General features: G+C 34.7%; 121 protein-coding genes, 4 pseudogenes, 1 riboswitch and 1 other annotated feature (1 of these 127 running past the window's edge). Of the genes and pseudogenes, 88 read left to right on the forward strand and 37 right to left on the reverse strand.

The features are described 5' to 3' along the window. The 7 genes from AC1DS7_RS11460 to AC1DS7_RS11490 all read left to right on the forward strand — a co-directional run. The coding region (locus AC1DS7_RS11460; RefSeq protein ID WP_476998979.1) for an RNA-guided endonuclease TnpB family protein at nucleotides 1-356 on the forward strand (356 nt) is incomplete at its 5' end. An 817-nt stretch (nucleotides 357-1,173) separates the two neighbouring features. Beyond that, a complete protein-coding gene (locus AC1DS7_RS11465) occupies nucleotides 1,174-1,518 on the forward strand; it encodes an ArsR/SmtB family transcription factor (protein WP_476998980.1) in 345 nt (114 codons plus the stop codon). A 29-nt stretch (nucleotides 1,519-1,547) separates the two neighbouring features. After that, nucleotides 1,548-2,063, forward strand: coding sequence for an SRPBCC domain-containing protein (locus AC1DS7_RS11470; protein WP_002013656.1), 516 nt, complete (start codon nucleotides 1,548-1,550; stop codon nucleotides 2,061-2,063). Nucleotides 2,064-2,153: 90 nt separating this feature from the next. After that, the gene (locus tag AC1DS7_RS11475) at nucleotides 2,154-2,534 is read left to right on the forward strand and encodes a VOC family protein (protein ID WP_002033018.1); all 381 of its coding nucleotides are present in this window, start codon (nucleotides 2,154-2,156) and stop codon (nucleotides 2,532-2,534) included. A 159-nt stretch (nucleotides 2,535-2,693) separates the two neighbouring features. Continuing rightward, on the forward strand, nucleotides 2,694-3,281 hold the full coding sequence (locus tag AC1DS7_RS11480; RefSeq protein ID WP_002128007.1) for a GNAT family N-acetyltransferase: 588 nt from the start codon (nucleotides 2,694-2,696) through the stop codon (nucleotides 3,279-3,281). 322 nt (nucleotides 3,282-3,603) lie between these two features. Beyond that, complete coding sequence (locus tag AC1DS7_RS11485; RefSeq protein ID WP_002128006.1) at nucleotides 3,604-4,236, forward strand: YdcF family protein; 633 nt, start codon at nucleotides 3,604-3,606, stop codon at nucleotides 4,234-4,236. Between the two features lie 154 nt (nucleotides 4,237-4,390). Continuing rightward, a complete protein-coding gene (locus AC1DS7_RS11490) occupies nucleotides 4,391-5,539 on the forward strand; it encodes an acyl-CoA dehydrogenase family protein (RefSeq protein ID WP_215586534.1) in 1,149 nt (382 codons plus the stop codon). A gap of 182 nt (nucleotides 5,540-5,721) precedes the next feature. On the opposite strand, the gene AC1DS7_RS11495 is transcribed toward AC1DS7_RS11490, so the two are convergent. Then, nucleotides 5,722-6,192 carry a hypothetical protein gene (locus AC1DS7_RS11495; protein WP_215588304.1) on the reverse strand — a complete coding sequence of 157 codons (471 nt, stop codon included), beginning with the start codon at nucleotides 6,190-6,192 and terminating at the stop codon, nucleotides 5,722-5,724. A 187-nt stretch (nucleotides 6,193-6,379) separates the two neighbouring features. Between AC1DS7_RS11495 and AC1DS7_RS11500 the strand changes: the two genes are divergently transcribed. From AC1DS7_RS11500 to AC1DS7_RS11510, 3 genes are all read left to right on the forward strand, one after another. Continuing rightward, nucleotides 6,380-7,057 carry a copper homeostasis protein CutC gene (locus AC1DS7_RS11500; protein WP_002142361.1) on the forward strand — a complete coding sequence of 226 codons (678 nt, stop codon included), beginning with the start codon at nucleotides 6,380-6,382 and terminating at the stop codon, nucleotides 7,055-7,057. A gap of 23 nt (nucleotides 7,058-7,080) precedes the next feature. Then, on the forward strand, nucleotides 7,081-7,632 hold the full coding sequence (gene lepB, locus AC1DS7_RS11505) for a signal peptidase I (protein WP_002084707.1): 552 nt from the start codon (nucleotides 7,081-7,083) through the stop codon (nucleotides 7,630-7,632). A gap of 227 nt (nucleotides 7,633-7,859) precedes the next feature. Continuing rightward, on the forward strand, nucleotides 7,860-8,699 hold the full coding sequence (locus tag AC1DS7_RS11510; protein WP_476998981.1) for a DNA alkylation repair protein: 840 nt from the start codon (nucleotides 7,860-7,862) through the stop codon (nucleotides 8,697-8,699). Nucleotides 8,700-8,912: 213 nt separating this feature from the next. On the opposite strand, the gene AC1DS7_RS11515 is transcribed toward AC1DS7_RS11510, so the two are convergent. Continuing rightward, on the reverse strand, nucleotides 8,913-9,323 hold the full coding sequence (locus AC1DS7_RS11515) for a hypothetical protein (RefSeq protein WP_061675625.1): 411 nt from the start codon (nucleotides 9,321-9,323) through the stop codon (nucleotides 8,913-8,915). Nucleotides 9,324-9,576: 253 nt separating this feature from the next. Between AC1DS7_RS11515 and AC1DS7_RS11520 the strand changes: the two genes are divergently transcribed. Genes AC1DS7_RS11520 through pcp form a run of 7 tightly spaced genes read left to right on the forward strand, consistent with a single transcriptional unit; the run spans nucleotide 9,577 to nucleotide 15,187 of the window. Further along, nucleotides 9,577-10,329: an IclR family transcriptional regulator gene (locus AC1DS7_RS11520; RefSeq protein WP_215588303.1), complete on the forward strand. Its 753-nt coding sequence runs from the start codon at nucleotides 9,577-9,579 to the stop codon at nucleotides 10,327-10,329. A gap of 14 nt (nucleotides 10,330-10,343) precedes the next feature. Further along, nucleotides 10,344-11,057: a 5-oxoprolinase subunit PxpB gene (pxpB, locus tag AC1DS7_RS11525; RefSeq protein ID WP_113709917.1), complete on the forward strand. Its 714-nt coding sequence runs from the start codon at nucleotides 10,344-10,346 to the stop codon at nucleotides 11,055-11,057. Next, entirely contained in the window at nucleotides 11,048-12,037 is a 990-nt protein-coding gene (locus AC1DS7_RS11530) for a 5-oxoprolinase subunit C family protein (RefSeq protein WP_201034010.1), read from the forward strand. Before pxpB ends, AC1DS7_RS11530 begins: the two co-directional genes overlap by 10 nt. Before the next feature lie 18 nt (nucleotides 12,038-12,055). Then, the gene (pxpA, locus tag AC1DS7_RS11535; protein ID WP_215588302.1) at nucleotides 12,056-12,829 is read left to right on the forward strand and encodes a 5-oxoprolinase subunit PxpA; all 774 of its coding nucleotides are present in this window, start codon (nucleotides 12,056-12,058) and stop codon (nucleotides 12,827-12,829) included. 34 nt (nucleotides 12,830-12,863) lie between these two features. Then, nucleotides 12,864-13,559, forward strand: coding sequence for a DUF969 domain-containing protein (locus AC1DS7_RS11540; RefSeq protein ID WP_002142352.1), 696 nt, complete (start codon nucleotides 12,864-12,866; stop codon nucleotides 13,557-13,559). 1 nt (nucleotide 13,560) lies between these two features. Then, a complete protein-coding gene (locus AC1DS7_RS11545) occupies nucleotides 13,561-14,523 on the forward strand; it encodes a DUF979 domain-containing protein (protein ID WP_215588300.1) in 963 nt (320 codons plus the stop codon). Nucleotides 14,524-14,539: 16 nt separating this feature from the next. Next, complete coding sequence (gene pcp, locus AC1DS7_RS11550; RefSeq protein ID WP_016101119.1) at nucleotides 14,540-15,187, forward strand: pyroglutamyl-peptidase I; 648 nt, start codon at nucleotides 14,540-14,542, stop codon at nucleotides 15,185-15,187. A 493-nt stretch (nucleotides 15,188-15,680) separates the two neighbouring features. Here pcp and AC1DS7_RS11555 read toward each other — a convergent pair whose 3' ends face one another. Continuing rightward, nucleotides 15,681-17,168: a peptide MFS transporter gene (locus AC1DS7_RS11555; protein ID WP_016101120.1), complete on the reverse strand. Its 1,488-nt coding sequence runs from the start codon at nucleotides 17,166-17,168 to the stop codon at nucleotides 15,681-15,683. 393 nt (nucleotides 17,169-17,561) lie between these two features. On the opposite strand from AC1DS7_RS11555, the gene AC1DS7_RS11560 reads away from it, so the two are divergent. The 3 genes from AC1DS7_RS11560 to lepB (AC1DS7_RS11570) all read left to right on the forward strand — a co-directional run bounded on the left by AC1DS7_RS11560 (nucleotide 17,562) and on the right by lepB (AC1DS7_RS11570) (nucleotide 21,301). Then, nucleotides 17,562-18,287 carry an NAD-dependent protein deacylase gene (locus AC1DS7_RS11560; protein WP_215552094.1) on the forward strand — a complete coding sequence of 242 codons (726 nt, stop codon included), beginning with the start codon at nucleotides 17,562-17,564 and terminating at the stop codon, nucleotides 18,285-18,287. A 225-nt stretch (nucleotides 18,288-18,512) separates the two neighbouring features. After that, nucleotides 18,513-20,669 (forward strand): peptidoglycan D,D-transpeptidase FtsI family protein, encoded by a 2,157-nt coding sequence (locus tag AC1DS7_RS11565; protein WP_476998982.1) that lies wholly within the window; start codon nucleotides 18,513-18,515, stop codon nucleotides 20,667-20,669. A 110-nt stretch (nucleotides 20,670-20,779) separates the two neighbouring features. Continuing rightward, entirely contained in the window at nucleotides 20,780-21,301 is a 522-nt protein-coding gene (lepB, locus tag AC1DS7_RS11570; RefSeq protein WP_002127988.1) for a signal peptidase I, read from the forward strand. Between the two features lie 33 nt (nucleotides 21,302-21,334). Here the strand turns inward: lepB (AC1DS7_RS11570) and AC1DS7_RS11575 are convergent, their stop codons facing one another. Then, nucleotides 21,335-21,958 carry a cephalosporin hydroxylase family protein gene (locus AC1DS7_RS11575; protein ID WP_078178857.1) on the reverse strand — a complete coding sequence of 208 codons (624 nt, stop codon included), beginning with the start codon at nucleotides 21,956-21,958 and terminating at the stop codon, nucleotides 21,335-21,337. Nucleotides 21,959-22,140: 182 nt separating this feature from the next. Between AC1DS7_RS11575 and AC1DS7_RS11580 the strand changes: the two genes are divergently transcribed. After that, on the forward strand, nucleotides 22,141-22,665 hold the full coding sequence (locus tag AC1DS7_RS11580) for an NUDIX hydrolase (protein WP_476999016.1): 525 nt from the start codon (nucleotides 22,141-22,143) through the stop codon (nucleotides 22,663-22,665). An 82-nt stretch (nucleotides 22,666-22,747) separates the two neighbouring features. On the opposite strand, the gene AC1DS7_RS11585 is transcribed toward AC1DS7_RS11580, so the two are convergent. Beyond that, nucleotides 22,748-23,512: a class I SAM-dependent methyltransferase gene (locus AC1DS7_RS11585; protein WP_002127984.1), complete on the reverse strand. Its 765-nt coding sequence runs from the start codon at nucleotides 23,510-23,512 to the stop codon at nucleotides 22,748-22,750. Between the two features lie 196 nt (nucleotides 23,513-23,708). On the opposite strand from AC1DS7_RS11585, the gene AC1DS7_RS11590 reads away from it, so the two are divergent. Continuing rightward, nucleotides 23,709-24,200 (forward strand): DUF2716 domain-containing protein, encoded by a 492-nt coding sequence (locus AC1DS7_RS11590; protein WP_050000599.1) that lies wholly within the window; start codon nucleotides 23,709-23,711, stop codon nucleotides 24,198-24,200. A gap of 97 nt (nucleotides 24,201-24,297) precedes the next feature. Here the strand turns inward: AC1DS7_RS11590 and AC1DS7_RS11595 are convergent, their stop codons facing one another. The 3 genes from AC1DS7_RS11595 to AC1DS7_RS11605 form a co-directional block, all read right to left on the reverse strand. After that, nucleotides 24,298-25,068 (reverse strand): DNA alkylation repair protein, encoded by a 771-nt coding sequence (locus AC1DS7_RS11595; protein WP_002127980.1) that lies wholly within the window; start codon nucleotides 25,066-25,068, stop codon nucleotides 24,298-24,300. 33 nt (nucleotides 25,069-25,101) lie between these two features. Beyond that, nucleotides 25,102-25,407, reverse strand: coding sequence for an iron-sulfur cluster biosynthesis family protein (locus AC1DS7_RS11600; protein ID WP_002127979.1), 306 nt, complete (start codon nucleotides 25,405-25,407; stop codon nucleotides 25,102-25,104). 114 nt (nucleotides 25,408-25,521) lie between these two features. Then, on the reverse strand, nucleotides 25,522-26,988 hold the full coding sequence (locus tag AC1DS7_RS11605; RefSeq protein ID WP_002013597.1) for an amino acid permease: 1,467 nt from the start codon (nucleotides 26,986-26,988) through the stop codon (nucleotides 25,522-25,524). 112 nt (nucleotides 26,989-27,100) lie between these two features. Beyond that, nucleotides 27,101-27,293: riboswitch (Lysine riboswitch) on the reverse strand. Between the two features lie 384 nt (nucleotides 27,294-27,677). Here AC1DS7_RS11605 and AC1DS7_RS11610 point away from each other — a divergent pair. Next, nucleotides 27,678-28,127 (forward strand): GNAT family N-acetyltransferase, encoded by a 450-nt coding sequence (locus tag AC1DS7_RS11610; RefSeq protein WP_088045031.1) that lies wholly within the window; start codon nucleotides 27,678-27,680, stop codon nucleotides 28,125-28,127. Between the two features lie 40 nt (nucleotides 28,128-28,167). Here the strand turns inward: AC1DS7_RS11610 and AC1DS7_RS11615 are convergent, their stop codons facing one another. Further along, nucleotides 28,168-29,070: a sulfite exporter TauE/SafE family protein gene (locus tag AC1DS7_RS11615; RefSeq protein ID WP_002127976.1), complete on the reverse strand. Its 903-nt coding sequence runs from the start codon at nucleotides 29,068-29,070 to the stop codon at nucleotides 28,168-28,170. Between the two features lie 207 nt (nucleotides 29,071-29,277). Between AC1DS7_RS11615 and AC1DS7_RS11620 the strand changes: the two genes are divergently transcribed. The 6 genes from AC1DS7_RS11620 to AC1DS7_RS11645 all read left to right on the forward strand — a co-directional run bounded on the left by AC1DS7_RS11620 (nucleotide 29,278) and on the right by AC1DS7_RS11645 (nucleotide 34,283). After that, entirely contained in the window at nucleotides 29,278-30,075 is a 798-nt protein-coding gene (locus AC1DS7_RS11620; protein ID WP_002032964.1) for a VOC family protein, read from the forward strand. 14 nt (nucleotides 30,076-30,089) lie between these two features. After that, nucleotides 30,090-31,028, forward strand: a complete 939-nt coding sequence (locus AC1DS7_RS11625) for an aminoglycoside phosphotransferase family protein (RefSeq protein WP_476998983.1) — start codon at nucleotides 30,090-30,092, stop codon at nucleotides 31,026-31,028. 13 nt (nucleotides 31,029-31,041) lie between these two features. After that, nucleotides 31,042-31,785, forward strand: a complete 744-nt coding sequence (locus AC1DS7_RS11630) for a metallophosphoesterase family protein (RefSeq protein ID WP_002013591.1) — start codon at nucleotides 31,042-31,044, stop codon at nucleotides 31,783-31,785. A 144-nt stretch (nucleotides 31,786-31,929) separates the two neighbouring features. Then, on the forward strand, nucleotides 31,930-32,598 hold the full coding sequence (locus AC1DS7_RS11635; protein WP_016127206.1) for an AAA family ATPase: 669 nt from the start codon (nucleotides 31,930-31,932) through the stop codon (nucleotides 32,596-32,598). Nucleotides 32,599-32,641: 43 nt separating this feature from the next. Then, nucleotides 32,642-33,184: a GrpB family protein gene (locus AC1DS7_RS11640; RefSeq protein WP_002168100.1), complete on the forward strand. Its 543-nt coding sequence runs from the start codon at nucleotides 32,642-32,644 to the stop codon at nucleotides 33,182-33,184. Between the two features lie 274 nt (nucleotides 33,185-33,458). Further along, on the forward strand, nucleotides 33,459-34,283 hold the full coding sequence (locus AC1DS7_RS11645) for a DUF2785 domain-containing protein (RefSeq protein WP_016127204.1): 825 nt from the start codon (nucleotides 33,459-33,461) through the stop codon (nucleotides 34,281-34,283). A 176-nt stretch (nucleotides 34,284-34,459) separates the two neighbouring features. Here the strand turns inward: AC1DS7_RS11645 and AC1DS7_RS11650 are convergent, their stop codons facing one another. After that, the gene (locus AC1DS7_RS11650) at nucleotides 34,460-35,335 is read right to left on the reverse strand and encodes a hypothetical protein (RefSeq protein WP_016101129.1); all 876 of its coding nucleotides are present in this window, start codon (nucleotides 35,333-35,335) and stop codon (nucleotides 34,460-34,462) included. Nucleotides 35,336-35,574: 239 nt separating this feature from the next. Here AC1DS7_RS11650 and AC1DS7_RS11655 point away from each other — a divergent pair, with 239 nt between their 5' ends. Beyond that, on the forward strand, nucleotides 35,575-35,889 hold the full coding sequence (locus AC1DS7_RS11655; RefSeq protein WP_033715815.1) for a DUF3892 domain-containing protein: 315 nt from the start codon (nucleotides 35,575-35,577) through the stop codon (nucleotides 35,887-35,889). Nucleotides 35,890-35,975: 86 nt separating this feature from the next. Here the strand turns inward: AC1DS7_RS11655 and AC1DS7_RS11660 are convergent, their stop codons facing one another. Then, on the reverse strand, nucleotides 35,976-36,416 hold the full coding sequence (locus tag AC1DS7_RS11660) for a YaiI/YqxD family protein (RefSeq protein ID WP_002032939.1): 441 nt from the start codon (nucleotides 36,414-36,416) through the stop codon (nucleotides 35,976-35,978). A gap of 80 nt (nucleotides 36,417-36,496) precedes the next feature. After that, complete coding sequence (pdxR, locus tag AC1DS7_RS11665; protein WP_476998984.1) at nucleotides 36,497-37,939, reverse strand: MocR-like pyridoxine biosynthesis transcription factor PdxR; 1,443 nt, start codon at nucleotides 37,937-37,939, stop codon at nucleotides 36,497-36,499. Nucleotides 37,940-38,063: 124 nt separating this feature from the next. Between pdxR and AC1DS7_RS11670 the strand changes: the two genes are divergently transcribed. Then, nucleotides 38,064-38,975, forward strand: a complete 912-nt coding sequence (locus AC1DS7_RS11670; protein WP_016101133.1) for a DMT family transporter — start codon at nucleotides 38,064-38,066, stop codon at nucleotides 38,973-38,975. Nucleotides 38,976-39,008: 33 nt separating this feature from the next. On the opposite strand, the gene AC1DS7_RS11675 is transcribed toward AC1DS7_RS11670, so the two are convergent. Continuing rightward, complete coding sequence (locus AC1DS7_RS11675; RefSeq protein ID WP_016101134.1) at nucleotides 39,009-39,458, reverse strand: NUDIX hydrolase; 450 nt, start codon at nucleotides 39,456-39,458, stop codon at nucleotides 39,009-39,011. Between the two features lie 96 nt (nucleotides 39,459-39,554). On the opposite strand from AC1DS7_RS11675, the gene AC1DS7_RS11680 reads away from it, so the two are divergent. Genes AC1DS7_RS11680 through AC1DS7_RS11695 form a run of 4 tightly spaced genes read left to right on the forward strand, consistent with a single transcriptional unit; the run spans nucleotide 39,555 to nucleotide 42,347 of the window. After that, nucleotides 39,555-39,956, forward strand: a complete 402-nt coding sequence (locus tag AC1DS7_RS11680; protein ID WP_016101135.1) for a DUF3980 domain-containing protein — start codon at nucleotides 39,555-39,557, stop codon at nucleotides 39,954-39,956. 17 nt (nucleotides 39,957-39,973) lie between these two features. After that, nucleotides 39,974-40,444 carry a GNAT family N-acetyltransferase gene (locus tag AC1DS7_RS11685; RefSeq protein ID WP_016101136.1) on the forward strand — a complete coding sequence of 157 codons (471 nt, stop codon included), beginning with the start codon at nucleotides 39,974-39,976 and terminating at the stop codon, nucleotides 40,442-40,444. Between the two features lie 47 nt (nucleotides 40,445-40,491). Beyond that, a complete protein-coding gene (locus AC1DS7_RS11690; protein WP_016101137.1) occupies nucleotides 40,492-41,382 on the forward strand; it encodes an AraC family transcriptional regulator in 891 nt (296 codons plus the stop codon). Between the two features lie 23 nt (nucleotides 41,383-41,405). Further along, nucleotides 41,406-42,347, forward strand: coding sequence for a serine hydrolase domain-containing protein (locus AC1DS7_RS11695; protein WP_016101138.1), 942 nt, complete (start codon nucleotides 41,406-41,408; stop codon nucleotides 42,345-42,347). A 162-nt stretch (nucleotides 42,348-42,509) separates the two neighbouring features. Here the strand turns inward: AC1DS7_RS11695 and AC1DS7_RS11700 are convergent, their stop codons facing one another. Further along, a complete protein-coding gene (locus AC1DS7_RS11700; protein ID WP_033715035.1) occupies nucleotides 42,510-43,268 on the reverse strand; it encodes a CPBP family intramembrane glutamic endopeptidase in 759 nt (252 codons plus the stop codon). 169 nt (nucleotides 43,269-43,437) lie between these two features. On the opposite strand from AC1DS7_RS11700, the gene AC1DS7_RS11705 reads away from it, so the two are divergent. After that, on the forward strand, nucleotides 43,438-44,475 hold the full coding sequence (locus AC1DS7_RS11705) for an SDR family oxidoreductase (protein WP_016101140.1): 1,038 nt from the start codon (nucleotides 43,438-43,440) through the stop codon (nucleotides 44,473-44,475). A gap of 59 nt (nucleotides 44,476-44,534) precedes the next feature. Here AC1DS7_RS11705 and AC1DS7_RS11710 read toward each other — a convergent pair whose 3' ends face one another. After that, entirely contained in the window at nucleotides 44,535-45,326 is a 792-nt protein-coding gene (locus tag AC1DS7_RS11710; RefSeq protein WP_016101141.1) for a DUF4240 domain-containing protein, read from the reverse strand. Nucleotides 45,327-45,532: 206 nt separating this feature from the next. Here AC1DS7_RS11710 and AC1DS7_RS11715 point away from each other — a divergent pair, with 206 nt between their 5' ends. Together AC1DS7_RS11715 and AC1DS7_RS11720 are read left to right on the forward strand one after the other, a co-directional pair. After that, the gene (locus tag AC1DS7_RS11715; RefSeq protein ID WP_002142309.1) at nucleotides 45,533-46,000 is read left to right on the forward strand and encodes an NUDIX hydrolase; all 468 of its coding nucleotides are present in this window, start codon (nucleotides 45,533-45,535) and stop codon (nucleotides 45,998-46,000) included. Nucleotides 46,001-46,021: 21 nt separating this feature from the next. Continuing rightward, a complete protein-coding gene (locus tag AC1DS7_RS11720) occupies nucleotides 46,022-46,666 on the forward strand; it encodes an alpha/beta hydrolase (protein WP_215588290.1) in 645 nt (214 codons plus the stop codon). Nucleotides 46,667-46,713: 47 nt separating this feature from the next. Here the strand turns inward: AC1DS7_RS11720 and AC1DS7_RS11725 are convergent, their stop codons facing one another. Beyond that, nucleotides 46,714-48,657 carry an elongation factor G gene (locus tag AC1DS7_RS11725; protein WP_215588289.1) on the reverse strand — a complete coding sequence of 648 codons (1,944 nt, stop codon included), beginning with the start codon at nucleotides 48,655-48,657 and terminating at the stop codon, nucleotides 46,714-46,716. 290 nt (nucleotides 48,658-48,947) lie between these two features. On the opposite strand from AC1DS7_RS11725, the gene AC1DS7_RS11730 reads away from it, so the two are divergent. From AC1DS7_RS11730 to colA, 8 genes are all read left to right on the forward strand, one after another. After that, nucleotides 48,948-49,376, forward strand: coding sequence for a MarR family winged helix-turn-helix transcriptional regulator (locus AC1DS7_RS11730; protein ID WP_000204168.1), 429 nt, complete (start codon nucleotides 48,948-48,950; stop codon nucleotides 49,374-49,376). A 17-nt stretch (nucleotides 49,377-49,393) separates the two neighbouring features. Next, nucleotides 49,394-50,032: a nitroreductase family protein gene (locus AC1DS7_RS11735; protein WP_000185377.1), complete on the forward strand. Its 639-nt coding sequence runs from the start codon at nucleotides 49,394-49,396 to the stop codon at nucleotides 50,030-50,032. Between the two features lie 46 nt (nucleotides 50,033-50,078). Next, the gene (locus AC1DS7_RS11740; RefSeq protein WP_000583822.1) at nucleotides 50,079-50,372 is read left to right on the forward strand and encodes a putative quinol monooxygenase; all 294 of its coding nucleotides are present in this window, start codon (nucleotides 50,079-50,081) and stop codon (nucleotides 50,370-50,372) included. A gap of 305 nt (nucleotides 50,373-50,677) precedes the next feature. Continuing rightward, on the forward strand, nucleotides 50,678-51,184 hold the full coding sequence (locus AC1DS7_RS11745; RefSeq protein ID WP_215588288.1) for a DUF3902 family protein: 507 nt from the start codon (nucleotides 50,678-50,680) through the stop codon (nucleotides 51,182-51,184). 451 nt (nucleotides 51,185-51,635) lie between these two features. Continuing rightward, nucleotides 51,636-52,802: a serine hydrolase domain-containing protein gene (locus AC1DS7_RS11750; RefSeq protein ID WP_002142304.1), complete on the forward strand. Its 1,167-nt coding sequence runs from the start codon at nucleotides 51,636-51,638 to the stop codon at nucleotides 52,800-52,802. 331 nt (nucleotides 52,803-53,133) lie between these two features. Next, complete coding sequence (locus AC1DS7_RS11755) at nucleotides 53,134-54,888, forward strand: adenine deaminase C-terminal domain-containing protein (protein ID WP_201065433.1); 1,755 nt, start codon at nucleotides 53,134-53,136, stop codon at nucleotides 54,886-54,888. A gap of 113 nt (nucleotides 54,889-55,001) precedes the next feature. After that, nucleotides 55,002-55,508 carry a hypothetical protein gene (locus AC1DS7_RS11760; protein WP_431180101.1) on the forward strand — a complete coding sequence of 169 codons (507 nt, stop codon included), beginning with the start codon at nucleotides 55,002-55,004 and terminating at the stop codon, nucleotides 55,506-55,508. Between the two features lie 500 nt (nucleotides 55,509-56,008). Next, complete coding sequence (gene colA / locus AC1DS7_RS11765; protein ID WP_012261185.1) at nucleotides 56,009-58,645, forward strand: collagenase ColA; 2,637 nt, start codon at nucleotides 56,009-56,011, stop codon at nucleotides 58,643-58,645. 218 nt (nucleotides 58,646-58,863) lie between these two features. On the opposite strand, the gene AC1DS7_RS11770 is transcribed toward colA, so the two are convergent. Beyond that, the gene (locus AC1DS7_RS11770) at nucleotides 58,864-60,243 is read right to left on the reverse strand and encodes a catalase (RefSeq protein ID WP_002032901.1); all 1,380 of its coding nucleotides are present in this window, start codon (nucleotides 60,241-60,243) and stop codon (nucleotides 58,864-58,866) included. Between the two features lie 270 nt (nucleotides 60,244-60,513). Between AC1DS7_RS11770 and AC1DS7_RS11775 the strand changes: the two genes are divergently transcribed. Then, entirely contained in the window at nucleotides 60,514-61,731 is a 1,218-nt protein-coding gene (locus AC1DS7_RS11775) for an aspartate aminotransferase family protein (protein WP_002032900.1), read from the forward strand. Between the two features lie 292 nt (nucleotides 61,732-62,023). Then, nucleotides 62,024-63,475, forward strand: a complete 1,452-nt coding sequence (locus AC1DS7_RS11780; protein ID WP_012261183.1) for an MFS transporter — start codon at nucleotides 62,024-62,026, stop codon at nucleotides 63,473-63,475. Nucleotides 63,476-63,543: 68 nt separating this feature from the next. Here AC1DS7_RS11780 and AC1DS7_RS11785 read toward each other — a convergent pair whose 3' ends face one another. The 3 genes from AC1DS7_RS11785 to AC1DS7_RS11795 are packed head-to-tail and all read right to left on the reverse strand — an operon-like array spanning nucleotide 63,544 to nucleotide 66,717. Then, complete coding sequence (locus tag AC1DS7_RS11785; protein ID WP_016101149.1) at nucleotides 63,544-64,653, reverse strand: DUF4018 domain-containing protein; 1,110 nt, start codon at nucleotides 64,651-64,653, stop codon at nucleotides 63,544-63,546. Continuing rightward, nucleotides 64,628-65,791: a DUF58 domain-containing protein gene (locus tag AC1DS7_RS11790; RefSeq protein ID WP_016101150.1), complete on the reverse strand. Its 1,164-nt coding sequence runs from the start codon at nucleotides 65,789-65,791 to the stop codon at nucleotides 64,628-64,630. The genes AC1DS7_RS11785 and AC1DS7_RS11790 overlap by 26 nt, the downstream gene beginning before the upstream one ends. Beyond that, nucleotides 65,788-66,717, reverse strand: a complete 930-nt coding sequence (locus AC1DS7_RS11795; RefSeq protein WP_002032896.1) for an AAA family ATPase — start codon at nucleotides 66,715-66,717, stop codon at nucleotides 65,788-65,790. The genes AC1DS7_RS11790 and AC1DS7_RS11795 overlap by 4 nt, the downstream gene beginning before the upstream one ends. 204 nt (nucleotides 66,718-66,921) lie before the next feature. On the opposite strand from AC1DS7_RS11795, the gene AC1DS7_RS11800 reads away from it, so the two are divergent. Together AC1DS7_RS11800 and AC1DS7_RS11805 are read left to right on the forward strand one after the other, a co-directional pair. Beyond that, a complete protein-coding gene (locus AC1DS7_RS11800) occupies nucleotides 66,922-67,239 on the forward strand; it encodes a PadR family transcriptional regulator (RefSeq protein ID WP_001013435.1) in 318 nt (105 codons plus the stop codon). A 7-nt stretch (nucleotides 67,240-67,246) separates the two neighbouring features. Then, nucleotides 67,247-67,774 carry a DUF2812 domain-containing protein gene (locus tag AC1DS7_RS11805; RefSeq protein ID WP_016101151.1) on the forward strand — a complete coding sequence of 176 codons (528 nt, stop codon included), beginning with the start codon at nucleotides 67,247-67,249 and terminating at the stop codon, nucleotides 67,772-67,774. Nucleotides 67,775-68,096: 322 nt separating this feature from the next. Here the strand turns inward: AC1DS7_RS11805 and AC1DS7_RS11810 are convergent, their stop codons facing one another. Continuing rightward, entirely contained in the window at nucleotides 68,097-68,345 is a 249-nt protein-coding gene (locus AC1DS7_RS11810) for a hypothetical protein (protein WP_000433610.1), read from the reverse strand. Nucleotides 68,346-68,627: 282 nt separating this feature from the next. Between AC1DS7_RS11810 and AC1DS7_RS11815 the strand changes: the two genes are divergently transcribed. From AC1DS7_RS11815 to AC1DS7_RS11870, 12 genes and pseudogenes are all read left to right on the forward strand, one after another. After that, complete coding sequence (locus tag AC1DS7_RS11815; RefSeq protein ID WP_002084828.1) at nucleotides 68,628-69,011, forward strand: VOC family protein; 384 nt, start codon at nucleotides 68,628-68,630, stop codon at nucleotides 69,009-69,011. Between the two features lie 15 nt (nucleotides 69,012-69,026). Beyond that, entirely contained in the window at nucleotides 69,027-69,569 is a 543-nt protein-coding gene (locus AC1DS7_RS11820; RefSeq protein WP_476998985.1) for a GNAT family N-acetyltransferase, read from the forward strand. Further along, on the forward strand, nucleotides 69,569-70,153 hold the full coding sequence (locus AC1DS7_RS11825) for a kinase (RefSeq protein WP_340775671.1): 585 nt from the start codon (nucleotides 69,569-69,571) through the stop codon (nucleotides 70,151-70,153). The genes AC1DS7_RS11820 and AC1DS7_RS11825 overlap by 1 nt, the downstream gene beginning before the upstream one ends. After that, nucleotides 70,143-70,244, forward strand: a pseudogene (locus tag AC1DS7_RS11830) (DUF3887 domain-containing protein); the annotation flags it as partial. The gene AC1DS7_RS11825 and the pseudogene AC1DS7_RS11830, both read left to right, overlap by 11 nt. A 175-nt stretch (nucleotides 70,245-70,419) precedes the next feature. Continuing rightward, on the forward strand, nucleotides 70,420-70,545 hold the full coding sequence (locus tag AC1DS7_RS11835; protein WP_321175480.1) for a hypothetical protein: 126 nt from the start codon (nucleotides 70,420-70,422) through the stop codon (nucleotides 70,543-70,545). Nucleotides 70,546-70,605: 60 nt separating this feature from the next. Then, complete coding sequence (locus tag AC1DS7_RS11840; protein WP_476998986.1) at nucleotides 70,606-70,875, forward strand: hypothetical protein; 270 nt, start codon at nucleotides 70,606-70,608, stop codon at nucleotides 70,873-70,875. A gap of 42 nt (nucleotides 70,876-70,917) precedes the next feature. Beyond that, nucleotides 70,918-71,280 carry a hypothetical protein gene (locus AC1DS7_RS11845; protein WP_476998987.1) on the forward strand — a complete coding sequence of 121 codons (363 nt, stop codon included), beginning with the start codon at nucleotides 70,918-70,920 and terminating at the stop codon, nucleotides 71,278-71,280. Between the two features lie 23 nt (nucleotides 71,281-71,303). Then, nucleotides 71,304-71,747: a hypothetical protein gene (locus AC1DS7_RS11850; RefSeq protein ID WP_002032882.1), complete on the forward strand. Its 444-nt coding sequence runs from the start codon at nucleotides 71,304-71,306 to the stop codon at nucleotides 71,745-71,747. 22 nt (nucleotides 71,748-71,769) lie between these two features. Further along, nucleotides 71,770-71,940: a hypothetical protein gene (locus AC1DS7_RS11855; protein WP_340775665.1), complete on the forward strand. Its 171-nt coding sequence runs from the start codon at nucleotides 71,770-71,772 to the stop codon at nucleotides 71,938-71,940. Nucleotides 71,941-72,150: 210 nt separating this feature from the next. Next, complete coding sequence (locus AC1DS7_RS11860) at nucleotides 72,151-72,735, forward strand: SMI1/KNR4 family protein (RefSeq protein ID WP_340775662.1); 585 nt, start codon at nucleotides 72,151-72,153, stop codon at nucleotides 72,733-72,735. A 198-nt stretch (nucleotides 72,736-72,933) separates the two neighbouring features. Further along, nucleotides 72,934-73,098 (forward strand): annotated as a pseudogene (locus AC1DS7_RS11865) (DUF3887 domain-containing protein); the annotation flags it as partial. Nucleotides 73,099-73,200: 102 nt separating this feature from the next. After that, nucleotides 73,201-73,512: a hypothetical protein gene (locus tag AC1DS7_RS11870; RefSeq protein WP_002136994.1), complete on the forward strand. Its 312-nt coding sequence runs from the start codon at nucleotides 73,201-73,203 to the stop codon at nucleotides 73,510-73,512. Nucleotides 73,513-73,554: 42 nt separating this feature from the next. Here AC1DS7_RS11870 and AC1DS7_RS11875 read toward each other — a convergent pair whose 3' ends face one another. Then, the gene (locus tag AC1DS7_RS11875) at nucleotides 73,555-73,770 is read right to left on the reverse strand and encodes a helix-turn-helix domain-containing protein (protein WP_002084833.1); all 216 of its coding nucleotides are present in this window, start codon (nucleotides 73,768-73,770) and stop codon (nucleotides 73,555-73,557) included. 10 nt (nucleotides 73,771-73,780) lie between these two features. Then, nucleotides 73,781-74,263 carry a DUF2975 domain-containing protein gene (locus AC1DS7_RS11880; RefSeq protein ID WP_002190008.1) on the reverse strand — a complete coding sequence of 161 codons (483 nt, stop codon included), beginning with the start codon at nucleotides 74,261-74,263 and terminating at the stop codon, nucleotides 73,781-73,783. A 353-nt stretch (nucleotides 74,264-74,616) separates the two neighbouring features. Here AC1DS7_RS11880 and AC1DS7_RS11885 point away from each other — a divergent pair, with 353 nt between their 5' ends. The 8 genes from AC1DS7_RS11885 (at nucleotide 74,617) to desA (ending at nucleotide 83,805) form a co-directional block, all read left to right on the forward strand. Next, the gene (locus AC1DS7_RS11885; protein WP_340775655.1) at nucleotides 74,617-75,405 is read left to right on the forward strand and encodes a DeoR/GlpR family DNA-binding transcription regulator; all 789 of its coding nucleotides are present in this window, start codon (nucleotides 74,617-74,619) and stop codon (nucleotides 75,403-75,405) included. A gap of 164 nt (nucleotides 75,406-75,569) precedes the next feature. Further along, nucleotides 75,570-76,436 (forward strand): carbohydrate ABC transporter permease, encoded by an 867-nt coding sequence (locus AC1DS7_RS11890; RefSeq protein ID WP_340775652.1) that lies wholly within the window; start codon nucleotides 75,570-75,572, stop codon nucleotides 76,434-76,436. 10 nt (nucleotides 76,437-76,446) lie between these two features. Beyond that, nucleotides 76,447-77,265 carry a carbohydrate ABC transporter permease gene (locus AC1DS7_RS11895; protein WP_476998988.1) on the forward strand — a complete coding sequence of 273 codons (819 nt, stop codon included), beginning with the start codon at nucleotides 76,447-76,449 and terminating at the stop codon, nucleotides 77,263-77,265. Nucleotides 77,266-77,290: 25 nt separating this feature from the next. Beyond that, the gene (locus tag AC1DS7_RS11900; RefSeq protein WP_340775645.1) at nucleotides 77,291-78,652 is read left to right on the forward strand and encodes an extracellular solute-binding protein; all 1,362 of its coding nucleotides are present in this window, start codon (nucleotides 77,291-77,293) and stop codon (nucleotides 78,650-78,652) included. A 78-nt stretch (nucleotides 78,653-78,730) separates the two neighbouring features. Next, nucleotides 78,731-80,158: a CehA/McbA family metallohydrolase gene (locus AC1DS7_RS11905; protein WP_476998989.1), complete on the forward strand. Its 1,428-nt coding sequence runs from the start codon at nucleotides 78,731-78,733 to the stop codon at nucleotides 80,156-80,158. Then, nucleotides 80,151-80,858, forward strand: coding sequence for an HAD family hydrolase (locus tag AC1DS7_RS11910; RefSeq protein WP_476998990.1), 708 nt, complete (start codon nucleotides 80,151-80,153; stop codon nucleotides 80,856-80,858). Before AC1DS7_RS11905 ends, AC1DS7_RS11910 begins: the two co-directional genes overlap by 8 nt. A 61-nt stretch (nucleotides 80,859-80,919) precedes the next feature. After that, a complete protein-coding gene (locus AC1DS7_RS11915; protein ID WP_476998991.1) occupies nucleotides 80,920-82,038 on the forward strand; it encodes an ABC transporter ATP-binding protein in 1,119 nt (372 codons plus the stop codon). A 735-nt stretch (nucleotides 82,039-82,773) separates the two neighbouring features. Next, on the forward strand, nucleotides 82,774-83,805 hold the full coding sequence (gene desA, locus AC1DS7_RS11920) for a Delta(5) desaturase DesA (protein WP_113769241.1): 1,032 nt from the start codon (nucleotides 82,774-82,776) through the stop codon (nucleotides 83,803-83,805). A 471-nt stretch (nucleotides 83,806-84,276) separates the two neighbouring features. Here the strand turns inward: desA and proC are convergent, their stop codons facing one another. Then, complete coding sequence (gene proC / locus AC1DS7_RS11925) at nucleotides 84,277-85,095, reverse strand: pyrroline-5-carboxylate reductase (protein ID WP_256485758.1); 819 nt, start codon at nucleotides 85,093-85,095, stop codon at nucleotides 84,277-84,279. 381 nt (nucleotides 85,096-85,476) lie between these two features. Further along, nucleotides 85,477-85,687 (forward strand) — a binding site (T-box leader). Between the two features lie 145 nt (nucleotides 85,688-85,832). On the opposite strand from proC, the gene proB reads away from it, so the two are divergent. Both proB and AC1DS7_RS11935 read left to right on the forward strand, forming a co-directional pair. Next, nucleotides 85,833-86,936: a glutamate 5-kinase gene (gene proB / locus AC1DS7_RS11930; protein WP_016101159.1), complete on the forward strand. Its 1,104-nt coding sequence runs from the start codon at nucleotides 85,833-85,835 to the stop codon at nucleotides 86,934-86,936. 123 nt (nucleotides 86,937-87,059) lie between these two features. Next, entirely contained in the window at nucleotides 87,060-88,307 is a 1,248-nt protein-coding gene (locus AC1DS7_RS11935) for a glutamate-5-semialdehyde dehydrogenase (protein WP_476998992.1), read from the forward strand. 77 nt (nucleotides 88,308-88,384) lie between these two features. Here the strand turns inward: AC1DS7_RS11935 and AC1DS7_RS11940 are convergent, their stop codons facing one another. Together AC1DS7_RS11940 and AC1DS7_RS11945 are read right to left on the reverse strand one after the other, a co-directional pair. Next, complete coding sequence (locus AC1DS7_RS11940; protein ID WP_002190002.1) at nucleotides 88,385-89,578, reverse strand: NupC/NupG family nucleoside CNT transporter; 1,194 nt, start codon at nucleotides 89,576-89,578, stop codon at nucleotides 88,385-88,387. Between the two features lie 246 nt (nucleotides 89,579-89,824). Further along, a complete protein-coding gene (locus AC1DS7_RS11945) occupies nucleotides 89,825-91,060 on the reverse strand; it encodes a helix-turn-helix domain-containing protein (protein ID WP_012261174.1) in 1,236 nt (411 codons plus the stop codon). A 226-nt stretch (nucleotides 91,061-91,286) separates the two neighbouring features. Between AC1DS7_RS11945 and AC1DS7_RS11950 the strand changes: the two genes are divergently transcribed. Continuing rightward, nucleotides 91,287-93,575, forward strand: coding sequence for a glycoside hydrolase family 3 C-terminal domain-containing protein (locus tag AC1DS7_RS11950; protein ID WP_476998993.1), 2,289 nt, complete (start codon nucleotides 91,287-91,289; stop codon nucleotides 93,573-93,575). A gap of 236 nt (nucleotides 93,576-93,811) precedes the next feature. Here AC1DS7_RS11950 and AC1DS7_RS11955 read toward each other — a convergent pair whose 3' ends face one another. Beyond that, nucleotides 93,812-94,303 (reverse strand): DinB family protein, encoded by a 492-nt coding sequence (locus AC1DS7_RS11955; protein WP_002032859.1) that lies wholly within the window; start codon nucleotides 94,301-94,303, stop codon nucleotides 93,812-93,814. 355 nt (nucleotides 94,304-94,658) lie between these two features. On the opposite strand from AC1DS7_RS11955, the gene AC1DS7_RS11960 reads away from it, so the two are divergent. From AC1DS7_RS11960 to AC1DS7_RS11980, 5 genes are all read left to right on the forward strand, one after another. Continuing rightward, nucleotides 94,659-95,702 carry an ArsR/SmtB family transcription factor gene (locus AC1DS7_RS11960; RefSeq protein ID WP_002032857.1) on the forward strand — a complete coding sequence of 348 codons (1,044 nt, stop codon included), beginning with the start codon at nucleotides 94,659-94,661 and terminating at the stop codon, nucleotides 95,700-95,702. A 57-nt stretch (nucleotides 95,703-95,759) separates the two neighbouring features. Then, complete coding sequence (locus AC1DS7_RS11965; protein WP_002032855.1) at nucleotides 95,760-96,974, forward strand: MFS transporter; 1,215 nt, start codon at nucleotides 95,760-95,762, stop codon at nucleotides 96,972-96,974. A 97-nt stretch (nucleotides 96,975-97,071) separates the two neighbouring features. Then, nucleotides 97,072-97,398, forward strand: a complete 327-nt coding sequence (gene hmoA / locus AC1DS7_RS11970) for a heme-degrading monooxygenase HmoA (protein WP_000469495.1) — start codon at nucleotides 97,072-97,074, stop codon at nucleotides 97,396-97,398. 184 nt (nucleotides 97,399-97,582) lie between these two features. Next, nucleotides 97,583-98,020: a VOC family protein gene (locus AC1DS7_RS11975; protein ID WP_002032851.1), complete on the forward strand. Its 438-nt coding sequence runs from the start codon at nucleotides 97,583-97,585 to the stop codon at nucleotides 98,018-98,020. Nucleotides 98,021-98,200: 180 nt separating this feature from the next. Next, the gene (locus tag AC1DS7_RS11980) at nucleotides 98,201-98,908 is read left to right on the forward strand and encodes a nucleotidyltransferase domain-containing protein (RefSeq protein ID WP_002032849.1); all 708 of its coding nucleotides are present in this window, start codon (nucleotides 98,201-98,203) and stop codon (nucleotides 98,906-98,908) included. A gap of 38 nt (nucleotides 98,909-98,946) precedes the next feature. Here the strand turns inward: AC1DS7_RS11980 and AC1DS7_RS11985 are convergent, their stop codons facing one another. Further along, nucleotides 98,947-99,549, reverse strand: coding sequence for a chorismate mutase (locus AC1DS7_RS11985; RefSeq protein WP_012261172.1), 603 nt, complete (start codon nucleotides 99,547-99,549; stop codon nucleotides 98,947-98,949). Between the two features lie 233 nt (nucleotides 99,550-99,782). Between AC1DS7_RS11985 and AC1DS7_RS11990 the strand changes: the two genes are divergently transcribed. After that, on the forward strand, nucleotides 99,783-100,565 hold the full coding sequence (locus tag AC1DS7_RS11990) for a class I SAM-dependent methyltransferase (protein WP_002032845.1): 783 nt from the start codon (nucleotides 99,783-99,785) through the stop codon (nucleotides 100,563-100,565). A gap of 166 nt (nucleotides 100,566-100,731) precedes the next feature. Here AC1DS7_RS11990 and lsrF read toward each other — a convergent pair whose 3' ends face one another. From lsrF to AC1DS7_RS12010, 4 genes are all read right to left on the reverse strand, one after another. Continuing rightward, a complete protein-coding gene (gene lsrF / locus AC1DS7_RS11995) occupies nucleotides 100,732-101,514 on the reverse strand; it encodes a 3-hydroxy-5-phosphonooxypentane-2,4-dione thiolase (protein ID WP_002032842.1) in 783 nt (260 codons plus the stop codon). A 6-nt stretch (nucleotides 101,515-101,520) separates the two neighbouring features. Further along, nucleotides 101,521-101,883 (reverse strand): cupin domain-containing protein, encoded by a 363-nt coding sequence (locus AC1DS7_RS12000; RefSeq protein ID WP_000909986.1) that lies wholly within the window; start codon nucleotides 101,881-101,883, stop codon nucleotides 101,521-101,523. Nucleotides 101,884-102,059: 176 nt separating this feature from the next. Then, nucleotides 102,060-103,622: an autoinducer-2 kinase gene (lsrK, locus tag AC1DS7_RS12005; RefSeq protein WP_431175796.1), complete on the reverse strand. Its 1,563-nt coding sequence runs from the start codon at nucleotides 103,620-103,622 to the stop codon at nucleotides 102,060-102,062. Continuing rightward, nucleotides 103,622-104,554: a sugar-binding transcriptional regulator gene (locus tag AC1DS7_RS12010; RefSeq protein ID WP_002165567.1), complete on the reverse strand. Its 933-nt coding sequence runs from the start codon at nucleotides 104,552-104,554 to the stop codon at nucleotides 103,622-103,624. Before AC1DS7_RS12010 ends, lsrK begins: the two co-directional genes overlap by 1 nt. Nucleotides 104,555-104,795: 241 nt before the next feature. Here AC1DS7_RS12010 and AC1DS7_RS12015 point away from each other — a divergent pair. Further along, nucleotides 104,796-105,248, forward strand: a pseudogene (locus AC1DS7_RS12015) (substrate-binding domain-containing protein); the annotation flags it as partial. A 63-nt stretch (nucleotides 105,249-105,311) separates the two neighbouring features. On the opposite strand, the gene AC1DS7_RS12020 reads toward AC1DS7_RS12015, so the two are convergent. Beyond that, nucleotides 105,312-106,814: a malate:quinone oxidoreductase gene (locus tag AC1DS7_RS12020; protein ID WP_002127892.1), complete on the reverse strand. Its 1,503-nt coding sequence runs from the start codon at nucleotides 106,812-106,814 to the stop codon at nucleotides 105,312-105,314. A gap of 421 nt (nucleotides 106,815-107,235) precedes the next feature. Here AC1DS7_RS12020 and AC1DS7_RS12025 point away from each other — a divergent pair, with 421 nt between their 5' ends. Next, a complete protein-coding gene (locus AC1DS7_RS12025; RefSeq protein ID WP_016101169.1) occupies nucleotides 107,236-108,282 on the forward strand; it encodes a DUF2332 domain-containing protein in 1,047 nt (348 codons plus the stop codon). A 111-nt stretch (nucleotides 108,283-108,393) separates the two neighbouring features. Further along, the gene (locus tag AC1DS7_RS12030; protein WP_016101170.1) at nucleotides 108,394-108,930 is read left to right on the forward strand and encodes a DinB family protein; all 537 of its coding nucleotides are present in this window, start codon (nucleotides 108,394-108,396) and stop codon (nucleotides 108,928-108,930) included. 263 nt (nucleotides 108,931-109,193) lie between these two features. Here the strand turns inward: AC1DS7_RS12030 and tnpB are convergent, their stop codons facing one another. Further along, a complete protein-coding gene (tnpB, locus tag AC1DS7_RS12035) occupies nucleotides 109,194-109,322 on the reverse strand; it encodes an IS66 family insertion sequence element accessory protein TnpB (protein ID WP_002127887.1) in 129 nt (42 codons plus the stop codon). Next, entirely contained in the window at nucleotides 109,303-109,785 is a 483-nt protein-coding gene (locus AC1DS7_RS12040) for a hypothetical protein (protein ID WP_016101171.1), read from the reverse strand. Before AC1DS7_RS12040 ends, tnpB begins: the two co-directional genes overlap by 20 nt. Before the next feature lie 130 nt (nucleotides 109,786-109,915). On the opposite strand from AC1DS7_RS12040, the pseudogene AC1DS7_RS12045 reads away from it, so the two are divergent. Next, nucleotides 109,916-110,055: pseudogene (locus AC1DS7_RS12045) on the forward strand (sigma-70 family RNA polymerase sigma factor); the annotation flags it as partial. Nucleotides 110,056-110,145: 90 nt separating this feature from the next. Beyond that, a complete protein-coding gene (locus tag AC1DS7_RS12050; protein ID WP_016101172.1) occupies nucleotides 110,146-110,691 on the forward strand; it encodes an NADPH-dependent FMN reductase in 546 nt (181 codons plus the stop codon). Nucleotides 110,692-110,791: 100 nt separating this feature from the next. Here the strand turns inward: AC1DS7_RS12050 and AC1DS7_RS12055 are convergent, their stop codons facing one another. Together AC1DS7_RS12055 and AC1DS7_RS12060 are read right to left on the reverse strand one after the other, a co-directional pair. Continuing rightward, nucleotides 110,792-111,277, reverse strand: a complete 486-nt coding sequence (locus AC1DS7_RS12055) for a GNAT family N-acetyltransferase (protein ID WP_016101173.1) — start codon at nucleotides 111,275-111,277, stop codon at nucleotides 110,792-110,794. Nucleotides 111,278-111,329: 52 nt separating this feature from the next. Then, nucleotides 111,330-111,710 carry a VOC family protein gene (locus AC1DS7_RS12060; protein WP_016101174.1) on the reverse strand — a complete coding sequence of 127 codons (381 nt, stop codon included), beginning with the start codon at nucleotides 111,708-111,710 and terminating at the stop codon, nucleotides 111,330-111,332. 261 nt (nucleotides 111,711-111,971) lie between these two features. Here AC1DS7_RS12060 and AC1DS7_RS12065 point away from each other — a divergent pair, with 261 nt between their 5' ends. The 4 genes from AC1DS7_RS12065 to AC1DS7_RS12080 all read left to right on the forward strand — a co-directional run. After that, nucleotides 111,972-112,463, forward strand: coding sequence for a hypothetical protein (locus tag AC1DS7_RS12065; RefSeq protein WP_016101175.1), 492 nt, complete (start codon nucleotides 111,972-111,974; stop codon nucleotides 112,461-112,463). A 216-nt stretch (nucleotides 112,464-112,679) separates the two neighbouring features. Further along, nucleotides 112,680-114,134: a cell wall-binding protein EntB gene (entB, locus tag AC1DS7_RS12070; RefSeq protein ID WP_476998994.1), complete on the forward strand. Its 1,455-nt coding sequence runs from the start codon at nucleotides 112,680-112,682 to the stop codon at nucleotides 114,132-114,134. A gap of 462 nt (nucleotides 114,135-114,596) precedes the next feature. Continuing rightward, entirely contained in the window at nucleotides 114,597-115,019 is a 423-nt protein-coding gene (locus tag AC1DS7_RS12075) for an SMI1/KNR4 family protein (RefSeq protein WP_098498497.1), read from the forward strand. A gap of 54 nt (nucleotides 115,020-115,073) precedes the next feature. Beyond that, nucleotides 115,074-115,343 carry the start of a hypothetical protein gene (locus AC1DS7_RS12080; RefSeq protein ID WP_476998995.1) on the forward strand. Its footprint extends 405 nt past the window's final position, so only the first 270 of its 675 coding nucleotides appear in the window; the start codon lies at nucleotides 115,074-115,076; the stop codon falls past the right edge of the window.

A 115,343-nucleotide genomic window follows, 5' to 3' on the forward strand; every position in this document is an offset into this window, starting at 1 on the left:
GTCGTGAAATCATTAATTTTGCGATTGCAAATCATATTTCTGTCATTCGATTAGAACAATTAACGAATATAAGACAGACGGCAAGAACAAGCCGTAAAAACGAAAAAAACCTACACACTTGGTCATTCTATCGTTTGTCAAAATTTATTGAATATAAAGCGATATTAGCTGATATTCAGGTTGAATATGTGAATCCAGCGTATACAAGTCAAAGTTGTCCGAAATGCGCTGAAAAGAACAGGGCAGAAGACAGAAAGTACAAGTGTCCATGTGGGTTTGAGACACACCGTGATATCGTTGGGGCGATGAATATTCGCTATGCAACTGTGATTGATGGTAACAGTCAATCAGCCTAAGCACCTATATGGTCTGGTTTAGGAGGGGCAATGAGATGCCCTCATCTTGAAGGCTGTTCAAAACAGAAATGGACTGCGAACGCTTAGTCATTCAAGAATCCCACCCGTAATTCCGTAAGGATTCGGGCTTGCGACTTTAGTCGTGGGAGTCTCAAGCCGATTGCTTATTTGTCGCTTTAAAAAGAAAAGGTATTAGCAAAAGGGGAAAGCTGGAAAAGTGTAAAAAAGTAGATTTGAAAACTAATATTTATAATAAAATATTATTAATATACATGTGGTATATAAATGCGGAAACAGTCATTTCGGAGTTTTAAAGAGATAAAGCTATAAAAAAGAACCCTTCCGTAAAGGTTGGGCTCTTTTGTTTGTTATTTTTTATTAAAAGCAGGGTGTTCCCAGTATTGGTTAGAAATTTTTGGTAGATTATCAGGAGGGGAATTATGGATAATTTATAGGGAGTAGAAAGAACCTACCAATAAAACGCCTAAACTATCAAATAAAAAGGTGAAAAAAAATACTGTAGCGTTAAATAGTATTAAAAGTGTTAAAGCTTTCTTGGACCAAATAAAAACAAAGCCTTCGCGAAAATCGTTCCAAAACCCACTGACTAAAGCATCACTTTATCGTAAAACATAGGTTTGTGAAATGTTTTTAATCCATTCTTATTATTAAGTAACGATGTGGTATTACTTTAGTTTTCGAATATTCCTTGACGAGAATATTCCTCTTTGGTTATAATCGATTCAACAGGAAAATAATATTAGTGATGATATTGATGTGTTATAACCGGAGACCATCACTTAACGAGGTGAGTGATATGTCGGGGAAAATTCCGGGCGTGAATATGACGACGTTGAGCGCTTTATCTGAACCGAATCGTATGAATATCGTTGAACTCTTGCGTGACGGTCCCTTAACCGTTGGGGAAATCGCCGAACATTTGGGATTAAGGCAACCACAAACTTCGAAACACCTAAAAGTGTTAAGCGATACAGGGATTGTGGAAGTGCAGGCTGAAGCTAATCGCCGGATTTACAAGCTCCGACCTGAGCCTTTCCAAGCACTTGATTGTTGGGTGCAGTCATTTAAGCGTGTGATGGAAGAGAGATTCAATAATTTAGATGAGTATTTGAAGGAATTGCAAAACAAGGAAAAGTCATAAAATCAGTTCATATTTAAGGAGGAATTAACATGTCAAACAATACAATGGTATCAAGAGTAGAGAACGATCGGGTATTAGTACTGGAGCGCGTTTTCGATGCGCCGCGTGATCTTGTATTCAGTATGTTTAAAGAACCAGAGCATTTGAAACATTGGTGGGGACCAAGAGGTTGGGAAATTCCAGCATGCACTGTCGACTTCCGTCCGGGAGGCGTTTGGCACTACTGTATGAAGTGTGTCAATCAGAACTTGGAGCAATTTTTTGGTATGGAATCATGGGGGAAAGCAGTCTATAAAGAGATTATTGAGCCAGAGAAAATCGTCTACACTGATTACTTTTCAGATGCTGAAGGCAATGTAAATGATTCTATGCCGTCAACCGAGATGACATTGGAATTCATCGATTTAGGTGGAAAGACAAAGCTAATAAACCGTGCTGAATATGTTTCCGAAGAAGCCCTTAAGACCGTTATGGACATGGGCATGCTACAAGGTATCACCGAAACTTGGGATCGTTTGAATGAGCGATTGGAGTCGCTGAAATAGATTTTTGCACCGCAACTTTATTTTCGGTGATAATTAGGTATAGGTGTATGGAGTTTAATAAAAATTGTTTATAAAGGAGCGTTAAAATAAATGATTAATAATGTTGGTCAAATCATGTTATATGTGAATAACCAAGATGAAGTGAAGGAATTCTGGACAGAAAAAGTAGGATTTATTGTCATTTCAGAGGAAGATAACGGTCAAGGAATGCGATGGATTGAAATTGCTCCAACTAAAGAAGCTGAAACAAGTATTATTCTCCATAATAAGGAGCTAATTGCTAAAATGCAGCCGGAGTTAAATCTTGGCACACCTTCTTTAATGTTCTTCTCAAAAGAATTCGATCGTTTATATAGCGATTTAGTAAACAAAAACGTTACAGTCGGAGAAATTGTAAATATGCCTTCAGGTAGAATATTTAATTTTGCAGATAGCGAAAATAATTATTTTGCAGTAATGGAAAAAAAGTAAATTTCAATTCAATTTATGAGTGCGATGCTTGAATAAAGGCATCGCATTTTTTATTTTAAAGATATATTTTATTCCTTAACATAAATATAATTATGTGTTCTTATATAACGATTTAACGGTAGTAGAGTATGATATAGTTACAACAAAGGGGGCTTAAAAATGGAAGTAATTCACGAAAGAGCAAAGTTACGGTTAATGGATAGCAATGATGTCGAAAAAATGTTTTCAATCGTGGAAGGAAATCGAGATATTTGGGCGTATTTAATCTCTAAAATGGATACTGTTCAAGATATGCAGCAATATGTTCAAAAGGCGATAAAAGCTTATGGGGCAGGGAAGGATTTGCCATTTGTTGTTGTTGATCAAAAGACAAATGAAGTAGTAGGAAGTACACGCTTATATAACATTTCAGTTGAAGATAAGACGGTGGAATTAGGGAAAACGTGGTATGACCCAAGTGTGCAACGTACGAGTATGAATACAGAATGTAAGTATATGTTATTACAATATGCTTTTGAAAAGTTGCATATGCGGAGGGTACAAATTAAGACGGATGCACGAAATGAAAAAGCACAAAGAGCAATTGAAAGACTCGGCGCAGTAAAAGAGGGTGTACTTAGAAACGAAAGAAAATTACCGAGTGGGCATGTTAGAGATGCAGTTGTATATAGTGTTATTGCAAATGAATGGCCAGCTGTAAAGGAAAGGTTATTAGAAAAATTAGAGTCATATAAAGAAAAACGATAATTCATATTATTAAAGGTGTATTGATCGTCAAGATGAAAAATATACCTTTTTTCTTACAAAACAGTTACTTCTTTTGTTTCATCATTCCATTATGATAAAAAATTCGTTACAATGTAGTTGTATGGTAATAAACTTATAAATTACACAAATGTAATGAAAACCGCAAACGAAAAATGAATTGATAATCCTCAATTTTAAATGAAAACCCTTTAATGCATATATATGATAAGAAAAATTCCTTCTTTTAAACAAATTCAAACAAAATGATTTGATATATACGTTTTTATATAGAAGTATGGATGATGTACGGAGGCAGTTATAAATGAAAGAAAATAAGAAAAGTAAGAAAAGAAAAATCTTGCAAGTATTCTTGCTTATGATTTGTTCTATTATTTTATATGTAAGTTATGCAGCTTACGATATTTGGAGTTATCGCTTTAAAACAGATGATGGTGTGAAGACAGATGCTGGTATCGTGCTGGGAGCAGCTTCATGGAACGGAAAACCATCTCCTGTATTTAAAGAAAGAATTAATCATGCAATTTCCTTATATAAGAACGGTAATATTAAAAAGATTATTTTCACAGGTGGTACAAAGTTTGAGGCAGAGCTTGAGGAAGCGCGTACTGCTAGAGTGTATGCACTGAAACATGGTGTGAAAGAAGAGGATATTCTAATTGAAACAAAATCCCTTTTCACAGAGGACAATTTAAAGAATGCAAAGCAAGTTGGAATAGAGAACGGAATACGCACATATACGATTGTGAGTGATCCACTTCATATGAAACGTGCAATGAAAATTGCAAAGCATATTAAAATTGAAGCGTATGCATCACCAACTCCAACGTCAGCGTATAAAACGTTAGATACAGAAATCCCTTTCTTTTTTAAAGAATTATGCTCGTATATTGGATATGTAACCTCTTTGCCATTAAAGGCATTGAAAGGGGATTAATATAAGAAAAGAACCTATCCTTTTTATAGGAACTTTTCTTATTGTTCAAAAGCATTGTATTTTTATCGGAATAGTGAAACAATAGAGAAGTAACTTCATATAATCATAATGACAAAATGAACGGTTTATGAATCGAACATAAAGGAGATTATGTATGGCACTCTCATTTGTTGAAACAGAAGAACAATCTTTAGTTATTGAGAAAATAAATAAATTGATTCCGAAGTTCATGGAAAGGGAGCATCAACTAAGTGAATTAGGATCATTTCCGTATGAAAATATTAATAATTTGAAAGATATCGGATATACGAAATTAACGTTGCCAAAAGAATTGGGAGGCAATGCGATTTCTTTATATGACTTCGTTTTATTTCAAGAGAAAATAGCAGAAGGCTGCGGTGCTACCGCATTATCGATTGGATGGCACCTTGGCATTGTAAAGGAATTAGCTGAAAATCGTTCTTGGAATGAGGAAATGTTCACTTGGTTTTGTGAAGAAGTACGTAATGGTGCGCTTTTTAATCGAGCAGCGACAGAGCCGAATACAGGTAGTCCTACGCGCGGCGGGAAACCAGAGACGTTAGCTGTCAAAAAAGGTGAGAAGTGGATTATAAATGGAAGAAAAACGTTTACGACAATGGCACCAGTACTTGATTATTTTATCATTTCAGCAAGTATTGAAGGCCAGGAAGATATCGGAGAGTTTGTCATTCCAAAGAATACGCAAGGCGTGACAATTGAAGAAACGTGGGATAGCATCGCAATGCGAGGAACTGCGAGCCATGATCTCGTTTTACAAAATGTAGAGATACCAGATCGCTTTTTCACTGATATAAAGGGTTCAAAAGTTAAAGCTAAGGGTATTGGCTGGTTGCTACATATACCAGCATGTTATTTAGGAATTGCACAATCAGCAAGAAATTATGCAGTTCAGTTTGCGGTATCATACAAGCCAAACAGTTTAAATCATTCTATAAGTTTATTACCGAATGTTAGAAGGTTAGTTGGAGAATTAGAACTTGAGCTTATGCAAGCTCGTGTCTTTTTATATCAAATTGCGAAAAAATACGATGAGGCAGAAGATAAATTATCATTGCAAGCCGAACTAGCAGCTGCAAAATATGTTGTAACGAACGCGGCAATATCTATTGTAGATAAAGCAATGCGTATTGTCGGGGCGAAAAGTTTATCAGAAAAAAATCCGCTTCATCGTTATTATTTAAACGTAAGAGCAGGACTACACAATCCGCCGATGGATGATGCAACACTGTCTATGCTGGCGGATGCGGCGTTTCGGTCGTAATGAAGAAATATAAAGTCTGTTCCGTTCAGGAACAGGCTTTTCGTTGTCGGTGAATCGGTATTCTATGTTGAATCGTTGATATAATTCCATGTATTATGTCATTGTTCAAAGAAGAGGGAATTCTCGTTTTACAAAATAAAAAGGCTATTCTTTTGATAAGAGGATAGCCTTTTTATTTTGTTCTATTGTGGCTGCACTTCAAGATTCATACTACTTTCAGAACCGTCTTGATTATGTGCAAATAATGAATACTCACCTGGTAAAGGATTGGCGATGAGTGAACATAAAGGAAAGGATTCACTTTCATTTGGCTGTAACGTGTGTTTGACTAAACGATCTTCTTTGAATTTAATTGAATAGGTAAAACTGTTTGTACTAGTATTTTTAATTGTAATATGTAAGTCACCTTGGCCACTAAAGTCAAAGCCTGTACCAGTATCGCCTCTGAATACAGTTGAGTTATTAAATGAAGATGAACGAAAGGTTTGAGTTTCTTCTTTATTGCTTGATGAAAGGGTAATCGTTTCTGTTTCTATACTTGAAGTTGAGGAATCTAGTTTTGTATTTTGTTTTGTTAATAAAGTAATCGCACAAAGTGATGCAATTACAATAAATGAACTAGAGATAACGAACCGTTTTTTTGTAAGAATCATATATTTCTTTCCTTTTATAAGGATATAAGAATTTATAATTTTAAGGGAAATATAACATATATGATATTTATTATCAATTCAATAAATCTTTCTTTTCATTCTTCTTTTTATAGTTTTATAGTGGAATGCTATGTTTCTTATTTCACCTACTGTATAATAAGAAAAAAGTACGAAAAGAGGTTATCTCATGCTAGAGGTTATTGCAACTTGTTTAGAAGATGTGAAGCGAATTGAAAAGGCTGGTGGAAATCGAATTGAACTCATTTCATCATATACAGAAGGTGGTTTAACACCGAGCTATGCTTTTATAAAAAAAGCAGTAGAAGCAGTGCAAATACCAGTTCATGTTATGATTCGTCCGCATGCGAAGTCTTTTACATATACGGAAGAAGAAATTGAAATGATGAAAGAAGATATTGTAGTTGCTCAAAATCTTGGAGCTGCTGGTGTTGTATTAGGTGTGTTAAATGAACAAAATGAAGTTGATGAAGAGAAATTAGTAGATTTATTATCTGTTGTAGATGGAATAAATGTAACGTATCACCGTGCGATAGATGATACAGAAAATCCAGTAGAAGCGATGAAAGTTTTGAAGAAATTCAATAAAGTTACTCACGTTTTAACTTCAGGCGGACAAGGAAATGTAGTAGATAATATTCCGGTTCTTGCAGCAATGCAAAAGGAAAGTGAAGGGAATATACAGCTTGTTGTCGGAAGCGGAGTAACGAAAAAGAATGTAAAACAATTGCTAGATGAAACTGGAATTACGCAGGCGCATGTAGGTACAGCGGTTAGAGAAGGTAAGTCATGTTTTTCTGAAATTGACCTAAATTTAGTACAAGAGTTAGTTGAAATAATAAAGTAAGTATGTAAGAAAGAGGAGAGACGATGAAGACAAATACGAAGAAAGAATTGATCTCATGGATTAAGACGATAGGTATTACACTTGCGATTGCCTTTATCGTTCGTGGGGTGCTATTTACGCCGTCATTAGTACAAGGTGAATCGATGATGCCAACTTTAGAAAATAATGAGCGAGTTCTCGTGAATAAGATTGGTTATAGTATAAGCGGGTTAGATCGTTTCGACGTTATCGTCTTCCACGGAAAAGAAGGGTACGATTTAGTAAAACGAGTAATTGGTTTACCAGGTGATACAGTTGAGTATAAAGATGATGTTTTATATGTAAACGGAAAAGCGATGGAAGAACCGTATTTAAAAGAATTTAAAGAAAAGGCGTCAGGTCGTGTATTAACTCCTGATTTTACGTTAGAACAAATCACAGGGAAAACGAAAGTGCCAGAGGGTCAAGTGTTTGTTTTAGGAGATAATCGTGAAGTATCTAAAGACGGTCGTATGTTTGGATTTATTTCAGAAGATGAAATTGTCGGAAAAGGACAAGCTGTTTTCTGGCCGTTGAAACAAGTGAGAGCGTTATAAAGCAAGTATGGGAGAAATATTCTTCCTGTCGATTTGAAATAAAGTCGTACTGTTTATAAAAAAGTTGCACCGTTTTATTCTTTTTGATTAAAGAAATCCAAGTGCGTTTGAATCAAATTTTTTTGTGAAACTGAATGTTCATTTAAGAAGGACAGAGGCCATTTTGATTATTATTTTTCAAAATGGCCTCTGTTTATTTGAAAATAGTATTGTGAGGAGGGAATTAAATGATAGTGAAAGAAGCAGAAGCAGAAGCTATCTTAAGCAGGAAAGGAGCCAAGAAAGTAAACGAAATTCCTAAAGAGGTCTTACAATTACTACAGCAAGGGAAATTAGAAAGTGTTAATCTAACAGAATGGCTAGCTATAAATCATATTGAACTACTTAAAAATGTCTTACCTTCAATAGGACTCAAGGATAGTTTGKAGTTTATAGTAGCTGAATTGGAAAAACAGAACGTTGAAACTGGAATGAAAGTCATTCGAATAATAGGAACTTTATTGGATAAAGTTATACGCGAAGAGAGTGAAAGGAAAAAGGAAGACTTACTGTTAAAATTATCTAATCATATTTCAGATAGTGTACGATGTTGGGCAGCGTTTATGAATAAAAAAACAAATAACACATTAAAAGATAAATTAACGTACATTCGACCTTTTGCAGCGGATCATCATTTTGGTGTTCGAGAAATTGCTTGGATGTCTATTAGAGAAGACCTTTCACAAAATATAGAAAAAAGTGTGGAGTTGTTAGTAGAATGGGCAAAAAGTGAAGATGAGAATATTCGCAGGTTCTCTGTAGAATCTATTCGTCCTCGGGGGGTATGGAGTAAACATATTGAAACATTAAAACAAGAACCTGATAAAGCACTTCCTATTCTTAATTTACTTAAATCAGATCCTTCAAAATACGTCCAAGATTCAGTTGGAAACTGGTTAAATGATGCAAGTAAAACCAAACCGGATTGGGTAATCAACCTGTGTGAAGAATGGGCAAAGGATACTGACATAAAATCAACTAGTAGAATTATTAAAAAAGCTAAAAGAACAATCTTGAAAAACAATTAACGTTCAATTAATAGACTTGTTAGTTGAACGAGGGAAACAAATAATCAATCATGTTTAAAAAAAGAATAATTTGAATAGCTATTAGAAGAGCATGTTTTGAACAAAGATTGTTCAAAACATGCTCTTTATATTTTTTTCTATATCAGTGTTATTAATGTAAATTGATAACACTTTATTTCAAATCTACACTTACATACTTTATTATTGAAATTTTCAATCTAACGGTTTTGTAGCAATGTGAACTTTGGAAAGTGAACCATCGTTATTTCTAAAAACAATTGCATATTCACCGTCAGGAAGCCAATCAGTCCAGTGAATATTGAATTCGCTTATCGCTTGTTCCCCAGGTTTTAAAGTTCCGTCAATCATCCAAGAATTTTTAGCGTTATATAGAGTGTAACGAAAAGGAGAATCACCTATATTTTGCACAAGAACGTTTAAGTTATCTCCTCCAAAATAATTGAAACTATAGGTGCTTGATCCAAAAAAGGCAACGTTGTTGTTAGTTATGAGACGTTGTTCAATTTGAGAGCTTAAATTAGTATCTTCATTTGTCGCAAATGTTACATTATCCCCTATACAAAAAGATAGCATAATTGCAGGAATTACTAGCAGTCTTTTCAAAAGAAACACTCCTCACATTTTGTTGTACATATACTATAATAAATAAAAATATTAAAAATGTAATAACTTAATGTGGAAATTTACAAATACATTTAATTATTTACGTTTTTTTAAATGACTGACAAAATTTATCGGAGGATATACACGAAAAATATATTGATAGAATTGAAAGAATATTTTATAATTTTAAATTATATGTTTGTTTCGAAAAACGGAATTGAAGTTCCGAAATTCGGAACGAAAAGGAGATAGGATGAGTATAAATAAAACGGCAGTTAAGACAATGGATATTTTAGAGTTGTTTTATGAGCATGAGGAGCTAAGTTTAACAGAGATGGTTCAGCTTACGAATATGCCGAAAACATCTGTTTATCGTTTAATTGGCTCGTTAGAAGAAATGGACTTTTTACAAAAAACAGAAAAGGGCAAGTATCGTCTCGGAGTCGTTTTTTTAMGATTTGGTCAACTTGTTTCACAAAGGTTATCCGTAAGAAATATTGCGATTCCTTATATGAAAGAGCTTAGGGATAGTTTAGGGCAGGCAGTAAATTTAATTATTCAAGATGGTAATGACGCAATTTATGTTGAGAAGATGGAGGGAGTTCAGCCAGTACGTGTTTATACGGCGGTTGGAAGAAGGGCACCACTGTATGCGGGTGCATGTCCGAGAATTTTACTATCGTATTTTTCTGAGGAAGAGAAAAGAAAGTACATAGAGGAAACGGATTTAAAGCAGTTTGCAGATGGAACGATCGTGAATAAGGAGCATTTACTAGAAGTGTTACATATGGCAAAACAAGCTGGATATACAATTAGTTATTCTGAATTAGAAAATCATACAGCGGCTATAGCAGCACCAATTTTTGCAAGTGATGGAACGGTTGTAGCCGGCATTAGTATTTCGGGATTAGCAATTGAGTATAGCGAAAGTAACATTTCATATTTTACTGCGAAAGTGAAAGAAACAGCATACCGCATTTCGAAAGAACTCGGCTTTTTGGCATAGAAAGAGGGAGTGGGATGAAATTTTCTGCGTTAGGGGATCAAGCAATTATTGTTACATTTGGTGAAGAAATTGGGATGGATATATATGAAAAAGTGCAACGGTTATTTCAAGCGCTAAGGCGGCATCCATTTGCAGGAATGGTTGAATGCGTTCCGTCGTTTACTTCATTAGCGGTGTACTACAATTTGTACGAAGTATGGATGAAAAATGATAGAAATATAAGACCATATGATTATGTTTGCCAGTATATACGGGAGCTGTGTGATTCATATAAAGAAGAAGTGAACCGAGATGTGAAACATATTTCTATACCAGTGTGTTACGGGGGAGAATATGGACCAGATTTAGAAGAGGTTGCGCATTATCAAGGATTACAAGTAGAGGATGTTATTCGAATACATAGTGAAACAACATATTTCGTGTATATGTTAGGCTTTACGCCTGGCTTCCCTTATTTAGGGGGATTATCAAAAGAACTAGAAACACCTAGAAAAGAAACACCACGGTTACAAATCGCTCCTGGTTCAGTAGGGATTGGCGGAAATCAAACGGGTATTTATCCGCTTGAAACACCAGGAGGCTGGAATATTATCGGCCGAACACCTATTTCTCTGTTTAATCCAAAAGAAGAAACACCAACATATATTCAAAGTGGTATGTATTTACGATTTATACCAATAACAAAGGAAGAGTACGTATCGCTTGAGGGGGCTAAAGAATGGATGTAGAGATTTTGCATGCAGGAATGTTTACAACAGTCCAAGATTTAGGGCGATTTCATTATCAACAATACGGTGTACCTGTTGGCGGTGCTATGGATAAAAGTGCGCTCAGGATGATTAATATGTTAGTAGGTAATGAGGAGAATGAGGCTGGACTCGAAATTACAATAATGGGACCTAAATTGTTAATAAAGAAAACGACTTTGCTTGCGATTGGCGGTGCGGATATGGAACCGTTATTAAATGGAGAACGCATTCCATTATGGCGCCCTATATTAGCTGAAGAAGGAAGCATGCTTTGCCTCGGAAAAGCGAAAAGCGGTTGCAGAGCATATGTGACTTTTGCGGGCGGTATAAATATTGATCATACGATGGGAAGTAAAAGTACTTACATACGTGCTGCTCTTGGCGGTATTGAAGGGAGAATGCTGAAAAAAGGAGATTATTTTCAAATTGGTACAGGGGCAGAAGTTGCAAGCCGTTTTATTCAAAATTTACAAGAAGAAAAGCGTATAAAAACGAAGTGGGCAATTTGTAACAATGCTTTACCAAAATATAAGAAGCATCCTATTCTTCGCGTCATAACAGACTTTGAATATGATCAATTTACAGAAGAAAGTATAAAGTCGTTTTTTTCGAAAGAGTATAAAGTGTCCAATTATGCTGATCGCATGGGATATAGGCTTGACGGAGATGTTTTAAATAGAGTTGAAGAGATAGAAATTTTATCGAGCCCAGTTACATTCGGAACAATTCAAGTACCGAATGGTGGACAGCCTATTATATTAATGGCGGATAGACAAACGACAGGTGGTTATCCGAGAATTGGAAATGTAATTTCAGTAGATTTACCTCTTCTAGCGCAGCTGAAACCAGGAGACTATGTAACTTTTGAAAAAATAACTATGGAAGAAGCTGCACAATTGTATATAGAACAGGAAACAAGTATGAGTCTATTAAAGAAATTCATCGCTTTACGAAGCTGAGATTAGGAGGAAAACATCGTGACTACGATCGATTTAAACTGTGATTTAGGAGAAAGTTTTGGAGCTTATAAAATGGGGAATGATGATGAAATTCTTCCGTTCGTTTCCTCTATAAACGTTGCTTGTGGTTTTCATGCTGGTGATCCGTCCGTTATGAGGCAAACGGTTGAAAAAGCCCTGCAGCAAAATGTAGCAATAGGGGCACACCCTGGATTTCCTGATTTAATTGGATTTGGAAGAAGGAACATGCATGTTTCAGCAAGTGAAGTATACGATTATGTTTTATATCAAATTGGCGCATTAGACGGATTTGTTAAAGCTGCCGGAGCGAAAATGCAGCATGTAAAACCGCACGGTGCCTTATATAATATGGCGGCAACTAATTCGGAAATTGCAGATGCAATCGCAAAGGCAATTTATCATATTAACCCTGGATTATTACTTTACGGATTAGCAAATAGTGAGGCATTTATAAGGGCAACAGAAAAATATAATATAACTCTCGTACAAGAAGCTTTTGCCGATCGTACGTATAAGCAGGATGGAACTTTAACGAGCCGTACAGAAGAAAATGCTCTTATAAAAAATGAAGATGAAGCAATAAAACAAGTACTTCAAATGGTGAAAGAAGGGTATGTAGAATCGGTTAATGGGGGGAAAGTAGCAGTTCAAGCGCAAACGATATGTTTACACGGGGACGGAGAGAAAGCAGTCCAATTTGCGGAAAAAATATACAGAACATTCGAACTTAATGGTATTTCTATATGCGCACCAAATAAAGTGAAACTTTAATTAGCGGGATTAAAAATGAGAGGAAGTGTTAAAATTGGTGAAATTAATTGGGATTTTACTTGTTGCGGTTGGGTTTTTATTTAGGCTAAATACACTGTTAGTAGTTATGGTTGCGGGTATTGTTACTGGTATGGTTTCAGGCTTAAGTTTTTATGATGTAATTAGCATGTTCGGTAAATTTTTCATAGAAAACAGATATATGTCTATGCCAATCATATTAACTTTACCGGTAATCGGAATTTTAGAGCGTTATGGTTTAAAAGAAAGAGCAGAAGCACTTATAACGAAATCAAAAGGAGCAACAACTGGAAGAGTATTAATGTCATATTTTACGATAAGAGAATCATCAGCAGCACTTGGACTAAATATTGGTGGTCATGCGCAAACGGTAAGACCGCTTGTTGCGCCGATGGCAGAAGGGGCTGCGCAAGGTAAATACGGTAAACTCCCTGAAAAATTGAGAGAAAAGATTAAAGCAAATGCAGCAGCTGCGGAAAATACAGCTTGGTTTTTCGGAGAAGATATTTTCATCGCAACTGGAGCCATTTTATTAATGAAAGGATTCTTCGATTCAGTAGGTATGCATGTCGGTGTATGGGATATGGCGCTTTGGGGAATTCCAACTGCGATATCTGCCCTTATTGTGAGCTGGATCAGGTTTAGAAGGTTTGATAAGTATATAGAGAAAACAATGAAAGCAGAAGAAAAACAAGAGAAGGAGGCTATATAAGATGAACATCATAACAATGGATACAATTTATTATGTATTAGGTATAATCGTTGCATTTATCGCTGTTCGTATTGCATTTGATCGTGAGCATCCAAACCGATTCGGTTCTAGTTTATTTTGGGCATTGTTTGCAGTTACATTTTTATTCGGAAATGTAATCCCTTCGTTTTATGTTGGCTGTATTGTGCTTGTTATGGTTGTTTTGGCTTCATTAAATAAAGTAACAAAATCCGAGGAGAAAGAAGTACCAGTACAAGAACGTGTGAAACATGCTGAGAAATTAAAAAATAAAATTTTTATGCCTGCAATATTAATACCTATTTTTACAATTATCGGAACGTTAACGTTAGGGAAAATCAAATGGGGAAATGTTGCACTTGTTGATCCTGATAAAGTAACATTAGTTGCATTAGCGTTAGGGGCATTACTTGCATTCATTGCGGCGATGCGTATTACAAAAGCGAAAATAACAACGCCTGTTCAAGAAGGAAGTAGGTTACTACAGGCTGTCGGTTGGGCAGTTATTTTACCACAAATGTTAGCAGCACTTGGCGGTATTTTTGCGAAGTCTGGCGTAGGACAAGTCGTTTCGGATCTAGTCGGACAAGTGTTACCGACAGATTATCCATTCGTTGCTGTTATGGCCTATTGTTTAGGAATGATGCTATTTACAGTCGTAATGGGGAATGCATTCGCAGCGTTTGCAGTAATCACTGGTGGAATCGGCTTACCTTTAATTGTGCAAATGCACGGAGGAAACCCAGCAATTATGGCAGCACTCGGTATGTTTGCTGGATATTGCGGAACGTTGCTTACTCCAATGGCAGCAAACTTTAATATCGTACCTGCGATGCTTTTAGAATTGAAAGATAAAAATGCAGTCATTAAAGCACAAGTACCAATTGCTCTTTCCATTTTTATTATAAATATGTTTATTATGTACGGCCTTGTATATCGTTTCTAATTAGGAGAGTGAAACTATGAAAACAGTATTAGTAACAGGATTTGATCCGTTCGGGGGAGAAAGTATCAACCCAGCTTGGGAAGTCGCAAAAAGTTTGCATGAAAAAACAATCGGAGAGTACAAGATTATTAGTAAACAAGTTCCAACCGTATTTCATAAATCAATAAGAGTATTAAAAGAGTATATAGAAGAGTTGTCGCCTGAAATGATTATATGTATTGGACAAGCTGGGGGCAGACCAGATATTACGATAGAGCGTGTAGCAATTAATATTGATGATGCAAGAATTGCTGATAATGAAGGGAATCAGCCGGTGGATATGCCGGTTGTAGAAGAAGGCCCTATTGCGTATTGGTCTACACTTCCGATGAAAGCAATCGTGAAAAAACTTCGCGAAGAAGGTATACCGTCATCTGTTTCACAAACTGCAGGTACATTCGTTTGTAATCATTTATTCTATGGACTCATGCACGAACTAGAGAAGAATGATAAGAAAATAAAAGGCGGATTTGTTCATATTCCGTTCTTACCAGAACAAGCGAGCAACTATCCAGGTCAACCGAGTATGTCACTTTCTACTATTAGTAAAGGTATAGAATTGGCAATTGAGGTAGCGATGGAAGTTGAGGTGGATATTGTGGAAATTGGGGGTACGACGCATTAAATAATAGTAGATTAAAGAGGGCTGATGCAGCCCTCTTTGTGTGTTTGTATTTTGTAATTGAAGATGCAGTATAGAATATAAAGGGAAAGGTTGCAATGGGAGTATTCTAACAAATATGGAATTGTTCCAAATAAAAGGGAACTTTTTAAATAGTTTCTTAATGATGTAGAATTTTCGTCTATATGAATGGATAAAAAGTTAAGTTCTGATAAACTCAAAGACATACAAAGTAATGATTTTAAAATGGTGTGATAAAAATATCACACCATTTTTATGTAAAACAAACAGAGTGAATTTTTTTCCATTAGTAAAGTATAACTGGGTAAGAGATAATCATCAGAATTGTTAATTGTACTATGATTTTTCAAAACTGATAAATTTAAATATAAGTACGGTAAGAATGCGATATTTATCTAACTTTTACAAAAAAGAGTAACCCATTTGGCTACTCTTCACATAGAAACTTGTATTTGTTCATTTCAATAAGAGACCGTTATTGAAGTCCCTTCATGAAATTTTGGATTTTTGATGATAATGTAAACAGCAGGATGCTAACTAAAATGGAGATAGCACCAATAATACCAAAGTAAATTGCTTCTGTTGCAGGATTATACAGTTTAACAACTTGGGCATTTATTGCTTGCGCAGACGCAGTTGATAAGAACCATAAGCTCATGGTTTGCGAAGAGAAAGCAGCTGGAGCCAGCTTCGTCGTTATTGATAACCCTGAAGGAGATAAACAAACTTCTCCAATTACAATTAAAAAGAAGCTAAGGACTAACCACATAGGATTCACTAAAGAGTGAGTACCGTTGATTAAAGCCGGAATAATCATAACTAAGAATGATAAACCTGCAAATAGCAATCCAATAGCGAATTTTTTTGCCGTTGAAGGCTGCTTCTTGCCTAACTTTATCCAAACCCATGCAAAAATCGGGGCAAGCGTTACGATAAAGATTGGACTTAATGATTGGAACCAAGCGGAATGCAATGTAATTCCATTGAACTGTAATTGAGTTCGTTGATCCGCGTATGTCGCTAAGATAATAGCACCTTGTTCTTGTATAGACCAAAATATTGTAGCTGCAATAAAGAGTGGTATATACGCAAGAAGACGAGATTGCTCTACTTTTGTTGTTTTAGGACTACGATACATATAAATGAAATAATAGGTTGGAATAACAATCCCTAAGATACTAATCAGGAATGTAAAACGATTTATAGTTAACAACCCAGTTGGAATTGTAACCACACCTAGCAATGTTAATACAACTAGACCAACACTGAAATACTTAATAGTCTTTTTTCTTTCCGAATCTGATAATGGATTAGGTACTTGCGTACCGACTAGACCAAGGTTTTTCTGTTTTGTTCCAACAAATACCCCTAACCCAATTGCCATACCAATTGCCGCAACTCCAAAACCAAGGTGGAAATTATATTGCTGACCTAATGTTCCGACAACTAAAGGTGCAAGTAAGGCACCTAAGTTAATACCCATGTAGAATATACTGAACCCTGAGTCACGACGCGCATCTGTTTCACTGTATAAACTTCCTACGATGTTCGATATGTTAGGCTTTAACAACCCTGTTCCTAGAACTAAGAAGACCATAGAGATAAATAACGCACTTTTACTACCCGGTAAAGCTAAAATAAGATGGCCAATCATAATTAAAACGCCACCAAAGAATACGGTTTTACTTGGACCAAATAAACGATCCGATATCCATCCACCGATAATACTAGACATGAACAGTAAGGAACCGTAAATTGCCATTATCGAGGTTGCGGTAGATTGTTCAATTCCTAATCCACCTTTTGCGACTGAATAGTACATATAATACAGTAAAATAGCTCTCATTCCGTAATGAGAAAACCTTTCCCAAAACTCAGTGAAGAATAAAGAGAATAATCCTTTTGGATGCCCAAAAAATCCTGTTTGAGGAATACTTTGAACAAGTTCGTTTTTTTCTTTCATAATGTTAATATTACCCCTTGTTAATTTTTTATATTATACAAGTATAACTTAAGAGGCTCCCAGTAGTCCATAACTATCTAAGCCCATCGATGAAGAAAAGCAGCCTTCTGGCTGCTTTCTAAATGAATTGAAAAATCGTCATTTGTTCATTAGACACACCTTTCACTGAATCTACCTCTAAACAATCCAGAATTGATTGTGAGAGTGCTTTAGCTACTAAGAATGCTACGTATATTGTTGACTTAATTGAACAGTAGTTATCTTTGAAACTTTAATTACACCCAAAAAAGTTGGGGGTTAATTCATGCAATGAAGTAAGTAAAATGAATTGTACAACACCTACTGTAAACAACTGGTATAATAAGTATAGGAATATACATAGAGGTGATTTTTGTGCAATATGAGGAAGTACGTTCGATATTAGAAAAAGCAAAGAAAATTACAGTGTTAACAGGTGCTGGTGCAAGCACAGAAAGTGGAATCCCTGATTTTCGTTCAGCAAATGGATTATATGCTGATGCGAATGTAGAGATGTATTTGTCGAGAGGCTATTACAATAGAAATCCGAAAGAGTTTTGGAAGCATTATAAAGAAATCTTTCAAATTAATACGTTTCATCAATATAAACCAAATCTTGGGCATCGCTTTTTAGCGGAGCTAGAAGAACAAGGGAAAGACATAACGATTTTAACGCAAAATATTGATGGTTTGCATCAAGTAGGTGGTAGTAAACATGTAATTGATTTACATGGAACACTTCAAACTGCGCATTGTCCGAAGTGTAAAACGGGATATGATTTACAATATATGATTGATCATGAAGTGCCGCGTTGTGAAAAATGTAATTTCATTCTAAATCCAGATGTTGTTTTATACGGAGATACACTGCCTCAATATCAAAATGCGATCAAACGTTTATATGAAACAGATGTACTTCTTGTAATGGGAACATCACTCAAAGTACAGCCTGTCGCTTCATTCCCAGAAATCGCAAAGAGAGAAATAGGCGCAACAACAATTTTAGTAAATGAAGAGTTAACAGGGCAAGAATACAATTTTGATTTTGTTTTTCAAAATAAGATTGGTGAATTTGCCAAAGGGTTATCTTCGATTAAATAAGTTTTTGTTTTCGTAAAGAAACTGAGGTGAATGATGTCCACCTCAGTTTTTTTGTATGAATTATATTCATGTTATTGCGTATAAGGGGAATGGTAATAAATAGGATGATAAAATCGAAAACTGAAAATTAAATCTTTTATTTCTTTTGTAATTAATATAAAATTCTATATATAGCATATAAATAAATTTAATACATAATGGTTCATGCGTAGAAATGTTAATAGAATGAAGCGAGGGAGCAAAATGAGACAGAAAAAGGAGAAACAGAAACAGTCGAAAAAGAAAAAGACTCATATTCCATTTCGGTTAAATGTACTATTTTTTATCGTTTTTCTTTTATTTTCAGCTATTATTATTCAATTAGGTAAAGTACAAATCATCGACGGAGAAACGTATCGAAATGAAGTGAATAAAAAGGAAGATATAACGGTGAGTACTCCAGTTCCGAGAGGGAAGATGTTTGACCGGGAAGGGAAAGTTATTGTAAATAATAAACCGTTACGAACTGTTACATATACGAAGATGAAAGGAGTGGACTCAAAAGAGGTTTTAATAGTGGCAAGAAATTTAGCAAAGCTAATTGAAATGCCGCAAGAAGATATGGACAAGTTAACAGAGACAGATAAAAAAGATTTTTGGATGCAGTTAAATGAAAAACGTGCAGCAACAAAAGTAACGAAAGAAGATGAGAGTAAATTTAGGAAACAGGAAATAGAAGGGAAAGACTTAGATAAGAAAGTAGAAGAGTTGAGACGAGAAAGAATTACACAAGAAGAATTAAATGAGCTTTCGAAAGAGGATATAGAAGTACTAGCAATTAAAAGCAAAATGAATGCGGGATATAAAATGACGCCACAAATCGTCAAAAAAGATGTAAGTCAAAATGAATATGCAGTAGTGAGTGAAGGATTATCGAGCTTGCCAGGCGTAGATACGACTGTGGATTGGGAGCGCGAATATCCAAATGACAAAATACTACGTTCTGTACTTGGTAGTGTTTCTACTGAGAATGAGGGATTACCAAGGGAGCAATTAGACTATTATTTAGTGCGAGATTATAACCGAAATGATCGTATTGGTAAGAGTTACATCGAAAAACAATACGAAGATGTGTTACATGGAACGAAAGAACAGTCTAAAAATATTACGGATAAAGCTGGAAATATTATTCGGACTGAAAAAGTGACAAAAGGAAAAAGTGGAAATAATTTAATGTTAACAGTTGATATGGATTTACAGAAAAAGGTGGAGGAAAGTCTTGAAAGGAATTTAAGGGCATTTCATTCTTCTGAACCGATGATGGATCGTGCATTCGTCGTTATGATGAATCCGAAAAATGGTCAAATTCTATCATTAGCAGGAAAGAAAATTGTAAATAAAGATGGCGGGATGCAAATAGAAGACTACGCTTTAGGAACGATGATAAGTTCTTACGAGTTAGGATCAACGGTGAAAGGAGCTACGGTATTAGCGGGATATCAAACAGAAGCTATTAAGCCATATACGCATTTCTTTGATGCACCAATGTACTTTAAAGGAAGTTCGAAGCCGAAGAAATCGTGGAAAGACTTTGGAGATATTGATGATTTAAGAGCATTGCAAGTTTCATCCAATGTCTACATGTTTAATACGGCGTTAAAGATTGCGGGGATTGATTATGTACCAAACAATCCGTTAGATATTAGGCAAGAAACATTCAATAAAATGCGCTATTACTTTAGACAATTTGGTTTAGGTGTACCAACCGGTATTGACCTTCCAAATGAATCGATTGGTCAAATGGGTAGAACAGATAATATACCTGGTTTTTTACTTGATTATGCGATTGGGCAATATGATACATATACGCCGCTTCAGCTTGCGCAATATATGTCAACGATTGCAAATGGTGGTTACCGAATGAAACCACAAATTGTACAAGAAATTAGAGAGCAACCGAATAGACCAGAGGAAGTCGGGAAAGTTATGCAATCGATGGAACCAGTCGTGTTAAATCGAGTGGATATGGATCTTTCATATATAAATCATGTGAAAGAAGGGTTTAGAAGAGTTTTCCAAGAGGTAGATGGGACCGGTGCTGGAACTTTTAAAGGATTACCTTATAAACCGGCTGGGAAAACAGGGACAGCAGAAACAGTGTACGGTGGAGAAAGTGATATTGGAAGAGATGAAAACAACTATCGAAAAAAATGTTATAATTTAACTCTCGCCGGGTATGCGCCATATGATGCTGATCCGGAAGTTGCTTTTTCTGTTGTTGTGCCATGGGTAAATAATGATAAATCAGGTATTAATTCTGCAATTGGTAAAGAGGTTTTGGATGCATATTTTGACTTAAAAACGCAGAGATCGGGTGCAAGTCCAGTCCCAGTAGCACAATAGCCGAGTAAGGCACAATAAAAACTTCAAATTGTAGCATATCACTGCGCAAATGAACAGGTGCAGTGATATATTTTTGAGTTGAAAAGTGTTTTGATAAGGTGGGAATGGATATGAAAGAGGAGATTAAGAGAGGTTGGGGAAAGTACATACTATTTATATTTGTCCTAGTAGGAGCGTACCAGTCTTTTACTTTATGTAAGGTGGAAGGAAAATCAATGCAGCCAACTTTACATGAAGAAGACTACGTATTTGTAAATAAAGCCGCTGTACACTTTTCTAGCTTACAGCATGGAGAAATCGTCATTATTAAGGAAGAGGATGAGTCGAAATATTATGTGAAACGTGTAATAGGGCTTCCTGGTGACATAATTAACATAACGAATGGAACTGTATACGTAAATGACAAAAAGCAAGATGAACCTTATATAAATAAAGATTTATATAACAATACACAAGTGTTTTATAATTTTCAAAAGACAAAGATTCCGCCAAATAAGTTATTTGTAATGGGAGACAATCGTGAACAAAGTAAGGATAGTCGAAATGGTTTAGGATATATTGAAGAAGATAATATAATAGGAAAAGTGGAATTTGTGTACTATCCTTTTTCGAAAATGAAAATCATAAAATAAGTGGGGATTCACAAAACCCCACTTATTAAAGTTTCACTTTATCTTCTTTAAAAAACCTTTTGGATTAAATGATATGAAAAACTTATGTTTAGATTCATCGATTATGAAATTGCTATTTTTAGTTAAAAACTCTTCCACAGCTTCCATTGGGCCAGGGCCCCAATCAGGAAGGAGAGGATTTCCGTTAATACTTGTATCTTCTACAATAATGTAACTGCCAGTGGTTACAATAGATTTATAAAGTAAGAGTTCTTTCGATACATGTTCTTTACTATGATCAGAATCTAAAATAACTAAAATCACATCATCAGGTTTGCGCATACTTAATATTGATTGGACGGCCTGTACAGAAACAGATGAAGCTGTTAAATACGTAATTCGATTATGGGATGGCCGATTTGGTTGCGGAGTTATATCGATAGTAAGTACGTGACCTTTTCCAATTAAATCTAACATAGAAGCTAAAAACAGTGCACTACCACCGTAAAAAGTTCCGCATTCAATAATTAAATCAGGCTTTAATTCGTATAATATTTCTTGATACAAAAAGAGATCAGAAGGAAGTTTGCAGATTGGAACCCCGAACCAGTGTGTACCATGTAACCAAACGTTGCTGTCGTAATATTGTTTTAGAAATTCGCTACTAATGTTATCGATTTTGAATTCTCCTTTCTAAAAAGGATTCTTTCATACGTAAAGGGTTTACGTATGAAAGTTGTACTATATATTATGTGGTAAGGGATTATAAGGCGAGTGTTTTCACGTGAAAATAAGCCAAATAACACATGTGGAAAATGAATTGCTTATAAAAGAAGATGTAAATGAAAGGAAATGATCGTATGTATAAGTACACAATTTGCTTCATTAGAAAAGGAGATAATATACTGCTATTAAATAGAAACAAAAAGCCGACAATGGGAATGTGGAATGGTGTCGGAGGGAAAATAGAAGAGTATGAAACGCCATACGAAGGAGTTATTAGAGAAACGTTTGAGGAAACGGGAATAGAGCTTCCAAGTGTAACGTATAAAGGGAATGTTATGTTTCAAGTTAAAGACGAACCTTTGGGTAGTGAGGGAATGTATGTATTCCTTACTRATTTACCAGATGGAGTACATATTGATACGCCAGTAAGCACAGATGAAGGTATATTAGAATGGAAGTCAATTGATTGGATATTAGATGGTGATAATAGAGGTGTAGTTAGCAATTTGCAAAGATATTTACCAAGAGTATTAAAAGAAGAAAACAATTTAGAGCATACATTCACATATGATAACCGGAATATTATTGATTACACAACTACACTTTTGACAGAAGATGATACGAAAAAACGATATGAAAAACATCTCATTTCTCAATAGGATAAGATGCGTTAAAATAATAAGAAAAAGCCAAGTCCTTTATTGGGACTTGGCTTTTTTGTAGGGAATGCTAATTCAAATTTTACTCTTCATAATTTGCTTTAATAATAAAGCGGTGTTGCTTCACATCGAAATATCCTTTTTGCAAGATGATTTCATGTATGCGATACAATTCCTCGGTATAGCTGTCTACTGTAAATTCAGGAATTTGCCACGGAATTGCTTGCAAGTAATAGACAACAGAACCGACATCATAAAAACGCTGAAGAGGGAACTCTTCCTTCGCTTCTAAAATTGTAAATCCGCTTTTTCTCAATTCACTACATGCCGTTTCGAGTGACCAACTTGAAAATTCGCTATTCAGCGGTGTGCCAAACTGCTCATTCAGTTCCGCACAATCAAGACCACCGACTTGTTGTGTAAGAAATGTTCCATTGGTGGAAAGACTTCTTTTCACTTCAGAAGCAGAATAGGATTCATGTTGATTCACAATTAAATCAAACTGACCATCTTGAAATGGTAAAGCAGTATCATCAGTCACTTCTACGACTATAACTCCTAAAGGTTCTAATTTCTTTCGTGCAATTGGGACATTCGGAGCATAGCCCTCAGTCGCATAAATAGTTGACGGGAACGGTTGTAACATAGATAAAAACTCTCCGCCACCAGTCCCCATATCTAGCATTGATTTTGCACGTTGCATAAGCTGGAAAGCAGTGCTACCGTATGACCATGATAGGGGCTCGCTATTCATACGGCCAGTTTCTGAAATGAAAGAAAAATCCCAGCCGCTAAAGTTAGTCTTTGCACTTTCTAATAGTGCTGAAAATAATGGATCACGTTTCATAATATGTCCTCCTATTTCGTTAATGAATGATATAGTAAGAACAGAGAAATGGAGGACCTCTTGTAAAGATGAAGAGGTTTTACGTTTCGTGTTCGAATAGATTCATACAAATTCGCTCCTTGCGAGAATAATTATTTATATATTCGGGATAATCGAGTGAAAATCCTTTGAACTATAAAGGGAAGGTAGATATTTAATGAAGAATTGGATTGAGTTTACAGACAAAGAGTACGACCGAATATGGGATAGGGTATATAGTGATTTTGAGTTTTCACCAAGTATGTCTATATTCCCATCATTTAAGGTGCCAAGTCCTTTTATAACATATGATATTTCTCATTACTTTGGAGAATCGGTAGATTTAAATGTATATGACGATCTGGAAGAAAAAGCATTACTAGTTTTTAAAGAGAATACAGTATCGAATGAATATATAATGGCACTTGATTGGCAACATGAATGTTACTGGGTAAATTCACATTTAAAGTTCGATAGAAATGAATTTGATGAGTGGACAATCCCGATTTTTCCAACTGGAGATTACTATTTCTTTATTCAGAAGGACTTTAAGTGGGGGTATTTAGGGCATCCGTGGGAGGAGAGTATAACGATATTTGGAAAAGAATTAATAGATGCTTTTGATCAACATAAACCGGAAATGTTTTATAAGATTTTAAGGCAGGGTTAATGTTTAAAAGAGAAAAAACGTTTATACTTCCAAATGAAGTATAAACGTTTTTATTATTAGCTGTTTTCATATAGATTGTTGCTTTCTTTACAAATACTTAAAAACAAAAATCTTTTGGTAAAGTGCCATTTTTTATCACCGTTCTTAATCCATGTTTCATAATCCAAGGATTAACAGGATGGTTTTTATCGAGTAATTCTCGCAACCATCGAAAAACGAGTTCTTTATCTTCTTTCGTAATATCATTAATGTGATTGGCTACAGATTTTTGAACATAATTAGAAGGGTCATTCATTAATGGCTCAAGAAGCTTTAAATTATTTCTGAAGTCACCTTTCAAAGCTCCTATTTTTTTTGCCCAAGGAAGTCTTGGCCTAGTACCTTCTGAAGCTAATCTTCTAATGTGGCTGTTTTCATCACGTAACCATTGCTGCAATATGTCCAAGGTTTCTTCATGGTATTTTTCAAGATAAGGACGAATGGCATATTCAGCAGTATTTCTTTTTGTTATTTCATACATTGCGTTGAATGAGGAGTCAAAATCGTTAAGCCCATATTTTTCAACGTATTTTGCGATAGGCATATACATATAACCCTTTGTAAATGTGCCGACTTCTGTTGTATTTTCTGGTCCTAATGTTTTCAGTAATATATGTATTGCTTCATTAAAATCTTTTTGTAATGCATTGTGTAATTCATCTGCTATTACTTCTATACGTTGCTTTAACTCTAAATTTTCAACTTTATATGTTACGGTAGATACAAAGTTTCTTTTAGAGAAATTAGGATCGTGTTTACAAATAGAATCAGCCATTTTTTCTGCTAATTCTTTGTTAAATAAAAATTTTAACGGAACATATTTGCCCATTTTTTCACCCCATTGGTCGGATAAAAACAATGTTTATTTTTTAATCGACAATCCATACACCAAAGTCTCACTAGGAGTCGTAATACTAAAACCTGTCGTCTTATAATCAAGTTTCACCGTATCACCAGTGTAATCTGTCGTGAATGAATCCATTTGTACGATAAGCTCCGCATCTTCATATACAACATCATCCGCATTATATGTATCCCAAATTAAATCGACATCAACGAAAATACTGCAAGAGTTTGTCATAGTTCCTCTAATGCGAATGATCTTTTTGTCTTCACGTACTAGTCTATGTATAGCTGCTTTTGCTTCATCAGTAATACGAATGTTCATGTAATCCCAACCTTTATTTATATTTCCTCTATTATTGCAAAAACAGGAGAAATAGGGAAGGGAGAAGCATTGCATTAAAAAAACGAGCAAACAATTTTGTTTGCTCGTTTTACTTTATTTCAGTTCACATTTATCAAGTGGAATGACTTTCGTTTTCTTAGTAAATTTATAACCTAACCATAGTACTAAGAAGAGTGGTAAACCGATGTAAGAAACGAGTACACCGTTCCAGTCGATAGATGCTCCTGTAAATGCTCCGTAGTTTTGACCTAAAATAACAATAACACAAAGTGTAAATGCAAAGATTGGACCGAACGGGAACCATTTCGCTTGATATGGTAAATCTTTCAAATCTTTCCCTTGTGCAATATAGGCTTTACGGAAACGGTAATGACTAATAGCAATCCCTACCCAAGCAATAAATCCTGACATCCCTGAAGCATTTAATAACCAAATGTATACAACACCGTCACCGAATAAAGAAGCGATGAAAGCGACGCTACCAACTACTGATGTTGCGATTAATGCGTTAACAGGTACACCGCGGCTATCTAATTTCCCTAAGAACTTTGGTGCTTTTCCTTGGCGAGCTAAATCCCAAAGCATACGAGTTGATGCATACATTCCAGAGTTACCAGCAGAAAGTACTGCAGTTAAAATAACAGCGTTCATAACAGAAGCAGCGAAGGCAACGCCCGCTTTTTCAAATACAAGTGTAAATGGACTTACTGTAACATCACTTGCTGCAAGGCTTTCAGTCGTATAAGGAATTAATAAACCGATAACGAGAATTGCTAAAATATAGAATAATAAAATGCGCCAAAAGATAGAACGAATTGCTTTCGGAATATTGCGTTCTGGATCAGCAGTTTCACCAGCAGCTACTCCTAATAATTCAGTTCCTTGGAATGAGAAACCAGCAGCCATAAATACACCGATAATTGCCATGATGCCGCCATTAAATGGTGCATCTGCAACAGTGAAGTTTTTAAAGCCAACAGATTCGCCGCCCATAATTCCAAAAATCATCATAAAACCGACAATTAAAAAGATAATAATAGTAACTACTTTAATAAGTGCGAACCAATATTCAGATTCACCAAAACCTTTAACAGATAAATAGTTTAAGAGAAAAATAATAGCTAAACAAAGTCCACTCCAAATAAGAGAAGGGGTATCTGGGAACCAAAATTTCATAATTAATGTTACGGCCGCTAGTTCAGCTGCAATCGTAATCGCCCAGTTATACCAATAGTTCCATCCAAGTGCAAAACCAAGTGATGGATCAACAAATTTTGTTGCATAAGTACTAAAAGATCCAGTAACAGGCATGTAAGCCGCGAGTTCTGCTAAGCTTGTCATTAAAAAATAAACCATAATTCCAATTGCGGCATATGCGACTAATGCACCGCCAGGACCAGCTGAATGGATAACACCACCACTGGCAAGAAATAATCCGGTACCGATTGTACCACCGAGAGAAATCATCGTAAGGTGACGAGATTTTAATCCGCGTTTTAATTCACCTTGTCCTTGTGTAGTTTGCGTTTTAGAGGTAGATTGATTTGTTGCGCTATTCATGTTCAACACTCCTTTTCTTGTAGGTTAGGAAGGAGCGGGGGAGAAAAATACAAAAAACCGCCAAAGGAATTAGGCGGAACGTTTCACAAATAACCACCCCATCATACCCTTCCGTTAAGATAGCACACCACGTTTACACGGTAATTTTGTAAACGTGACAGTTCTGTTCCTTTCGGAGACAGCCCCAGCTCATATTTCCAGAGAAGAAATATAAACTTCGGCAACTTTTCCTTTCAAACGGAGTCAGTGACATTCGCTGTGTCTCGTCCATTTTACTTTTAAAAGTCGCAACCTCTACCTCATCGGATTGATGAGGATTTATATATTGCTAAGATATTTAATATATGGCAATTGTAATGACTTTCTGAATATATTGCAAGGAATTTTGTTAGGAAAAGTCAAAAAATATCGGTTATTGTATAGGAAACGCTTGCAAAACTCCACCCGAACCTACTATTATGTAGCAATAAGCAAAGAAAAAATTGTTATACAAATGTTTCGCAAAAAATATTGAAAAACCCTTTAAAATTAAAAGAAAATTCAGAAAATATAATTCGACATAACTATTAGAAGGGGATTATTCCTTAAATTCGTTTCAAAGAATAAGTATAAATTCGATAAATAGAATGAATATTCTTTTTATTTCTGATAAAATTGAGGTATTGTTTAATTGAAAAGGGGATATCATTATGAAATTAGAAACGGAAAGATTATATATAGTACCGTGTACAGAAGAATGGATTCAAATTGCGGATAATCAAGGATACAATAGTGGTCCGCATATTGTAGGACATATAGAAAATATGAAACGAGATGCGGCTTCATTACCGTGGGGACCGTGGTATGTTATTCGGAAAGAGGATGATGTTGTTCTAGGTGATATAGGATTTAAAGGGAAACCGAATGAGCAACATACGGTAGAAATTGGTTACGGATTTATTGAGAAATATTGGAATAAAGGGTATGCAACAGAAGCAGTTAGTGAATTAATGAAATGGGCTTTTCAAACAGGGGAAGTGGAAACGATTATAGCGGAGACACTCCTTGATAATTATAGCTCTATTCGTGTCTTAGAGAAATTACATATGAAAAGAGTAAATAGTATTGAAACGATGGTCAATTGGAAAATAGAAAAATAAAAAATACCGCTCGAAGTAAATCGGGCGGTATTATTATTAATTATGGTAGCATTTGTTTTTGATCTTTCGGATAGCCGGCTGTCGATACGTTAGAACGATTGGAATGATTACGAACAGCAATAAAAATAGATATAATAACGACAAGACCAACTGCAACGTAAGAAAGTGAAATAATAGTTGGATCTACTTTAAATGTAGTAAGCAGTGTACGGATATTCGTAAAGATAATAAGTCCGCCAACGAGTACGCCAAGTAAATGAGAAGGAACGATGCGTACTAACCATGCGGCGATTGGTGCGGCAACAATACCACCAAGCATGAGGGCAAATACCCAAACCCAGCTTACTTGTTCCCAGCCAAGTGAAATGAAAAAGCCAATCGTTGCAGCGAGTGAAACAGGAAATTCACTCGTATCTACAGATCCAATAACTTTTCTAGCTTCATTTCCTCTTGCAAGAAGAACAGGTGTCGTAATCGGCCCCCAACCACCGCCGCCAGTTGAATCGACGAATCCAGCGAATAAGCCAAGTGGTACAAGTTGTTTAGCAGACATACGCTTATTTGAAGAAACAATTTGTTTTTGAATGATGAATCGTAATAAAATATAAACCCCTAAAGTAAATAAAAATATGGAAATGTACGGTTTAATTACATCACCAGGTAAATTGCTTAAAAAACATGCCCCAATAAATGCGCCAATTGCTCCTGGTAATGTAAGTCTGGAAACTGTATATTTATCAACGTTTCCAAATTTGATATGAGATGCACCAGAAGCGGCGGTTGTAACGACTTCAGCTAAATGAACTGATGCGGAAGCTACAGCTGGTGCGATACCAAACATTAATAATAGTGAGGTAGACGTTACCCCGTACGCCATACCAAGTGCGCCATCAATCAATTGAGCGAAAAATCCAATAATAGCAAAGACAATTAATTTCTGCATAAATAATCCCCCTGTAATAATAAATGAAAAAGACACTTTTCCCGTATGAGAAAAGTGCCTTTGGTTTTTCCAATCAGCAATAATTAAATTTGTTTTATTATAATACACATTAATCGTATAAATCAACTGGGTTTTAAAGTTTTTTGAATTGAACGAAAGAAAAATAAAATATACAATAAAAGGATGGAGAGAAAGGGGAGAAAGACTATGTTAGCATTTGATCATCTAGTTCACGCAGTGCATTGTACACCGGAGGAAGCGGCAAAACAAATGCAGGAGCATGGATTTCATACTGCATTAGGCGGTGAGCATACGACTTGGGGTACTTGGAATAGTTTATGTTATTTTGATTTATCATATATAGAATTTTTAGCAGTTCAGCATGAAGAAAAAGCGAAAGAAGCAGAAAATCCATTAGTACAAGAAACAGTGGTGAAATTAAAAAATGGAGAAGGGATGCTACAAATCGCAATTCGAACAGATGCAATTGAAGAACTAGCAGTTAAATTTAGTAAGCACGGCTTACATACGATAGGACCATTTGAAGGGAAACGGATGAGAAAAGATGGCCGGCTTTTAGAATGGAAAATGTTATTTGTAAAGCAAGAAGAGAATGGACCGAAATTACCATTCTTTATACAGTGGAATGAAACGGATGAAGAAAGAAGAAACGATTTACGTAAAATAGGGACGATCACTGAACATAAAAATAAAGTACAAGAAATTGAAACGATTCATTATACGGTGAAAAATGTTCGAGAAACAGTGCGGAAATGGAAAGAAGTAATGGAGCTAACTGCAAATTCAATCATACAAAATGAAGAATGGAATGCTGAGTGTCAAAGTGTATCGTTTGGTGATGTTCATGTGCAGTTTTGTGAACCAGTTGGAGAAGGGCTAGTACTAGAACGTTTGAAGCATCATGGCGAATATCCATTTGCAGTGGAGTTTAAAGGGGAAAATAAACGAGAGTATGAAGTGTTAGGTAGTTTGTTCGTATATTAATAGAGGTGAGTTTTGTGGAAGAAATGTTAAGAGAGATAGAAAGAAAACTAGAGTGGTCACGTATTGTAAAATGTACAGCTATTACAAAAGGTTTTTCACATGAAGAGAAGTATAAAATTGACCTAGAGAATCGAGAAACTTATTTTGTAAAAGTGTGTGATTCTTCTAATTATGAACGAAAACAAGAAGAATATATGTATATGAAACAATTGGAGTTATTACATATTCCAACGCCGAAGTTAATTCATTTCATAAAACTTGAGGGATTAAATAAATGTGTTCAAGTATTTGAATGGACCCAAGGTGTAAATGGTCAAGAGAGCTTAAGCAAGCTATCGGTGGAAGAACAGTATAATGCAGGAAGAAAAGCAGGGGAAATATTAAAGAGAATTCACTCGATAGAAAGAGAAAGTGCAAGTAATAAATGGGAAATATTTAGGTGGAATAAGTATGAAAGGTACATAGAGGCATTAGCAGATTATGAGGTGAATTTTCTGGATTTGAAGCCAGTATTAACCTTTGTAGAAAATCATAAAGACTTATTGAAAAATCGGCCTATCACATTTTTACACGATGATTACCACCCAGCAAATAGTATGATTCATAATAATGAATTTATCGTTATCGATTTTAGTGGATATGATTTTGGCGATCCAATACACGATTTTTATAACGTAGCGATTTTTACTACAAGAATAAGCAAACCATTTGCGGTTGGACAAGTTCACGGTTATTGCGGAGGCGATCCGTCAATCCACTTTTGGAAACTGAATTCATTATATGCAGCGATGACATTCCCAGCGGATATCGTATGGACAAACCGAACTACACCACATTTAGTAGAGGATATGAAAGAAAGATTGAACCGAATTATAGAAGATCATAATCATTTTTCATCTTATATTCCAAAATGGTATCAATCACAACATGAGGATATAATAAACAATAAATAACGGAGGGATTCATTTGGATAAAATTGCGGTAATTTCAGATATACATGGTAATATTCCGGCATTAGAATCAGTACTGAAAGATATTAAATTAAGAGGAATCGAACGTATTATTTGTCTTGGAGATTTAGTAGGAAAAGGTCCGCATTCTAGCGAAGTAATTGAAATCGTTCGTAAAGAATGTGAAGGAACCGTAATGGGAAACTGGGATGATTTCATTACAAAACCGACTGAATTTGAAGCGTTAAAATGGCATCAAAAACAATTGTCAGAAGAACAAAATGAGTATTTAAGAAGCTTACCATTTTCAATCGAGTTTTATATGAGTGGGAAACTGATTCGTATGTTCCACGCTTCACCGAGAAGTTTGTATGAAAGAATTCAACCACATGCAACAAGAGAAGAGCGTATTAGTATGTTCGAAAATAGTGAGCTCACAGAGAATATAGAAGGGGAAAGAAAACCAGATGTCGTTTGTTACGGTGACGTTCATCAGGCGTATGTGCAAAATTTTAGAGGGAAAACGTTATGTAATGCTGGTAGTGTAGGTAATCCACTTGAAATTACACAAGCTTCCTATTTAATTTTTGAAGGAACATACAATGAAAAAGAAGCAGCAAGCTTTTCAATTCAACTCGTACGTGTACCATATGATATTGAACTAGCCATCAGACTAGCAGAAGAACTCGATATGCCAGAAATTGAAGAATACAAACAAGAGTTACGGACGGCTTTATATCGAGGGTTTAAGGGGAAATAAGGAAAATATAAATCAATAAAAATATATCTATCATAACTTAAAATATATCAACGATTTTTTAAAATATATCGATTTACCAACAAATAGCGATGAATTTAATTTACTGCAACTATATTATGTAAACAATATACAGGAGGGAATGTCATGCTCCGAAAACAATACATGAAAGAAATTGCTGATCATATTTTAAATTTAAATTTAACTCATCCAACAAGAGTTGGAGTGAGTGGTATTACAGCTTCAGGAAAGACAACATTTGCAAACGAACTGGCAGAGGAAATGAAAAATCGGGGAGTACAAGTAATACGCGCCAGCATTGACGATTTTCATAACCCTAGAGTGATTCGCTATACACAAGGCAAAGAATCAGCAAGAGGGTATTATGAAGATGCACACGATTATACAGCTTTCAAAGAAAGGCTATTAAAACCTTTAGGACCTAACGGGAATTTACAGTATGAAACGATTTCTCATAACTTAATAACGGACATCCCTGTACATAATACGCCGCTAGTGGCCTCGCCAAATATGGTGCTAATAGTAGATGGAACATTTTTATTGAAAAAAGAAATTGAGTATCTATTTGACTATAAAATTTTCATAGATACAGATTTTGAGATTGCGAGAAAACGTGGTGCAGAGCGCGAGACTGAGGCTTTTGGAAGTTATGAAGAAGCAGAGAAAATGTTTATAAACAGATATCATGCGGCTTGTAAGATGTATATAGATGAGCATAATGCGAAAGAATGTGCAAATGTTATATTTCAGAATAGTAATTTTGATGATCCGGTAGTTGTATTTAAAGGAATTTAAAATCTTTTATATAACAAAAAGTTCGTGAAAGGGGATGCGTCGGGTGGATAAAAAAGATAATCCGAACGATTGGCCTGTATGGGCGAATGAGTCAGTAGAGATAGTTAATGCAAATCCTGATTGGCAAGATAAAGGCCGATATGAAGAACGGCAACTTTATGAACTGCTTACTCCTCTCGGTATTAGCAAAGTAATACATATAGGAAGTACATCCATACCTGGTTTACCTGCAAAACCTATCATTGATCTAATGGCTGAAACAGACTCATTTGATAGAGTGCTCGATATTTCAGCAAAATTGGCTATATATGATTGGCATTATGTAGGCCCGGAATTAGATGAAAGACCTTGGAGAAGGTTCTTTGTGAAAGTGAAGAATAATAGGCGTGTAGCTCATCTGCATTTGATGGTTAAAGGAACTGAACGATGGGAGCAACAACTTTTATTTCGTAACCGCTTACGAGAAAATCCACAATTAGTTTATGATTATTCAAATCTAAAGCAAGAGTTAGCAAAAAAGTTTAACCAAGATAGAGAAGCATACACAAAAGCTAAAACAGAATTTATTAAACAAGTTCTAAAATGATTTAATTTTTGATTGTAACTACGTTTGAATATAAATGAAAAAAATACTTTATTTTATAGCCTAAACTTACATGAAATGCATGTAAACAAAGTGAGAAGCTTTGGTGTTCCAATGTATTTCCTTTTATTTCTCGGGAGAAATTTATATAATTGAATCAAGTTCATAGAAAGATAGGGACTAAAACTATATTAAAAGTCGACTTAATTTATGAGGGGAATTACAGGGGATAAGGCGAAAATAAGTTGAAAAACGTAAAAAGGGGACAGGGAATATAATGACAGAAGTGCTAGAACTAAAAGAAGAATTACAACAAATTCAAAATAATAATTATGCTGTGCCAGAAGACGTAGACGCATATCCATATGCACAGTGGATGTTAGATTATATCGGATCACCTGATGCTGAATTACGTGATGATTTGATTTATAGTACGCTTCACAAATGGATTACAAATGATGTATTTAGACAAAAAGAATTACGAGGATTAATGTTACAAGCAATTAGTCCTGATTATTTATTTTATAAAATTGGTGAAAAGGGCACAGATTCTGTTTTTAAACGTGCGTTCTCTGTTTTAATTCCACCACTTATTTTATCTGTTCATGAAAGAGAACCATTGTTATCTGAAGAACAACTGTACAGTGTAGCAGAACAAGTTCTGGAATATGTCTATTTAGAAGAAGATGTAAGGGGTTACGTAGAAGGAAAAGGCTGGGCGCATTCTACTGCACATGCGGCAGATGCACTAGATGCTTTAGCACGTACAATACAAAATCGTGAGTTTTCATATGCAATACTAGCTGCTGTTCGTCAGAAGATTCGATTGAATGACTACGTATACATACACTTTGAGGATGAGAGATTAGTAACGCCAATTATGTCGTTGCGTAACCAAAATATTTTAACTGAAGAAGAGTGGAGCAATTGGCTACATAGTATAGCAATTGTTGAAGATATCCCACATCCTCAACATGATATTTTAGTACAAAATATTAGAGCTTTCTTAAGAAGTTTATATTTCAGAGCTTTAGAGAAAGAGGGCGCTACTGCCTTTATAGATGATATATTGGAGACTTTGGAGAAATTGCGTAGGTATTAAAAAAGCAGAATATCTAGTCTATCACTAGATTCCATTATAAATGAGCATGTAAGCAAAGAATAAGATTAAAAAACCGATTATACCTGTAGGTTCCCTACAAAAATAATCGGTTTTTTTTAGTTGAATTGAAATTTTAGACTTAAATATACACGAGCTTATATGTAATAACGAATGTATTAAATATGTAGTTGTGGATTTTCCTCATATAAACTATTAACATACTGTTTTAAATTCTTGATGAATAATAGAATCTCTTGACTAGGCATTCTAGCATGTTGAAGATGAAATATGTTTCCTTTTCCGATTTCTAATTCATTTGAAGTCAAAGTAATAGGGATATTCCTAAAGACATGCCATGGAAAATACAAGTGTACAAAAGTTTCTCTAAAATATATACCTGATTGACAAATTAATACTCCATCGGATCCTTTACTCAAATTACCAAGGACAGATGTATCTAAAAAAGCAATGATTTCTTCTTCTTTTGAAACAATGTATCGTGCCCCAATTTCTTTTAATTTTTTGTGTGAAATATGAGTGTCTACAAATAACCCATTATCAGGTTCTAATAATTCATTGTACGTCTCAAACAAAGAACAGGTTGATTTTATCTCATCAACTTTTATAACTGGATGTATATCATTTTGCTTTGAATTTTGGAATGAATTTGTAAGAGTTATAAGTAATTCTTTAAATAACAGTGGAGGATAATCACTTCCGTTAATATTAAAGCTTTTTTGTGCATCAAAAGATAAAAAGCTATCTTTATCAATTTCAATTTTTTGCACTTTATTTAATTGATCCCATTTTATATTTCCTTTACCTAACAGCCAATTTTTCCAGTATAAACCTGAATTTGTAAAGTAAACACCATATTTTCCTGATCCAAACAAGTTACAACTTAAAAAAGCGATAATTTGGTCATCTGTTGGTATAGAAAAACGTTTTTTGGCAATTGATAAGAAATCTTTAGGGATTTTAGTAACATAAAATCTAGACTGCTGATACTCTAAACAAATATCAGTTAAACGATTAATATCTATATTCAACATAATCATTCTCCATTTCATATTTCTTTTCGATATAAATAAATTATAATATTATCAGGAAAATATTAACACTTAAATTAAGAGATACTCTATAGGATTCTAAAATGAATTTGTATTAGATTGAAAAAATTATGATTCGGGTTATCTTTTTGAGGGAGTGTATTTTTGTGAACTTGATGGAAGAAGTACATAAAACTAATACCTTCCAAACATACTAATAAAATGTGTTGGAGGTGAAATTTATGGACAAAAAAGACTTTGAAAAAGTTTATAATGATTACTTACATCAAGGAGAAGAGCAAGCTCAATTTGAAGTAGACAATGAAGTCAATTCAGGAGCAGAACAAATTGTTGCCGTTCGTAAAAATGATGATGGGGATTTAATTGCTTTTAAGACAAGTAGCGGGAGAGAGTTAGATTATATTACTGCTCTTAGTGAAGCGAAATCAGGGAAGTTAGCTCATGTGGATGTATTTCATAAGTATGGTAGAGATATTATACGTAGTGAACCTGATGGAATAAAGGAAAATAACTTAGATAATTTACCTTCATTTTAAACAGGTAAACCTCAAGAAGAGAATGTTCATTTGGATATTCTCTTCTTTGTTTTGCGAAGTTTTCCTTGCAAATAGACGGTTCATTTTTAAAGTGCAATTATACTTTTAAAGAGCGCTCTAAATTTCTCTTTATCTTCTGCTGTAAATGGTTTCGGTCCCTTTGTACGCTTACCGCTTTTTCGAACCATTGCACTTAAATACCGTGTTTGTAACAATTGTTCAATGTTTTCATTCGTATACTTATAGCCTTTATGGTGTAGAACGATACAGCCTTTTGCTAAAGCTAGCGAAGCAAGACCATAATCTTGCGTTACGATTAAATCTTCTTTTTTTGCTAACTGCATAATCCGGTAATCCGCAGCATCTGCTCCGGAATCAACATAAATTGTTTCTACACCTTTTGGTTGTTCCGCATTAGAATAATGAGAAAAGCTAGTAACGAGGGTAACGGGAATTTCTGCATTCGTAGCCTCATAAATAATCACATCTTTTACAGGGCAAGCATCTGCATCAACGTAAATCTTCATTTTATCACTCCTATGAATAGGTTCGTGTTGATAATAATGGTAGATTTTGCTTTTGTCAAACGAGACTTCTTTACATAATGTTATTTCCCACAAACTAAAATAGCCTCACGCAAACGAGAAATACCTTCCTCAATTTGATTAATATTCACTTTCCCATAAGATAAACGAATATAACCATCTTTCGCGCCGAAAATACTGCCCGGCATAAAGGCGATTTCTTGTTTTAAGCTTTGCATAATGAGTTGTTTTTCGTTTATCGGTTCGTTTAATTTTCCCCATATGTATATACCACCGGTTGGGCTTGAGAAAGAGATTTTATCGTGAAGTTGCTCGTTTAGGGAACGAACGATAATGTCTCTTTTTTCTGCAAGTTGTTTTCGTAACGGAATGATATGCGACTGAAATGGAACTGTTTCGAAAAATTGTTGTATAAGCCACTGCGGGAATATACTCATTCCTAATTCCATTTGGTGCCTTGCGTCTGATAACCTCTCTACTACAGACTGAGGGGCGACAAGCCAGCCAACTCGTAAACCTGGTGCAATCATTTTAGATAAGGAATGTACATAAATGACAGTTCCATTTTCATCAATAGATTTCAAAGTAGGGCAAGGTTGTTTATTTTCTAACGTAAGTAAACTGGACGGATCATCTTCCACAATCGCAATTCGTAAGTCTGCGCAAAGTGATAACAGTTTTTTTCTACGGTTTGGATGCAGCATTGTTCCCGTAGGATTTTGGAAATTTGGATTTAAAAAGATCATTTTAATACGGTGTTTTCTATATAACTCTTGCACATCATCTGGATTAATACCGTGTTCATCGACAGGTAACGGGAAAATACGAATACCTGCTGATTGGAATAGCGGTAATGAATAACAGTGTGATGGACTTTCGAAAGCGACTGCATCACCTGGATTTAATAAACATTGTACGATAAGGTGAAGTGCTTGTTGGGCGCCGGATGTAATCATAATCGATTGTTCGGTCGCTTCAACTTTTAAATATTCCTTCATATATTTTACTACCGCTTGTCTTAGCGGGAGATACCCCTGGGGATGATCGTAACTTAATGACTGCGTTAACGGTTGTTCTCGTAAAATCGTTTGTAGTTGATCGTGAGGATAGAGATTACAACCGAGCTCTCCGTTTGCGAAATCTATAATGTTCTCATTTTGTTGTACTTCTGCCCGAATATGGCGAAGTAACGGTAAGTTTGGTAAAAAAGTACCACCTTCTATGAAACCTCTCCAGTTCGGCGTTAATGTTGGAGAAACGCCCCACATATGTGTACTCACACGTGTACCTTTACCAGTCGTACTTTCTACAATTCCCATAGCACGTAGTTCATTATAAGCAGTTGTTACCGTACTTCGGTTTACATTTAACTGCGTAGCTAATTTCCGTTCTGAAGGGAGGAAGCTACCTGGGGGAAGTTCTCCGTATGTAATACGTTTTTCAATAAAGTCAACAACTTGCTGATAAATTGGGATTTTACTGTCGTTATCTAGCTTCCATTCCATACAAACGCCTCCGCAAATCTTATATACATTAAGTATAACAAATTGGCTGGGTAAAAAAACAGCCAATTGGACGGTGTTATATCCAGCCAATTTTACTATGCTAAATAGGGAAGGGGAGATTCGGATGAAAAGATGGCAAATGGAATGGCTCCTAGTATCAGTAGCATTAGTATGGGGAGCAAATTATACAATTGGAAAGTATGGCGTGGCATATATGTCATCCATTCAATTTAATAGTTTACGATTTTTAGTAGCATCACCGGTATTATTACTTATTACATTTTTAATGGAACGCTCACTTCGCATTGAAAGAAAAGATTGGTTACGATTACTAGCAGTCGGTATCGTTGGAACGACAATGTATCAAACGATGTTTATGCTATCTGTGAAATATACTTCAGCAACGAACGCCTCATTATTAATTGCGATGTCACCTATATTTACAGGGATATTAGCAGTATTGCACAAACAAGAACGTTTTTCGATGAAAGTACAAATTGGTTCAATAGTAGCGTTTATTGGTGCAGCATTCGTTTTATTAACAGGGCATACGGGAGGAGCTACATACGAGTATGCGTGGCTCGGAAATGTAATTGGATTAGTCGCAGCAATTGCGTGGGGATGGTATCCCATTTTAGCGCAACCACTTATCACAAAATACTCCGCAATGAGAGTCACATCATGGTCTACTTTAATTGGAATTGTACCTCTCGTTATATACTGTTTATTCAACGTAAATACATTAACGTGGCCAGTAGATATGCCAAGCTGGGGATCACTAGCATATTCAATCATCTTTGCGACCATCTTCGGACTAGCAATGTGGTATGTCGGTATTAGTCAAATAGGCTCAACGAAAGTAATGGTTTATATGTATCTCGTACCATTGTTCGCAGTTATCTTTGCGGCTGTAACTATTGGAGAGCAAATAAACATGATGCAACTAGTTGGCGGTCTTATTATCTTTATCGGTTTATATGTTGTAAAAAAAGGCGGAATCAAAAAGCCAGCTCTCAATTTGAAAAAAGTAAGTTAGTAGTAAAAATGATCTCTTTCATATAGAAGGAGATCATTTTTTATTTCGTAATAAAAGTGCTTGTTCAACAGCCAATTTTTGATGATCATGAAGTAAATGTTCTATAGCAAGCGATGGAGGCATCCATTGTAAAATATGGTCTTCTTCATGAACTTCAACTTCATGTATCTTTTGTACAATGTAAAAGAACCCATCATTTAAATAATATGTATCTTCTTTTTCGGCATAAAAATATCGTGCTGCATTACCGATATAACGATCAATTTCAATCGCCCAACCTAATTCCTCTAGTAATTCACGATGCAAACATGCTTCTTTCGTTTCCGTACCTTCCATACCGCCACCGGGTAAAAAATAACGTTCTCCATTTTGAATGATAGCTATGTTTGAAGTAGTTGGATCAAAAATAACCGCATAACAGCTTGGCCGTAATACATACTGAACAGTAGGTTTTTTATAACCAAATGTGAGTTTCGAAATCATAAAACACGACCTTTCTCTATAAAATACATAAAAGGAATATTAAGACAAATATGGAATTATATAAGTATAATCTTATAGGAGTGGAGTGATAACAACATGATAAATCGAAAATGTTCAAGGTGTAAAGAAATAACGGGTACAATACATGGGGGTAAAAAAATAAAGGAAGAATTTTTGTGTGAAGATTGTCTACAAAAAGGAATTGCGAGCGGGGAAATCGAATTATCACAAGTGGAAGAAGAACAAACTTCGTATCTTTCTATAAAAATATTAAAAATAATGAGTGTTATTTATTTAATGGTATCTATTATAACTGCTTTTTCTGCTGGAGCACTTATACAGGATCCAGTGCTTGGTGGAATATCATTTTCAATAACAGGTGCAGTTGGTGTTATGATAATTGGATCGATATTCCAGTCTGTTCTTGTATTTTCAGGTATTTGGGTATTCATTCTGTTAGTCGAAACGGTTATTAAAATATATGAAAAAATGAAGTGAGTGAGAGGGAGAAATACATGCGAGTAAGAAACATTCAAGGGGAAGATTATGTAAAGATTCATTCTGTATTAAATGATTGGTGGGGCGGAAGAGATATGGCTAGTATGTTGCCGAAGTTGTTTTTCGTCCATTTTCAAGAAACGAGTTTTATCATTGAAGAAGATGGAAAAACGTTAGGTTTCTTATTTGGATTTTTTTCGCAAACGCATAAAGATGAAGCGTACGTTCATTTTATCGGTGTAAATCCGAAGTTTAGACGAAAAGGAATCGCATCGACGTTATATTCTTATTTCTTCGATGTCGCTCGTGCAAATAACCGTAAAGTTGTAAAAGCGATAACGTCACCAGTTAATAAAAAGTCGATTGAATTTCATCAAGAAATCGGATTTCAAATTGAAGATGGGGATGATGAAATAGAAGGTGTATCCGTACATACAAATTATGATGGGAACGGCGGGAGTAGAGTTTTATTTTTAAAAAATGTGTAAAGTAGGCTGACGTAAAGTTAGCCTTTTTGTTGTGAGGAGGGATAAATATGGAGAGTTCTCAAAGTAGAAACGAGTATTTACGACGTGTTTATAAAGTGCAAGACTATATAGAATCACATATAAATGATTCACTTTCAATTGAAGATTTAGCTAATGTGGCAGGCTTCTCAAAATTTCATTTTCATAGAATTTTTAAAGGGATGATGGATGAGCCGTTATCTCGGTATGTGAATCGTTTGAAGTTAGAGAGGGCAACACACCTTCTTACTTATCGTACAGATATGACGATTACAGACATTGCGTATTACTTCGGGTTCACAGATTCAGCAGTTTTCTCCCGTACATTTAAAAGTTATTACGGAGTAAGTCCGTCTCACTATAGAAATCACAATAGCAAGAATTGCAAAGACGTTAGCGAAGATTCTCAATACAATGAGTGTAAGAAGGTTCGAGGAGAGGTCGAAATTGTAGCAGCGGACAAAGTAAACGTCGCATACATAAGACATGTAGGTACATATAAAGATTTAGCTATAGACTTTCCGAAAATGATAGAAAAACTATTTCATTACGCAGCGGAGCAAAACTATCATGTATTTGAGGGTACGAAAGTATTAACCATTTACCACGATCATCATGAATTTACTGAGGACTATCATTTAAGAACAAGTCTATGTATAACGATTCCAGATGAGTCCGCAGTAGAAACGAGCGACATTGGAATAATGGTAATACCTTCTGGAAAGTATGCGGTAGGTCATTTTGAAATATTCCGAGATGAATATAAAGGAGCATGGAATTTCTTGTACGGTGAATGGTTGCCAAATAGCGGATATAAACCGAAAGATTCGTATCCTTTCGAAGTATATAGAAATGATCCAAGGCAGCATCCCGAACATAAACATATAGTTGATATATATGTACCTATCGAACCTTTTTAATCATAGATTAAGGGGGAAGAACGATGAAAACTGCTGAAGAGTTAGATTGCATTATAAAAGAAGAATACAAAAATATTAATGGTATGTTAGTAGTGCAGAGAGGTAATGTTGTTTTTGAAAATTATTATAATGGTTACGGTCCAGATGATGCATGTCATGTAGCATCGGTCACAAAAACGATAATCTCTGCGTTAATTGGGATATGTATAGATAAAGGATATATCAAAAGTGTTAATCAAAAAGTAATAGAGTTTTTTCCTGAATATAATCTTAAGGCATCTGAAGTAACAGTTCGGCATCTACTTACAATGACAGCTCCATATCCTTATGTAGACTGGCAGGAACCGTTAGAAGAACTATGTACACAAATGGACTGGGTGAAGTATACGTTAAATAGGGCAGGAAAAGGTGGAGAAATTGGACCTTTTAAATATTCATCGGCAGGCGCACATGTACTATCAGCAATTATTACGAGTGTAACAGGGAAAAGTGCTCGTGAGTTTGCGAACGAATATCTATTCCAGCCTATCGGCATAAGAGAAATTCCAAACTACAATATGAAAGCATTTGGATTTGATGACTTATTCGGAAAAGATGTAAAGGGATGGGTTCACGATCCAAATGGTATTTCAACTGGCGGATGGGGACTTACGTTAGCAGCTAGAGATATGGCTAAGTTTGGACAGCTGTATTTGAATGAAGGTATTCATAATGGAAAACAAATACTATCAAAATCATGGATAAGAGAATCGACAACAATGAATCAAAATCAATATGGTTACCTATGGTGGTTACGAGAAGAGGATGGAATCTTTTCATACTGTGCAATGGGCGATGGTGGGAATGTGATTTGCTGCGTACCAGAGAAGGAACTGGTGGTGGCGATTGCTTCTGAAGTCATACCGCATGCAGAGGATAGATGGAAGTTAATTAAAGAGTGCATATTTCCTTATTTCAAAGATTAATATGGTTATTTTTATAAAAATAAGAATGAAAGGTTTAGTTAAACTTGTCTTGTTCTTCATGATAGAAAAAAGTGTTGTATTAACTAAGTTGAGCAACTAAGATTAGAAAACTTCAACACCTATACGATTATTGAATAGGTGTTGAAGTACTTTATAATTTGTTTAGGTACTTTTAACTTTTCGATGTATTAGATACATCATGCCAAACACAATTACCAGCAAGATAAATTTAATTAATTCCATTAGGCTAATATCCCATTTTGTTTCTACTCCATCTGTTAAATAAAATACATTAAACATGCCATGTAAAATTGCAGGTGTTATCACAGAATGGCTATACTCTCTCGTATACGTCAAAATTATAGATAATATAAATAATAACGAGAGATAGCTTAATATTCCTACAAACCATAATTCATAGTTTTTATAAAAGATTGATACTGGTAAATGCCATAAAGACCAAAGCGATGCAGTAATGATTGCTGTTTGTTTTAATGAATATTTTTTTCGTAAATGGTAATGAAAATTTCCGCGCCATATGATTTCTTCTAAAAATGCAGACAAGGCAGCAATTGTAAGACCAATGAGTAGGAGAAATCCTAATTCATTACAATGATTAAATAAGAATTTTATATTATAAATATAAAAATAGAAATGCAGACATAGACCTAGAAGTATTGGGAATAAAATGGAGAAAATTAATGTTCTTATTTTTGGACGTGAAATTCCAAATGTATGAACTATTTTTTGTTTCTTATATAATTTCTGATATAAAATAGCAGCTAAAAGCGGAATAACCATCGTAAACCCTAAATAATTACGACCATTTTCTATGTTCAGTAAGATAATATATACAAGAGATGTGAGGCAATACATACATAATGTTGAATGATAAACTATGCTTTTATTAATATTGTTCACCTACTTACATGTATAAGTGATTAATCAAATATCCGATATTTTAATTATATATGAAATGGAAATTACATATGTTGAACTTGTAGAAAAAGTTAGACTAACCCCGTAACTTTCCACAGCAAAAAATCGTTTAACAAAAGAAAGGATTTTCAATCACGAATGGGGGAGAACAATGAAGATTTTAATTCTAGGTGGTACACGATTTTTAGGAAGAGCTTTTGTAGAAGAGGCATTAAAAAGAGGGCATGAAGTTACATTATTTAATCGTGGAACGAATAAAGAAGTTTTTCCAGAAGTAGAGCAGTTAATCGGTGACAGAAATAATGATGTTTCAAGTTTAGAAAATCGAAAATGGGACGTTGTCGTAGATACGTGTGGATTTTCTCCGCATCACATTAGAAATGTCGGAGAAGTGTTACGGGATAATATAAAGCATTATATATTCATTTCAAGTCTTTCCGTTTATAAAGATTGGATTCCGCATCATATAAAAGAAGATTATATATTACAACCCGAACCAACGGGCGATCAAATAAAGGCTGTGGAGAATGGTGAAGTTTCTCCTTATGAGTATTACGGTGCGCTGAAAGTATTGTGTGAAAAAGAAGCAGAGAAGTATTGGCCGGGGCGTGTTTTACATGTAAGAGCAGGACTTCTTTCAGGGATGTTTGATTATACAGATCGGCTTCCATACTGGATTGGGCGTGTAGAAAAGGGAGGAAAAGTGTTAGTTCCAGGAAGGAAAGACCGTCCAGTGCAGTTCGTTGATATAAATGACGTCGCAAGCTTTGGACTAAACATGGCAGAAAACAATAAAGTAGGTACATTCAATGTTACAGGTCCGAACTATGAATTGACGATGGAAGAGCTATTAAATACGTGTAAAAAGGTTACGAATAGTGATGCTGCATTCGTTTGGGTAGATGAATCGTTTATGAATGAACATAAAGTACAGCCTTGGACAGAGATGCCACTATGGCTTCCTGAAACTTTTTCATTAGAAGGTGAGACAAAGCCGTGGAAAGGTGGTTTTTCTATTAGTATTGAAAGAGCTATTAAAGAAGGACTTACTTTTAGAAGTTTAGAACATACAGTTACAGATGTGTATGAGTGGATGAAGAGTGTGGACGAATGGGAATTAAAAGCAGGTATTTCAATTGAAAGAGAAAAGGAGCTGTTAGATAAGTGGAATGAAACAAAGAGAGTGTAAATAAGGATTCTATGAAAACAGGACTCTGTCTATTGGTTAAACAGAGTCCTAATATTTATCTACCATTCAATCGGTTCTTCCCCATACATTTCCCATAACCTAGGAAACATCTTTTTCAAACCTTCTTCGTCATCTTCATTCCAGTCAAATTCAATATCTATATCGTCGAATTTTTCATTGGATAAGACATGATATAGCGTAAAGTATGTATCATCTTCGTCCCCAGTCTTCTCCACATATACTTCTTGTCCGAAATATAGCGAAAGTTCTTCGATTTCAGGAACATCATATTCACTCAAGTTGTCTAATACAGAAATTAACCTTTCTGGATCTTCGATACACGCTTCGTATGTTTCTTTTCCTTGATATAGTAACCATCCGCGGAAGTAATCAAAACAATCATCCGAACAGCCACCCATAATAATATAAGCTGCTGCCCATAAACGAGACGTATACGAGTCTTTTAATATGTGATGCATATGCGTATCAAAAGCGACAATTTCGTGTACTGTACGTTTAGCGAGATGAGAAGTAAGCCATTCTATTTGTTCTTCTTGATCTTCACCTTTTGTTTTTGCGCGATTAAGAAGTTCCCAGAATTCTTCTTCTGTTATCGTTTTTTCTTTTATGTAATCTTCCCCAAGACACGGGTCTGTATATCCTTTTTTTCGTTTAGAAGTGATTAGTTTATTAGCTTCTTTTATACACTCTTCTTCTGTTTCAAACTCTTTCGCTTTTACACTACCAGCTGTGCCAATTTTTCCGTAAAACACAACGTAGTCTTTTTCTTTCACAACGATTTTCCAAAACTTATTTGATTTCTCAGTTTGCTGGATTAATAACGTTTCCATTCGTACCCCCATATTGCTTTTCTAGTGTGCATTGTGATTGTAACATATGTATAAATACCTGTAATGACGAAAAGGTAAGTGTAGTTTTCGGAAAGTTCGAAAATCATTGAATACAATAGAAAAATTTAGTAATCTTATTTGTACAGCACATACATAATAGTTTTGTAATGATTTGATATTTAAATAATATATAGGGGGCATTCAGGATGGATCTTACGTTTAAAGTAGAAGAAACATGTTTTAATTACCGAGTCGGAGCAATTTGTAAATATGATAATAAAATACTTATCCTTCAAGATGAAGGTGAAGAGTATTGGTACGTACCAGGCGGAAGAGTGAAAATGCTAGAAAATAGTGAAGATGCGTTAAAACGAGAGCTTGCAGAAGAACTAGGCGTACCTATTGAAGTGAAGAGATTAATATGGTCAGTAGAAAACTTCTTTACACTTTCTGAGCGAAAGTTTCATGAGATTAGTTTTTATTATGAAGTAGAATTGCATGAATTACCTGCAAATGGGGCGGATCAATATATTCTTGAAGAAGAAGGTAGAAAATATTTATTTAAGTGGGTGCCGGTAGAAGAGTTACATGCATATAACTTACAGCCAGCGTTTATAAAAGATAAAGTAAAGGATGTATCAGTTCATACAGAACATATCGTGTTACAAAAGTAAGCGTGCTTGGAGGGGAAAACGGTGAAGGGGACTAAAAAAGAGATACATATAGATGATAAAGTCATTCGTTACACACATATCGAAAAAGGTTCTAATACAATTTGTTTTATGTTCTCAGGTTCAGGCTACAATTATGACAAGCCGTTATTTTATTATGCAACGATGCTTATGCTTGAAAATAAAATAGATGTAGTACATATTCATTATTCCTACGATGGACAATTAATGGAAAAACCAATGGAAGAAGTAACGAAAGTAATGGTGGATGATATTAATCCTATCATTAATGAAGTGCTAAGAAATGGACAATACAACGATTCGATGTTTTTAGGGAAATCACTCGGAACAATCCCGATTGCGAATGATTTATTGAAGAGAGAAGAATTTGCACATTCAAAAATGATATTGCTTACACCATTACTAACTGTTGATTCGATTTTTGATTCTATCTTACATAGTCATCACGACGGGCTTTTAGTAATCGGAGACAAAGATCATCAATATAATGCAAATCAAATAAATCAGTTACATAAAACGAATTTACAGATTGAAGTTGTCAAAAACGCTAACCATTCTGTAAATGTTGGAGAATTTGAAACCGAGAATTCGATCGAAGCGATAGCAAAAATAATAGAAAAACTTAAAGAAGTTGTTAGGAAAAACTAACCTATCAATACATGCAAAAAGAGGTGCGAATGGCACCTCTTTTTTATTTAATAAGCCTTCAACACATGAAGTAAATAATCTTTCCGATTTAGCGGATTAAAGTCAACACGTTTTCGAGTAGGGAAGGGAGCCGTCAGCTTTGTGAAACCAGTTGGCTTTGTTATAAAGATACCTTCTCCTTCAGTAAATGAATGGAGCATTCGTTTAAAATCCTCTATTTTTGCAACAGGTAATGATCCTGTTAAATGGTAAGAATCATTATGCAACGTAGGCTCTGCAAAAGTTGCTGGAATAGCAGCAAGCTTATACATTGCGGTACTAATTGCGTGCTCCGGTACAGTTAATTCGAACTCGTTTACTGGTTCAAATGCACATGTTTCAGCGTGCTTTAAAGCATCCATTAAAACGAGTGGTGTTAAATTTCTAAAGTCACTTGCTGTTGTAACAGGGCTTGCATAACCAGTATGTGTTAACGTGACGATAATGTCCGTAACTTCCCATCCGTACAAACCTTGTTTTAACGTTTGAAATACTGTATCTTCAATCGCTTTATGAAATGCTAAAGGCAATGATCCAAGCTCAACACCTAACTTATATGTTATGCCAGAATTCAGTTCACCACGTTCAACTTTGAAGCCGATTGTCGCGTAAAATGGATTCGTTTTTTCTCCCATTAATTCAGCAGAATTCCCAATGCCAATGGGTTTCTCAATACATACAACCCGCGTATTTGAGAAAGTAACCTGCAAATTATATTTCTCAAAAAGTGTTGTTTCAATTACTTCTTTTTGTACTTCCCCGAAAAGGCGAATATATAGTTCATTATGAATATCATCTTTCCACACTTTAATGAGCGGATCTTCTTCGCATAGCTCCATAAGTGCAGCGTATAGATCATGAATTCGCTCTTTAGGTACTGCTTCAATAGCAGCTTCCATTTGCGGTTCGGCAAAGTGAATATCTTTTATATAATCCGTCCACTCACCGATAATATCACCAATTTTAATATTCGTAAGTCCCCATACTTTGCAAAACTCTCCACTATGAACAGTAGAGGCTTGAACTGCATTTCCATTATGAAATATGCACATTTTTTTAATCTTTTCCTTATGTGGTAGAGACTCACTACGCTGAATATCAACATATTTTCTAACGTGTAAACGACCAGAAAAAACTCTTACATATGCGATCTTTTCCCCAGAAGATTCCCGTTCAATTTTAAACACAACACCGGATAATATTTCATTTTCTGCAAACTTATTAGCTGGAAATAAGTCTGAAATATTTTCGAGCAGTTCAGTTACTCCCATACCTGTCATCGCTGAACCGAAAAAGATAGGGAACACATTTGCTTGCGCTATTTGTTTATTGAGTTCTTCTTTTAATAGTGTGTCCGGTACGATTTCGTCATTTATATATGACGCAAGTAACGATTCATTATATGGTGCTAACAGTTCTATACAGTCGTCATATGATTTGTATGCAATGATACGGGCTTCTTTCGTTCCTTCGTTTAGGACAGAGTAGAAGGGTAATGCTTCATTTGAAAGAACATCTTTTATTTGCTTCATAACTTTTTCGGTATTTGCACCGCTACGATCAATTTTATTTACGAATAATATAGTAGGTATGTTTAATTTCTGTAATGTCCGCATTAAAATCTTTGTTTGTGCTTGCACACCTTCAACGGCAGATATAACTAAAATGGCACCGTCTAAAACACGGAATGATCGCTCCACTTCAGCGATAAAATCAGCGTGTCCAGGTGTATCAATAACATTTACTTTTAAACTGTCAATAAAGAAAGAAACGACAGATGCTTTAATTGTAATTCCGCGTTGTCTTTCTAATTCCATTGAGTCAGTTTGCGTATTGCCACTATCTACTCGGCCAATTTCTTTAATCACATTCGTCTCATAAAGAATTCGCTCAGTCAAACTCGTCTTGCCAGCGTCTACGTGCGCGACAATCCCTATATTTATTGTTGTCATATATAAATATCCTCATTTCATTTTCCATTTTCATTTCCTCATTTCTATTTGTGTATTGCCGCATTACAATCACTCTCCAGTCATTTAAATTATTACTATTATAATGTAATTTACATTTTTTGTAACGTCATAAAACGCCTTATTTTGGAAAAATATTAATAGACGAATTTCAAAAAAATAAATAGTGAAAACAAAATGCTTGCATTATAAATCGATATAGATTATATTAATTGACATATCAACTATTGATGCATCAAATGTTTTTGTTTTGCATGTGAAGGAGGGGTAATTTGACAAGTTCATGCTCAAAAGAAGCAATAATTTTATATAAATTACACTTTCTAAATAAAGAAGTAAGTTCGAAGTTTGAAGGGTGTACAGGTATGAGTCAATCTAGACTAGAGCTTATACTTCAGTTATATGAAGTAGATGAAATTAGTCAAAAAGCACTTCAGCAAGAAGTGAATATTGATAATGCCGCGATTACGAGGCATTTAAAACAGCTGGAAGCAAACGGAATGATTACAAGACGTAAAAATCCAGATGATAACAGAATTACGTTAGTTTCTCTTACAGAAGAGGGGCGAAATAAAATTCAAGTGTATCAAGAGGAAAAAGAGCGTTTCGCTACTTCAGCATTTAAAGGATTAAGTGAAGAAGAACGCGACAATCTTTTAACGATGTTAGACCGCATTCAAGAAAATATAAAAGAACTTTAAAAAGGGAGAATACAACTATGACTAACTCAGTAAAAACAAATGATTTTAACGAAATTTTAACAGGACGCCGTTCAATCCGTAAGTACGATCCTTCAGTGAAAATTAGCAAAGAAGAAATGACTGAAATTCTTACAGAAGCAACACTTGCACCATCTTCAGTAAACATGCAACCATGGAGATTCCTTGTTATTGAAAGTGACGAAGCAAAAGCAACACTGGCTCCACTTGCAAAATTCAATCAATCTCAAGTAGAAACATCTTCAGCGATGATTGCTGTATTTGGTGACTTAAACAACTTTGATAACGCAGAAGAAATTTACGGTACAGCAGTAGAGCGCGGACTTATGCCAGCTGAAGTAAAAGAAGATCAAATGAAAAAACTTTCAGGTTACTTCTCAATGGTTACACCAGAAGTAATGAAAGATACTGTACTAATTGACGGTGGTCTTGTAGCGATGCAATTTATGTTAGCAGCACGTGCTCACGGCTATGATACTTGCCCAATTGGTGGATTTGAAAAAGACCAAATCGCAGAAGCTTTCGGATTAGACAAAGAGCGTCACGTACCAGTTATGTTAATTTCAATCGGAAAAGCTGCTGACAGTGGTTATCCATCAGTACGTCTTCCAATTGAAAAAGTTGCTGAGTGGAAGTAATTTTATAACAAAACAGAAATAAGTGAGATATGAGAGGGGAAACACCATGATTATTATTCACGCAATATTTCAAGTAGATCCAGCAAAACAACAATCATTTTTAGAAGAAATTCAGCCACTACTTCATGGTTCAAGAGAAGAAAGTGGAAATGTATCTTACGATTTATATAAAGATACTGAAAAAGAAAGTGTTTATACGATGGTAGAAGTATGGAAAGATGAAGCAGCAGTTGCGAGTCATAATACGAGTGAACACTTCACATCTTTCGTTAGTAAAGCATCACAGTTTTTAACTGCTCCGCTTGATATAAAGGTTTATAGCGGTGAACTAGTAAAATAATATGGTTATAGAAGATGACTTTGGCGTATGCTGAGGTCATCTTTTTTATTTACTTATATTTAATTGCATGTTAATGTATACTTAATTTTTTAATATCTCTACCAATGGAAAAAGAATATACAAGCTATATGGAACTCTTTGTAGAGTATTGCTTCTTTAATTGTTCATGAGTGTATCTTTGTTTTATTAATATAGAATGAAAAAAGGATACGTTAGAGCTAAACGATTAATGGGTAGCATGTTAATAAAAAATTACATGAGTTTAGTAAAAACTTATAATTTATTTTTAAGGGTGTGAAAATATAATGAAACCGGTATTGAAAAGCATACTTATTTCCTTTACTTTTTCTGCAGTAGGGATGTGTTGGTTGCTGTTCATGTTATTTAGAGGAGGCGGAGACTGGTTATTGTCTTGGATAGGTGTATTAATGGCATATTTATCTTTATACACTTTAATAGATTTATATTGTAAAAATACATACGAAAAAACATTAAATATAGTGCTTATAAAATCAACAGTTACTACCTTTAGTTTTGGAGTATTAGGAATCATATTTGGTATAATACACGAGCTATTAACACCATGGAGTCTCAGTTTAATGGTTTGGTATTGGTTGCTAACTCTACTTTTATTTTTAACGACCATAATATTATTAGTTATTTTAGTATTTGTAAATCGTAAAGATCAAAATTTTCCCGGGGTATATAGATTACTTATACTTCTAAATTTACTTCTTACGTTAGGACCAGTATTGTGGCCACTATTTCTTACTATTATTGGAAATGGCATGAACGCTAGTGCAGGATGGTAAAACTGAATAAAGATTAGTAGTTTAAAGAAGTGAATGAAATGAAAAGTTGATATAGGGTTTTAAGTATGTAAGAGAACGTGTTTTGATAAATTGAAAACACGTTCTTTTTTATTGTTAATCTTAATATGAACTCCTTAAATTTATAAGATAATTCGATTGGGAAAAAGATATGTTACTGGAACAAACATATATGTACCTTTGAAACGAACATAATTAATGAATCATCTTAAAAATAATAAAGACGAGGTGAAATGAAAATAAGGGCAGTTAAGTGGCTGTCCTTATTTTATATGCCCTTTTTATTTTCATGCATAGCTCTTTCTCAGTTTATCGTATCAAAATTTGAACGTAAGTATTTCGTAAGGAATGGATAAGAAAAAAGAGAGTTTTATCATATAGGATTAAAGTATAACTTGAATTAATCCTATATTAATAGAGGAGAGGGAGCCTTATGAAAAAATGTAATTCAATTAAGTTAGCAAGTTTGGCAGTTTTATTAGCGGGTACTACTCTAATCACACCAGGTTTTACTGTGAAAGCAGAGTCTGTTCAAAATTTATCTAGTCCGTCACAATCACATGATCAAAAGAATCGGAATGGTTGGAAACAAGTAATGCAGGAAACAGTACAGCTTGGAACCCCAGGAATATTAGCGAAGACGTCTAACAATGGAAAGATTAGTAGTTATACTGCTGGCGTCGCGGATTTAAATACAAAGAAAACAATGAAATCGGATTATCGTTTTCGGATTGGGAGTGTGACGAAGACTTTTACCGCTACGACTGTTCTTCAATTAGTAGGAGAAAATCGCGTGCAACTTGACGATCCAATTGAAAAGTGGCTACCGGGTCTCATTCAAGGTAATGGGTATGATGGCAATCAAATTACGATACGTCAACTTTTGAATCATACGAGTGGTATAGCTGAATACTTAAAGTCAAAAGATGCTGACATAATGAATTCGAGAAAAACGTATACAGCAGAAGAAATAGTGAAAATAGGACTTTCTCTACCTCCAGATTTTTCACCAGGTAAGGGATGGCTGTATTCAAACACAGGATACGTAATATTGGGAATGCTTATTGAAAAAATAACTGGAAATAGTTATGCGGAAGAAATTGAAAAGCGAATTATTGAACCTTTGGATCTGTCAAATACGTTTTTACCAGGGAATTCACCCGTTATTCCAGGAAAGGATCATGCTCGTGGTTATATGAAAATAGAAGAAACAAGTGAATTGAAAGACATGACGTATTATAATCCAAGTATAGCTAATTCAGCTGGAGATATGATTTCTAATGCGGACGATTTAAACAAATTCTTTTCATCTTTACTTGGAGGTAAGTTACTGAAGGAAAAGCAGCTAAAAGAAATGCTTACTACAGTTCCTACAGGGATTAAAGAACTTGGCCATGGATATGGTCTTGGAATCTATGAGACTAAGCTTCCAAACGGTGTTTCAGTTTGGGGGCATACAGGAGGGATTCCTGGATTTACCACTTTTGCTGGGGGAGCAATTGGAGGCAAACATACATTGGCTATTAGTATTAACTCTTTAGGTGCGATTGATATTAATACGCAGTTTAATAAAATGATGCAAATTGAATTTAAGAAATAGATGAAAAGAAAGCGAATGAGATACTGCTTTAAAGGACAGTATTAGCATTCATGGTATGGCAGCAATCAAGTATATGTAGAACATAAATACGGATACAAGTGTAATTCAATCTTATAGTTTAGTATAAAAAAGGATGTCGGTTACAAGACATCCTTTTTATTGAGGATCAAAGAGGTATGTTTGTAAATTTTGAAAATTGTCATTTTTGTAATCATTCCATATAATAAAGGGTATAGGGGATATACAGGGGAGTTATGAATGGAGAATACTTTAGTTAGTTAATTATTTTTGTTTTAATAAATAAAAGGAAATTGATGTGGAGTGAAATACATTGGGACAAAATCAGTTTAGATGGAGTAACACACAATTACGAGAACATGTTGAAGTAATAGATGGCACAAGAAGCCCGCACATTTTATTCAAGAATGCAACATATTTAAATTCCTATATGCGCGAGTGGGTGCAAGCAAATATTTGGATCTATGATGACCGAATTATATATGTAGGAGAAAAATTACCAGAGCAAATACATGAATGTGAAGTCGTTGATTGTAATGGAAAGTATGTAGTTCCTAGTTACATAGAACCGCATGCACATCCATATCAATTATATAATCCAGAGACTTTAGCAAATTATGCGATGCAATTTGGGACAACGACTTTCATTAATGATAATTTAACTTTATTTTTCACGTTACAACGTGAAGTAGCATTTCGTTTATTAGATGAATTTGAAAAGATTCCAGCAAGTATGTATTGGTGGTGTCGTTTTGATGGACAAACTGAGCTGCAAAATGGTGAATCTTTATTTAATAGTGAAGAAATAATAGAGTGGCTAAAGCATGAAGCGGTTCTTCAAGGCGGCGAGTTAACAGCATGGCCAAAACTATTAAATGGCGATGATGAGATGTTAAATTGGGTACAGGAAACAAAGCGCTTACAGAAAAAAGTAGAAGGTCATTTTCCCGGTGCGTCTGAATCAACGTTAGCGAAGTTAAAGTTACTAGGTACTGATTGCGATCATGAAGCGATGACAGGACAGGAAGCATTAACACGCCTTATGCAAGGTTACACCGTTACTCTTAGAAACTCTTCTATCCGTCCAGATTTAGAAGTTTTACTGAAAGAATTGCTGGAATTAGGTGTCAAGCAATTTGATAGATTCATGTTCACAACAGATGGTTCACATCCGTCATTTTATGAAAACGGAATGACGAATAGGATGATAGAAATCGCGATAAAGCAAGGAATGCCAGTAATTGATGCCTATAATATGGCAAGCTATAACATTGCTCGTTATTATAATATGGAGCATTTACACGGCGCGATCGCGACAGGAAGAATTGCAAATATTAATATTTTGGAAAGTAAAGAAAATCCGATTCCAATAAGTGTAATTGCAAAGGGGAAATGGATGAAGCGTGACGGAATAAACAAAAATGCATCATTACATATAGACTGGAGTAAATTCAAAGTAACTCCATTATCATTAGACTGGTCTTTAAAGAAAGAAGATATGATTTTTTCTGAAACAACAGGTATAAAATTATTAAATGATGTTATTTCAAAACCATATGTAACTGAAATCGACTTAAACGGTGAAGAACTTTCTATTGAGCATGATGAATGTTTCCTTATGATGATTGCTCGTGATGGCACTTGGCGAGTGAATACAGTTGTGAAAGGTTTTGCGAATGGATTAGGAGGTCTTGCTAGCTCTTATTCCGGTACAGGTGACATCATTCTTATTGGAAAAAGGAAAGAAGATATGCTTACAGCTTTTCATAGAGTAAAAGAGCTAGGTGGCGGTATAGTAATAGCGGAAAGAAATGAAGTGTTACACGAAATTGCATTACCATTGCTCGGGATTATGTCTAATTTGAAAATGAGTGAATTAATACAGAAAGAGAAAAAAATGGTGGAATTACTACAAGAGCGAGGATACACCTATAATGATCCAGCATTTACGATTTTATTCTTTTCTGCGACGCACTTGCCTTTTATACGGGTAACACCTATAGGATTATATGATGTGAAAAGTAGTAAGGTACTTGCTTCGCCGATGAAACTGATAAATCAATATTAAAAGGAAAGGTCCTATAAAAAATCTATTTTATAGGACCTTACTCATTCTTAGCATAAGAATATCCTAAACCTCAAATAATATAGTATCTAAATCATTTGAGGTGATACTTAAATATGAAAAAACTATTGTATGTTTTAAGTGTATTTATTTTGTGCGTATCTATACAGCATGTGGTACATTCTCAGTCAAATGCACCAAGGTTATCTTCAGATTGTCTGGAAGAAAGTAAAATTCGTGATGAAAAGTATGTGAAAAACATTATGAATGACATTATATCTACATTTGATTTAAAGATTGATGAAAATAGTTTTTGGGAAATTAGTAAAAGAGACCTAGAGGCTGCGCATTTGATGTATGGCGGAAGGGAAAATGATACTTATTATAATTCGTTAACTAAAGCTTTTGAAAGTGGTGGATATAGAGGAGAGCCTAGGTTGTTTGTAAAGCCGCTTGAAGCATTTTTACTTTATAAAGAAATAGACGATACAAATGTTATGAAACATCTTAAACTTGAAAAAGGGGAGTGGATCGTTACCGAAACGAAAAAGAAGCCAGGAAAAATAGTGGAATACAAAACGTTACAATGTGAAAAAGATTATCTGAAAAAGAGAAATGAATAACAAAATACTTATTAATGCTGTTTTTATCAAACGATATTTTCTGTTGATTTGAAATAGGAAAAGGTAAACAAATATATTAGCTTTATGTAATATGTTTGTTTACCTTTTTTTGAGAGATTTAAAAATTTGGGATGTTGTTAGTTGAAAATTATTTACTGGCTAATGAACATAACATTCAATGAATTTATTCTTCATAAAAATTAGATTTTGTGTCAAAAGATTTATACAGTGCTGAACCATCTATGTATATTTTATTCTACAGTATTAATAAAAGAATGTTGGCTATTCATAAGAAATAGCATTGGCACAGTTTTTGCTTGTATTAAATGTAAGGAAGGGGAATTGTATGTAAGGAATCTGTATTCGTAATAGTATAAAACAAGCTACTATTGCATCATTGATCATACTTGTATTTATAGCGGAACTGTAAATACATACAAATAAGTATGTTCTGGTTTTAATATTCTGAATTTTCTTTAAAATTATTAGGGGGCAATGGTATGGTTAAATATTCGAAAATTTCTAAGCTGATTCTTGGTGTGGGACTAGTGACAATATCATGTAATGGTTTGCAAATTCAAGCAGAGACAAAAGAGAAAAATGTGAAGAGCGTATTACAAATGGAGCCGGTAGGAATACAGAAATCTGTTGATGAGTTGGCGCACTCTTCAACAGTACAAGAAAATGCATCTTTTACAAAACGGTTAAAGTTATCGGATTTATCGCAGCGTCCGCTAGCACCAAACGAGGATGTTAAACCGTTAGCTGAAGAAAAAAAGTATTCGATGGCTGAGTTAAATCAATTAAGTAACAAACAATTAACTGATCTTCTTGTGACGATTAAATGGTATCAAATCCCGGAGTTATTTCAGTTTAATAGTGATAGTCTCAAGTTCTATCAAGATGATAGCCGAATGCAAGCAATCATTAATAAACTAGCAGAACAAGGTCAAACTTATACGAAAGATGATTCAAAAGGGATTGAAACGTTAGTAGAAGCTCTACGTGCAGCATTTTATTTAGGTTTTTACCATGATGAATTAAGCAAACTAAATGAGCGTAGCTACCATGATAAATGTTTACCGGCTTTAAAAACAATTGCAAAAAATCCGAATTTCAAACTTGGTACATCAGAACAAAATAAAGTTATTTCATCATATGGGAAATTAATTGGAAATGCATCGGCTGATGTTGAAACGGTTTTATATGCAGGTGAAATTTTTAAACAATATAACGATAATCTTGCAACTTTCATTGAAGACCGAACGAAAGGAGACGCTATTTATGAGTTGATGAAGGGAATTGACTTTGATATTCAGACGGATATGTACACGACTGGAAAAGAGCCAAAAGATACGATGTGGTATCGCAATATTGATAACTTTATTAATGAAGTAAATCGTTTTGCACTAATTGGTACTGTAACAAATAAAAACGGATGGTTAATTAATAATGGAATTTACTATGCTGGTCGATTAGGCAAGCTTTATAGTACACCAACAAAAGGCCAGCAAGTTGTTACAGAAGCGATGCGGATTTATCCACATTTAGGGGAGCAATATTTTGTTGCAGCAGAACAAATTACTACAAATTACGGAGGAGTAGATGCGAACGGAAAAACAATAAGTTTAGATCAAATTCGAGAAGAGGGTAAAAAGAAATATTTACCGAAAACGTATACGTTTGATGATGGAGCTATTGTCTTTAAAACAGGGGATAAAGTTAGCGAAGAGAAAATTAAACGTCTATACTGGGCGGCAAAAGAAGTACGCTCTCAATTTTATCGTACAGTTGGTAGTGATAAACCACTTGAAAGTGGACATGTTGATGATGTGTTAACGATGGTTATTTATAATAGTCCAGATGAATATCAATTTAACCGTCAATTGTATGGATATGAAACGAATAATGGTGGAATGTACATTGAAGGAACGGGAACTTTCTTTACATATGAACGTACACCAGAGCAAAGTATTTATAGTTTGGAAGAATTGTTCCGCCATGAATTTACACACTACTTACAGGGAAGATACGAGGTTCAGGGATTATGGGGCCAAGGGGAAATGTATCAAAATGAACGTTTAACATGGTTTGAAGAAGGGAATGCAGAGTTTTTTGCAGGTTCAACGCGATTAGATAGTGTAGTACCACGAAAAAGTATAATTGGTGGATTATCTTATGATCCTGCAAAACGTTATACAGCAGCACAAACATTAAATGCGAAATATGGAACGTGGGATTTTTATAACTATTCGTTTGCATTGCAATCATATATGTATAATAACCGTCCTGAAATGTTCGATAAAGTGCATGATTTAATTCGTGCAAATGATGTTTCAAGTTACGACGCATATCGTTCTACATTAAGCAAAGATAATAAATTAAATGAAGACTATCAATCTTATATGCAAATGCTTATTGATAATCGCGATAAGTATACAATTCCACAAGTATCAGATGAGTACTTAGCGCAGCATGATCCAAAATCGATTTCGGATGTTACATCAGATATCACAAATGAAGCAAAGTTAAAAGATGTGAAGGTAACAAAAAATAAATCACAATTCTTTAATACATTTACACTACAGGGGACATATACAGGAAGTGCGGCAAAAGGAGAAATTGAGGACTGGAAAGTGATGAATCAAGCAACAAATGATATGTTGAAACGTCTTTCAGGAAAAGAGTGGACTGGATATAAAACATTGACTGCTTATTTTGTAAATTACCGTGTTAATAATGCTGGACAATTTGAATATGATATTGTATTTAGCGGAGTGAATACGGAAGAAGGTACGGCTGTAGAAAAAGAACCGAATAATTCATTTGATACAGCGAATCCACTATCTTTGAACACTTTATTAAGAGGAAACTTAAGCGATCAAGATCAGGGGGATAAATTTGTTATCGATGTAAAGGATCAAAAAGATTTACAGATTTCTGTTACGAACGAACAAAACCTTGGAATGAACTGGGTATTATATTCTGAATCAGATCTAAATAATTATGTAGCTTATGCAACTAAACGTGATGGAAACAAATTGCTTGGAAATTATAATGCGAAGCCAGGGAAATATTACTTAAGTGTATATAAGTATGGCGGTGGAACAGGGAATTATACAGTGCAAGTAAAATAATTTACTATAGTTTGTTTTGAAAGGCTACTTATCGCATTTTTTAGTTAAATAAAGTATTTAATGTTAAACATTAAACTACTTCAATATACCCCTGTTCTATAATTAGAACAGGGGTATATTGGTTTTATATTTTTAAATTATATAACCTCATTGGATTTTGACAAGAAAATAATTAATATAGATTTGAATTCTCATTCGTAAAGCATGTTTTAATCTTCTTAATGCTCTTTCATTTTTGTCCCAATGCTTGTTTTCAAATCAGTTGATACTTGATCGAAATACCCCAAAACTATCTTCCTAATATCATCGGATATAACGTTCAAATCACTAGCTAAATTTTCAGCAAGGTGTTCTTTCTCTATTTGTGTTAACTTTTCATAAAATTCACCAGGCTGCCCAAAGTCGTCTTTCTTAGTTATAGAAGCTCTTTCAAGTTTTCCTTCAACGTATCTTCCGTCACCGCTAGTTGCTTGATTAGCAGGTGTCCAATCTTGCTGTTGGTTGATCGCTATTTTACGAAATTCAGGTCCAATTCTTCTTCTTTGAGAATCACTATAAATGTTAGCACGACCTTGCAGCATTTTATCATCTGATAGTTCTGCACCGTCTAGTAAATTAGAAGGGGAGAAAGCGACTTTTTCTACTTGTTCTTTATAGTTTTCAGGATTTTTATTTAATACCATTTTGCCTACTGGTATAAGAGGATACTCCTTTTCATCCCATACTTTTGTATCATCTAAAGGGTCATAAGAAAGGTGTGTTTCATCTTTAGGATCCATGAGCTGGACATATAAACCATATTCCACTGCTTTACCAGCCTCAATTGTATCGTATAAATCTTTCCCGCTATAATCAGGATTTTCGGCGGCCAGTTTATTTGCTTCCTCACTAGTAATGAATTGTACACCTTCAAATGGATACCAATGATACTTTACATACTTTCGATAACCTTGAGCATTTCTCCAAACATATGTATTTACACTATGTCCTGGGATGTGGCGAAGACTTTTTGCCGTACCAGCATCAGAGTATAAACGGACAACAAAGTGAATGGATTCGGGTGCTCTAGCAACAAAATCCCAAAATCTATCAGGGTCTATTAAGTTATTTTTAGGTGAAGGCAATAACGCATTAATAGTTTCAGGGAAACGCATCGGATCACGAACAGAAAAGACAGGAAGGTGATTACATAAAAGATCAAATACGCCTTCTTTTGTATAAAATTTTGTAGCAAAACCCCGTACATTTCTAGAAGTATCAGGTGTTCCTTTAGTACTAACAGCTAATGAAAATCGAACCATAACAGGAACTTTCTCATTTGAATTTTGTAAAAAGCTTAGTTTTGTATGTTCAGACATCGGATATATCGTTTGAAAATAACCGAATGCACCAAATCCTTTTGCATGAACAGGTCTTTCTAAAATTTTTTCGTGAATAAATTCTTGTAACGCCTCGTGCAGTACATTATCTTGTTTTAAAATAGGTCCACGTGAACCAACTGTTTGAGAGTGAAGTATAGCTTGTTCATTACGTTCTCCATTTTCATTAAAGCCTTTTCCTAGTAAAGATTGTCCCTGTTTATCATAGTTTTCATCCATCGATATAGCCTCCAAATCTTTTTTTCCATTGTTACTAAATATGATTTTATAGCCTTGATTATGTATGACACGCAAAGTTCAAAATAGTAATAGACCGCTAGATGAAAAAAACGTGTATGTAGTGGACCTGTTGAAATAGAAGAAATTATGGAAAAATGAATATCGGGAAGAAAATTACTATTAAAATTACAATCTTAAAAATGAATTTATACATGACTTTATAGAGAATGAACATAAATAAACAGGGAAAATAACTAGGAGGAATTTAAAATGTCGGATTGGTTTCAATTAGATAAAGAATATATGATGCCTACGTATTGTCGTACGAAGGTTGCAATAGAAAGAGGAGAAGGGTGCAAGCTTTATGATGTGGATGGTAAAGAGTATGTAGATTTATTTTCTGGTGTCGGAGTGAACGTATTAGGGTATAATCACCCGAAAATCGTGCAAACGACAATGGAACAAGTTACGAAATCTCTGCATCTCCCATTTCATTTTTTAAACCCAGTTGCGATTGAGTATGCAAAGAAATTAGTTGATTGCTCTTTAAAAAATGGAAAAGTCTTTTTTACAAACTCTGGTACGGAAGCGACAGAAACAACGTTGAAATTAATTGATAAATATAGAGTGAATACGCATGAGGAACGTGAAGGAATCGTAGTGCTGAAGAATAGCTTCCACGGGCGTACGTTAGGGGCACTTCATTTTACGAGACAAGAAAGTGTATATCAAAATTTCCCTAAAACATCGATTCCAGTATATGAAGTAGAGCGCGAGAATATAGAGCAATTAGAAGAAACAATTGTTAAAGAAAATCCAATTGCGATTATGCTAGAGCCTGTATTAGGTAGCGGGGGGATATACCCTTTATCGGGTGAATATTTACATGGTGTTCAAAACTTATGTGATAAATATAATGTCATTCTTATTGTTGATGAAGTTCAAAGTGGTATGGGGAGAACTGGTAAACTATTTGCTTATCAAAATTTCAATATTACACCGGATATTATTCAAATTGGTAAGGGAGCAGGAGGCGGGATACCGCTTGGCGGAATTATTGTAGGTGAAAAGTTATGTGATGTATTTGCACCAGGAGATCACGGCACAACGTTTGCTCATTCTTCAATGGGAACGGCTTTAGGGTTAACGGTTTTAAATACATTGATTGACGATGGTTTAATGCAAGAAGCGTATGAAACATCACACTATCTAAATGATAAATTGCAAGAAATTCAGAAAGAAAATTCTTATTATATTCAGGAAGTACGTCATGCTGGAATGATGTTTGGAATTAGTTTGAATGATAAGAATGAAAATGTTAAGAAATTACAGGTGGAGCTAATGGAGAAAGGAATGTTAGTTGATGTTACACAAGGGAACATCATCCGTTTACTTCCTCCATATATAATTACTAAAGAAGAAATTGATGCATTTATTTATGAGTTTATCTCCTGTATTCATAGCTTATCAGCTATAGCGAGTGTTTAAAAAACTTTATAAAAAAGCACCTTATTTTTAATTCAAATAGGAGTGAAAAAAATAAATTTACATATTAAAATAAAAAGCTGAAAAAGGTACTCGTATAGCGCCTTCTTCAGCTTTTTAAAATAGTAAATTACTTAATCTAGGAAGCATCTCGTTGGACAAATAATTAATTATGTGAAACAATAATAACAGATAAGGAGACGTTGCTTTTCCTTAAGTGCTTCGTATTGAATTTATTCTAGTAAGAGAAGGTGTGCTTAAAGAAGTTAAATTAAATAAGGGGCTGTTTTACTATATGCAACAAAATAATGATTTGAATTTTGAACCTCAAGACGTTAATATTGTCAATTCTAAACAAGCGAAAAAAGCAGTTATTGCTACTGGCATTGGGAATGCAATGGAGTGGTTTGACTTTGGATTATACGCGTATTTAGCGGTAATTTTAAGTCAATTATTCTTCTCAGGTGTGGATAATAGTGGTTTGCAACTTGTACTAACATTTGGTACATTTGCGGCGGCCTTTCTCGTTCGACCAATCGGAGGTATTTTCTTTGGTAGAATAGGAGATAAATACGGCCGAAAGATTGTTTTAAGTACAACTATTATTTTAATGGCACTTTCTACATTATTCATCGCATTACTACCAACCTATGAACAAATTGGTGTATGGGCACCAATACTACTTTTAATTGCTCGAATGATTCAAGGCTTCTCTACAGGCGGCGAATATTCAGGAGCAATGGTTTATATCGCAGAATCTTCTCCAGATAAAAAGCGTGGTATACTCGGTAGTGGTCTTGAAATTGGAACACTCTCAGGTTACATTGCTGCCTCGGTAATTGTTACCATTTTGACGTTATTATTAACAGATGAGCAAATGCTCAGCTGGGGATGGCGTATTCCTTTCTTAATTGCTGCACCAATTGGTTTGGTCGGTTTATATTTACGACGTCATTTAGATGAATCTCCAATCTTTCAAGAGATGGAAAAAGCACAAGAGGAATCTGAAGACAACGAACAATTTTCATTTATGGATATATTAAAATATCACAAAAAAGACTTCTTATTAAGCACAGTAATTGTTGCCTTCTTTAACATTACAAACTATATGATCCTTTCGTATATTCCTTCTTATTTAACACAAGTACTAAAAGTCAAAGAAACAACGGGCTTATTAATTATTTCAATTACGATGGCACTTATGATTCCACTGGCACTTTATTTCGGTAAATTAAGTGATAAAGTAGGTAATAAACGCGTAGTACAAATTGGCTTACTTGGTTTAGCATTATGTTCAATTCCAGCATTTTTATTAATTGGTAACGGACATATTGTAGCCATGTTTGCGGGTATTTTCATTTTAGGTTTCTTCCTTAGTGTATATGAAGGAACATTGCCTTCGTTATTACCAGCACTCTTTTTCACCGATGTACGTTATCGTGCGCTTTCTATCTCCTTTAATATTTCTGTATCTATATTCGGTGGTACAACACCGCTCGTATGTTCATACTTAGTTCATGCTACTGGTAATCCACTAGCACCAGCATTTTATTTAACAGGTGTAAGTGTAATTGGATTAATTGTGTTTAGTGTACTGTTTGTCACAACCTCAGGACGTGCACTAAAAGGTTCTTACCCTACTGTAGAATCGAAAAAAGAAGCACATCAAATCGCTAAAGAGGATCCTGAAGAAACACTTTGGTGGCATGAAGAATCTTTAGAAATTGAAGCAGGAAAAAAAGCATAATTTGTGAAAAGCAACGTGGACTTTTACACAAAAAGACTCCTAGTTTAATAGGAGTCTTTTTGTATACATCATTTTCTCTTCTTCTTCAAACTCTTCTGATACGCATAAAGTTTATGAACCTCTTCCTTAAATTCATGCAGAAGTACAGTGTTTTCACCATTTGAATAACGCACTGCATTATACGCGTCTATAATAATATGACTCTGAATATTTACCTCTTCTTCATCATTAATTCTTTCTAGCCAAGCTTCAACAGTTTCTCCTCGTTCTCGGTTTAAAGGAGGAGATAGCTTGCTCTCGAGTTTGAAAATTTCTTTCCGAATTTCGTTATTTGGTGGTTTATTTCGTTTGAAGCGTTTTTGGCTAATGCCTTCTTTATCAGTAATGATTGTAGATTCAAAGACAGGGATATTTGGTAAACTTAAATGTTTTCGTTTTTTTACTATTTTCCAAACGACGTAAATAGAGATGGCTGTACAGGCTATTATTGTAATGCTATTTATGAGAGTTGGATCAAAAGGACGCTGCCCCAATTCCTCTTTAATTTGAGGATCTTTTAAATTTCCTTTATTCGACCAAAAGTCGTCTGTATCTTTTAATGCAGCTGCCGAGAACAATGGATTTAAAGCATAACCAAATCCTAAGGCAACTACTTGTATGATATAAGAAAAAAGAAGCCGAATATAAGGAAATACCGGAATAAGTAAAGCGCTAATTATTCCAATCGTAATAATAGAAGTGAAACGTAATAGCTGTTGATTACGATTGGAACCTGTTAACCAAAATGTAATCATAATGTGTAAAGTTAATAGTAACAATTTCCACACTGGCGGAAAGGGGGCATAAAATATAGCTGAAACGACAAACCATACAATACCGCCTAACGATTTTTGTACTGGATATCCCGGTCCAACAGAGTGTACGATAAAGAAAAACAGTGGTAATAATATTGTGTCTAAAATAGAGAAAGGGAGAAAGATAGAACAACCGATTATTTGAATAACTAACAGTAGTACAAATCCTGTTGTTTTTTTATTCATAAATTTATGAATAAGAAATACTCCTACATAACCGGTCACTAAAAATATAGCAATACCAACTAGTTCGTCCCTTTCTGTTAATAACGAAAGGAGGAGGAGCAGAATAAAGTCATTAACGTGATAGAGCCAAGTTTTCAAGCTTTTCCACCATCCCTTCATTATTAATGAGGAACGTAGGCTGAGATAGAAGAGGGAGCTCCTTTTTCTGCAAACCAATGTATATCATTGTAGATGAGCGTTCCCTTTTTCTCGTTACATAATGAAGAAATCCTTGTTTCGGAAGTAGCGTACTATCATCAGAAATACGTGCTAATTCTTCTAACGCTTTGGCGTAATGTGTTTGTCCTTCGTTTAATGGTAAAAGCAAAGGGCCACCTTCTGCTAAAACGCTAATAAATAACTCAAACGGAATTTGATGCTTCGTTGCGTATTGGCAAATGTATGTTGTAAAAGAAATAAGGTCTTCTACATTCTCTTTCCAACCAAACCCACGATCAGCAGCTAAAGAAAGACAAATTGTCCAACTATAATTTTTTACAGGTTCATATTGCTTCGCTTGTAACGCCTGCATTTTAGCAGATGCTTTCCAATGAATAGAGCGGAAAGATTCACGTTCATATCGTTTAACACCGATAATAGATGTTTCATCATTGTAAAAAGAGAAATTCGTTCGATACGAACCTGTTAATAGTTGCTGAAGTTCTTGTAAACCGGCTACCTCTTTAGGAGAAGGGTACACAATAATTTCAGTCTTTAACTTATCGAAAACAGGTAAATGTACAGTTAAAAGATGAAAAGGATCTTTTAAAACACATTCAAATTGTTCAATTTGAAACACACCACGCTTCGTTGCGGTTAATGTTAAATCCCATTTTTGTGCCGAATGAGCAGGTTGTGAAAATGGGAAAGAAAATAACGTTTTTGATATTTGTTCAATCCCTTGATCTTTATGCGGTATAAGGGAAGAATCTAAATGAAAATAACAAACACCATTAACGAGTGGTATATTTGCCCCATTTTTTAAATGAATAAAAAACTGTCCAGATTCATCAGGGAAAAGCCGAGTTGTTTGTTTCTCGTTTATTACTTGAAACTTTTTCTCTATGTAAGCGACATATTTATAAATAAAAATCGCAAATAAATAGTAGAAGAAAAAGAGAAACATAATAATTCGTTGCGGCAGAAAAAACGTAAATAGTATAGCGCCTGGCACAGTTAATTGAATAATATGGAGCTGAAAAAATAAAGGTACAGTTACAACGCGCTGTCCATTCATGCTTGTTCAATCTCCACAGGTACGTCTACTTCTTTTAAAATCCTTTGCATTAATTCATTTTTTGTCGTACGTAAAGCTCCTTCCATTGACAAGACGATACGGTGATTCCAAACAGAAGGAACTAAAAATTGTATATCTTCAGGCGTGCAATATTCTCTCCCGCGTAAAAAGGCTAATGCTTGAACGGCACGTACTAAAGCTAATGTAGCACGCGGGCTTACACCGTTAGCAATGTAATCATGATTTCTTGTAGCGTGAGCAAGCTTAATAATGTAATGTTCTAATGGTTCTGATACGAAAATTTCTTTCACTTGTTTCTGTGCTTCTAAAATGTCTTCTAAAGAAATGACAGATGTGACGCTTTCTAACGGTGCATTGTTACGAAAACGGCGCATCATTTTTAATTCATCTTCAGGAGACGGATAACCAATTGAAATCGTCATTAAAAAGCGATCAAGTTGTGCATCTGGAAGAGGGAAAGTTCCTTGTGATTCAATCGGGTTTTGCGTCGCAATAACAAAGAAAGGTTTCGGAAGAGGAGTAGACTGCTTTTCAAGCGTTACTTGTCGTTCTTCCATCGCTTCTAACAAACTAGATTGTGTTCTCGGCATCGCGCGGTTAATTTCATCCGCAAGTAATATGTTTGTCACGACTGGTCCAAGTCTTAACTCGAATTCACTAGTTTTTGGATTGAAATATTCAATACCTGTTACATCACTCGGAAGTACATCAGGGGTAAATTGAACGCGAGAAAAATTACCACCAATGCTTTTAGAAATTGTTTTTGCTAGTAATGTTTTCCCGGTGCCAGGAACGTCTTCAAGCAGTACATGTCCATCAGCAAGTAATGAAACGAGGAGTAAATCAATTACATTTTCCTTACCGACAAAAACAGATCCTATGTTTTCTTTCAATTTAGTTATCATATGTATCATTCCTTTCAAAATAAAAGCGGATATTTCTATATTTTAACAAATTATTCAGAAAATTGATATGATTTTTTAATTTGAAGAAATGGATATTTAATTTTAAAATTCCACTTGCATATTTTGGAATATGATTATACAATATCGGTATACGATATATCGAAAGTCGATATATCACGAAGCGATGTATCGGAGGTAGTTATAATGAATGGGAAAGCGCAAAAATACATTCCATTAACTGAGGCGACATATTACATATTGTTGTCACTTGTAAAGCCAATGCATGGTTATGGAATTATGCAAATGGTAGAAGAGATGACAAATGGGGAAGTAAAGCTCGGTCCTGGTACTTTATACGGGAATACGACGAAGTTATTAAAAGAGAAATTGATTGTTGAAGTTGCCTCTACAGACAGAAAGAAGTGCTATGAGTTAACACCGTTTGGGAGAGAAGTGTTAGAGCTAGAGTATAACAGACTGCAGAGATCTGTAAGGAATGGAAACAGTATATTAGGGGAGTGAATGGAAGATGGAGACAAAAAGGGTATTTAAATTTTACGCGGGATGGAGTTTAGAAAAAGAGGAAGCCTTTTTAAGAAAAATGCATCAACAAGGCTGGGCACTACAAAAGTATAATGTAATGTATACGTTTAAGAAAACTGAGCCGAAAGATGTAATATATAAAGCAGATTTTAGATTGGATTATAAAGATTCAAAGGAAAAACAAAAAGAATATATTGAAATATATAAAATGTGTGGATGGAAACATGTAACGAGTTTTATGAAATGGAATTATTTTTGTAAAGAAGTAGAAGAGGAAAATGAGTTGCCTGATATATATTCAGACAAGGAAACGAGGATACAAAAACTTACTGAGTTGTTACAGTTCATTGCAATTATGTTTGCAATGTTAATTCCATCGATTTACTTATGTTTCTTTGGAACATCAGAATCTGGATTATATAAAGGTATGGTAGGGTTATTTGTTTGTTTATATTTATATCTAATTACTATTGTATCTTGCCAGATTAAAAAATTAAAAAAGGAAATTTTTTAACAAAGAGTAGGTTTATTAAAGTAGTTGGTTGGTATGGGAATCAACTACTTTAATTTCTATATTCTTTTATTTTGTTCGCTCTTTTTTATATAATAAGAACTGTATATTTGAGGTGTAAAACAGCGAGAGAAGTACGAATCTCGACAGAGTTATAAAGGGGGAATATTTCCAAAAAGGGAGAGGGGCAACTTTTAAAAAGATTTGCTATCAGTTGTTGCTTAATCCAATTTTCCGTACCTTAGGTTATACATCAATTAATCATCTTACTTACGTAAAACGAAAAACCCCCCTATTGAAAATTGGTAGGGGGTAATAAAAATGTTTAAGAAAAAGACTGATTTTGCGCAGGTTTTATAAATTGCTCTGGGTTTTCAACAAGCCCGCATACAGCACATTGGACGCGGTAAGTAGGTCCTTGATAAGCCATATGAAAAGCGTTCATCGTTTCATTTGTGTATTCTTCTTCTACTTGACCAGTTTGCGGATTTAATTTTACTGGTTTTACTTGTTGCTCAAGAATATTAAAGCGCGTTCGGTTCGTTTTACAGCTTGGACATAGCATTGGTTCCATATGTATACACCTCCATTTGTAGCATTTCTTAAGCGGTATGATTTTATGCAAGTAAAAAAACTTTCTCAATATAAATAGGTGTTTATTATATTTAAAATTCAGAAAAAATAAAATATAATAAATGTAAGAACTGGTTATGTCCAAACCAAATCTCCTGTTTTATGCCAATAAGCTGGGGGGCCGAGAAATCGGCCTCATTTTTTTGTGCTCATCTCAATAAGGTACAAGGTTTTTAAAAACATTTGTCGAATTTTTAGAGGTGAAGGTTAAGGGGGAATAATTATGAACTTAAAAATGAAATACATTATTTTATATGTAGAAAAGTTTGAGCAATGTCTTCAGTTTTATAAAGAAATTTTAAGATTGCCAATAAGAGCAGAGCACGGTACATATATTGAATTTGAAACAGGAGCAACAATTTTAGCGATGAATACACGAGAGGATGTTAAGGAGTTAACGGGACTACCTCTTACAGAAGGTGTACTACAATCTTCCCATTTTGAGTTAGGGTTTGTTGTAGAGGATGTAAAGGAAACGATTGAGAAATTAAAAGAACAAGGGGTGAAAGTTCTAGTTGAGCCAATCGTAAAACCGTGGGGACAAACAATTGCTTACATTGCCGATCCAGACGGTAATTATATTGAAATTTGTAGTTCATTAGAATAGAAGGAGAAAAAGAGGATGGGGTTTCCAAAATTAGAAACAGAACGTTTACTATTAAGAGAACTTACACTATTAGATGCAGAAGCGATGTTCCATTATTTTTCAAAAGAATCCGTTATTCGTTATTTCGGAATGGACTCTTTCGAAAATATTGAGCAAGCGAAAACGACTATTCAAACGTTTAGAAAGCGTAATGAAGAGGGAAGCGTATTTCGCTGGGGAATAGAGAAGAAAGGTACGGATCAATTAATTGGTACGTGTGGGTTTCATTTAATTAACAAGCATCATAAACGAGCTGAAATTGGTTATGAGCTAGATGATACATATTGGGGACAAGGATACGCAACCGAAGCACTGCAAGCAATGCTAGCTTACGGATTTGAAACGTTGCATTTTATAAGAATTGCAGCTGTCGTATATATAGAAAATGAAGCTTCCCGTAATTTATTAAAAAAATCCGGATTTCAAGAAGAAGGATTACTTCGAAAATATATGATTCAAAATGATGTTGCTCATGACACGGTCGTTTATTMATTATTAAAAGAAGATTGGCAAAAGTAATGAGCACAAATGAGATAATGAAGGTTATTAAGGACCATAAAGATGAGCGATTTATATTAGGTATAGACGGACTAAGTCGTTCGGGTAAAACAACGTTGGTTAAAAAATTAGAAGAAAATATGAAACGAAATGGAATCCCGTTTCATATTTTTCATATTGATGATCACATAACCGAGCGTAACAAGCGATATAATACTGGATTTGCAGAATGGTATGAGTACTATAACCTTCAATGGGATATCGATTGCTTGCAGCAAAACTTATTTCAAAAGTTACAAAGTGACATGCAATTAGAGTTGCCATACTATCATGATGAAACAGACTCATGTGAAATGAAAGAAATACAGCTTCCTTTAGTAGGTGTAATAATTGTAGAAGGAGTTTTTCTGCAGCGAAAAGAATGGAGAGATTTTTTTCATTATATGGTGTATTTGGATTGTTCAAGAGAGACAAGGTTTCTACGTGAAAGTCCAGAAACGCAGAAGAATCTTTCAAAGTTTCAAAGTAGGTATTGGAAAGCTGAGGAGTATTATTGGGAAGCGGAATCTCCGAGGGATAGGGCGGATTTAGTAATTACAAAATGAAGCTAAGTATAAAGAAGTGCATGGGAAATTTGATAGCAAGATGAAAACCGCATTATCAGAGGGGAAAATGAAAGATCTTACGCCTGTAATGTTAAGCGATAATAAAGTTGTTTAAAAAATAATAAAATCCTTTAAAAAATAATAAAGTTCTTTAATTCTTATAGAACTAACCATGCAGGTTAGCTCTATAAAAAAATTTCAATTTATTACAAAGTGTAGAAAAGCATAATTTTTCAAAGGCAAAGCAAGAATGGGTATATTATGGAATGGTAGACAATAAGTTAACTGTCATCTATGTTGCCATGAAAGAGTTTAACTGGCATGAACTACAATTTGTAGGGCAGTTTATGAGTTCACAACAAAGAGAACGCTATAATATCATATTAAAATAAAAGAGGGGTAGAACATGCCATTCCATATAGGTAGTGCAAGAGCAGGTTTTACTAAGGTAAGTGGTACTAGGGGTAGGTGCATTCTATAAGTATTTAGGATATAGAGAAAACGGTAAAGATGTAATGGAACGACACGAAGCTTATGTTGAGGATATTCATGTAGAAACTGTAACGAAATACGGTAAAGTATACTGGAATGCGATTGATAGTGAACTAGAATATGCAAAAAAAAAGATTAGTGAACTAGGATATACAGAAAAGGAAACTCTTAGAGATGTATTACTTAGGGCAGATAGATGTTTGAGAGACTATGGTTACGCTATAAAATAGTGGACTTTAGGAGAAATAAATCTATTTAAAGGGGTACCAAGGATGGGGAAATTCAAGAAAGACCAAAAAGTAGTTGCACTTACATTTGAGGGGTTAACGCCATGTACCATTGTAAGAGTTGGTTGGATTTTTATTACGGTACAGGTAGAGGAAACAAAACATCTGTATTCGATTACAAAAGGTAAGATAGTTCCTTTAGAAGAAGACAAATACTACTTATTAGAAGAGTGTATAAATGAAGAAGGTAACTTTGAAATAGGCGATGTGTTTGGTATTATTGATTCATCGAACTTAGAAAGTGTAAAGAAAGAATTTGCTAACAACGGTGAATTCGAGAAGAAAGATGGACAATATTATACAAAACTTAAAACAGGTAGTGAGTTACTGAAACAATACTTCAACTAATATTTCACAAAGGAGTATGCAATATGATTGAGATGAAACAGGTAAAAGTAGGGAGAGACCAAAAGGAGTCTCTTTTTGTTTTAAATGGTGAAGGTGACATTATATTAAGTACAGAGAAAAGGTCCATCTTAAACAGTTGGTGTAATCTATTAGGGATAGAGATACCGACTAATGTAAAAATAACAGAAGTAGACAATGTACATATAACTACATATCAAGTAGAGAAGACTGTCATGTGTAAGGAATTTATAGATAAGAAAGAAGTACCTTTAGGGGTATCTCCTTGTCTAACCTTTGTACCTATGAAAGACTGTGATGAATACATGGAAGTAATTGCTTACGTACATATTGACGAGAAAGTCACAACAATCTATATACCGCATGAAACTTCAAATGTATTTGTAGAGTTGTATACAGGAGAAGTAGACACTAGTGTAAAGTTACCATTTTTAAATTATAATTTCTAATTTCTAATAGGATGGTAGGAACATGATTCCAAATATAGAACTAGGTATCAAAACGGTAAAGGGTCAAGACTTAAAATTAGGTGATATATTAAGTGCAGATGGGTTAATAGACGAAGAAGGTAACTTACATGCACAAGTAAAGAGTGAACCATCAATTGCATTCGAGTTAGAAGGTTTTATCATAGTAGAGTGAAAATGACCTAATTTTGATATTTACGTACATATTTCAAGTGGGAAAATATGCTCAACTCATCCTATCAATAATTACAATGGGATTATCTGCTTACATTTGCTTGAACAAAAAGATGAAATGAGGCTTTCGATAAAAATGAATAATCTTATTTATGTTAGGTATATAGACTAATAAAAAAATTTTATATTTTATTATTGGGAGGACGAAATAATGGATTTGGTAAACAAATTTTTAAACGGCTTGAGAGCAGCATTATCAACAGATGACCTCGAGGCACTAAATAAAGCGTACGGTGCTACAAAAGATGATATTGATACATTAAGGTCAGAATATCCAAATTGTCCAGAATCACTAATCTCTTTACTTGAAAATATTGATGGTACATATTGGCGGAAATATGGAGCAAACAAAGTTGCGGTATGTATTTTAGGCTCAGATGTTGAAGAGTATCCATATTATTTGCTTTCTACACAGCAGATGCTCGAAAGTTCAAAAGAAGAAGAAGACGTCTCCTATCTTTTAGAATACCAAGATGACGAGGATACTGTTGATTCTAAGATAAATCCAAAAGGACTTCTCCCTGGCACTTATATTCATTTTTCAGACTGTATGAACAATGGTGGAACATCAAGACTCTATATTGATTTTAACCCTTCTGATGAAGGTGTATGTGGTCAAATAATTCGTTTTTTGCACGACCCTGATGAATATGAAGTGATTGCAAACAGCTTTGATGAGTATTTACAGGATCTTATTGATGGTGATTTTAATTTTCTAGAAGAAGAATCTCAATAATTTGTGAAGAATTACACTTCAACTAATGGGAGCTTTAGTTGAACAAGATTTAAACAAATTTATTATTTATATTTGTCTACAAACTCATTTAAAAGGTTAGAAATTAAACAACTTTAAAGTGCCTTACTACAATATGATTTGTAGCGAGGCTCTTATATTTTTAAATCAGAATTAAATAACATTATTATCACTTTACATGTAATTGAAAAAGCTGGTATATTCGAAAAGATTGAAAAAAAGTCGATTGAAGAAAAAGATGGTTTATATACTGTTGTTCTTGTAGCAAAATATAGTAAAGAACAACGTACCTTTATCATAACTTATAACGCTAAAGAAGAAATAGCTGGTTTATATATTAAATAAAAACAGATACAGTGGAAGTTTCCACTGTATCTGTTTTTTTTAACCAAATTATGGTTATTCGTGCTAATATGAACACATAGCTATATAAAAGGGGTGGGTATTATGAAAACCGAAATAGTTCCCAAAAAGAAGTACAGTATAATAAGCTATTTATCTTTACTCATCGGAATTATGTGTTTTTTATTCGTTTTTATAACTCCGACGAGAATAGCGAATGCGGGAAATATAGTTGGAGATTATGTAACGATTGCTCTTACAGGTGTAGGTATTATACTTTCAATAATCACAATGACGAAACAAACAGAGAAGAAGGCAATTGCAATTATCTCATTAATACTTTCCTCATCATTTTTTATTTTTTGGATTATCGCGATTATCTTATTGTTTACTGGGCAAATAAGTTTTGCGCCTTAATGAGCGATAAAAAGAGTCCTTCATTACGAGAAGGACTCTTTTTTATTCGCTATCTTCAGGTTGATATTCTAAAATATCCCCAGGCTGGCATTCCAATGCTTTACAAATAGCATCTAAAGTTGTAATTCTAATTGCTTTTGCTTTTCCATTTTTTAATATAGAAAGGTTAGCCATTGTAATTCCAACCTTCTCCGAAAGCTCTGTTACACTCATTTTTCTTTTAGCTAACATTACATCAATATTAATTATTATTGCCATGTTATTCACCTCAGACCGTTAAATCATTTTCTGATTTTATATCTATCGCATCTTTTAAAAGTCTTTGGAGAACGGCAGCAAAGACTGCGATAACCATTGAAGCAAAGATTAGGAGCATGCCAAGTATAATAATACCTGGTGCGTCATCTCTCTCTGCTACAAGATAGAAGAGTGGCATACCTACCACATATAAAATACTGATTGTTACTGCGCAGTTTTTTATCTTTTTTAAAGCACTAACAGATAATTTCGAGAAAGCGTTACCCTTGTCAATGAAGCTTACAAGTTTAAAGGCTTGATATAGAGCAAAATAAAAAGGTATCACGGTTGCATATAGATTGATTAAAACAAGATATTTTATAAATGCAATATCCGGGAACAATTCCGCTGCATATTTCCCTATGTTAGGAACTAAAAATATACATAAAGCAAGAACAGGGATTCCAATCAGAATAATAGCTGTCTTTAAAAAGAGTGTTGATCCTTGTTTCATATAAAGCACCTCATTTAAATATTATCTATTTAATCTAACATGAAATTTATCGTTTAACAATAAATTTTTATTTATTATAATCTTGTTTTTATTGTTAAACCAATTTGAATTTTAGATGAAAATAAAAAGTGCACTCTTTATAAAAAAGGGCGCCAAACAAATAGATTTCCTGAAATAAAAAAGTATGATGAATATGGTGATATATATCATTGTTCCTTTGACGGAATATAGTGAAGATAATCGTTCCTTCTTTCTGTAAATGATGTTATGTTAAAAGTAACGATTAAGTCTTTCTAATAATAAGAGTTTTTAGAAAATCAATATTTTTCGTAATTTGAAGAGGTGTTAATGAAATGAAATCGTACACGCAATTTGAACGAAGAAAACACATACTAGATGAGTTAGAAAAGTACAACCGAGTTATGGTGAATGATTTAGCGAAGGTATTAAATGTTACAACAGAAACGATACGAAGAGATTTAGATATGTTGCACAAGGAAGGGCAGCTTACGAAAATACATGGTGGTGCAATTAAGAAGAAAGATCAAACACTAGAATTTCATTTTGATAAGCGCCGAGCTGAGAATATTGAAGAAAAACGAAAAATTGCAATGGAAGCAAGTAAACTCGTAGAAGATAATGATATTATCGCAATTGAAATTGGGACAACCACAATGCAAATTTTGGATTACATATACGATAAAAAGAATTTGACGATTTTAACAAACTCGATACCAGCTGTTAATAAAATTATTGAGCTTAAAGAACACTATGATTCCTTTGATTGCAGGCTAATAGTCATTGGAGGAATATTGAATACAAATTCATTAGCATTGTCTGGGGAGATGACGTTAAACTATCTTGACCATTTCACTGTTAATAAGTTATTTGCTTCGTGTGATGGAATTTCTTTAGAAAAAGAACTAACATGTTCGTATATTGAAGATGCACAAATATATAAGCAGTTAAAGCATAATGCCAAACAAGTTGTAATGATGGTAGATGAGTCAAAGTTTAATTTAACAAAGTTTTATAAAAGCGGGAATTTTAGTGATATAGATGCATTATATACAAATGCTAAGCTCGATGAGGCGTGGCAAGATGTGTTAACAAGTAATGGGGTAGAAGTAATAACAGTATAGAAAAACAAAAAGAAGACTATTTCTTAGTAAGTTGAGAAATAGTCTTTTTTATTGTTTATATGTTGTTTTATTTTGTTTATTTGTTGTTTTTTACAATTGGTTAACAAATTAACAACATTGTGTTAATAATATACTCGTACAATATGAATTAGGGGGTGGCAAGAATGCAAATAAAACTATCAAAAGCTGTGTTCTTTTTAATACCAGTTGGAATACCTCTAATAATATTTTGGATTATTCCGAATTTCATTAGTTTAGGTATTAGTTTTACTGATTGGGATTTTATGACGAATGATTTTAACTTTGTTGGTTTAGAAAACTATTTCAATTTATTTACACAAGATTCTTTTATGCAAGCATTGCTAAATACGTTTTATTTCGGAATTGGAACAGTGATTCCAACGATTGCATTAGGTTTAGGATTCGCATTATTCTTCCGAAAAAAATTCAAAGGTTCCGCATTGTACCAATTAATGATCTTTTCACCTTGGGTAACGCCAACAATAGCTGTATCCATTGTGTGGTCACTCTTATATGAACCTCAATTTGGAGTTATTAATAAAGTTCTAAACTTTTTCGGGATACCAGGTTTGGACTGGCTTCAAAGTAGTCAAACAGCGATGTTAGCAGTCATTATTGTGACAGTTTGGAAATTAGTTGGTTGGACGATGATCTTCTATATCGGCGCATTAGAAAAAGTTCCAGATAGTTTATATGAAGCAGCTAGTATTGATGGAGCGAATTCGTGGCAGAAATTTCGATATGTAACACTGCCAATGGTTTCATCAACAACTTTCTTCTTAGTTGTTGTCAATACAATTTCTTCAGTGCAGGCTTACGATCAAATAAAAATTTTAACACAAGGTGGACCTAGTGGTTCGACGCGTACGTTACTTTATTTATTCTTCCAACAAGGGTTTGAACAATTTGATATGGGATCTGCAACAGCAATCGCATTTATCATACTAATCATTACAATACTACTATCTGTTATAAACAAAATAATAGGTGACAAGTGGGTGAACTATTAAGGTGAATAATATGAAAAAAGGTCCATTAATCGTAAAGCATCTCTTTCTAGCGTTATCAAGTCTACTATTTATTTTTCCATTCATATGGATGGTGCTTGGTTCGTTTAAAACATCTAGTGAAGTATTACAAGGAGGGTTTTGGCCTAAAGAATTTCACTGGGAAAATTATCAGCAAGTATTAGATATACTTCCATTTAGCACATATTTATTTAATAGTTTCTATACTTCTTTCATCATTACTATATATGTACTTATTTCGTCAGCGCTTTTTGCTTATATGTTGGCATTTTATAAGTTTAAAGGTAAAAATCTTACATTTAGTGTTGTGATGGCAACTTATATGATCCCTGGAGCTGTATCGTATGTTCCTGTGTATGTAATGTTAGGTAAATTTGGTTTGCTTGATTCACATTTTGGATACATGATTTCTATGGCTGTTAGCGTATTCGGTATTTTCTATTTGAAACAAACGTTCCACAAAGTTGGTTTTGAAATAGTGGAAGCAGCCAAAATTGATGGAGCGAGTGATTGGCGAATTCTTTGGAAGATTATTTTCCCAATGACACGATCATCATTTGTAACTCTAGGATTGGTCACATTTATTGGTAACTATAATAATTACATTTGGCCAGCTCTTATTTTGAAAGATAATACACAAAAACTAATTACGAATGGAATTGCTGATTATTTCATTAATAGTTCTTTAGGACGAGATTGGTCACACATTATGGTTGCAAGTACAATCGCAACAGTGCCGCTCTTAATCGTATTTTTAATTCTACAAAAATGGTTCTTATCTGGTGTTACTGATTCAGGAATAAAGGGGTAATTAAATATTAAAGGAGATATGTGGGATGAAAAAACTATTCATGCTTCTAACAGTTTTAACATTGTTTGTTAGTGCACTTGCGGGTTGTTCAGGCGGAAAAGGAAGTACGGTTAAAGCAAGTAAAGAAGGCGAGAAGGTTGTTGTTCCATTCATTAATGGAGTGGGTGGTTCTCTTGCAGATCGTGTAGACAAGATCGTGGAAGAATACAATAAAAGTCAGGACAAATATGTAGTGAAAACGACGAAAGCGGGTAACTACGATGAGTCTTATCAAAAGCTACAAAGTGGATTTGCAGCGAATAACCAAGAAGCAATCGCATTACTAGGTTCAGACGTTATTCAAGAATATGTTAAAAAACAGTTAATCGTACCTTTAGATGAATCTGTAAAAAATGATACTGATTTTAAAAAGGAAGATTACGGAAAAGGTTTTATGGAGCAAGCAACAATTGACGGAAAGTTATATGGAATTCCATTTTACGGTACAACACAAATCTTTTATTACAATAAAAAGGAATTAGCAGAAAATGGCTTTACAAAAGAGGATTTAAAGACGTGGGAAGGTGTAGAAAAGGTAGCAAAAACAGTCGCAAAACGTGGTGAAAACGGAAATGTTTCATATGCTGGCTGGATGCCAATGTGGGGGACATCAAACTTAATTGATGCAGTCCGTAGTGCTGGTGGCAATGTATTAAGTGAAGATGGTAAAAAAGTATTAATTAACGATGATACTTGGGTTACGGTATGGGAGAAATTCCGCACATGGCTTCATGAAGATAAAATTATGAAAATACATTCAGGTGGTACTGGATGGGAATATTGGGATAAAACAGTAATTGATTTAGTAGAAGGCAGAACATTAGGATTTACAGGATCATCTGGTGACCAAGGATTTGTGTTCAAATCATTAGGTAAAGGAATGACTGAAGAAGAACGTCTTAACACGTTTGACGCATTGCCACAACCAGCTTGGGGTAGTAATAAACCAGCACCAAAATTAGAAACATATTTATTCACATTAACGAGAAATATTGATCCAGAAGTAGCAAAAGGTGCATATGACTTTATGAAATTTGCGACAAGTACTGAGAAAACGGCTGAATGGTCAATGGCAACAGGCTATATTCCTGTTCGTAACAATGTAACAGAGTACGGTCCATATGCTGAATTTGTTAAAAAGCAACCACAAGCATTAGTTCCGTTAGAACAAGCCAACAATAATGGAGTAGGACCATTTGTAGATCCAACGGGTGGAAAAATCAATGACGCTTTAAATGTAGCAAAAGATAAAGTAGAGATTGAAGGGGTTCCAGCAAAGAAAGCATTAGATGAAGCAGCTAAAGTTGCGCAAGAAGAGTTAGATAAAGTTCTGAAAAAGAAGAAATAAACCTGTTGTAGTACGAACGTGAGGTGCTTTTGAACGAAGGAAGTGCCTCTAAAATTCACTTGAAAAGGTGTGAGAACTATGATCGAAATAACAAGTACGATAACACTCTCTCCATTAGTGAAAAATAAACATTGTTTCCAAATGGATGAAACTGATATTACAAACTTTACATTAACAATTGATCAAGGGGATAGCCGGAAAATTCCGCTTTTACTAATTTTGAGAGATCCTAACGGTTATGTACGTATACAATATCAAACTCCAATTGTAAATGAAAAACTAGTCGTTTCGAAAGATTCAAAGTTTTGCTCAGCTGGTTGTATTGGAGGAGACATACAGTCAGGTAATTGGGAATTAGAAGTCGTCTATATCCCTCATTGTGCAAAGAAAGTAGTGAAATTTACTGGGAAAAAAGTTGACTATACAGTAAATATAGAAGTGAATGATCAGTTGGAGCGAAAGTATAATAGAGAGCATTTTTGTAAGGGCAATGTTTTTATCGATGAAGACCGTTTTAATAAGGTAGTAAATGAAGAACATCGCTGGTACAAAGGGGATTTTCATGAACATACAGATTTAACAGATGGCGAGATAGATGATGAACTTGGAATGAAAGTATGTGAAAAACAAGAATTAGATTTTTTATATGCGACGGAGCACAATATTGTTATGCCATCTTATGAAAAAGGAAACACATTAATTATACCATCTATGGAACTTACAACTCCTTATGGTCATTACAACATATTTGGCATAAGAGAATTTGTTGATTTTACAGAGTATGCAGATGAATCATTTAGCACTGAAAAAATGAATGCACTATTTTCACTCATGAAAGAAAAAGGGTATTTATTGAGTGTGAATCATCCATTTATGAAGCCTTGGGCGAACCAAGTTAATATTAACTTAGAAAATGTTCATACGATGGAAATTATGTGTGATCCAACTTATAAAAAAAGTAAATCATCTACTTTAGAAGCTTTGCGTTGTTTCGATCAAATGTGGTCAAATGGTCTTAAAATCTGGGGAATAGGAGGAAGTGATTCGCATTTACATCCATCTAAAACATTCCCAGGATCAAAAGACCCATCCATTTACGGTGATCCAGGAACATATGTATTATGTAACGGTTTATCAATTAAAAACTTGAAATTTGCGATCCAAAACGGAAGAATTTATTTCTCACGATTTAGAAAACTAACGATAGATATTCAAAACGAAGGTGAAACGATTGCTGTCGGCGATGAGGCTAAAGGAAATATTATTTATAACGTTCAAACAGATAAACCGTGTGAGTGGAGACTACTTATAAATGGAAGAACGATTGAAAAAGAATACGGCAGCGATGCAACTTTTGCATTCTCTTTAAATGAAGGGGCGTACGCTAGAGTTGAGGGATGGAAAGAGGACGAATTAGTAGCGTTTATTAATCCTATTCATAATAAGGTTCAGAATAAAAATATAAAAACATGGAATGAAGTTATAGGGGGAATAAAAGGTGAATAAAGCGATTATTTTTGATAAAGATGGAACATTAATACAGTTAGATTCAGTTTGGTACAAAATTGTGCATCGTGTGTTAGATGATATATTTCAAACGTATCCAAATGAAAAAAGTAAACGAGATGACTACTTAACGATTATTGGTATGAATGATAACGATTTTGAGAGTACGAGTTTACTAGCTTGTCGCACAAATTACTTTATTGCGGCTGCATGGTATTCGTTACTAGAAAATCAGTATGTGGATAAAGAGGATTTTATTCAAAATGTATGTCTTCTATTCAAAAAGTACTCTACTTCAGATGATCTTGTATTTACAGAAGTGGAAGGTGCAAAGGAAACGTTACGATATTTAAAAGACAATGAATATATTATTGGGGTTGTTACGGCAGATGATGTTGATGCAGCTATTCATTCTCTGAAAATGACTGAGTTATATGATTATGTAGATTTTTTAGGTGCAAATGATGGTGTGAATAGAACAAAACCTGAAAGTGACTTTTATCATATGTTTAAAGAACAATTTTCACTAACTGAAGAAGATGTGCTTATGGTAGGTGATACATTAACAGACGTTACATTTGCCAGAAATAGTAACATTAAAGTAGTGGGCGTCTTATCGGGTGCGAGCAAGAAGGCAGATTTAGAAGGAAAAGCGGATTATATTTTAGACAGTATGAAGGATATTTCGAAGATTTTATAATTCATGTCATCATAATTTTTAACAATATCTATAAATATAGCTCGAATTCTAGGAGGATATTATGGCTCAACTATCATTCAAAAACATTTACAAAAAATATGATCATGATGTGACAATCGTAAAAGATTTTAACCTAGAAGTAAATGATGGAGAATTTATCGTTTTGGTTGGCCCTTCAGGGTGTGGGAAATCTACAACATTACGTATGATTGCAGGACTTGAGGAGATTTCAGAGGGCGACTTTTATATTGACGGAAAACGTGTAAATGATATTACACCGAAAGATAGAGACATTGCAATGGTATTTCAAAACTATGCACTTTATCCGCATATGAGTGTGTATGAAAACATGGCATTTGGATTAAAACTACGAAAGTATAGTAAAGAAGAAATTGACCAGCGTGTGCAACATGCAGCAAAAATTCTTGGGCTTGAGCAGTATTTAAGCCGAAAGCCAAAAGCACTTTCAGGTGGGCAGCGCCAGCGTGTTGCCTTAGGCCGAGCCATTGTTCGAAATGCAAAGGTATTTTTAATGGACGAGCCTTTATCAAACTTAGATGCGAAATTACGCGTTCAAATGCGTGCTGAGATTACAAAATTACACAAGCAGCTGGAAACAACAACTGTATATGTTACACATGATCAAATAGAAGCTATGACGATGGCAACGCGCTTAGTTGTACTAAAAGATGGTATTGTACAACAAGTCGGTACACCGAAAGAAGTGTATGATAATCCAGAGAATGTATTTGTCGGAGGATTCATTGGCTCTCCTGGAATGAATTTATTCAAAGGAGTATTAACAGATAATGCAGTTATGATTGATAAGTGGAAAATTGAAGTGCCAGAAGAGAAGATGAAAGGCTTGCGAAATAATGGATATACGAATAAAGAAATCATAATAGGAATACGTCCAGAAGACTTTTATTATGGAAAAGAAATCGAGGATTTACCATATAACGCAAAAGTAACAGTACCGATTGATGTAGCAGAATTAATGGGAGCCGAAACATATCTATATTCTAATATTAATGGACAATCTTTTGTTGCACGTGTGGACACTTCTTTAGATGTGCAAAGTCAATCTAATATAGATCTAGGTTTAAATATGGACAAAGTGCATTACTTTGATTCAGAAACTGAGAAACGAATTGTTTTATCCCGCATTAACGGGCAGTAAACTCTCACCTCAAAATTCGGTGAATACGAGGAAGTTAGTTGGGAGATAACTGCCCGTAAAAGCCCGATTGGTTCAACTAATAATCAGAGGGGATGGAAAAAATCCCCTCTGATTAAAGTTTCACTTTATAGATAATAATTAATATGATTATACTTTTAGAATTTCTTCAACTACTACAAATAAATGAATAGTAACACGGCCGATTATCCTTTAGATTACAGGAAATCGGCTTTTTTATATAGAAGATCGCTTAGCGTACGAAAATCGCTTTTTGTTGGTAGTGCCCTGTCACTTCTTAAGTTGATGGATGTGTGATGCTACTCCTGTGTTAGGGTTCGAGTCATTTGAAACAGCAACCTCTATATTGAGTGGTGTTAAAGTGATCTATATGATAAAAAAGATGTATCACTTGTAAAAAAATTGCATCACCTTGAATGAGCTAATACGACAAGAGTCCGTGTCGGGTCTAATTAGGGAATGCAGTACAGAAGTGAAAAAACCTCTGTGTTTCTTTTTAATTAATATATTTATTAGGGAAAATTTCGAAATTTTCGGCACAAATGCTCCTTCTATCTTATAATAGAAGCTATTCTGGACGTAAGCAATTTGTAAGGAATGAGTAAGAAAAAAGAGATTTTCATAGTATAAAATATTTATTATACCTGCGTATAACACCTACTACTAATAATGTGTTATAATACGAATTAGCAACATAAAGGAAAGGAATTAGAAAAAATGACCTTACAAAATACTAAAAATTTAAAAAAACAAGTTGCTCCTTTTGAAAAATCAACGGCAAAAAAAAGTGTTTGGCAAATCATCAATACGGTAGTGCCATTTATTATCTTATGGTACCTTGCTTATAAAAGTTTGTCCGTTTCTTATTGGTTAGCATTAGTTCCAGCTGTGTTAGCCGCGGGATTTATGACACGGGTTTTCATTATTTTTCATGATTGTACCCATCATTCTTTCTTTAAAAGCCGTCGTGTAAATAGAATAGTAGGGACATGTATGGGTGTTTTAACTTTATTCCCGTTTGATCAATGGGGGCATGAGCATTCCGTTCATCACGCTACAAGTGGTAATTTGGATAAGCGAGGTACAGGAGATATTTGGACACTTACAGTGAATGAATATTTGGCAGCGCCATTTAGACTCCGTTTAGCATATCGTTTATATCGCAATCCATTGGTTATGTTTGGGTTAGGTCCGATTTATGTTTTCCTACTTAAAAATAGATTTAACAGAAAAGGTGCTAGAAAGAAGGAACGCATGAATACCTATTTGACGAATGTTTTAATCGTTGCGTTAGTAGGGTTACTTTGCTGGACACTCGGATGGCAATCGTTTCTTTTAGTACATGGTTCCATATTCTTAATAGCAGGTTCAATAGGTATTTGGCTGTTTTACGTACAGCACACATTCGAGGATTCTTATTTTGAAGAAGATAAAGAGTGGGAATATGTGAAAGCGGCAGTGGAAGGAAGTTCGTTTTATAAACTTCCCAAAATCCTGCAATTTCTAACTGGTAATATTGGGTATCATCATGTTCACCATTTAAGTCCAAGAGTACCTAACTATAAACTAGAAGAGGCACACAATAATACGCTTCCTTTAAAAAATGTACCAACGATTACTCTTGCTACAAGCTTGCGGTCAATCCGTTTCCGTCTATGGGATGAGCAAAATAACAATTTTGTTAGCTTTAAAGACGTCAAAAAATTAGTGAAAAACAATGTTTCTATTCCAGTAAAATCAGAACTATAACTTCATCAAATATGACTGACTCCCCTTAATCATTTTCGATTTAAGGGGAGTTTTTGTTTAACTAGTAGATGCACGATATGGAGAAAACTTAAATGATTTAAATTGTAATTGCGGAGGATTAGGAAACAGGCATTAATAAAGGAGACAGTAAATATGTTATGTTAACAATGTGAAGCGTTTGATACCACAACTTTTTTAATGAATATCATGCTTCGTCTCTGAGAATATTTCAATAGACAGGAAATGATGTAAACGTAATACCAAAAGTATCTTAATCTGCAAAACAAATAACAATAAGAGTTATGAAGTTATTTCGAGATAATAAAATGATAAACGGACAAACTCAATTATTCATGAATTTGTCCGTTTATCTTTTAGTGGAAACAGGGGAGTATGTAAACCACATGTGCATAAAGTGTAAAGCTGTTTAAAGATTTGTGTATTCAGCTAATCTGGTCTTTTTTGCAGTTGTTACTTTTTAGTTTGACCGGATAGTTCAACAGACTTTTGCGTACAACGCTGCATAGCTGAAATGATGGCTGTTCGTAAGCCTTTTTCCTCTAATGTTGCTACAGCTTCTATAGTTGTTCCGCCAGGGGAACAAACCATATCTTTCAATGCACCTGGATGCATTCCTGTTTCTAGTACCATTTTTGCAGAGCCTAACACAGCTTGAGCTGCGAATTTATATGCTTGATTTCTTGGCATACCATCTAATACAGCTGCATCTGCCATTGCTTCTATAATCATATATACATATGCTGGCGAAGAACCACTTACAGATGTTACAACATCCATTAATTTTTCACTTACGATCTCCGTTTGACCAAAACTATTGAAAAGGATTAATACATCTTCTAAATCTTTTTCTGTCACCATTTCATTAGGACATAGCGCAGACATTCCTTCTCCAACAAGAGCAGGTGTATTAGGCATTACTCGTACAACCTTCAACTTTTTATCAAAAGCATCTTCAGTACTTTTAATGCTTTTCCCTGCAGCGATCGTTACGACGATAACATCGTTTTTTATCACTTCTTTTATTTCGTTAATTATTGATGCGTATAGGTCTGGTTTAATTGATAAAATTAAAATATCAGCATTTTTAGCTACTTCATTGTTGTCAGTTGTTGTAGTTAGCCCATATTTTTCACTAGCATTTTTTAAATTCGTAGTGTTTAAATCTGAACAAATGATTTTATTTGAAGACACTATATTTTTGTTTATCATCCCGCCAATCATAGCCATTCCCATATTTCCGCATCCGATGAATCCAATTTGTTTATCCATAATAACTCAATCTGGCTCCTTTTATCATAAATTATATCGGTTTCAAATTATTATTCTAAAATAACAATAACATCCAAGTGCAATATAAAGAAACATTCTAAGAGAATACGTTATTTTTTGCAATACAAAAAATAAAGAAATCAATTTTATTCTGTACTAAACAAGTGCATTCTCAATTATTTAATATTTTATGTTATTTACTATTTGGTAACGTTTAAAAGCATGTTGGAGAATAGGTATAGTTATATCAACTTTTTCTAGATATGGTGATATTCATAAGTGTGTACATAATTTCATACTTAAAGCTTATCGCTCTATTCATTTTGCAAAATACCTCTTGACACAAAAACGAAATATATAGCATAATATAAAAAATCAAATGGAAAATCGTTGAAGGGAAATAGTACATATGTCTTCTTACGAAAGAGAGTGGAATTCACCGGCTGAAAGATTCCTCGTATAGAATGTATCGAACCTATCCCCGAGTCTTAAATGAAAGTTTAGGCGTACGCCTGCGTTATAGGCGCCAAGTGGATATCTATGTATATCAATTAAGGTGGTACCGCGGAACAATGACCGTTTCGTCCTTTTTATTTTATTAAGGGCGAAGCGGTCATTTTTATTTTGCTCTTTAATAGGCTAGGTGCAGCACTGATAAGAATAGAAGCCGCTGTAAGCTGTATGAATAGAAGTGAAATTTATAAAAAATTTTGATTTTAGACTTGGGGGATACAAAAGTGAAAAAACAACGAATTGTTGTAAAGATTGGGAGTAGTTCCTTGGCAGATAGTCACGGAGGCATCTCTAAAGAACAACTTTCAGATCACGTTGCTGCATTGGCACGATTGAAAGAGGAAGGGCATGAAGTTTTACTAATTACATCCGGGGCAGTCGCTGCAGGTTTTTCTGCTCTAGGGTATTCTAGTAGACCTGTTACAATTAAAGGGAAACAGGCTGCTGCTGCTGTCGGACAAAGTTTATTAATGCAGGCATACACGGAGGAATTCCGTAAATATGGTATCGTTACTGCACAACTTTTACTAACGAGAAGTGATTTTTCTAGAAAAGAACAATACAGTAACGCTTACGCTACTTTAGGAGAGCTACTAAACCGTTCCGCTCTTCCAATAATCAATGAAAATGATTCCATTTCTTTAGAAGAGCTGACGTTCGGTGATAATGATATGCTGTCAGCTTTAGTAAGCGGACTTGTTTCGGCAGATATGCTCATGATTTTTACCGATGTGAACGGTTTATATGACCAAAATCCTCAGAAAAATGCGGATGCGAAAAAATATCATTTCCTTCCTGAGGTAACGGAAGAAATTGCTTCTCTTGCAGGAGATGCTGGCTCAAAACTTGGGACTGGCGGTATGAAATCAAAAATCGATGCTGCAAAGACGGCACTATCTCTTGGAGTGAGTGTATTTATCGGAACGGGATGTGGACAGGAGAAGTTTTTAGATGTTATGAAGGGCAAAGGTGATGGAACATATATCGGGAATGCTCCTCAAAAAGTGATTAAGATGAACAAGCAATGGATCGCCTTGCATTCGCTTGTTAGCGGACAAATTGAAGTAGATGCGGGGGCAGCCACTGCCATCATTCAACATGGAAAGAGTTTACTTCCTGCTGGTGTTACTAGTGTGTCTGGATTTTTCCAAGTGGATGAAGTTGTGGAAGTAATTACGCAACAAGGGCGCGTAATAGGAAAAGGACAATGCACATATAGCGCAGAGGAACTAAGGAATTTAAAAGGTATGCAAAGCCAAGATATTCAAGCAAGAGGCGAAAGGCATAATTATGAAGTCATCCATAGGGATCATTGGGTTTCATTTTAAGAATAGCGAGGGCAGAGTCCACTGCTCAAATTCTTTAATTCCATAGGCGGGAAACAATTAGTTGGTGGAGATAAACGGGTCTTGAATTTTTACTTATTAACTTTTTAAAAGGAGGAAATAAAAATGAATGAAGTGGTGGCAAAGGGGAAAAAGGCGAAAGAAATTGCTAGAGAACTTGTACTTAAATCTACAAATCAAAAAAACGAAGCACTTGCTGCGATTGCTGATCAGATGATAGTAGAAACAGCTTATATTTTAGAGGAAAACAAACGGGATATTGAAGAAGGGAAGGCAAAAGGATTTTCCGATTCTCTTCTTGATCGTCTTATGCTCAATGAACAGCGTATTATTGATATGGCAGAGGGGATTAAGCAGTTAATTGAATTACGCGATCCTGTTGGAGAATGTGTAAGTGCATGGGAGCGACCAAATGGATTATCTATTCAGGAAATGCGTGTACCACTTGGTGTTGTCGGAATGATTTACGAGGCAAGACCGAATGTAACGGTAGATGCTGCTACAATTTGTTTGAAAACAGGAAACGCAGTCATATTACGTGGTAGTTCTTCTGCTATCAATTCTAACAAAGCCATCGTTAGCGTTATTCACCGAGCGCTCAAACAAACAAGCTTGCCTCCAGAAAGTGTACAGCTCATAGAAGATACAACGCGAGATAGTGCAAAGCAGTTGTTTACATTGAATGAGTACTTAGATGTTCTTATCCCAAGAGGCGGCAAGCAGTTAATAGATACTGTAGTGAGAGAAGCATCTGTTCCAGTACTTGAAACAGGTGCGGGAAATTGTCATATTTTCATTGATGAAACAGCGGATAAACAAATGGCATTTGATATTATTATAAACGCAAAAACGCAGCGTCCATCTGTATGTAATGCAATTGAAACGATTATTCTTCATGAGAAGTGGGCGCAGCAATTTGGTAGCGAGCTGTTTTCTTCCTTGAAGGAAAGAGGCGTGGAGCTACGTGGTGATAATAAAGCATTGGCAATTGATTCTTCTATTGCATTAGCTTCAGAAGAAGACTGGGAAACAGAGTTTTTATCTCTCACGCTAGCAGTCAAAGTGGTTTCATCTGCGGAAGAAGCGATTCATCACATAAATACGTATGGATCCATGCATTCCGAAGCGATTATTACAGAGAACGAGGGAAATGTCAGCAAGTTTTTCACATCTGTTGATGCCGCAGCACTCTACCATAATGCATCGACTCGTTTTACAGATGGATCTGAATTCGGCTTCGGCGCAGAAATTGGCATCAGTACGCAAAAACTACATGTAAGGGGACCAATGGGGCTTCCTGCATTAACTTCCACAAAATATGTGATTCGTGGAAATGGACAAATTCGAAGATAAAAATTATAAAAGAACAAGTAATAAGATGAAGACACCCAATTCAGTTTAAGTGTCTTCATCTTATTACAATTATTCATTTACCATACAAAAAGCCCCACAAGCATAGCACTTAATAAGGAAACAGCCATTCCGCTAACAAGAAGCTTCCAAACATTTTTACCGATTATTGATGATTTTTCCCCACCAAATAAAGAATTGTATGTTCCATAAATCATACCTACTGTACTAAAGTTTGCAAAAGAAGCTAGAAATGTAGTTGCAACTGCAATTGTATGTGGTTGTAAAGATTTTAGGTTTGATTTTAAATCCATCATTGCAACAAATTCATTCGTTGTTATTTTTATCCCCATTAATTCAGCTACATACATAGCATCTTTTCCTGATAAACCGAGTAAAAAAGCGAAGGGACTAAAGATAATCGAGAAGATTTTTTGAATTGTTAACCCTGCTACAAAAAAGCTTAAAATACCATTTAAACATGCTGTTAATGCTACATAGCCAATTACCATCGCTAAAATAACAATAACCATATTCATCCCAACTAACATACTGTTTGAAATAGTAGAAAAGAAATCTTTTTTTTCATTTTTTGAAGGTGAATAAATAACATCCTCTTCTTTAGTAACTTCTACAGGATTTAAAACATTAGCCAAGATTAATGCATTAATACAGTTTAAAGGAATAGCGCTGAAAATATATGTTGCTGGAACCATTGATAGATAAGCACCAAGAATGGATCCGCTGACGCTACTCATACTCATAATTCCAAAAGTCAACAAACGATTTTCTTTTAACACAGATAATTGATCACGAACAACTGCAAGTGCTTCCGTATTTCCTAAAAACATCATTTGAATGGAAAAGAAGCTTTCTAACTTTGGTAAACGAGAAATCTTTGAAATGATTGCACCAACTTTATCAATAATCCAAGTTAAGATTCCAAAATACGAAAGAATATCAAAGAAAGTGATAACAAAAATGATAGGAAGTAAGGCGCTAAAGAAGAAATCAACTGTTTGATTTTCCATAGCTGAAGGAAATACAAATCGAATTCCTTCATTCGCACATGATAGTAGCCAACTGAAAAATGACGCAATTTTATTAATGATAATACTGCCCAATTTCGTGCCTAACATAAACCACGTAATAAAAAGCTCCAATATTATTAGAATAACGATGGGTCTCCATTTTATTTTTCTTTTATTAGGCGAACATAGGAAAACGATTAATATTACAACGAAAATCCCTAACATATTTAATATGAAATGCATGTCAACAACTCCTTGAGGCTTATTATTTGTATATAAAAAAGCCCCTATTCTTCCAAATTTGGATTATGATCAGAAGTTATGAAGAATGTAAATTATGTTTGGGATTAGTCTATTTCAATTTATGTACTAAAAATTAATGTTTTTTCGCTTTATAAAGGATATGTATTAATAATGTAAAGCAACAAAATAAATCTATTGGTAGAACGAAGGACAACAATTATTGGAAGTATGATGAAATTTTCTAAACTAATAACTGTATCCATTTTTAAATTGTTTAGGTGAAATACCAGTATGTTTTTTAAAGACCTTTGTAAAATAACTTTGGTCATGGAAATTTAATAGTGTGGAGATTTCTGATATAGAATGTTTTGTATAGGTCATTAAGCTTTTTGACTCATCTATCTTAGCGCGCTGAATATATTCGCCTAATGAAATTCCAACCTCTTTTTTGAAAAGGGAAGATAGATAACTAGGATTTAATGCGACTATTTCTGCTAGATGGGATAGTGTAATATCTTCGTAAAGATGAGTAAATATATAATTTTGACATATGTTTATAGGCTTTAAATGTTTTTGCATTTTCCCGTTTTTAACTTGTTCTGAGAACTCAAGTAAAGCATTCTCTAAAAATGGGGAAATGGCTTCACTTTTTTTTATTTCTTCGAGTTTTTGAATTAATAAATCACTGAGGGTATATGCAATTTCAGGGAATAGTCCGCCATCTATAGCCGACCTTGTCGCAAGTGTAATTGCTGCGATGGCAGAATTTTTCTGGCTTCGCAGGTGGCTTGTTTTTGACAACACCCCAAGATCTCCTGATTCAGGTAATTTTCTTAGATTTTTAATTAAATCATCCTTTTTTCCTTCTTTAATACACTCAAATATTTTCCTTTCAACTAGTGGATCGATATGAGTTAGTGTACTTTGACGTTGCTCCGATATATGTATAGCGGGCTGTTCAATTTCAAAATCATCCTTTTTTAACAGTATATTTTTTTGCAAAATATCAGCAATGTCTAATTTTTGTTGATACAGCATGTAATAAAGAACCATGCTTATATTTAAAAATTGCAAATTGCTTAAAACAGGGAGAGATTGATAATAGCGAATCATTTCCTCTTTGTCTATTTTTAGTTGAAGATCATTAACGATTCCTTTAATTGAAGTTTCTGATAACCTGGAATAAAGGACTGGTCCAACGAGGATATTCCCGCTAAGTTGATCGTTTAAACGTAAGTTAATTGAGAAAAAATTTTCAAGAAAGGCAGTCTCTTCAAGTACTGGAAAAGTATAGGGAGGATTTTCTCTAAATACTTGATTAAGTAACACCTCTTTTGAAGAATACAATGGGTTATGCTGAAAATGGGGCGAGATTTCAAATGCCAAATCCCCTTTGTTATCAATGAAAAAGATAGGTGTTTTATGTATGTCAAAGACCAACTTACAAATATAATATAAATCTTCAAGTTTGGAGCAATTCATTATTTTAACCTCTATTCTTTAAACATTGGCCTATATATGTACAAGTTAAAATCCTCTCCTAAGCAAAGGTTTTAAAATAAGAGCGAAAGAGAGTACGGTATAACCATAAATATAATAAGTTGAAATTTTTACCATTATTCTAAAAAATATACCATAATATCTAAAAAATAATAACTATAATAACATTAAGAAAGCGTTTACTTAATTATTTTTTAGGAGGGCTATCATGAAAAGGGATATTAAGAAAATCATTTCACAAATGACATTAGAAGAAAAGGCAAGTCTATGTTCTGGATTAGACTTTTGGAATACAAAAGGGATTGAGCGATTAGGAATTCCTTCAATTATGGTAACTGATGGACCACACGGCCTTAGAAAACAGGCAGAGGGAGCAGATCACTTAGGGATTTATAACAGTATTCCATCGACTTGTTTCCCATCAGCAGTAGGATTAGCTAGTACATGGAATAAAGAATTAATAAAACAAGTAGGAGTTGCATTAGGAGAAGAATGTCAGGCTGAAAATGTAGGAGTTCTCCTTGGACCAGGTGCAAATATTAAACGTTCGCCGCTATGCGGAAGAAACTTTGAATATTTTTCAGAGGACCCGTATTTATCATCACAAATGGCTGCAAACCATGTTAAAGGCGTACAAAGTCAAGGGGTTGGAACGTCATTAAAACATTTCGCTGCTAATAATCAGGAGCATCGCAGAATGTCTGTAGATGCAATTGTTGATGAAAGAACATTGCGTGAAATCTATCTTGCTAGCTTTGAATATGTCATTAAGGAGGCACAGCCTTGGACAGTAATGAGCGCATACAACAAGGTAAATGGTGAATACGCTTCGGAAAATAACTATTTATTAAATGATATTTTAAAAGATGAATGGGGATTTGAAGGTTTTGTCGTTTCTGATTGGGGTGCAGTAAATGAGCGTGTTGCAAGTTTAGCTAACGGTTTGGAGTTAGAAATGCCTTCAAGCTTTGGAATTGGTGAGAAGAAAATTGTCGACGCAGTTAACTGTGGTAAGCTATCTGTAGAAAAGCTTGATCAAGCGGCAGAGCGTCTTCTATACATTATTTTTAAAGCTTATGATAACCAATTAGAAAACGCTGCGTATAGTAAGGACGCGCATCATCAGCTTGCAAGAGAAGTTGCAAGTGAAAGTATGGTTATGTTACAAAATGAAGCTTCCATTCTTCCGCTGAAAAAAGAGGGAACGGTAGCAGTAATTGGAGGATTTGCAAAGCAACCACGTTTTCAAGGTGGCGGAAGCTCCCATATCAATCCAACAAATCTTGAAAGTATTCTCGAAGAAATTGAAACGGTATCAGGTGAAAAAACGAACATATTATTTGCCCAAGGCTATGACATTGCCAGTGATGATGTAAATGAAAGCATGGTTAATGAAGCGAAAAAAATAGCAGAGCGAGCAGATACAGCGGTCCTTTTTGTTGGACTTCCAGATCGTTATGAATCTGAAGGTTTTGATCGAAAACATTTACAAATGCCAGAAAATCATGTGCAATTAATTGAGGCTATCGCTGAAGTTCAAAGTAATATCGTTGTAGTTTTAAGTAACGGTGCTCCAATTGAAATGCCATGGATAGGTAAAGTAAAAGGAATACTTGAAGGCTATTTAGGTGGCCAAGCATTAGGCGGGGCGATTGCCGATATATTATTTGGTGATGCGAATCCAAGCGGGAAATTAGCGGAAACATTCCCGAAAGTGTTAAGCGATAATCCTTCTTACTTAAACTTCCCTGGTGAAGGGGACAAAGTGGAATACAAAGAAGGTGTGTTCGTCGGATACCGTTACTACGATGCGAAAAATATTGAACCGTTGTTCCCATTTGGTTTTGGGTTAAGCTATACAAATTTTGAGTATAGTAATCTTTCAATAAATAAGAAAGAAATAACGGATACGGAGACTGTTTCTGTCAGTATTAACGTGAAAAATACTGGTAGTAGAGCAGGGAAAGAAATTGTTCAGCTTTATATAAAAGATGTTGAAAGCAGTATGACTCGTCCTGAAAAAGAGCTAAAAGGATTTGAAAAAGTAGAATTGCAACCGGGAGAAGAAAAAACGGTTAGCTTTACTTTAAATAAAAGATCATTTGCTTATTATAATGTTGAATTAAAGGACTGGCATGTTGAAACAGGTGAATTTGAGATTTTAGTAGGAAAGTCTTCAAAAGAGATCGTTTTACATGATAGCATGTATGTTCAATCAACGACTATAACTCAAAAACCAGTGCATCGTAATACGTTACTTGGGGACATATTTACAGACCCAATCTTAGCACCAATCGCAAAAGGGCTTATGGAAAAAGCATTAAAAGACAGTCCGTTTGGTAGTATGACTGAAGGGGATAGTGATGCATCTGAAATGATGGACGCTATGCTGAACTATATGCCATTACGAGCAGTAGTGAACTTTAGCGCAGGTGCTTTTACAGAAGAAATGTTAAGTGAAATAATTGGGATATTGAACGATGCGCAGATGAATTGATAAGCGGCGAATGCGAGGAAGTTAGGCGGGAGATAATGGCCCGTAAATGCCTAATTAAAGTTTTACTTTATCCATTGAACATTCTTTGTTGAATTTTAATTAAGCTTAATAAATCATTGCAGGACGTTTCTCCAGCATGCAAAAAGGCAAATGAGAGTTAGAATCTCATTTGCTTTTTTTGTACTTATTCTGCTAAATGTAGAATCATATGCTTGTCTATCATCTTTAACCATTGCTTATAAATATGAACGATGAGATGGCCATGAACCTTGGAGTTTACGAAGTTGTATAATTTGACCTGTATGATAAGCATCATGCAATAGGATATTCAGATATTGTTGCCAAACTGGTAGAGAAGGACTTGGTTGATCCAGTTCTGTTTCTTGAAGGGATGTTAATGAAGATTGTAAGGCATCATGTACTTGAAGCGTTCGCTTCACTATTTGTTGCCACGCTTCATCATCATTAGGTCCACCTTGGACAAACGTGTCATCATTATTTTGTGGAGCAACAAATGTGTCATCCTGATGTAAGCGGGAAAGTAAACGCTCTTTAAAGGTTAGTAAATGGTTTGCATTTTCCCAAATCGTATTACTGGCCTTTCCTTCTGGGTGCCAACATGCTTGTGCAGCAGTAAGATTCTTTAACGCTTCTGATATCGGTGGATACCATTCTTCTTCGTAAAAAACTTGCTTGATCCCATTTTGTAATATTTCTTTTTTACCCATTCGTATAGCCTCCTTAACTATGAGATAGACCAACAATAAGTGTTAGATAAATTAGGTAGAAACGTACCTACTTATCATCTGATTGATGTTTGGAAGTTTCTAAAAGAACAATACGGCGCCGTTGTAGTAATTGCAGAAATAAACTTATGCTTTCAAAATCATTTTTATAAACGTAATAAATTCTCCTTTCTCTTCAATAAACCTGCCTCATAGTTGAACAGGAAAATTAACTATAGCTTAAATTTAAAAACTTGTAGCAATATAAAGTTTCAGAAAGTTTTGAAATTATAAAAAATTAGAAGGTATAATTCGATAAATATAGAATTTAATACATAGCAAATAAGGAGGGGATAAAATGGAAGTCTTTCACGTAACGAGTAGAAAGAGGGAAACGTACAACGTTCAAATGAAGTATTCGATACTTTTCGAATGTGCACTTGGCATTGCGGCAATTACTCATAAGAGGTTAATCGATACTCTTGAAAAGACTCAAAGTGAATGGGAAGAAATTAGAAAATCGTTACCTCATGAAATGATAGAACATTTACAATTTGTCGAGAGGCATAATACGTGGAAAGCGTTGCTACAGTTACTGTATGATGGAGATTTTACGGATTTAACTCAGTTTATTCATAATATCAATTCGTTATCGGAAGTAGATTTTAAATATGTGTGTTTACCGTTTTTAGGAGAAATCCATCAAGAAAAAAGACGTTTAGCCGCAAGCGGAGAAGCATCTGTAATACACGAACTAAAGGAACTGACACATGATCATCAGTTTTTCTCTACGTATATAGAGTTTGTATGTCATGCCGATGTGCGTGAACTAAAAACGCATTTAATTGCCGTTATGACAGGGTGGTATGACAGTGTTGTTAAAAAAGAGGCAGAAAAAATTGTTTCTATACTAGAGCGAGATTATGAAGCGAAAAATGAAATGAATAAAAAGATGCAACCGGAAGAGTTTGTAGAGTGGGCAACAGGTGGCGTTACATATATGCCAGAGCCAAGTGTTCATCACGTACTTCTTATCCCGCAAATTACATACAGACCGTGGAACATAGAAGCTGATATTGAAGATACGAAAGTGTTTCATTATCCAGTCGCAAATGAAAGTATACATCCAGAAGATCCGTATGAGCCGAGTTATTTTTTAGTTCATAAACATAAGGCGCTCGGAGACGAGGCAAGGCTTCGTATTGTAAAACTACTATTTGAACAAGAGCGTACGCTGCAAGAAATAACGGAAAGATTACAACTAGGAAAATCGACAGTACATCATCATTTGAAATTGTTACGTTCAGCAAAGTTAGTTGATATTCAAGACGGAAAATATGTATTGAGAAAGAAAGCAGTGCAGTCTTTAGCGAAAGAATTAGATGCATTTTTGAATAGATAATATACAACGAGAATGTACATAAAGGGAGGAATTTAATAGAAAAGTTGGTGAGCTATAGTGAATAGTGTATTGAAAAATCGTTCATTCTTTTTTATGTGGATTGGTAGTGCAATTTCGGAATTAGGCGGGGCTTTCGGGACGTTATGTAATTCAATTCTCGTTTATGAATTAACAGGATCAAAAACAGCATTAAGTAGCATGTGGTTACTATATTTTATCCCGTCGCTCATACTACAACTTATAAGCGGGCCATATATTGATAAATGGAGCAGAAAGTGGATTATGATTTTTTCGCAATGGATGCGGGCCTCTGTTTTCTTACTGCCTTTAGTAATGCTAGTTACTAACAGTGTAGAAGTATGGCACATTTACGTTGTCCAAATTATAGTAGGGCTCATTACGCCGCTGTATACACCCGCCAGTCAAGCGATTACACCGAGCATTGTAAGTAAAGAGCAGCTTCAAGACGCGAATGCGTATATTGATGGAATGACGCGTCTTATGATGTTTCTCGCGCCAGTAATAGGTGGTATCGTCATTAAATTTATTGGAATCGAACTTACGCTATCTTTCGTATGTATGTGTTTATTTATAAGCGGAGGATTATTGCTTTTCATAAAAGAAAAGAGGGTACAGCAAGAGATTCGAAAAACGTGGATAGAACAGTTTCTTCATGGTTTTACATACTTTTTCACAAAACCAATAATCGTTTGGCTCGGTATATTTCTTACTTTCGTTCAATTTGGAGTTGGGGTAACGATGGTTACAAACCTACCTTATATAAAAGATGAGCTGTCAGCGGGATATGCGGAGTACGGTTACTTCATGGCAGGTTTCCCACTTGGCTATGTAGTTGGATCAATATTAGTCGGAAAAGTAACATATAAAAGCCGGCGAATACTTATGCTTGGAGGATTGTTTATAGGTGGCCTTACATACATTTCTTTAGGGTTCAATCACAGTATTATAATTGCGGTAATTATTGAAGTAATTGCAGGTATTTGTATTTCATTTTTCAATGTTCATAATACGACGATATGCCAACAAACAGTCCCAAACAATATGATAGGAAAAGTATTTTCAGTGCGACTATTTTTCATACGATCAGCTATGCCGTTAGGGGTGTTATTAGGAGGCATACTGAGTGAAATGTGGGGAGTGAGAGTACTATACTTTATCATTGGTTTGATTATATGTGTCACTTCTTTAATAGGGATATTGCTACCGTATTTCAAATTTTTAGATGAGGCGATTGAGGAGAAGTCAGCATAATTCTAAAGATTTGAAACTTTATAATTGAAAACAATTATCATAATCAATTATAATAGAAGAATACTAGTATTCGTATTACAAAGAGGGAGTGGAATATATGTTTATCGAAACGAAGACATTTACAGTAAAAGAAGGTACATCTAATATAGTTGTAGAGCGTTTCACAGGAGAAGGCATTATTGAAAAATTTGAAGGATTCATCGACTTAAGTGTTCTCGTTAAAAAAGTAAGACGCGGAGACGAAGAAGTTGTAGTTATGATTCGGTGGGAATCGGAAGAAGCATGGAAGAACTGGGAAACGAGTGAAGAGCACTTAGCTGGACATAGAGCGGGCCGCGGTAAGCCAAAACCAGATCATATCATTAAGGTTGAGCACGGGGTTTATTATGTGAAATCATCGAAATCGGCTTATCAACAGTCGTAAAAATACATTTGTTTAATTATATTCTTTCGAATAAATAACCATCTATCTGCTTACTGATAGATGGTTATTTATATTGAATAAAGAGAATGATTCGCATGTGATGTAAGAAGAATTAACGGATAAGTTAAAACTAGAAATGTTATAATATAAACTCGATCAGTGAGTAAGATTAGGAGGAACAATAATGGTTCAATCGATAGTTCATATCGCATTAGTAGTAAAAGACTATGATGAGGCAATAGAATTTTATACAAAGAAACTAAATTTCACATTAGTTGAAGATATTTATCAGCCAGAAGAAAACAAACGGTGGGTAGTGGTATCTCCTCCAGGTTCAGTCGGCACAACAATATTACTAGCCAGGGCATCTAAACCTGAGCAAGAGCCCTTTATTGGTAACCAATCAGGCGGTAGAGTATTTCTTTTCTTAAATACTGACGATTTTTGGAGAGATTATAATGAAATGATTTCAAGAGGAATAGAATTTGTGAGAGAGCCGAAAGAGCAATCATACGGAATTGTTGCAGTATTTAAGGACTTATACGGGAATTTATGGGATCTACTGCAACTAAAGGATGATCACACAATTGCACAAAGAATTAATAGAAAGCAATGCGACTAAGCATTTCACAAGTATGTGAAAATAAAATAGAGCTCGGTATGTAAAATTAGCAGTGTGTATAATGGAAATGTATGAGAAAGAATATAATTCAATATCGTTTAAAAGGTGTTTGCTTATTTTAGAAACTGAGAAATATCGATCTATTCTTATAAGAATAGATCGATAACTTGGAGGATAGAAATGTTAGAAAATCTTTCATTTATTACATATGAAAGCCATAAAGAGTTAGTACATAAAATTCTAAATGAATATATCGCTAGGAATGAAGTGAGTGGGTTAATGCTCATCGGATCTATCGCAAGAGGTGACGCATACCCCGAATCCGATATAGACGTATATGTTCTTTTAGAGAATGGACAAAAGAAGGATTTTCATTCAGAAATGAGAGAAGGTATTTTAATTGAATATAAGTATGCAGATTTTAATAGAATTCAATTAAACCTTAAAAATAATCCAATGGAATTATACTCTTTTTTAGAAGGAGAAATTTTATTTGATAGTAACGGTGAGTTGAGAAGGTTAAAGGAAATAGCTCAACATAATTATGAAAATTATGCTGTTTCTAGTGATAAAGTAAAAGGCATTTCTCATTGGTTACATAGTTCGCTTATTAAAATTCAGGCTGCTTTGAAAGCAAAAGATGAGTTAAAAGCTTCATACATAGTTCACACATCAATGTGGACATTGCTAGAGGGAATATGGGCTATTAATAACAGACCAACACCTCCAGCTGGATCTGCTTTAAGGTATATTCAAGCATTACCTAGTAGACCGACTAATTTTGATGATTTGCTTAATAAAGTGTTCTTAGGGGATACGAAGGAACGTATTCATTCGGCAATTATCGTGATTGAGTGGGTTTTAGTGAATCTAGAGAACAAAAAATAACGGACATATTAACCGTATAATATGTCCGTTATTTTAATCTAATCTAACTTAATTTCAAATTCAAGCCGTTCATGCTTGTCCGAAAAAGGCATACTACGTTCTGTAAATAAAAAGCTAATACCAGACGGGTTATCAGGAAGAGCAGGAGAAATGACGAATTGGTAACTTGTATGTCCATCTGTTCCAGTCCATCCTTCTGCCCAGCAATCGTATGTATCATTTATCGATAATTCAACAAGGCTATGTGTATTATTCTCATTAAGTGTATTGTTTTTTGGATCCCATTCCTTATATAAATTAATTACACTAGCGTTAGAATATTGACGAATAAAGGTTACAGTATACACAGTTTCTTTATGTTCATAAGTTTTTAAAACGGGTATATGTTTTTTAAACTTAGTCGGTTCGACGCGAGGTTTAAACTCATCTTCGTCCATCATAGATGAGAATAATGAATTTAAATAATCGGGATATAACCCGTTCTGCTTTGCCCAATTAGAAATGGCTTCATCTGGTGGGAAACCCGGATTCCCATTCGAAAGTTCTTTCCGTTCTTTTAATAAAGAGCAAATTTTTTCATCAATAGAAGATAAGCGTTCATCATAATGATCAGTAGGGCGTTCAAAAGGCATTCGTTGCATAATCATTCCTCTTTTCCTTTATTTTGTTTTCATATTTTATTATAACTGAAACAATTCTCATTTTTTACAATATAATCAATTAATTTAAATATTTAGAAAAATAGGATGTTTATGTGTTAAAATAAACATAGAAAACTATTTATTAACTATCGGCAGGTTAATAGAAAAAGGGTGTAAATAGTTAATAATGTCACAATTAAAATGCAACTAGATAGTTAGGAGGAATGATTATAATGGATATTACACAACAAAACAGTAATGCATGGGATAAGAAGGTTGAAGAAGGTTCTAGATACACTCAACCTGTAAGTAGTGAGGTTATTGAAAAAAGTAAATCAGGTGAATGGGAAATCACAGTCACCACAGAAAAATCAGTTCCTAGAGATTGGTTTCCAAAGTCATTAGAGGGATTAAAGATACTTTGTTTAGCATCAGGTGGAGGGCAACAAGCACCAGTACTGGCTGCTGCTGGAGCAGATGTAACAGTTACTGATATATCTAAGAAGCAATTGGAACAAGATGAAATGGTAGCGGAACGGGATGGATTAACTTTAAAAACAGTACAAGGAGATATGTCAGATCTTAGTGATTTTGAAGATGAATATTTTGATATTGTCGTAAATCCTGTTTCTAATTTGTTTGTAAAAGATGTTCATCTTGTATGGAATGAGATTTCAAGGGTTTTAAAGAATAAAGGTATTCTTATTTCTGGATTTACAAATCCTTTACTATGGATTTTTGATGACAACCAAGAACAAAAAGGTATTTTGGATGTTAAACATTCAATACCTTCATCAACATTGGATTATTTACCAGAGGATGAAGTTCAAGATTATATTAATTTAAATCAAACAATAGAATACGCACATACTCTAGAAGATCAAATCCAAGGTCAAGTTGAAGCTGGTTTTGTTATAACGGGTTTTTACGAGGATGATTTTGGTGGAACAAGGATATTAGATAAGCATATTAAAACTTTTATTGCTACAAAAGCTATAAAGTTAAAGGTTGATTAAAATTTTTGGCTCGTTAGTCGAAGAAGGAAACTTGAAAACAGTAAAAGTTCAATGTATGTCAAAAAGGATGGCACTTGCCATCCTTTTCCTTGTGTAGTTTGAGTGTCAAAACAAGTTTTACTCTTCTTAACTGAACCCGTTATAATAAATAGTCCATCTTTTTACATTAATTTTTCACATCATTATATAGTTCCAGCGCCTCTTTCACATTCAATCTATTTTTTACAATGCCATGAATCGCTTGAATCATCGCAGTTGGATGTTCGGATTGCCATATGTTTCGGCCCATGTCTACTCCGATTGCGCCTTCTTGCAGCGCATTGTACGTAATGTTTAATGCGTCTTCGATTGAATCTAGTTTCGGTCCTCCCGCGATTACGACTGGAGCAGGGCATGTGCTTGTGATTTTTTCGAATCCTTCGCAGTAGTACGTTTTAATAATATCAGCTCCCATTTCAACACATACGCGGGAGGCGAGTGCTAGAAAGCGAGCTTCACGTTTTTGTAGTTCTTTCGCAACGGCGGTAATACCGAGTACTGGCAGGCCGTAATCGTGAGCTTCAGAGACTACGTTTGCGAGATTTGAAACAGTTTGTGTTTCATAGTCTGATCCAACAAAGACAGAAACGCCGACGCCAATTGCGTTTTGTTTTACTGCCTCTTTCACAGGTGTAACAATTGTTTCATTCGCTAAATCTTTGCCGACTACAGTTGCCCCGCCTGATACACGCATAACCATCGGTGTGTTGCAGTTTTCAGGAATACAGGAACTTAATACGCCTCGTGTTAAAAAGAGGGAATCAGTATATGGAAGCAAGTTTTTAACTGTTTCTAACGGTTGTTCAAGTCCGTGAATTGGCCCTAAAAAGTAGCCGTGATCTATCGCTAACATAACCGCTCTGCCGTCAGGTAAAATTGTGTTTAATCGATTTTTAAATCCCCAAGTCATTAGGAATCACTCCTTCGTTAATGTTGGATTTTCAGTTTGTACAGTATCTTTATTTGGTAAATGTGGTGACTTTATAAAAACAGCTTTAAAAGGCTTATCAGAATGGTTAATAAGATAATGGGATTCATGAGGTCGAACTTGCAAGACATCCCCTTGTTTGATCGGAACTCTCTCGTTATTCACATAGAAATCTATTTCGCCTTCTAACGCATAGAAGACTTCTTCGCACGTTGTATGATAGTGATTTTGAAACTCTTGCCCAGGCTGAATCACGACTAGGCCAAGATCGATATTTGGACCTTGTATTAAATATTTAGGCCCGTTATCACCGAAGCGATAGGAGAAATCATTTTCATTCGCTTTTAACATACATTTCACTCCTTTATCCCGCGTTAACGGGCAGTAAAACTCCCATCTCAAAATTTGGCTGGAGCAAAGAAGTTAGGGGGAGGTCGACTGCCCGTAAACGCCCGATTGGTTCAACTAATAATCAGTGGGGGAGGAACAAAACCCCCACTGATTAAAGTTTCACTTTATGTAATGTGTTACAGAGCACCGGGTGCAATCCACATATGTGAGGTGAGGCCTTTATCGGCTAAAGCGAGCTGACTGTTATACACAGTTTTCCATGTTTCATAGAATTCCTTATATAGTTCATGATTTTCAGTGACTGGCTCAAATGTTTTTTCCCACTGTACAAACTGTTCGGCAGTCGCTGCCATAGATGAATATATGCCAGCACCAACCCCAGCAGCAATTGCAGTTCCTAAAGCTGCTGCTTCTTTTACAACTGGTACTTTCACAGGAATTCCGAGTACGTCTGAAAGAATTTGTGGCCATAGTTTTCCTTTAGCAGCACCGCCAGCAAAGATTACTTCAGAAGGGAATTTACCAGTGAGAGCTTCAATTAATTTCAAGTTGCCAAGTGTAACGAAGGCCGCATTCTCTTCAATTGCACGAAACATCTCTTTCTTCCCACATTTATCAGCATCTAAGCTCAAATTTAAAAAGGATGGTGCAGCATGTCGCCAAGAAATATAATTCATTACATTTGAAAAAGTGGGGATTATGCCATGTGAGCCTACAGGAACTTCTTTCGCTTGTTCTTCTAGTAATTCATAAGCATCTACACCGAGTTTTTCAGCGAGCCGTTTTTCTTCATGGCAAAAGGCATCTCGAAACCACCTCATAACAAGGCCAGGGAAGAAAGCGATTGTTTCGTATTGCCATAGGTTAGGAACGACATGGCAATTTACGCGAAGTGCCGCATTTGGATCAGTTTCTGGTTTTGTTATATTTACTTCTTGTTGCCAAAAACTGCCTCCGCATATAAATGTTTGTTCAGGCTTTACAACTCCAGTTCCAAGTGATGCCATTTGTGCATCTCCGCCGCCAGCAACGACCGGTGTTCCTTCATGTAATCCTGTTAACTCAGCACTTCGTTTTGTGATATTCCCGATAACTGTACCAGCTTCATTTACTTTTGGAGAAAAGGCTAGAGTAAGACCGCATTGCTCAGCAACCCAGTTATCCCAAGCTCTATTTTGTAAATCGAATATACCGGACGTACATCCGTTTGAAGGATCAATTTGTAGTACGCCGCACAATTTATATAAAATCCAATCGTTTAACATCGTGAAAGAATGAATGCTCCTGTACACGTCGGGTTCATGTTTTTTAATCCAAAGTAAGCGAGGTAAAGCACCTAATGAAAAAGTTTGACCGGATTTTTTATATAAATCCTTTTCAATTTCGGAACGAATTTGTTTTAGTTCACTAACTTCCGCTGACGCGCGGCCATCAACATTTGCACAAGCCCATATTTCCTGCCCGTTTTTATCGTATAAAACAAAGCCCTCACGCATACTCGTTGCACTAATACCTTTAATAGAAGAGGGGGACGTATTACTTTTTTGAAGAACATCCTTCGTACACTCTTGAACGAGTTTCCAGTTTTCTTTCACATCAAAATTCATAGAACCGGGATAACGACTATCTGATTTATGAATCCATTCTTTTTGACTAACAGCAAGTTGATTACCGTTTAAATCAAAAAGAACTGCTCGAATGCTCCCTGTACCAGCGTCGTAAGCTAATAGAGTAGACATTAAGAGTCACCTTCCTTTCTTAATAAGGAGAGGGCAGTTTCTTCATCGGTAATTAATGTATGAATGAACTTTCCTTTTAAGGCGCCGTAAATTGCAGCTATCTTTTCCGTACCGCCAGCTACACCAACGACATGTTTCATATTTTGAAGAACAGAGAGTGGTGTGCCGATAAGACGGTTATGATGGGGAAGTTCTAATTGTTTTCCGTCAGTATTATAAAATTGCCCTAAAATATCTCCAGCCCCGTGTTGACTACGTATATAAGTCATTTCACGTAGTGTTAATTTTTCTTCTTTCACAATTGTGGCGTCTTGAGATAAGCTGCCAATGCCAACTACTGCTGTATGAGCGAGTGAAGCGACGTGAAGCATATCTTTCACGCTCGGTTCAGATAGAATAATTTGTGTCATTTCGTTTGTAGATGTTAGAAAAGGGGTAGGAATAATATGAAGATCGCCTTGCATGTAGTTTAAATAGCTTTGATTTCTTGGAATATAGTGATTTACGCCTCCTGTAAGAGTAACGATTGAAAGACTCATAGAGCTATCAAAATGAATGTTTTCTAGCATTTTACTTATCGTCTCTCCCCAGCCAATCCCAAGTAAATCACCTTGTTGCAACTGAGTTTCTAAATATTGTGCGGCAGCTTTTCCGAGTGAAAATGCATAATCCTCAGTTGGAGTTGGAATAACGAAAGCATCTTTTAGATGGAATTTTTTCATAAGATCACGTTCGATGCTTAAACAGTGCAAACCAGTACCTTTTACGTGAAATGTGACGACACCTTCCGTCCGTGCTTTATCTAACAACCGAACGACTTTATTTCTTGAGATGTGAAGAAGTGAAGCAATTTCTTGCTGGGTTAATTGATCTTTATAATAGTACCAAGCTACTTTTGTTAACAAATTGTCTTCAAAGTTCAGCTGTGACATGCTCTTCATCCCTTTCAACAATTGACCACTGCTTAAACATATGTGCTCGTTATTTTGTTTATTCCAGTTGAAGCGATAAAGTGAAACTTTAATCAGTGGGGGGGGGGGTATTAATCCCCACTGATTATTAGCCCTCACCAATCGGGCGTTTACGGGCAGTTGATCTCCCACCTAACTTCTTTGCTCCAGCCGAATTTTGAGGTGGGAGTCTTATTGCCCGTTAATGCGGGATAAATAGTCTGGTGAAAATAATACGCAAAAATCTTTATCAGTAGGAGAGATTATTTTAAAAAGGTATCCAGATATTAACGCATTAATATGTCCAGATGCAACGGCACTTCCAGCGATGGCGTAAGCTGCTGGAAATTTGGAAATGGATAAAAAAGTAGCCGTAACTGGATTTTCAACACCAAGTGTTATGCGTGATTATGTAAAACGAGGAACAGTACAACAATTCGGTTTATGGGATGTTAAACAACAAGGTGCCCTCGCAACGTATGTTGCAAATGAAATTGTTGTAAAAGGGAAGAAGTTAAACGTCGGGGATAGCTTTGAAGTAAAAGGAATCGGAAAAGTGAAAGTAGAGCCGAACTCTATTCAAGGGTATGACTATGAGGCAGAAGGAAATGGTATTATCGTATTACCTGAACGAGTTGTATTTACGAAGGATAATATTGATAAGTATAATTTCTAGTAGAAAATAAAAACGTCCGAATATATCGGACGTTTTTATTATGTCGTTTTTTTAATCTATTCATTAATTGTGAACAGCTTCTTTTTCATTTAACCCAAGTGTGCGTCCTGTTGAAGCATGAAGCTCTTGGAACAGTCTTGGATTTTCCGTAAGTGACACGCCGTAAGAAGGGACCATTTCTTTTATCTTTGGCTCCCATTCTAGTATACGTTCTGGGAAGCATTTTTCTAATACTTCAAGCATAACGTGAACCGCAGTAGAAGCACCTGGAGAAGCACCAAGTAACGCAGCGATTGATCCGTCATTTGCACTAACAACTTCTGTACCAAATTGAAGTGTTCCTTTACCACCTGCATCAGTATCTTTAATTACCTGCACACGTTGTCCAGCAACGACAGTATCCCAATCTTCACTTTTAGCGTTCGGAATAAACTCACGTAATTCTTCCATACGCTTTTCGTGTGATAACATAACTTGTTGGATTAAGTATTTTGTTAATCCCATTTCTTTTACACCGGCTGCTAACATCGTTAAGACGTTATTCGGTTTTACAGAACCAATTAAATCAAGGTTTGAGCCAGTTTTTAAGAATTTAGGTGAGAAGCCTGCAAATGGTCCAAACAGTAAAGCTTTTTTATTGTCTATATATCTCGTATCAAGGTGAGGTACAGACATTGGTGGAGCACCAACTTTAGCTTTTCCGTATACTTTTGCATGATGCTGCTCTACAACTTTTGGGTTTTTACATACCATAAATAGTCCACTTACTGGGAATCCTCCAATATGTTTTGACTCAGGAATACCAGTCTTTTGAAGTAGAGGTAGACTACCGCCACCGCCGCCGATAAAGACGAATTTCGCAGTATGATGTTCAATTTTGCCACTATTCATATCATGTACTTTTACTTCCCACAAACCATTCTTCGTGCGTTTAATATTTTCAACACTATGTTTGTAGTTTAGCTCAACATTTTTAGTTTTTAAGTAATCAAATAACATGCGCGTTAACGCACCGAAGTTAACATCTGTTCCAGAGTCAATCTTCGTTGCAGCCATAGGTTCATTAGAATTACGACCTTCCATAATGAGTGGAAGCCATTTTTTTAATGTGTCAGGTGCATCAGAAAATTCCATTCCTTGGAATAGAGCGTTTTTTGAAAGCGCTTCAAAACGTTTTTTTAGAAACTCTACATTTTTTTCCCCTTGCACCAAACTCATATGAGGTAGTGGCATAATAAAATCTTGTGGATTACGAATTAAGTTTCTTTTTACAAGATAAGCCCAAAATTGTCTTGAAAGTTGAAATTGCTCATTTACTTTTACAGCTTTACCAATATCTATAGACCCGTCAGATTTTTCGGATGTATAGTTAAGCTCACATAGCGCAGAATGTCCTGTACCAGCATTATTCCATTCGTTAGAACTTTCTTCTCCGGCATTAGCGAGTTTTTCAAATACTTTAATTTCCCATTCAGGTGCCAATTCTTTAAGTAATGATCCTAACGTTGCGCTCATAATTCCTGCGCCAATTAAGATAACGTCTGTTTTTTGCTGCATGTTGCTCATGATAATCTCTCCATCCCCTATATTGGCAAAAAAGAGTAGGTGTTTTTTATATCTAAGCCGTAAAAAGAAAACACCGCCTAGGCCCCACCTAGGTACTTACCTTTTTTGTCTCAATTATATAACCATCTCATAGTCTATTATAATAATTAATAGACTAAAATATCTAGTGTTATCTGATAATTTTAAACTATTTAACGTTTTATTTCATAGAATTCTTCTGTCATAAGGATAAAAAGCATAGTAGTAAAGCGGGATTTGGAGAAGAATTCCAGTTTGATGTTATGTCAAAAAAACTTCTATTTTTATGTTTTATCTTTGGAAACTAGTAAAATTCTATTTTCGTGACATCTAATTTGAAAAAATAGAGTAAATAACAAATAAATGATAAGATTATTCTGAAAATAATTAAGGAGGGATACCAATGCTTACAAAAGAACAAGTCGCAAACTTATTTCGAAACTTTTCTGTGAATGAATGTAAAGGATCTAGTGACTTATACGAATATTTATCAATAAAAATTTCTGAAGATGAGGAAGTTCTTACGTTAGCTTCCTACGCACAACCTGGTCAACCAGTCCCAAACTTATTATTAGGTGCAGTCCATTATTTATTGTTAAAAGGAAAAGAGCACAGTTTAAAAAACTATTATCAAAGTTTAGTTGAAAATGCTGATATAAATTTTGAAAATGCCTTTTACCAATTTAAAGATTTTTGCCATGTATATCGAGAAGAAGTTATCTCTTTATTACAAACGAAACTTGTTCAAACGAATGAAGTAAGACGATGTGCCTATTTATATCCAAGTTTCTGTTACATATTTAATAAAGTGAACAAGCCATTGGCGTTAATAGAAATTGGTACAAGTGCGGGATTACAACTATTTTGGGATCAATATCGTTATTCATATGGAACGGAAGAAGTGTATGGAAATACACAATCGAATGTTCATTTACAATCAGAAATAAAAGGGGAGAAGAAGCCCTCCTTTTTAAAACAAAGTCCACCTGTTATGGAAAGAATCGGACTAGATTTACATGTGAATAATTTAAATGATGAAGAAGATTATTTATGGTTACGCGCGCTTATTTGGCCAGAACATAAAGAAAGACTTGAACTATTCGATCAAGCAGCAACGCTTGTAAAAGAAAAATCAGTACAATTAATTGAAGGGGACGGTGTAGCACTTCTTCCAGCCATTGCAAATCAAATAAGGGAAGATGCTGTAATCTGCATTTTCCATACACACGTCGCAAATCAAATACCTGAAAATGTAAAATATAAGCTAGAAAAACAAATTAAAGAAATAGGTGCAAAACGTGATGTATTCCACCTATATAACAACATGTGGGACCGGGACCTTCATATTGATTATTATATTAACGGAAACGAATATTGTGAAACGGTTGGGGAAACGGAAGGGCATGGGAGATGGTTTAGTTGGGGGCTTGGGGATAAGCCGCTTTGTTAATGTAATCCTATAGGATGGGGACATTTTGTTTTAAAATTAAATTTTTTTGATTAATATGATAATAATTTATGATAAGTTGTATATAAGGATAAAATAAAAAGGATGATAAGCATGCAAAAGAGACCAGAGGCAAATGAATATAACCCGTATTATTCAACGTACATAAACTTAATACCAGATGGAGATATCATACATATTCTAGAGCAACAAATGAAGGAAACGAATCTTTTGTTGAAGGATATTTCTGATAGTGAGGGACATTTTAGATATGCTCCTAATAAATGGAGTATCAAAGAAGTAATCGGTCATATTGCGGATACTGAACGTATTATGGCGTATCGATTGCTTTCCATAGCAAGAGGCGAGACAGCAGAACTTCCTGGATATAACGATGATATGTATGTTCTTAGAGCAGCTTTTGATAAGCAATCTATGCAAGATCTTCTTGAGAACTTAATAGTTGTTCGCCAATCTACTATGCATTTGCTTAAAAGTTTAGATAAAGAAGCTTGGTTACAAAGGGGAATTGCGAACAATTCTGAAGTCACGGTTCTTGCATTAGCAAACATAATTGCTGGTCATGAGCTTCATCATCGTCAACTTGTAAAAGAACGTTATTTGGGTTCTAAGGCATATCCAGCATGTTAAAATATGAAAATAAAAAGAGAATGATTCATAGGGAATTTCTGAATTATTCTCTTTTTATTTTTCTGCGTATCAGTGGAATTATAAATGTTTTTTTACAAGGTCTATTCCTTCTCGTTGATGCTAATAGGGGGCACTATACATGCCCATCAAGCTAAGGGTGGGTATTGGGGTTTGTGTAGCAATGGAACCAAATCACGCAATAAGCATTAGCGAACATTAGAAATAGTAAAAATGCCACTTTTTCCTGTTAAAACGGGGTGATTTTAAATTTCAAATTCTTCTTTTACAACAGTCGCTAGTCCATCAATTGATTTACGTAAATCTGTTTCCCCTTGTGCAAGATATACTTTTTCTATTGTGATTTCTGACGGCTTATTTATTAGTAAATTCATCGGGAGTCCAAGTAGCGATTTCATTCCCAGGTGCAGCAACTACAAGCCAATCATCAAATTGGACCCCAGCTTGCCAGCATTCATAATAGCCATGAAACCCATTTACAAACATGATTTGCCCGTTCTCAAATGTTATAAATAAATGCGGAGATTCATTAGCAAGTTGTATGTTTGTAACTTTTTGTCTTTTTACTTCAAAAATTCTCTTATATTCTTCCTCCTCAGTATAATCGTCAAATTCCTCCTCATTAGAAGGGTACTTTTCTGGTGGATTAATAAATAAAAACCATTTCGATTCGATGTTGACATATAATTGCCCATCATAATCAACTGCAGCTTCAAAATTTGTAAAATGAATCTTTATAGTTGCTGGAGAAATACCAAATTGCAATCCATCAACTTGTGCTCCTATGAAGAGATGTTTTAATACATTTTCAGCATAAAGTTTGTCTTCTTTGTTCATTATACGAATCCTCCTTTCTGTAAAATATACAGTATGTCTTTATTGTAATAAATAAATTTTTATGTAAAATGAACCTTTTGTGAGAAACGGGCGAATATAGTGTGAAAGATCATGAGAGGGTAACGTAATTTTGGATGAAGTAGAATTAAAAGAATGGCTGAATAAAATGGAGTCTGGAGACCAAGAAGCCTTTCGAGTTATTTATAAATTAACAAGTAAAGATATTTATAGACAGTAGTATTTTTATTAGGGAATCAAAAGCAAGATGTCAAAATTGATGAATGTATAGCTTGTTAAATAGTTCAATATTTTTGATTTTTCTCTGGCTGCATAAGTATGATGTTTGTAGGAGGGGATCATATGAGTATACACAAAAAAATCATAGCGATTTCAGGAAGTATTAGGGAAGGATCATCCAACACAAACATATTAAAAACTTTAGCAGCATTTATTCCAGAAGGTATAGATTACACTATTTATAATGGGATAGGGGAACTACCTCATTTTAATCCGGATGTAGATCGAGTTGAAGCACCGATTGTTGTTGAAGAATTTCGAAAGACATTAAGTGAAGCACATGCACTTATTATTTGTACACCAGAGTACGCAAAAAGTATTCCAGGAGTTTTGAAGAATGCATTAGAATGGCTTGTTTCATCAGCGGAACTTTATAAAAAGCCAGTGGCTATTATAACAGCTTCACCATCAATTGCGGGAGGGGATAAAGCCCATGAATCTTTATTACTTACACTAGGTATGCTAGATACAATTGTCGTTCAAAATGGCTCGTTATTAATCCCATCTGTGCGAACTAAATTTAGTGATGATGCAAAAGTAACAGATGAGGATACAAAGAAAGCTCTTATCTCTTTAGTTCAAAGTGTAGTAGACGAGATAAAGAAATAGTGATTTAGTTCGTATTAAGGTGAAAATGGGACTTTTATAATAAAAAAAGATAAAGGCAACGCTACGGTTAGTTCAAATGTAGCATTGCTTTTTTATATATTTAAATATATGTACTCAAAATCTCCCCAGGTAATCCATCAATCTCGCAAACTTTTTCAGATGTAAAACCAACGTTTAGTAAAATCTTCCGAGAGGGGGTATTGCTCGGATCGATAATTGCCTTTAGTACGCTTACATCTGTCTGCTTCGCTATTTCAATTAATTCTCTTGCAATATAACTACCATATCTTTTTCCCCAGTGCTCTGGCAAAATCATATACCCAATTTCAGCTTCTTTTACATGATCTTCATTCACTGTTACATGTCCAAGGCCGATAAATTCATTTGTTGCACTGTCATAAACTTTATAAGACCCAAACAGTTTATGCTTTTCATTGCGCCTTAACAATTTTTCATAGTCGTTTTGTGCCTCTTCTAGCGGAATAGCACGCTCTGTAATTTGTGCCATCACTCTTTCATTTGATACGAGCTGGAAATATGGATTAAAATCTGTTGCTTCAAATTTTTTGAAATGTAGTTTATGCATAGGGTTCCTCCAAACGAATTTTTATTAGTTCTTCAGAAAAGATAAACGATAGTTAAATAGTGATTTCTATTTGATTGCCTTCCGGATCACTAATTACACTTTCGTAATAGCCATCTCCAGTGAAACGTGGTCCATTTAATAAAGGAGAACCAGCTTCTTTTAACGTTTTTGTTAGTTCATTTACACGTTCTTCACTTCCAACTGAGAATGCCATATGTGCATAACCAGTAATATTAAGGTTAGGCTCGTTTTCTATGCCTTTCTTACGCATAATTTCAAGGCGCGCTCCAGATTCGAACGTAATAAAATAAGATTCAAAGTGTTTCGCTTCATTATGATATAAAGAGTTTGCTTTACCGTTAAAATACTTTGTATAGAAAGTACGCAGTAATTCTAAATCATTTACCCAAATTGCTATATGTTCGATTTTCATTCGTTTCACCAATCCTATCTTTATGTAAATTAAAAAATATGTACTCTGTAATAATTAGCGAAATTCAACAACACTAATTAGATGTTCACTTTATTAAATTTGCATGCATATTGCAAGAAATAAGAATGGACGTTAGGAAAAAGCGGATTGTAATGAAAAAATTTTATTAATGGTATTAGATAATTTTTAAGTCATAACATGCATACAATGTCTAATTAAGTGAATTACGTACGTCAAAATTTCAAATAAGGAGGGACATTTGTGGGGCAATTTGAACAAATGGTGATTGCCGGTATTTCCATGTCTTTTATACTGTCTATTATGATATTAGGGTCTACATATTATAATCCTCGCCTTTGGTTAAATGATTATCCGAAAGATATTCAAAAAGTAGTTTTGCCAAAATCGATAAATGAAAAAAAACAAACGTTTTATTTCGGAATTATTTACAATATTATTCTCTTCGGAACGCCTTTAGTTTCTACATATATACTACATCACCATGGGAAATTATTGTATATTGAAGCCTATTTACATACTTTTGGGATTGTAATGATTTTCAATTTAGTAGATTTATTAATAATCGATTGGCTTATATTTTGCTGGATTACTCCGAGGTTTGTTGTTATTCCTAGTACTGAGGGAATGAAAGGATATAAAGACTATAAGTTTCACTTAAGAGGTGCAATAGCTGGAACGCCATTTTTAGCAATTGTAAGTTTATTTTTGGCAGGAATTGCGACAACTATCTAGTGTGAAGTAGAAGGTCATGAAGAGTTTATAGAAGATAAGTAGATTTATAATGTATAGAATTAGAAATGAAAATTTGATAATATTGGAGTGGAAAGTTTTAAAAACAGTATATTAAGTGGTATTAATATACTATTACAAATGTTTTGATACTCTGTGGAATTCCCTAATTTTATGGAAGGATTTCATAGAACTCAAAAAAACGCAATGGAGGCTAATATGAAAAAAATAATTGGCGCAGCAACAGCAACAGTTCTTGGATTGGGGGCTTTTACCACATCTGCTATTGCAGAAACTATCGTAACAGCGGATGTACTTAACGTACGTGAAAAGCCAACTACGGAATCAAAAGTTGTCGAAAAAGTAAAAGAAGGACAAAAGTTAAAGGTCATACATACTGAAGAAGGATGGTCAAAAATTGATTTAAATGGTAAAGAATTGTTTGTAAGTTCGGAGTATACAAAAGATATTTATCATGTAACAGCAAACCTATTAAATGTACGTACTGAAGCAAACACAGAATCAGAAATTCTTGGCAGACTGAAACAAGATGATGTAATTGAATCAACACATCAAGTAAAAGATGGATGGCTGCAATTTGAGTATAAAGGAAAAACAGCCTATGCAAATGTTTCTTTCCTATCAAGTACAGCACCAATTGAAAAGAAAGCTGAAGAGAAAACGAAGCGAGTAGCGAAAGTACAAAAAGCAGTTAAAGCAAAGGAAGAAGTAAAAACGCAGAAAGAAGCAAAAGTACAAGAAATAGCAAAAGCGAAAGAAACAACAAAAGAGCAGAAAGAAACGAAAGCAGAAGAAATAGTAAAGCCTAAAGAAGAAGCGAAAGTAACAGAGAGAGTAAAAGTTAAGGAAGAAACGAAAGCAGAAGAAATAGYAAAGCCTAAAGAAGAAGCGAAAGTAACAGAGAGAGTAAAAGTTAAGGAAGAAATGAAAGCAGAAGAAATAGCAAAGACCAAGGAAGAAGCAAAAGTACAAGAAATAGAAAAAGTAAAAGAAGAAGCGAAAGCGCAAGAAATAGCAAGGACTAAGGAAGAAGCAAAAGTACGAGAAATGGAAAAAGCTAAGGAAGAAGCAAGAGCGCAAGAAATAGCAAAAGCTAAGGAAGAAGCAAAAGCACGAGAACTGGAAAAAGAAAAGGAAGAAGCAAAAGCACAAGAAATAGCAAAAGCTAAGGAAGAAGCAAAAGCACGAGAAATAGAAAAAGCAAAAGAAGAAGCAAAAGCAAAAGCGCAGGAAATAGCAAAGGCTAAGGAAGAAGCAAAAGCACGAGAAGTAGAAAAAGCGAAAGAAGAAGCGAAAGCAAAAGAAGCAACAAAGACACAAGAAGTATCTAAAAATAACATACAGTCTGCTAAACGTGAATTAACGGTAGTAGCGACAGCATATACTGCTGATCCAAGTGAAAATGGTACATACGGTGGACGCGTTTTAACTGCGATGGGTCATGATTTAACGGCAAATCCTAATATGAGAATTATTGCAGTAGATCCGAAGGTAATCCCATTAGGATCTAAAGTATGGGTAGAAGGTTATGGAGAAGCTATTGCTGGTGATACTGGTAGTGCTATTAAAGGAAATCGTATTGATGTTTTAATGGGTTCAAAAAGTAAAGCTATGAACTGGGGAAGGCAAACTGTTAAAGTAAAAGTTTTATAATAATTATAGTTATCCAAATAGAAGTCAGTTCTCTAATATTGAGACTGGCTTTTGTTTTTGAGTTAGTGTAATTCATTGGAAAACTTTGTTGATCTGACATAGGATTTTTAAGGGATGTGTTGCTAAATCTGCACCAAAACTTAAATTAAACATGAAACTTGTATTATGTCTATAAAATACAAATATATTAAGAACGAGCTGAGTTTTAATTTTTATTTAAGTGAGTTTGTGGTTTGGTGTGGAACTGAAATTTATCGGGAAATACAGAATACTAGTATGATGGCAATGAAGAGTTAACGTATAATGAAATATACAAATAAAACCGATTAAATCATTTACATAGCATTTTTATATAACATAATTGTTGGAGTAATCAGGCTGAAAGTGATGAAGTTGCGGTTTATTGGCAATTATATTTTGAATTACAATATTGTAATTAAGTTTAAAGGACAGGTGTATTTCATGAAAAAAGTAAGAGGATATATTGAAACAAAGAAACAAGGAGTATTTGAATTACATATAAAAGAAACCGAAGAAAAGTTAGGTGCTATTTTTCCAGCACAATATAGGGATCTTTTTAAATTAGTTAATAACGCCGAAATAGGAGAATGGATACTATATCCTATTAAAGATAATAGAAATTTAGTGAAAACTTGGGATGATATAGTTAGACAAAACGTTGAGTTGAGCGATGAGCATATGCCTGAAGATCTTATTATAATTGGTGACGATGGTTCAGGGGATAAATTGTGTTTTAAAATAAATAACGGAATAATGGATGATGAAATATATATTTGGTATCACGAAGATGCTGAAATTGAAGAAATAGCCCCAAATTTAAAAGGTTTTATTATAGAAACTATTCAGGAAGATGACGACTTGTAATGTTTATTTTCTTATAATAAAGTGGATCAGATTTAAATGAAGCGAGGATTAAAAATGACAATGGAATTATATGGCGAACATTGGGATGGAATAAAAGGATATAGAGTAATGGAAGGGAAAGATTCATATAATCATTATTTCGGTGGTCAAGATTGTGAATTACCATTGTGTAAGTTATGCGGTGAGAAAATGCATCAAATTTTTTGTTTTGATTTGAAAGATGAGAAACTTGCTGAACTTAAAAATGCTGAATTGATTGTATTACCATTCATCTCTTGCTTGAATTGTGCGATGGTGTGGGAGCCGCAATATTTTCAATTAAGT

This window comes from Bacillus sp. P4_E1, assembly GCF_056401715.1.

Excerpts from the sequence above, each read along its gene's own strand:
- AC1DS7_RS11465 (WP_476998980.1), top strand. The coding sequence starts at position 1,174 with ATGTCGGGGAAAATTCCGGGCGTGAATATGACGACGTTGAGCGCTTTA.
- AC1DS7_RS11470 (WP_002013656.1), top strand. The coding sequence starts at position 1,548 with ATGTCAAACAATACAATGGTATCAAGAGTAGAGAACGATCGGGTATTA.
- AC1DS7_RS11475 (WP_002033018.1), top strand. The coding sequence starts at position 2,154 with ATGATTAATAATGTTGGTCAAATCATGTTATATGTGAATAACCAAGAT.
- AC1DS7_RS11480 (WP_002128007.1), top strand. The coding sequence starts at position 2,694 with ATGGAAGTAATTCACGAAAGAGCAAAGTTACGGTTAATGGATAGCAAT.
- AC1DS7_RS11485 (WP_002128006.1), top strand. The coding sequence starts at position 3,604 with ATGAAAGAAAATAAGAAAAGTAAGAAAAGAAAAATCTTGCAAGTATTC.
- AC1DS7_RS11490 (WP_215586534.1), top strand. The coding sequence starts at position 4,391 with ATGGCACTCTCATTTGTTGAAACAGAAGAACAATCTTTAGTTATTGAG.
- AC1DS7_RS11495 (WP_215588304.1), bottom strand. The coding sequence starts at position 6,192 with ATGATTCTTACAAAAAAACGGTTCGTTATCTCTAGTTCATTTATTGTA.
- AC1DS7_RS11500 (WP_002142361.1), top strand. The coding sequence starts at position 6,380 with ATGCTAGAGGTTATTGCAACTTGTTTAGAAGATGTGAAGCGAATTGAA.
- lepB (WP_002084707.1), top strand. The coding sequence starts at position 7,081 with ATGAAGACAAATACGAAGAAAGAATTGATCTCATGGATTAAGACGATA.
- pxpB (WP_113709917.1), top strand. The coding sequence starts at position 10,344 with ATGAAATTTTCTGCGTTAGGGGATCAAGCAATTATTGTTACATTTGGT.
- AC1DS7_RS11530 (WP_201034010.1), top strand. The coding sequence starts at position 11,048 with ATGGATGTAGAGATTTTGCATGCAGGAATGTTTACAACAGTCCAAGAT.
- AC1DS7_RS11545 (WP_215588300.1), top strand. The coding sequence starts at position 13,561 with ATGAACATCATAACAATGGATACAATTTATTATGTATTAGGTATAATC.
- pcp (WP_016101119.1), top strand. The coding sequence starts at position 14,540 with ATGAAAACAGTATTAGTAACAGGATTTGATCCGTTCGGGGGAGAAAGT.
- AC1DS7_RS11555 (WP_016101120.1), bottom strand. The coding sequence starts at position 17,168 with ATGAAAGAAAAAAACGAACTTGTTCAAAGTATTCCTCAAACAGGATTT.
- AC1DS7_RS11565 (WP_476998982.1), top strand. The coding sequence starts at position 18,513 with ATGAAGCGAGGGAGCAAAATGAGACAGAAAAAGGAGAAACAGAAACAG.
- lepB (WP_002127988.1), top strand. The coding sequence starts at position 20,780 with ATGAAAGAGGAGATTAAGAGAGGTTGGGGAAAGTACATACTATTTATA.
- AC1DS7_RS11585 (WP_002127984.1), bottom strand. The coding sequence starts at position 23,512 with ATGAAACGTGATCCATTATTTTCAGCACTATTAGAAAGTGCAAAGACT.
- AC1DS7_RS11590 (WP_050000599.1), top strand. The coding sequence starts at position 23,709 with ATGAAGAATTGGATTGAGTTTACAGACAAAGAGTACGACCGAATATGG.
- AC1DS7_RS11595 (WP_002127980.1), bottom strand. The coding sequence starts at position 25,068 with ATGGGCAAATATGTTCCGTTAAAATTTTTATTTAACAAAGAATTAGCA.
- AC1DS7_RS11600 (WP_002127979.1), bottom strand. The coding sequence starts at position 25,407 with ATGAACATTCGTATTACTGATGAAGCAAAAGCAGCTATACATAGACTA.
- AC1DS7_RS11605 (WP_002013597.1), bottom strand. The coding sequence starts at position 26,988 with ATGAATAGCGCAACAAATCAATCTACCTCTAAAACGCAAACTACACAA.
- AC1DS7_RS11610 (WP_088045031.1), top strand. The coding sequence starts at position 27,678 with ATGAAATTAGAAACGGAAAGATTATATATAGTACCGTGTACAGAAGAA.
- AC1DS7_RS11615 (WP_002127976.1), bottom strand. The coding sequence starts at position 29,070 with ATGCAGAAATTAATTGTCTTTGCTATTATTGGATTTTTCGCTCAATTG.
- AC1DS7_RS11620 (WP_002032964.1), top strand. The coding sequence starts at position 29,278 with ATGTTAGCATTTGATCATCTAGTTCACGCAGTGCATTGTACACCGGAG.
- AC1DS7_RS11635 (WP_016127206.1), top strand. The coding sequence starts at position 31,930 with ATGCTCCGAAAACAATACATGAAAGAAATTGCTGATCATATTTTAAAT.
- AC1DS7_RS11645 (WP_016127204.1), top strand. The coding sequence starts at position 33,459 with ATGACAGAAGTGCTAGAACTAAAAGAAGAATTACAACAAATTCAAAAT.
- AC1DS7_RS11650 (WP_016101129.1), bottom strand. The coding sequence starts at position 35,335 with ATGTTGAATATAGATATTAATCGTTTAACTGATATTTGTTTAGAGTAT.
- AC1DS7_RS11655 (WP_033715815.1), top strand. The coding sequence starts at position 35,575 with ATGGACAAAAAAGACTTTGAAAAAGTTTATAATGATTACTTACATCAA.
- AC1DS7_RS11660 (WP_002032939.1), bottom strand. The coding sequence starts at position 36,416 with ATGAAGATTTACGTTGATGCAGATGCTTGCCCTGTAAAAGATGTGATT.
- pdxR (WP_476998984.1), bottom strand. The coding sequence starts at position 37,939 with ATGGAATGGAAGCTAGATAACGACAGTAAAATCCCAATTTATCAGCAA.
- AC1DS7_RS11670 (WP_016101133.1), top strand. The coding sequence starts at position 38,064 with ATGAAAAGATGGCAAATGGAATGGCTCCTAGTATCAGTAGCATTAGTA.
- AC1DS7_RS11675 (WP_016101134.1), bottom strand. The coding sequence starts at position 39,458 with ATGATTTCGAAACTCACATTTGGTTATAAAAAACCTACTGTTCAGTAT.
- AC1DS7_RS11680 (WP_016101135.1), top strand. The coding sequence starts at position 39,555 with ATGATAAATCGAAAATGTTCAAGGTGTAAAGAAATAACGGGTACAATA.
- AC1DS7_RS11685 (WP_016101136.1), top strand. The coding sequence starts at position 39,974 with ATGCGAGTAAGAAACATTCAAGGGGAAGATTATGTAAAGATTCATTCT.
- AC1DS7_RS11690 (WP_016101137.1), top strand. The coding sequence starts at position 40,492 with ATGGAGAGTTCTCAAAGTAGAAACGAGTATTTACGACGTGTTTATAAA.
- AC1DS7_RS11695 (WP_016101138.1), top strand. The coding sequence starts at position 41,406 with ATGAAAACTGCTGAAGAGTTAGATTGCATTATAAAAGAAGAATACAAA.
- AC1DS7_RS11705 (WP_016101140.1), top strand. The coding sequence starts at position 43,438 with ATGAAGATTTTAATTCTAGGTGGTACACGATTTTTAGGAAGAGCTTTT.
- AC1DS7_RS11710 (WP_016101141.1), bottom strand. The coding sequence starts at position 45,326 with ATGGAAACGTTATTAATCCAGCAAACTGAGAAATCAAATAAGTTTTGG.
- AC1DS7_RS11715 (WP_002142309.1), top strand. The coding sequence starts at position 45,533 with ATGGATCTTACGTTTAAAGTAGAAGAAACATGTTTTAATTACCGAGTC.
- AC1DS7_RS11725 (WP_215588289.1), bottom strand. The coding sequence starts at position 48,657 with ATGACAACAATAAATATAGGGATTGTCGCGCACGTAGACGCTGGCAAG.
- AC1DS7_RS11735 (WP_000185377.1), top strand. The coding sequence starts at position 49,394 with ATGACTAACTCAGTAAAAACAAATGATTTTAACGAAATTTTAACAGGA.
- AC1DS7_RS11740 (WP_000583822.1), top strand. The coding sequence starts at position 50,079 with ATGATTATTATTCACGCAATATTTCAAGTAGATCCAGCAAAACAACAA.
- AC1DS7_RS11745 (WP_215588288.1), top strand. The coding sequence starts at position 50,678 with ATGAAACCGGTATTGAAAAGCATACTTATTTCCTTTACTTTTTCTGCA.
- AC1DS7_RS11750 (WP_002142304.1), top strand. The coding sequence starts at position 51,636 with ATGAAAAAATGTAATTCAATTAAGTTAGCAAGTTTGGCAGTTTTATTA.
- AC1DS7_RS11760 (WP_431180101.1), top strand. The coding sequence starts at position 55,002 with ATGAAAAAACTATTGTATGTTTTAAGTGTATTTATTTTGTGCGTATCT.
- colA (WP_012261185.1), top strand. The coding sequence starts at position 56,009 with ATGGTTAAATATTCGAAAATTTCTAAGCTGATTCTTGGTGTGGGACTA.
- AC1DS7_RS11770 (WP_002032901.1), bottom strand. The coding sequence starts at position 60,243 with ATGGATGAAAACTATGATAAACAGGGACAATCTTTACTAGGAAAAGGC.
- AC1DS7_RS11775 (WP_002032900.1), top strand. The coding sequence starts at position 60,514 with ATGTCGGATTGGTTTCAATTAGATAAAGAATATATGATGCCTACGTAT.
- AC1DS7_RS11780 (WP_012261183.1), top strand. The coding sequence starts at position 62,024 with ATGCAACAAAATAATGATTTGAATTTTGAACCTCAAGACGTTAATATT.
- AC1DS7_RS11790 (WP_016101150.1), bottom strand. The coding sequence starts at position 65,791 with ATGAATGGACAGCGCGTTGTAACTGTACCTTTATTTTTTCAGCTCCAT.
- AC1DS7_RS11795 (WP_002032896.1), bottom strand. The coding sequence starts at position 66,717 with ATGATAACTAAATTGAAAGAAAACATAGGATCTGTTTTTGTCGGTAAG.
- AC1DS7_RS11800 (WP_001013435.1), top strand. The coding sequence starts at position 66,922 with ATGAATGGGAAAGCGCAAAAATACATTCCATTAACTGAGGCGACATAT.
- AC1DS7_RS11805 (WP_016101151.1), top strand. The coding sequence starts at position 67,247 with ATGGAGACAAAAAGGGTATTTAAATTTTACGCGGGATGGAGTTTAGAA.
- AC1DS7_RS11810 (WP_000433610.1), bottom strand. The coding sequence starts at position 68,345 with ATGGAACCAATGCTATGTCCAAGCTGTAAAACGAACCGAACGCGCTTT.
- AC1DS7_RS11815 (WP_002084828.1), top strand. The coding sequence starts at position 68,628 with ATGAACTTAAAAATGAAATACATTATTTTATATGTAGAAAAGTTTGAG.
- AC1DS7_RS11825 (WP_340775671.1), top strand. The coding sequence starts at position 69,569 with ATGAGCACAAATGAGATAATGAAGGTTATTAAGGACCATAAAGATGAG.
- AC1DS7_RS11835 (WP_321175480.1), top strand. The coding sequence starts at position 70,420 with ATGGTAGACAATAAGTTAACTGTCATCTATGTTGCCATGAAAGAGTTT.
- AC1DS7_RS11845 (WP_476998987.1), top strand. The coding sequence starts at position 70,918 with ATGGGGAAATTCAAGAAAGACCAAAAAGTAGTTGCACTTACATTTGAG.
- AC1DS7_RS11850 (WP_002032882.1), top strand. The coding sequence starts at position 71,304 with ATGATTGAGATGAAACAGGTAAAAGTAGGGAGAGACCAAAAGGAGTCT.
- AC1DS7_RS11855 (WP_340775665.1), top strand. The coding sequence starts at position 71,770 with ATGATTCCAAATATAGAACTAGGTATCAAAACGGTAAAGGGTCAAGAC.
- AC1DS7_RS11860 (WP_340775662.1), top strand. The coding sequence starts at position 72,151 with ATGGATTTGGTAAACAAATTTTTAAACGGCTTGAGAGCAGCATTATCA.
- AC1DS7_RS11870 (WP_002136994.1), top strand. The coding sequence starts at position 73,201 with ATGAAAACCGAAATAGTTCCCAAAAAGAAGTACAGTATAATAAGCTAT.
- AC1DS7_RS11875 (WP_002084833.1), bottom strand. The coding sequence starts at position 73,770 with ATGGCAATAATAATTAATATTGATGTAATGTTAGCTAAAAGAAAAATG.
- AC1DS7_RS11880 (WP_002190008.1), bottom strand. The coding sequence starts at position 74,263 with ATGAAACAAGGATCAACACTCTTTTTAAAGACAGCTATTATTCTGATT.
- AC1DS7_RS11885 (WP_340775655.1), top strand. The coding sequence starts at position 74,617 with ATGAAATCGTACACGCAATTTGAACGAAGAAAACACATACTAGATGAG.
- AC1DS7_RS11890 (WP_340775652.1), top strand. The coding sequence starts at position 75,570 with ATGCAAATAAAACTATCAAAAGCTGTGTTCTTTTTAATACCAGTTGGA.
- AC1DS7_RS11895 (WP_476998988.1), top strand. The coding sequence starts at position 76,447 with ATGAAAAAAGGTCCATTAATCGTAAAGCATCTCTTTCTAGCGTTATCA.
- AC1DS7_RS11900 (WP_340775645.1), top strand. The coding sequence starts at position 77,291 with ATGAAAAAACTATTCATGCTTCTAACAGTTTTAACATTGTTTGTTAGT.
- AC1DS7_RS11905 (WP_476998989.1), top strand. The coding sequence starts at position 78,731 with ATGATCGAAATAACAAGTACGATAACACTCTCTCCATTAGTGAAAAAT.
- AC1DS7_RS11915 (WP_476998991.1), top strand. The coding sequence starts at position 80,920 with ATGGCTCAACTATCATTCAAAAACATTTACAAAAAATATGATCATGAT.
- desA (WP_113769241.1), top strand. The coding sequence starts at position 82,774 with ATGACCTTACAAAATACTAAAAATTTAAAAAAACAAGTTGCTCCTTTT.
- proC (WP_256485758.1), bottom strand. The coding sequence starts at position 85,095 with ATGGATAAACAAATTGGATTCATCGGATGCGGAAATATGGGAATGGCT.
- AC1DS7_RS11935 (WP_476998992.1), top strand. The coding sequence starts at position 87,060 with ATGAATGAAGTGGTGGCAAAGGGGAAAAAGGCGAAAGAAATTGCTAGA.
- AC1DS7_RS11940 (WP_002190002.1), bottom strand. The coding sequence starts at position 89,578 with ATGCATTTCATATTAAATATGTTAGGGATTTTCGTTGTAATATTAATC.
- AC1DS7_RS11945 (WP_012261174.1), bottom strand. The coding sequence starts at position 91,060 with ATGAATTGCTCCAAACTTGAAGATTTATATTATATTTGTAAGTTGGTC.
- AC1DS7_RS11950 (WP_476998993.1), top strand. The coding sequence starts at position 91,287 with ATGAAAAGGGATATTAAGAAAATCATTTCACAAATGACATTAGAAGAA.
- AC1DS7_RS11955 (WP_002032859.1), bottom strand. The coding sequence starts at position 94,303 with ATGGGTAAAAAAGAAATATTACAAAATGGGATCAAGCAAGTTTTTTAC.
- AC1DS7_RS11960 (WP_002032857.1), top strand. The coding sequence starts at position 94,659 with ATGGAAGTCTTTCACGTAACGAGTAGAAAGAGGGAAACGTACAACGTT.
- hmoA (WP_000469495.1), top strand. The coding sequence starts at position 97,072 with ATGTTTATCGAAACGAAGACATTTACAGTAAAAGAAGGTACATCTAAT.
- AC1DS7_RS11975 (WP_002032851.1), top strand. The coding sequence starts at position 97,583 with ATGGTTCAATCGATAGTTCATATCGCATTAGTAGTAAAAGACTATGAT.
- AC1DS7_RS11980 (WP_002032849.1), top strand. The coding sequence starts at position 98,201 with ATGTTAGAAAATCTTTCATTTATTACATATGAAAGCCATAAAGAGTTA.
- AC1DS7_RS11985 (WP_012261172.1), bottom strand. The coding sequence starts at position 99,549 with ATGCAACGAATGCCTTTTGAACGCCCTACTGATCATTATGATGAACGC.
- AC1DS7_RS11990 (WP_002032845.1), top strand. The coding sequence starts at position 99,783 with ATGGATATTACACAACAAAACAGTAATGCATGGGATAAGAAGGTTGAA.
- lsrF (WP_002032842.1), bottom strand. The coding sequence starts at position 101,514 with ATGACTTGGGGATTTAAAAATCGATTAAACACAATTTTACCTGACGGC.
- AC1DS7_RS12000 (WP_000909986.1), bottom strand. The coding sequence starts at position 101,883 with ATGTTAAAAGCGAATGAAAATGATTTCTCCTATCGCTTCGGTGATAAC.
- lsrK (WP_431175796.1), bottom strand. The coding sequence starts at position 103,622 with ATGTCTACTCTATTAGCTTACGACGCTGGTACAGGGAGCATTCGAGCA.
- AC1DS7_RS12010 (WP_002165567.1), bottom strand. The coding sequence starts at position 104,554 with ATGTCACAGCTGAACTTTGAAGACAATTTGTTAACAAAAGTAGCTTGG.
- AC1DS7_RS12020 (WP_002127892.1), bottom strand. The coding sequence starts at position 106,814 with ATGAGCAACATGCAGCAAAAAACAGACGTTATCTTAATTGGCGCAGGA.
- AC1DS7_RS12025 (WP_016101169.1), top strand. The coding sequence starts at position 107,236 with ATGCTTACAAAAGAACAAGTCGCAAACTTATTTCGAAACTTTTCTGTG.
- AC1DS7_RS12030 (WP_016101170.1), top strand. The coding sequence starts at position 108,394 with ATGCAAAAGAGACCAGAGGCAAATGAATATAACCCGTATTATTCAACG.
- tnpB (WP_002127887.1), bottom strand. The coding sequence starts at position 109,322 with ATGAATTTACTAATAAATAAGCCGTCAGAAATCACAATAGAAAAAGTA.
- AC1DS7_RS12040 (WP_016101171.1), bottom strand. The coding sequence starts at position 109,785 with ATGAACAAAGAAGACAAACTTTATGCTGAAAATGTATTAAAACATCTC.
- AC1DS7_RS12050 (WP_016101172.1), top strand. The coding sequence starts at position 110,146 with ATGAGTATACACAAAAAAATCATAGCGATTTCAGGAAGTATTAGGGAA.
- AC1DS7_RS12055 (WP_016101173.1), bottom strand. The coding sequence starts at position 111,277 with ATGCATAAACTACATTTCAAAAAATTTGAAGCAACAGATTTTAATCCA.
- AC1DS7_RS12060 (WP_016101174.1), bottom strand. The coding sequence starts at position 111,710 with ATGAAAATCGAACATATAGCAATTTGGGTAAATGATTTAGAATTACTG.
- AC1DS7_RS12075 (WP_098498497.1), top strand. The coding sequence starts at position 114,597 with ATGAAAAAAGTAAGAGGATATATTGAAACAAAGAAACAAGGAGTATTT.